Origin of the sequence: Sphaerospermopsis sp. FACHB-1094, assembly GCF_014696195.1 — a bacterium.
Taxonomy (GTDB): Bacteria; Cyanobacteriota; Cyanobacteriia; order Cyanobacteriales; family Nostocaceae; genus Sphaerospermopsis; species Sphaerospermopsis kisseleviana.
The window spans coordinates 1-95,603 of record NZ_JACJPT010000008.1 but is presented as its reverse complement, the minus strand read 5'-3'; the positions used below and the strand labels follow the sequence as shown (position 1 = coordinate 95,603).

General features: G+C 38.0%; 84 protein-coding genes, 1 tRNA gene, 1 other RNA gene and 1 pseudogene. 45 read left to right on the top strand and 42 right to left on the bottom strand.

Annotated features, from left to right (window positions below; translation table 11 throughout):
• Positions 1-307, bottom strand: a 307-nt coding sequence (locus H6F47_RS04145; RefSeq protein WP_199291054.1) for a hypothetical protein, incomplete at its 3' end; no start/stop codon positions are given.
• Complete coding sequence (locus H6F47_RS04140; protein ID WP_137667579.1) at positions 298-594, bottom strand: DUF3288 family protein; 297 nt, start codon at positions 592-594, stop codon at positions 298-300. The genes H6F47_RS04140 and H6F47_RS04145, both read right to left, overlap by 10 nt.
• A gap of 245 nt (positions 595-839) precedes the next feature.
• On the opposite strand from H6F47_RS04140, the gene H6F47_RS04135 reads away from it, so the two are divergent.
• Both H6F47_RS04135 and H6F47_RS04130 read left to right on the top strand, forming a co-directional pair.
• A complete protein-coding gene (locus H6F47_RS04135; RefSeq protein WP_190348526.1) occupies positions 840-3,290 on the top strand; it encodes an ATP-dependent Clp protease ATP-binding subunit in 2,451 nt (816 codons plus the stop codon).
• 364 nt (positions 3,291-3,654) lie between these two features.
• Positions 3,655-5,223 carry a class I SAM-dependent DNA methyltransferase gene (locus H6F47_RS04130; RefSeq protein WP_190647794.1) on the top strand — a complete coding sequence of 523 codons (1,569 nt, stop codon included), beginning with the start codon at positions 3,655-3,657 and terminating at the stop codon, positions 5,221-5,223.
• Here the strand turns inward: H6F47_RS04130 and H6F47_RS04125 are convergent.
• Entirely contained in the window at positions 5,215-5,550 is a 336-nt protein-coding gene (locus tag H6F47_RS04125; RefSeq protein WP_190647792.1) for a hypothetical protein, read from the bottom strand. The genes H6F47_RS04130 and H6F47_RS04125 overlap by 9 nt on opposite strands.
• A 6-nt stretch (positions 5,551-5,556) precedes the next feature.
• Here H6F47_RS04125 and H6F47_RS04120 point away from each other — a divergent pair, with 6 nt between their 5' ends.
• The 5 genes from H6F47_RS04120 to H6F47_RS04100 all read left to right on the top strand — a co-directional run bounded on the left by H6F47_RS04120 (position 5,557) and on the right by H6F47_RS04100 (position 8,934).
• Positions 5,557-5,868: a GIY-YIG nuclease family protein gene (locus H6F47_RS04120; RefSeq protein WP_190647790.1), complete on the top strand. Its 312-nt coding sequence runs from the start codon at positions 5,557-5,559 to the stop codon at positions 5,866-5,868.
• Positions 5,869-6,247: 379 nt separating this feature from the next.
• Positions 6,248-6,817, top strand: a complete 570-nt coding sequence (locus H6F47_RS04115; RefSeq protein ID WP_190647788.1) for a Uma2 family endonuclease — start codon at positions 6,248-6,250, stop codon at positions 6,815-6,817.
• A 41-nt stretch (positions 6,818-6,858) separates the two neighbouring features.
• Positions 6,859-7,215, top strand: coding sequence for a hypothetical protein (locus H6F47_RS04110; protein WP_190647786.1), 357 nt, complete (start codon positions 6,859-6,861; stop codon positions 7,213-7,215).
• Complete coding sequence (locus H6F47_RS04105) at positions 7,212-7,628, top strand: HNH endonuclease signature motif containing protein (protein WP_187042020.1); 417 nt, start codon at positions 7,212-7,214, stop codon at positions 7,626-7,628. The genes H6F47_RS04110 and H6F47_RS04105 overlap by 4 nt, the downstream gene beginning before the upstream one ends.
• 124 nt (positions 7,629-7,752) lie before the next feature.
• A complete protein-coding gene (locus H6F47_RS04100) occupies positions 7,753-8,934 on the top strand; it encodes a restriction endonuclease subunit S (protein ID WP_190647784.1) in 1,182 nt (393 codons plus the stop codon).
• Between the two features lie 161 nt (positions 8,935-9,095).
• Here the strand turns inward: H6F47_RS04100 and H6F47_RS04095 are convergent, their stop codons facing one another.
• Positions 9,096-9,326, bottom strand: a complete 231-nt coding sequence (locus H6F47_RS04095) for a hypothetical protein (protein WP_242027327.1) — start codon at positions 9,324-9,326, stop codon at positions 9,096-9,098.
• Positions 9,319-9,702: a DUF433 domain-containing protein gene (locus tag H6F47_RS04090; RefSeq protein WP_190348521.1), complete on the bottom strand. Its 384-nt coding sequence runs from the start codon at positions 9,700-9,702 to the stop codon at positions 9,319-9,321. Before H6F47_RS04090 ends, H6F47_RS04095 begins: the two co-directional genes overlap by 8 nt.
• Before the next feature lie 153 nt (positions 9,703-9,855).
• Here H6F47_RS04090 and H6F47_RS04085 point away from each other — a divergent pair, with 153 nt between their 5' ends.
• The 3 genes from H6F47_RS04085 to H6F47_RS04080 all read left to right on the top strand — a co-directional run bounded on the left by H6F47_RS04085 (position 9,856) and on the right by H6F47_RS04080 (position 15,131).
• Positions 9,856-13,740: a DEAD/DEAH box helicase family protein gene (locus tag H6F47_RS04085; protein WP_190647782.1), complete on the top strand. Its 3,885-nt coding sequence runs from the start codon at positions 9,856-9,858 to the stop codon at positions 13,738-13,740.
• Positions 13,741-13,999: 259 nt separating this feature from the next.
• On the top strand, positions 14,000-14,131 hold the full coding sequence (locus tag H6F47_RS28380; protein WP_268932479.1) for a hypothetical protein: 132 nt from the start codon (positions 14,000-14,002) through the stop codon (positions 14,129-14,131).
• A gap of 361 nt (positions 14,132-14,492) precedes the next feature.
• The gene (locus H6F47_RS04080) at positions 14,493-15,131 is read left to right on the top strand and encodes a histidine phosphatase family protein (RefSeq protein ID WP_190647781.1); all 639 of its coding nucleotides are present in this window, start codon (positions 14,493-14,495) and stop codon (positions 15,129-15,131) included.
• 123 nt (positions 15,132-15,254) lie between these two features.
• Here the strand turns inward: H6F47_RS04080 and H6F47_RS04075 are convergent, their stop codons facing one another.
• The 3 genes from H6F47_RS04075 to H6F47_RS04065 are packed head-to-tail and all read right to left on the bottom strand — an operon-like array spanning position 15,255 to position 19,781.
• Positions 15,255-17,111, bottom strand: a complete 1,857-nt coding sequence (locus H6F47_RS04075) for an AAA family ATPase (protein ID WP_190348519.1) — start codon at positions 17,109-17,111, stop codon at positions 15,255-15,257.
• A 54-nt stretch (positions 17,112-17,165) separates the two neighbouring features.
• A complete protein-coding gene (locus H6F47_RS04070) occupies positions 17,166-19,064 on the bottom strand; it encodes a TRC40/GET3/ArsA family transport-energizing ATPase (RefSeq protein WP_190348518.1) in 1,899 nt (632 codons plus the stop codon).
• Positions 19,065-19,100: 36 nt separating this feature from the next.
• Entirely contained in the window at positions 19,101-19,781 is a 681-nt protein-coding gene (locus tag H6F47_RS04065) for a GvpL/GvpF family gas vesicle protein (protein WP_096567122.1), read from the bottom strand.
• A 167-nt stretch (positions 19,782-19,948) separates the two neighbouring features.
• Here H6F47_RS04065 and H6F47_RS04060 point away from each other — a divergent pair, with 167 nt between their 5' ends.
• Positions 19,949-20,266, top strand: coding sequence for a gas vesicle protein (locus tag H6F47_RS04060; RefSeq protein WP_137668580.1), 318 nt, complete (start codon positions 19,949-19,951; stop codon positions 20,264-20,266).
• Positions 20,267-20,465: 199 nt separating this feature from the next.
• Here H6F47_RS04060 and H6F47_RS04055 read toward each other — a convergent pair whose 3' ends face one another.
• The 8 genes from H6F47_RS04055 to gvpA (H6F47_RS04020) all read right to left on the bottom strand — a co-directional run bounded on the left by H6F47_RS04055 (position 20,466) and on the right by gvpA (H6F47_RS04020) (position 25,729).
• The gene (locus H6F47_RS04055) at positions 20,466-20,735 is read right to left on the bottom strand and encodes a gas vesicle protein GvpG (RefSeq protein WP_096567126.1); all 270 of its coding nucleotides are present in this window, start codon (positions 20,733-20,735) and stop codon (positions 20,466-20,468) included.
• A gap of 89 nt (positions 20,736-20,824) precedes the next feature.
• Positions 20,825-21,565 (bottom strand): GvpL/GvpF family gas vesicle protein, encoded by a 741-nt coding sequence (locus tag H6F47_RS04050; RefSeq protein WP_096567128.1) that lies wholly within the window; start codon positions 21,563-21,565, stop codon positions 20,825-20,827.
• A 43-nt stretch (positions 21,566-21,608) separates the two neighbouring features.
• Positions 21,609-22,115, bottom strand: coding sequence for a gas vesicle protein K (locus H6F47_RS04045; protein ID WP_137668581.1), 507 nt, complete (start codon positions 22,113-22,115; stop codon positions 21,609-21,611).
• Between the two features lie 110 nt (positions 22,116-22,225).
• A complete protein-coding gene (locus tag H6F47_RS04040) occupies positions 22,226-22,786 on the bottom strand; it encodes a gas vesicle protein (RefSeq protein WP_096567132.1) in 561 nt (186 codons plus the stop codon).
• The gene (gvpN, locus tag H6F47_RS04035; protein ID WP_096567134.1) at positions 22,783-23,985 is read right to left on the bottom strand and encodes a gas vesicle protein GvpN; all 1,203 of its coding nucleotides are present in this window, start codon (positions 23,983-23,985) and stop codon (positions 22,783-22,785) included. The genes H6F47_RS04040 and gvpN overlap by 4 nt, the downstream gene beginning before the upstream one ends.
• A gap of 313 nt (positions 23,986-24,298) precedes the next feature.
• Positions 24,299-24,973: a gas vesicle protein GvpC gene (gvpC, locus tag H6F47_RS04030; RefSeq protein WP_190348517.1), complete on the bottom strand. Its 675-nt coding sequence runs from the start codon at positions 24,971-24,973 to the stop codon at positions 24,299-24,301.
• A 207-nt stretch (positions 24,974-25,180) separates the two neighbouring features.
• Positions 25,181-25,396 carry a gas vesicle structural protein GvpA gene (gvpA, locus tag H6F47_RS04025; protein WP_057178839.1) on the bottom strand — a complete coding sequence of 72 codons (216 nt, stop codon included), beginning with the start codon at positions 25,394-25,396 and terminating at the stop codon, positions 25,181-25,183.
• 117 nt (positions 25,397-25,513) lie between these two features.
• Positions 25,514-25,729 (bottom strand): gas vesicle structural protein GvpA, encoded by a 216-nt coding sequence (gene gvpA / locus H6F47_RS04020; protein ID WP_057178839.1) that lies wholly within the window; start codon positions 25,727-25,729, stop codon positions 25,514-25,516.
• 1,219 nt (positions 25,730-26,948) lie between these two features.
• On the opposite strand from gvpA (H6F47_RS04020), the gene H6F47_RS04015 reads away from it, so the two are divergent.
• A complete protein-coding gene (locus H6F47_RS04015) occupies positions 26,949-27,215 on the top strand; it encodes a hypothetical protein (protein ID WP_137667052.1) in 267 nt (88 codons plus the stop codon).
• A 234-nt stretch (positions 27,216-27,449) separates the two neighbouring features.
• On the opposite strand, the gene shc is transcribed toward H6F47_RS04015, so the two are convergent.
• Positions 27,450-29,354 (bottom strand): squalene--hopene cyclase, encoded by a 1,905-nt coding sequence (shc, locus tag H6F47_RS04010; RefSeq protein WP_137667053.1) that lies wholly within the window; start codon positions 29,352-29,354, stop codon positions 27,450-27,452.
• A gap of 33 nt (positions 29,355-29,387) precedes the next feature.
• Between shc and H6F47_RS04005 the strand changes: the two genes are divergently transcribed.
• The gene (locus H6F47_RS04005) at positions 29,388-30,569 is read left to right on the top strand and encodes a glycosyltransferase (RefSeq protein WP_137667067.1); all 1,182 of its coding nucleotides are present in this window, start codon (positions 29,388-29,390) and stop codon (positions 30,567-30,569) included.
• A gap of 104 nt (positions 30,570-30,673) precedes the next feature.
• Here H6F47_RS04005 and H6F47_RS04000 read toward each other — a convergent pair whose 3' ends face one another.
• The 8 genes from H6F47_RS04000 to H6F47_RS03965 all read right to left on the bottom strand — a co-directional run bounded on the left by H6F47_RS04000 (position 30,674) and on the right by H6F47_RS03965 (position 39,290).
• Positions 30,674-31,087, bottom strand: a complete 414-nt coding sequence (locus H6F47_RS04000) for a hypothetical protein (RefSeq protein WP_190647779.1) — start codon at positions 31,085-31,087, stop codon at positions 30,674-30,676.
• A gap of 239 nt (positions 31,088-31,326) precedes the next feature.
• Positions 31,327-31,410, bottom strand: a tRNA-Leu gene (locus H6F47_RS03995).
• 89 nt (positions 31,411-31,499) lie between these two features.
• The gene (locus tag H6F47_RS03990) at positions 31,500-32,579 is read right to left on the bottom strand and encodes an alpha-hydroxy acid oxidase (RefSeq protein WP_137667054.1); all 1,080 of its coding nucleotides are present in this window, start codon (positions 32,577-32,579) and stop codon (positions 31,500-31,502) included.
• Positions 32,580-32,727: 148 nt separating this feature from the next.
• The gene (locus H6F47_RS03985; RefSeq protein WP_190647776.1) at positions 32,728-35,562 is read right to left on the bottom strand and encodes a zinc-dependent metalloprotease; all 2,835 of its coding nucleotides are present in this window, start codon (positions 35,560-35,562) and stop codon (positions 32,728-32,730) included.
• 534 nt (positions 35,563-36,096) lie between these two features.
• The gene (gene nblR, locus H6F47_RS03980) at positions 36,097-36,783 is read right to left on the bottom strand and encodes a response regulator transcription factor NblR (RefSeq protein ID WP_096572633.1); all 687 of its coding nucleotides are present in this window, start codon (positions 36,781-36,783) and stop codon (positions 36,097-36,099) included.
• 226 nt (positions 36,784-37,009) lie between these two features.
• Positions 37,010-37,927, bottom strand: coding sequence for an NAD(+) kinase (locus tag H6F47_RS03975; protein WP_190347814.1), 918 nt, complete (start codon positions 37,925-37,927; stop codon positions 37,010-37,012).
• Between the two features lie 80 nt (positions 37,928-38,007).
• Positions 38,008-39,006, bottom strand: coding sequence for an SDR family oxidoreductase (locus H6F47_RS03970; protein ID WP_096567165.1), 999 nt, complete (start codon positions 39,004-39,006; stop codon positions 38,008-38,010).
• Between the two features lie 179 nt (positions 39,007-39,185).
• Positions 39,186-39,290 carry a PetM family cytochrome b6-f complex subunit 7 gene (locus H6F47_RS03965; protein ID WP_096567167.1) on the bottom strand — a complete coding sequence of 35 codons (105 nt, stop codon included), beginning with the start codon at positions 39,288-39,290 and terminating at the stop codon, positions 39,186-39,188.
• Positions 39,291-39,556: 266 nt separating this feature from the next.
• On the opposite strand from H6F47_RS03965, the gene pdxA reads away from it, so the two are divergent.
• The 3 genes from pdxA to H6F47_RS03950 all read left to right on the top strand — a co-directional run bounded on the left by pdxA (position 39,557) and on the right by H6F47_RS03950 (position 41,331).
• Positions 39,557-40,606: a 4-hydroxythreonine-4-phosphate dehydrogenase PdxA gene (gene pdxA / locus H6F47_RS03960; protein ID WP_190647774.1), complete on the top strand. Its 1,050-nt coding sequence runs from the start codon at positions 39,557-39,559 to the stop codon at positions 40,604-40,606.
• 97 nt (positions 40,607-40,703) lie between these two features.
• Complete coding sequence (locus H6F47_RS03955; RefSeq protein WP_190647772.1) at positions 40,704-41,042, top strand: type II toxin-antitoxin system RelE/ParE family toxin; 339 nt, start codon at positions 40,704-40,706, stop codon at positions 41,040-41,042.
• A complete protein-coding gene (locus H6F47_RS03950; RefSeq protein ID WP_096567173.1) occupies positions 41,035-41,331 on the top strand; it encodes a hypothetical protein in 297 nt (98 codons plus the stop codon). Before H6F47_RS03955 ends, H6F47_RS03950 begins: the two co-directional genes overlap by 8 nt.
• Before the next feature lie 17 nt (positions 41,332-41,348).
• On the opposite strand, the gene H6F47_RS03945 is transcribed toward H6F47_RS03950, so the two are convergent.
• Both H6F47_RS03945 and H6F47_RS03940 read right to left on the bottom strand, forming a co-directional pair.
• Positions 41,349-42,119: an endonuclease/exonuclease/phosphatase family protein gene (locus tag H6F47_RS03945; RefSeq protein ID WP_242027326.1), complete on the bottom strand. Its 771-nt coding sequence runs from the start codon at positions 42,117-42,119 to the stop codon at positions 41,349-41,351.
• 518 nt (positions 42,120-42,637) lie between these two features.
• Positions 42,638-43,354, bottom strand: a complete 717-nt coding sequence (locus tag H6F47_RS03940) for a response regulator transcription factor (RefSeq protein WP_096567177.1) — start codon at positions 43,352-43,354, stop codon at positions 42,638-42,640.
• Between the two features lie 502 nt (positions 43,355-43,856).
• Between H6F47_RS03940 and H6F47_RS03935 the strand changes: the two genes are divergently transcribed.
• The gene (locus H6F47_RS03935; protein ID WP_190647770.1) at positions 43,857-44,288 is read left to right on the top strand and encodes a rhodanese-like domain-containing protein; all 432 of its coding nucleotides are present in this window, start codon (positions 43,857-43,859) and stop codon (positions 44,286-44,288) included.
• A gap of 132 nt (positions 44,289-44,420) precedes the next feature.
• Here H6F47_RS03935 and H6F47_RS03930 read toward each other — a convergent pair whose 3' ends face one another.
• The 4 genes from H6F47_RS03930 to trpB all read right to left on the bottom strand — a co-directional run bounded on the left by H6F47_RS03930 (position 44,421) and on the right by trpB (position 48,041).
• Positions 44,421-45,050, bottom strand: a complete 630-nt coding sequence (locus H6F47_RS03930) for a ribonuclease H-like domain-containing protein (RefSeq protein ID WP_137667059.1) — start codon at positions 45,048-45,050, stop codon at positions 44,421-44,423.
• Between the two features lie 102 nt (positions 45,051-45,152).
• A complete protein-coding gene (locus tag H6F47_RS03925; RefSeq protein ID WP_137667060.1) occupies positions 45,153-45,698 on the bottom strand; it encodes a CAP domain-containing protein in 546 nt (181 codons plus the stop codon).
• 576 nt (positions 45,699-46,274) lie between these two features.
• Positions 46,275-46,790: a CAP domain-containing protein gene (locus H6F47_RS03920; protein ID WP_190647768.1), complete on the bottom strand. Its 516-nt coding sequence runs from the start codon at positions 46,788-46,790 to the stop codon at positions 46,275-46,277.
• A 9-nt stretch (positions 46,791-46,799) separates the two neighbouring features.
• Positions 46,800-48,041, bottom strand: a complete 1,242-nt coding sequence (trpB, locus tag H6F47_RS03915; RefSeq protein WP_096572635.1) for a tryptophan synthase subunit beta — start codon at positions 48,039-48,041, stop codon at positions 46,800-46,802.
• Between the two features lie 795 nt (positions 48,042-48,836).
• Between trpB and H6F47_RS03910 the strand changes: the two genes are divergently transcribed.
• The 7 genes from H6F47_RS03910 to H6F47_RS03880 all read left to right on the top strand — a co-directional run bounded on the left by H6F47_RS03910 (position 48,837) and on the right by H6F47_RS03880 (position 58,979).
• Positions 48,837-49,103, top strand: coding sequence for a type II toxin-antitoxin system ParD family antitoxin (locus tag H6F47_RS03910; protein WP_096567186.1), 267 nt, complete (start codon positions 48,837-48,839; stop codon positions 49,101-49,103).
• Positions 49,100-49,393, top strand: coding sequence for a type II toxin-antitoxin system RelE/ParE family toxin (locus tag H6F47_RS03905; RefSeq protein WP_096567188.1), 294 nt, complete (start codon positions 49,100-49,102; stop codon positions 49,391-49,393). Before H6F47_RS03910 ends, H6F47_RS03905 begins: the two co-directional genes overlap by 4 nt.
• Positions 49,394-49,829: 436 nt before the next feature.
• A complete protein-coding gene (locus tag H6F47_RS03900) occupies positions 49,830-50,678 on the top strand; it encodes an alpha/beta fold hydrolase (RefSeq protein ID WP_137667063.1) in 849 nt (282 codons plus the stop codon).
• A gap of 166 nt (positions 50,679-50,844) precedes the next feature.
• Positions 50,845-51,447 (top strand): protoporphyrinogen oxidase HemJ, encoded by a 603-nt coding sequence (hemJ, locus tag H6F47_RS03895; protein WP_187040738.1) that lies wholly within the window; start codon positions 50,845-50,847, stop codon positions 51,445-51,447.
• A 174-nt stretch (positions 51,448-51,621) separates the two neighbouring features.
• The gene (locus H6F47_RS03890) at positions 51,622-52,494 is read left to right on the top strand and encodes a DUF6671 family protein (RefSeq protein WP_096567194.1); all 873 of its coding nucleotides are present in this window, start codon (positions 51,622-51,624) and stop codon (positions 52,492-52,494) included.
• A 750-nt stretch (positions 52,495-53,244) separates the two neighbouring features.
• Positions 53,245-56,790 (top strand): hypothetical protein, encoded by a 3,546-nt coding sequence (locus H6F47_RS03885; RefSeq protein WP_190647766.1) that lies wholly within the window; start codon positions 53,245-53,247, stop codon positions 56,788-56,790.
• Entirely contained in the window at positions 56,787-58,979 is a 2,193-nt protein-coding gene (locus tag H6F47_RS03880; RefSeq protein ID WP_190647764.1) for a hypothetical protein, read from the top strand. Before H6F47_RS03885 ends, H6F47_RS03880 begins: the two co-directional genes overlap by 4 nt.
• Positions 58,980-59,075: 96 nt before the next feature.
• Here H6F47_RS03880 and H6F47_RS03875 read toward each other — a convergent pair whose 3' ends face one another.
• Positions 59,076-59,837 (bottom strand): class II aldolase/adducin family protein, encoded by a 762-nt coding sequence (locus tag H6F47_RS03875; protein ID WP_190647762.1) that lies wholly within the window; start codon positions 59,835-59,837, stop codon positions 59,076-59,078.
• 275 nt (positions 59,838-60,112) lie between these two features.
• On the opposite strand from H6F47_RS03875, the gene fabG reads away from it, so the two are divergent.
• Positions 60,113-60,877, top strand: a complete 765-nt coding sequence (fabG, locus tag H6F47_RS03870; RefSeq protein WP_190347774.1) for a 3-oxoacyl-[acyl-carrier-protein] reductase — start codon at positions 60,113-60,115, stop codon at positions 60,875-60,877.
• Positions 60,878-61,053: 176 nt separating this feature from the next.
• Here fabG and H6F47_RS03865 read toward each other — a convergent pair whose 3' ends face one another.
• Positions 61,054-62,136: an MraY family glycosyltransferase gene (locus H6F47_RS03865; protein ID WP_096567197.1), complete on the bottom strand. Its 1,083-nt coding sequence runs from the start codon at positions 62,134-62,136 to the stop codon at positions 61,054-61,056.
• A 158-nt stretch (positions 62,137-62,294) separates the two neighbouring features.
• On the opposite strand from H6F47_RS03865, the gene groL reads away from it, so the two are divergent.
• The 6 genes from groL to H6F47_RS03835 all read left to right on the top strand — a co-directional run bounded on the left by groL (position 62,295) and on the right by H6F47_RS03835 (position 68,961).
• Positions 62,295-63,983, top strand: a complete 1,689-nt coding sequence (gene groL / locus H6F47_RS03860) for a chaperonin GroEL (protein ID WP_190647761.1) — start codon at positions 62,295-62,297, stop codon at positions 63,981-63,983.
• 613 nt (positions 63,984-64,596) lie between these two features.
• Positions 64,597-65,766: a magnesium/cobalt transporter CorA gene (gene corA, locus H6F47_RS03855; protein ID WP_137668363.1), complete on the top strand. Its 1,170-nt coding sequence runs from the start codon at positions 64,597-64,599 to the stop codon at positions 65,764-65,766.
• 36 nt (positions 65,767-65,802) lie between these two features.
• Positions 65,803-66,519 carry a hypothetical protein gene (locus H6F47_RS03850; RefSeq protein ID WP_190647759.1) on the top strand — a complete coding sequence of 239 codons (717 nt, stop codon included), beginning with the start codon at positions 65,803-65,805 and terminating at the stop codon, positions 66,517-66,519.
• Positions 66,520-66,626: 107 nt separating this feature from the next.
• Positions 66,627-67,056: RNase P RNA component class A (rnpB, locus tag H6F47_RS03845), an RNA gene on the top strand.
• Between the two features lie 171 nt (positions 67,057-67,227).
• The gene (gene rnc / locus H6F47_RS03840; RefSeq protein WP_137668361.1) at positions 67,228-67,944 is read left to right on the top strand and encodes a ribonuclease III; all 717 of its coding nucleotides are present in this window, start codon (positions 67,228-67,230) and stop codon (positions 67,942-67,944) included.
• 255 nt (positions 67,945-68,199) lie between these two features.
• A complete protein-coding gene (locus H6F47_RS03835) occupies positions 68,200-68,961 on the top strand; it encodes a D-Ala-D-Ala carboxypeptidase family metallohydrolase (protein ID WP_190647757.1) in 762 nt (253 codons plus the stop codon).
• Positions 68,962-69,054: 93 nt separating this feature from the next.
• Here H6F47_RS03835 and H6F47_RS03830 read toward each other — a convergent pair whose 3' ends face one another.
• Positions 69,055-70,983, bottom strand: coding sequence for a WD40 repeat domain-containing protein (locus tag H6F47_RS03830; protein WP_190647755.1), 1,929 nt, complete (start codon positions 70,981-70,983; stop codon positions 69,055-69,057).
• 277 nt (positions 70,984-71,260) lie between these two features.
• Between H6F47_RS03830 and der the strand changes: the two genes are divergently transcribed.
• The 3 genes from der (at position 71,261) to H6F47_RS03815 (ending at position 74,560) form a co-directional block, all read left to right on the top strand.
• The gene (der, locus tag H6F47_RS03825; RefSeq protein WP_190647753.1) at positions 71,261-72,622 is read left to right on the top strand and encodes a ribosome biogenesis GTPase Der; all 1,362 of its coding nucleotides are present in this window, start codon (positions 71,261-71,263) and stop codon (positions 72,620-72,622) included.
• A gap of 125 nt (positions 72,623-72,747) precedes the next feature.
• Entirely contained in the window at positions 72,748-73,677 is a 930-nt protein-coding gene (locus H6F47_RS03820) for an energy-coupling factor transporter transmembrane protein EcfT (protein ID WP_190347790.1), read from the top strand.
• 97 nt (positions 73,678-73,774) lie between these two features.
• Positions 73,775-74,560, top strand: a complete 786-nt coding sequence (locus tag H6F47_RS03815; RefSeq protein WP_190647751.1) for a DUF4058 family protein — start codon at positions 73,775-73,777, stop codon at positions 74,558-74,560.
• Between the two features lie 280 nt (positions 74,561-74,840).
• On the opposite strand, the pseudogene H6F47_RS03810 reads toward H6F47_RS03815, so the two are convergent.
• Positions 74,841-75,878 (bottom strand): annotated as a pseudogene (locus H6F47_RS03810) (alpha/beta hydrolase); the annotation flags it as partial.
• A 172-nt stretch (positions 75,879-76,050) separates the two neighbouring features.
• Here H6F47_RS03810 and H6F47_RS03805 point away from each other — a divergent pair.
• From H6F47_RS03805 to H6F47_RS03790, 4 genes are all read left to right on the top strand, one after another.
• Entirely contained in the window at positions 76,051-76,482 is a 432-nt protein-coding gene (locus tag H6F47_RS03805; protein WP_137669347.1) for a hypothetical protein, read from the top strand.
• Between the two features lie 315 nt (positions 76,483-76,797).
• Positions 76,798-78,039, top strand: coding sequence for a sulfite exporter TauE/SafE family protein (locus H6F47_RS03800; RefSeq protein ID WP_190347818.1), 1,242 nt, complete (start codon positions 76,798-76,800; stop codon positions 78,037-78,039).
• A 39-nt stretch (positions 78,040-78,078) separates the two neighbouring features.
• A complete protein-coding gene (locus tag H6F47_RS03795; RefSeq protein WP_096567222.1) occupies positions 78,079-78,678 on the top strand; it encodes a hypothetical protein in 600 nt (199 codons plus the stop codon).
• 35 nt (positions 78,679-78,713) lie between these two features.
• Positions 78,714-78,857 carry a hypothetical protein gene (locus tag H6F47_RS03790; protein ID WP_190647749.1) on the top strand — a complete coding sequence of 48 codons (144 nt, stop codon included), beginning with the start codon at positions 78,714-78,716 and terminating at the stop codon, positions 78,855-78,857.
• On the opposite strand, the gene galE is transcribed toward H6F47_RS03790, so the two are convergent.
• A complete protein-coding gene (gene galE / locus H6F47_RS03785) occupies positions 78,839-79,837 on the bottom strand; it encodes a UDP-glucose 4-epimerase GalE (RefSeq protein ID WP_190347794.1) in 999 nt (332 codons plus the stop codon). The two genes, H6F47_RS03790 and galE, sit on opposite strands and share 19 nt — an antisense overlap.
• Before the next feature lie 475 nt (positions 79,838-80,312).
• Between galE and H6F47_RS03780 the strand changes: the two genes are divergently transcribed.
• Positions 80,313-80,954: a hypothetical protein gene (locus H6F47_RS03780; protein ID WP_096567226.1), complete on the top strand. Its 642-nt coding sequence runs from the start codon at positions 80,313-80,315 to the stop codon at positions 80,952-80,954.
• A 138-nt stretch (positions 80,955-81,092) separates the two neighbouring features.
• Positions 81,093-82,844, top strand: coding sequence for an ABC transporter ATP-binding protein (locus H6F47_RS03775; RefSeq protein WP_190647748.1), 1,752 nt, complete (start codon positions 81,093-81,095; stop codon positions 82,842-82,844).
• A gap of 687 nt (positions 82,845-83,531) precedes the next feature.
• Here H6F47_RS03775 and H6F47_RS03770 read toward each other — a convergent pair.
• Entirely contained in the window at positions 83,532-84,680 is a 1,149-nt protein-coding gene (locus tag H6F47_RS03770) for an FAD-dependent oxidoreductase (protein WP_096567234.1), read from the bottom strand.
• A gap of 236 nt (positions 84,681-84,916) precedes the next feature.
• The gene (psbQ, locus tag H6F47_RS03765; protein WP_190347811.1) at positions 84,917-85,360 is read right to left on the bottom strand and encodes a photosystem II protein PsbQ; all 444 of its coding nucleotides are present in this window, start codon (positions 85,358-85,360) and stop codon (positions 84,917-84,919) included.
• Positions 85,361-85,653: 293 nt separating this feature from the next.
• On the opposite strand from psbQ, the gene H6F47_RS03760 reads away from it, so the two are divergent.
• Together H6F47_RS03760 and H6F47_RS03755 are read left to right on the top strand one after the other, a co-directional pair.
• A complete protein-coding gene (locus H6F47_RS03760) occupies positions 85,654-86,085 on the top strand; it encodes a hypothetical protein (RefSeq protein ID WP_096567238.1) in 432 nt (143 codons plus the stop codon).
• Positions 86,086-86,722: 637 nt separating this feature from the next.
• Entirely contained in the window at positions 86,723-86,968 is a 246-nt protein-coding gene (locus tag H6F47_RS03755) for a hypothetical protein (RefSeq protein WP_190647746.1), read from the top strand.
• Here H6F47_RS03755 and trmD read toward each other — a convergent pair.
• On the bottom strand, positions 86,890-87,600 hold the full coding sequence (trmD, locus tag H6F47_RS03750; protein ID WP_137668551.1) for a tRNA (guanosine(37)-N1)-methyltransferase TrmD: 711 nt from the start codon (positions 87,598-87,600) through the stop codon (positions 86,890-86,892). The two genes, H6F47_RS03755 and trmD, sit on opposite strands and share 79 nt — an antisense overlap.
• 722 nt (positions 87,601-88,322) lie before the next feature.
• Between trmD and H6F47_RS03745 the strand changes: the two genes are divergently transcribed.
• The 3 genes from H6F47_RS03745 to H6F47_RS03735 all read left to right on the top strand — a co-directional run bounded on the left by H6F47_RS03745 (position 88,323) and on the right by H6F47_RS03735 (position 92,660).
• On the top strand, positions 88,323-89,186 hold the full coding sequence (locus H6F47_RS03745; protein ID WP_137668552.1) for a cyanophycinase: 864 nt from the start codon (positions 88,323-88,325) through the stop codon (positions 89,184-89,186).
• A gap of 170 nt (positions 89,187-89,356) precedes the next feature.
• Positions 89,357-92,059, top strand: coding sequence for a cyanophycin synthetase (gene cphA, locus H6F47_RS03740; RefSeq protein ID WP_096566844.1), 2,703 nt, complete (start codon positions 89,357-89,359; stop codon positions 92,057-92,059).
• 400 nt (positions 92,060-92,459) lie between these two features.
• Positions 92,460-92,660 (top strand): hypothetical protein, encoded by a 201-nt coding sequence (locus H6F47_RS03735; RefSeq protein WP_137668550.1) that lies wholly within the window; start codon positions 92,460-92,462, stop codon positions 92,658-92,660.
• 21 nt (positions 92,661-92,681) lie between these two features.
• Here H6F47_RS03735 and H6F47_RS03730 read toward each other — a convergent pair whose 3' ends face one another.
• The 3 genes from H6F47_RS03730 to H6F47_RS03720 all read right to left on the bottom strand — a co-directional run.
• Positions 92,682-92,843, bottom strand: coding sequence for a DUF6364 family protein (locus H6F47_RS03730; protein ID WP_199291052.1), 162 nt, complete (start codon positions 92,841-92,843; stop codon positions 92,682-92,684).
• 60 nt (positions 92,844-92,903) lie between these two features.
• Positions 92,904-93,989 (bottom strand): RNA-binding domain-containing protein, encoded by a 1,086-nt coding sequence (locus tag H6F47_RS03725; RefSeq protein ID WP_190647744.1) that lies wholly within the window; start codon positions 93,987-93,989, stop codon positions 92,904-92,906.
• A gap of 98 nt (positions 93,990-94,087) precedes the next feature.
• Positions 94,088-95,603 (bottom strand): ATP-binding protein (locus H6F47_RS03720; RefSeq protein WP_190647742.1); only part of this gene is annotated, 1,516 nt, incomplete at its 5' end.

Here is a 95,603-nt window from a genome sequence, read left to right as displayed (position 1 = left end):
TGACAGGTGACAGGGGACTGGGGACTGGTGACTGGTGACTGGTGACTGGTGACTGGTGACTGGTGACTGGTGACTGGTGACTGGTGACTGGTGACTGGTGACTGGTGACAGGGGACTGGGGACTGGTGACTGGTGACTGGTGACTGGTGACTGGTGACTGGTGACTGGTGACTGGTGACTGGTGACTGGTGACTGGGCAAAAATATCTATCTCCTACCTTCTGCCTCCTGCCTTCTGCCTTCTGCCTCCTGCCTTCTGCCTCCTGACTCCTGACTCCTGACTCCTGACTCCTTGTAATTAATTCCAATCTTCCTCTTCCTTCTTCCCCCGACTTTTATAAATGCCTCCAACTTGATGTATTTCACGGGTTTTGGCAAAAAGTTCCGCTTCCGTTAAACCCCAACGTTGCAAAACTTTATCTAAGTCTTGTTGAATGTCCCGTGCGCCAGGAAAGCCTTGATAGCGTATTCTCATCCGAGCTAATTCAGCTAAATTGTAATCTGTTGCCTCCTGAGAGAGTAAACTATTAATAAAGGGGCGATCGCGGTTGTAGAGTGGATGCTGTTGATCTTTACTTGCGGAAGATTCTGTCATAAATTTTACCGATGATAGGATTTCACTTTACCCAAGTTGACAGGCTCAACAGTTGCCAGAATAGCCAAATTTTTAGCCATAACTGGCAAATGACGGCTACTACACCTGAGCTAATTACGGCTCTCACCACTGCCATCCAATTTTAAATAAAGATACATTATCTTTAAGAAAATACAAGAAACTTTAGATCAGGGTGAACCTTTAGATCACCCAAAGTCCAAGCAGCAAGGGAGCAAGAACCCGCTATGTTTGAACACTTCACGTCCGAAGCCATCAGGGTAATTATGTTAGCTCAGGAGGAAGCACGCCGCCTGGGACATAACTTTGTCGGTACAGAACAAATTCTCCTGGGTTTAATGGGAGAAGGAACAGGGGTTGCTGCTAAAGTGCTGGCTGAGTTAGGCATTAACCTGAAAGATGCGCGTCGGGAAGTAGAAAAAATTATTGGTCGGGGTTCTGGTTTTGTCCCACCGGAAATTCCTTTTACACCAAAAGTAAAAAGTCTATTTGAGCAGTCCTTCAGAGAAGCTCATGGTCTTGGACACAATTACATAAACACTGAACATTTATTGTTAGGTTTAACTGAGGCGGGGGAAGGAGTAGCCGCTAAAGTATTGCAAAATCTCGGTGTTGACCTGCAAACTATCCGCAATGCCGTGATGAGTGTGTTAGGTGAAGATAACACAGTTTTTGCTGGTGGCGGACGCAATACCAGACGTAATCAAAATCTGAGTATAGAAGAATTTGGGCGTAATCTCACCAAATTAGCTCAAGAAGGCAGATTAGATCCGGTAGTGGGTCGGCAAAATGAAATTGAGCGCACTGTACAAATTCTCGGTCGTCGTACCAAAAATAACCCGGTGTTAATTGGTGAACCTGGTGTTGGCAAAACTGCGATCGCCGAAGGTTTAGCTCAACGCATCATTAACCAAGACGTTCCTGAAGTATTACTGGACAAAGAAGTAATTAGTCTGGATATGGGTTTACTGGTGGCAGGAACTCGCTTCCGGGGCGACTTTGAAGAACGTCTGAAAAAAATCATGGATGAAATTCGCTCCGTCGGTAATATCATCCTGGTAATTGATGAAATTCATACCCTCGTCGGCGCTGGTGGTACAGAAGGCGGTTTAGATGCGGCTAACATCCTCAAACCCGCATTAGCTAGAGGTGAACTGCAATGTATTGGTGCAACTACCTTAGATGAATACCGTAAATACATTGAACGGGATGCAGCGTTAGAGAGACGTTTTCAACCGATTTTAGTCGGAGAACCATCAGTAGCAGAAACTATTGAAATTCTCTATGGTTTGCGCGGTGCGTATGAACAACACCACAAAGTTACCATTGCTGATGATGCAATAATAGCAGCAGCACAGTTATCAGATCGTTATATTAGCGATCGCTTCTTACCAGATAAAGCCATAGACTTAATAGATGAAGCCGGTTCTCGTGTGCGTTTACGTCACTCCCGCATCATCAACAACAAAGAACTCAAACTGCAACTGAAAAACGTCAGCAAGGAAAAAGCAGAAGCTATCAGAGTTCAAGACTTTGGTAAAGCTAGTAAACTGCGTCAAGAAGAAATAGAACTGCAAACCAAACTTGACCTAGAAGAAAACCTGCAAACTCTCAACATTCCCAGCGTTGACGAAGAAGACATTGCTGAGATCGTCGCTTCTTGGACAGGTGTACCAGTAAATAAACTAACTGAATCTGAATCAGAGTTATTACTACACTTGGAAGACACCCTACATACACGCCTGATCGGTCAAGAACAAGCAGTTACAGCCGTTTCTCGCGCTATTCGTCGCGCCCGTGTGGGTTTAAAAAATCCTAATCGCCCCATCGCCAGCTTTATTTTCTCTGGTCCGACAGGGGTAGGTAAAACCGAACTAGCCAAAGCATTAGCGGCTTATTTCTTCGGTTCGGAAGATTCCATGATTCGCTTAGATATGTCCGAATACATGGAAAGTCACAATGTTTCCAAACTCATCGGTTCACCTCCAGGTTATGTAGGCTACGACGAAGGCGGACAACTAACAGAAGCAGTACGCCGCAAACCCTACACAGTGCTACTTTTCGACGAAATCGAAAAAGCGCATCCCGATGTATTCAATATGCTGCTGCAACTTTTAGATGATGGTCATCTTACGGATGCCAAAGGTCGAAAAGTAGACTTTAAGAACACCTTAATTATCTTGACATCTAACATTGGTTCTAAGGTAATTGAAAAAGGTGGTATGAGTTTAGGATTTGAATTTGATAACCAAGCTGATGCAAGTTATCAACGTATCCGCAACTTGGTAAACGAAGAACTGAAAAATTACTTCCGTCCTGAGTTCTTAAACCGTCTTGATGAAATTATCGTCTTCAGTCAGTTGAACAAGGAAGAAGTCAAGCAAATTGCTGACATTATGCTGGGTGAGGTTGCTAACCGCTTAACTGAAAAAGGCATCAAATTAGAAGTCACAGCAGCCTTTAAGGAACTAGTGGTGAGAGAAGGTTATGATCCTAGTTATGGTGCTAGACCTTTACGCAGGGCTATTATGAGACTTTTGGAAGACTCCTTAGCTGAGGCTATTTTATCCAGTCAGATCATCGAAGGTGATACAGCTATTGTAGATGTAGATGATGATGGCCAGGTAAAAGTAAGGAAAGCAGAAACCCGCGAGTTACTGTTAGCTAATGTTGGTTAATTTTGAATAACATATTGACGTTATTCCGTTAATGGGGTAAAGGGAAAAGGTGAAGAAAAACCTTTAACCTTTACCCTTTATATATTTTAATATATTTTAATATATTTTAATATATTTTAATATATTTTAATATATTTTAAATTCAGAAAAAACTGGGCGATCGCTTACTTTATAAGCTGATGTCCGGCTAAACTATATAATCAAAAAACCTGAAGTTACAGTAACACAAGCATCTTGCTTATATTAATTATTCAGGTTAGGAGAAGGAACAGGTAAGGTTTACAGAGATTTTTTCTTCAATAACTATGTGCAATTACAATTAATTTTGCTTGCGTACTTATTAATTACTGGATAAACATAAAACATGATATCAGGGGAAATTAAAAGTCAAGTAGATAAAATTTGGGATGCTTTTTGGTCCGGTGGTATTTCCAACCCCCTAGAAGTAATTGAACAAATTACCTACCTGTTATTTTTGCGTCGTCTGGATGACCTGCATACCTTAGCAGAAAACAAAGCTACCCGACTCAAAAAGCCAATGGAACGGCGTATTTTCCCAGAGGGAGATTATGTATTAGAAAAATCCGAGTCGGGAGAACCGCTAAAAAAACGCCCCTATGATCATTTGCGTTGGTCGCGGTTTCAGCATTTCGCACCGCCAGAAATGTATGCTGTGGTGAATGAATTTGTCTTCCCGTTTCTGCGGACTTTAGGTGGTGATGACTCGACCTATGCCCACCACATGAAAGATGCTCGTTTTACCATTCCCACCCCGGCACTACTTGCTAAAGTAGTGGACTTGATCGCTAATATCCCAATGGATGACAGGGACACCAAAGGCGACCTGTATGAATATATGTTAAGTAAAATTGCCTCAGCCGGACAAAATGGGCAATTTAGAACACCGCGCCATATTATTGGGCTAATGGTGGAACTGACAGCACCCAAACCGGGGGATGTAATTTGTGACCCTGCTAGTGGGACCTGTGGCTTTTTAGTGACTGCTAATGAATACTTACGTCAACATCACCCCCAGGTGTTAACAGATGTCAAGCTAAAAGCACATTTTCACCAGCAGATGTTTCACGGGTTTGATTTTGATAATACCATGCTGCGAATTGGCAGTATGAATATGCTCCTGCATGGTGTAGAAAATCCTGATGTGAGATATAAAGATTCTTTAGCACAGGAACACGCAGACGATGAGGAAACCTATACTTTATTATTGGCTAATCCTCCCTTTGCTGGTTCTTTAGACTATGAAAACACAGCCAAGGATTTATTAGAAATAGTTAAAACTAAGAAAACAGAGTTATTATTTTTAGCTTTATTTTTAAGATTGCTGAAACCAGGAGGTAGGGCGGCGGTAATTGTCCCCGATGGGGTGCTGTTTGGGTCTTCCAAGGCACATAAAGAATTGCGGAAAATACTGGTAGAGGAACAAAAGCTAGATGGAGTCATATCCCTCCCTGGTGGTGTGTTTAAGCCCTATGCGGGAGTTTCTACGGCGATTTTACTCTTTACTAAAACCAATTCGGGAGGAACTGATTTTGTTTGGTTCTATGATGTCAATGCCGATGGATTGAGTTTAGACGATAAAAGAACACCTTTGTTAACTGAGGATAAACTTGGATCTGTGCCGGCTGTGCAGTTAACCCCGGAGGAACATAGTAAAAATAATTTACCTGATATTTTAGCACGGTGGCAGGTACGTAATACTACAGAACGAGAACGCCCCCGCACCGCTCAAAGTTTCTGTGTCCCAAGGGCGGATATTGCGGCTCAAGGGTATGATTTAAGTCTTAATCGTTACAAGGAAGTGGTACATGAGGAGGTAGACCATTTACCACCCCAGGAGATACTGGCTAAATTAGCCAAGTTGGAGTTAGAAATTCAACAAGGTATGGAGAAATTAGGGAGTTTGTTAGGTTAACGTTCCCTGAGCGAAGCCCGTTCCCTGAGCAAAGTCCGTTCCCTGAGCAAAGTCCGTTCCCTGAGCGAAGCCCGTTCCCTGAGCGAAGTCCGTTCCCTGAGCGAAGTCCGTTCCCTGAGCGAAGTCCGTTCCCTGAGCAAAGTCCGTTCCCTGAGCAAAGTCCGTTCCCTGACCGAAGTCCGTTCCCTGAGCGAAGCTTGTACTGAGCTTGTACTGAGCGAAGCCGAAGTGCGAAGCCGAAGTGTCGAAGGGAACAAAGTCGAAGGGAACAGAGAGAGGGAACATTGCCAGATTTAAGTATAAAATAAACTTAAAAAATTCAATCATCAACCGATGGCATATATATATATTATTGAATGTGCTGATGGTAGTTACTACACTGGTAGTACAATGGATTTAGATCGTCGTTTATGGGAACATCAAAATGGTTATGGAGCAAATTATACAGCGAAACGCTTACCTGTTAAGTTAGTTTTTTGTGAGTATTATGAGCTTGTAAAAGATACTTATGAACGGGAAAAACAAATACAAGGTTGGAGTCGCAAGAAAAAACAAGCTTTGATTTTAGGAAATACAAATTTATTACATAAGTTGGCTGAGTGTCAAAATGAAACTCATTACAGTCGGTTTGCTCATTTGAGTTAGGAAAAGTGTTCCCTTCGACACTTCGGCTTCGCACTTCGGCTTCGCACTTCGGCTTCGCACTTCGGCTTCGCACTTCGGCTTCGCACTTCGGCTTCGCACTTCGGCTTCGCACTTCGGCTTCGCACTTCGGCTTCGCTCAGTACAAGCTCAGTACAAGCTCAGTACAAGCTCAGTACAAGCTCAGTACAAGCTCAGTACAAGCTCAGTACAAGCTTCGCTCCCTTCGACTTCGCTCAGGGAACGTTGGTCAGGGAACGGGGAGGCTTAGGGAACGTTGGTCAGGGAACGGGGAGGCTTAGGGAACGTTGGTCAGGGAACGGGGAGTGAAATTAAAATAGTAAGAAAATAGTAAGATAAGCAGTTTATAGGAGTAATGGTCATGACAGTTACAACTGCTCAAAAAATGACTTTTGAGGAATTTCTTAATTATGACGATGGGACGGATTATTTATATGAATTAGAAAATGGGGAATTAATTGTTATGCCTTTTGAAAGTGAGATCAATCGGCGCATAGCGATGTTTTTAGTTGCCTATTTTCTAAAATTAGGTATTCCCTATTACCGCTTGAGTATGAAAACAGAAATAGCTGTAAATAGTCGCATGGTGGGGGTGCGTGTTCCTGATTTGGTGGTATTTTCTGAAGAGTTGGCACAGGTGATGCAAAATGCTACACGCTCTTTAATTTTAATGGATATGCCGCCCCCTTTGTTGGTGGTTGAGGTGGTAAGTCCTAATCAAGAAAAGCGAGATTATCGTTACAAGCGTTCTGAGTATGCAGCGCGGGGTATTGCTGAATATTGGATTGTTGACCCGATGGCGCAAAAGGTGACTGTTTTAGAGTGGGTGGAAGGTTTGTATGAGGAGCAGGTTTTTACAGGTGATGAGGTGATTTGTTCGCCTTTGTTTTCTGAGGTGAAGTTAACTGTAAATGAGTTATTACAAGGATAGTAAAAATGTGTATATAATTGATTTTATTGAGGTAAAAAACTATGCGAATTACTTTAGATATTCCTGATGAAATGGTAGAGAGTTTAGAATCTCACAAGGAAGATTTACCAAAAATATTGGCTTTAGGGTTACGAGAAATTAATGCTAATCCCAAGGGTGGTATTTCTGGTTTAGCTGAGGTTTTAGAGTTTTTGGCAATGTTGCCATCTCCTGAACAAATTTTATCTCTTCGTCTTTCTTCTGAGGTTCAGGATAAAATTGATGCTCTTTTAGAGAAAAATCGCCATCAAGGTTGGGATGAAAATGATCTTGTTTTATGGCAACATTATGAGTTTATTGAGCATTTGGTACGTCTTGCTAAAGCTCAGGCTTTACTGAGGTTACAAGCAAGTTTATGAGTAAAAGTTATATTTCTAATAATTTGCGACAAATGGTGTTTAATCGCGCTCAGGGGTGTTGTGAGTATTGTTTGATTCCAGAAAAGTTAGTTTTAGCTAATCATCAGATAGATCATGTAATTGCAGAAAAACATGGGGGTGCAACTGTGTTAGAAAATTTAGCTCTGTCTTGTTCCTTATGTAATCAAGCTAAAGGTAGTGATATTGCTTCAATTGATCCTGATTCTGGTGATACTGTGAGACTCTATAATCCTAGAAAAGATATTTGGCAAGAGCATTTTATTTTAAATTCACAAAGTGGTATGATTGAACCTCTAACAGCAATTGGTCGGGTAACTGTTCAATTATTACGGATGAATCGTGTTGAGTATTTACCTGTACGTAAAATTATTTCTAGTTTAAATATAAATTAGTAATTTTTCATCAAAAAAGCACTTTCTTCATGCACAATTAGAGTTTTAGTTGAGGTTATTTATATATAAAACTTTATTTTTTAATATCAATGTTGTTTATTAATAATTTGGAGAAAATGCTGGGATGAGTAGTTATCAAAATATTGTACTTGGAAATATTATGGCTTCAAAACTTGGTTCAGTGAATCCATCTAAATTTACTAAAGAGATTTTTGATCTCTATAGTATTCCTGCATTTGATACTGGTCAGCCAGAAGTAGTTTATGGTGAAAAAATAGGATCTGTAAAACAAATTGTTCAGCCTGGAGATGTGTTACTCTCTAAAATTGTTCCCCACATTCGTAGAGCATGGATTGTTGGAGAAAACAAAACTAGAAGAATTATTGCATCTGGTGAATGGATTGTATTTCGTAGTGATAAAATTGAACCCCGCTATCTTAGACACTTTCTTGTTGGCGATATGTTTCACGCGAAATTTATGCAAACAGTTTCAGGTGTAGGAGGTTCGTTATTAAGAGCTAGACCTGCTCATGTTGCAAATATTGAAATTCTACTACCACCATTAGAAGAACAGAAAAGAATAGCAGAGATATTAGATCAAGCGGAGGAGTTGAGGAGAAAAAGAAAGGAAGCGATCGCACAACTCGACACCCTCACTCAATCCATTTTTATAGAAATGTTCGGCGATCCTGTTAAGAATCCAAAGAAGTGGAATGCAGATAAAACTTTGGGAGAGGTTGCTGATATAGTTTCAGGAATTACAAAGGGAAGAAAGTTAAATGGGCAGAGTGTTCGTGAAGTTCCTTATCTAGCTGTTGTTAATGTTCAAGAACATAAACTAGATTTGAGTGTAATAAAAACAATAGAAGCAACAGAAAATGAAATTACACGATACAGATTGGAAGTAAATGATTTAGTTCTTACTGAAGGCGGAGATCCTGATAAGTTAGGTAGAGGAACTATATGGAAGGGAGAATTACCTGAATGTATCCATCAAAACCACATTTTTCGGGTTCGTATTAACTGTAATCTAATTCATCCATTGTTTTTAATTTGGTTAATTGGTAGCCAGCGCGGAAAGAAATACTTTCTAAAACAGGCAAAACAAACAACAGGAATTGCCACAATTAATATGACACAGTTACGCGGTTTTTCGCTTTTACTCCCCCCCCTATCCCTTCAACAAGAATTTGCCCAAAGAGTCGAAGCAGTAGAAGAACTGAAAAAATCACATCACGCCTCATTATTAGAACTAGATGCCCTCTTTGCATCCCTCCAACATCGCGCATTTAAAGGAGAACTATAATCTTAAAAAATTGATTTACACTAGAAAAAAACCGAGAAATATTAGACTTCTAAAACTACTTTCGCCACCGATTCAACCAATCTACCTGACCAACCCAATCCGCCGCTTCTGCGTCAGATAATAGGTTATCTAATGCCATAATTAAATCGGAAAGTGACCAACTATTCTGAGCAGCAAGGATAATACCACCATGTTGCGGATACTTTTCTGCTAGAACAATAAAAAATACATCTTCCCTGAGAAGTTGCACGTAATAATTGAATTTCATCACTAGCATCTAAAGGCATCCAGTCATTTGGTGTACGAGTGACATCATGACCTTTAGACACCAATGCTAAATGTAGTGATTTACTAGAGGTATCAGCATCCAGATGCAGCTTGAGTTTAACCATTGGCACTTTCTAAGGATTGCTCAGAAGAGATCGCTGTATCAATCTGCTCCTTATTGACTACATAAAAACTCAAAGCCTCTCTTACTTGTGCCTCATTTAGCTCATACTCATCAGCAATTTGACTGAGACTCATACCCCATTTTTGGGAAGCTATCACCACAGTCTGCACTCTAATTCCTGTACCTTTAATGATTGGTACAAGTTGCCCATTTGCTCCCTGACGATAAGCAATTTGTGAAAAAGATGCTTTCAGGGTACTGACTTTTTCTGTTACAGCCCACAGAATAAATTGATCAAGCGAAATCCCCTGACTTTGAACTAATTGCTCAATTTCATGCTTCAACTGTTCAGGTAAATTTAGGGTATATGCTGTCATTTGCCGTATTTATTTGCTGGCCTTAGAAACATCATAAGAAACATTATATTCTAAATGTAGCTCAACATCCCATGAAATTCTAGCTTGAAATCAACATATTTACTGAATATAATGAGTATAATCTATTGAAACTAACAACAGCTTATTAACTAAATGAGCCAGTTTACCTTTCTTAAACCCGAATTTCCCACCATTTACGAATCTGCTCACAAAGCCTTTAAAACAGCCTATCGTGACCCGCGGACAGCCTGTTTTTATAGCCGTCGCGCCTTAGAATTAACAGTAAACTGGCTCTATAAATACGACAATACATTAAACTTACCCTATCAAGATAACATTAGCGCCCTCATCCATGAACCGACCTTTAAACAATTAGTAGGTCAAGCCATATTTAACAAAGCCAAACTCATCATTAAAATTGGTAACAACGCCGTTCATGATGAAAGAAAAGTACCCATTAACGATAGCCTCACCGCAGTCAAAGAATTTTTTCATATAGCATATTGGTTAACCCGTACCTACGGACGCACCACCAAACCAGAACCAGGTTTAACTTTTGATATTAACGCCATACCGCAAGTTACCAAAACCACCCCGGTGAGTGAGCAAAGTCGAACTCCAGCCGGTGAGAGAGATAAAACCCCGGTTAGTGAACAAAATCAAACTAAACTTAGTGAGAAAAACAAAACTCCGGTGAGTGAGCGAAGTCGAACTCAAGAACTGCAAAAATTAGCAATAGAACTCAAAGAAAAAGATGAAAAACTCTCCCTATTACTAACAGATAAAAACGCCCTAGATGAAACCATAAAACAACTCAGAGCCGAACTAGCAGCAGTCAAAAAAGTAAATATTAGCCAACCAGATACACACGACTATTCAGAACAAGAAACCCGCAAGTCAATCATAGATTTATTATTAAAAGAAGCAGGATGGAAGCTGGTTTCGACTTCGCTCAACCAGCGCAACAGTTCCCGTTCCCTGAGCGAAGTCGAAGGCCGTTCCCTGAGCGAAGTCGAAGGGAGCGAAGTCGAAGGCCGTTCCCTGAGCGAACTTGAAAGCCGTTCCCTGAGCGAAGTCGAAGTGCGAAGCCGAAGTGTCGAAGGGAGCGAAGTCGAAGGCCGTTCCCTGAGCGAACTTGAAGGCCGTTCCCTGAGCGAAGTCGAAGGGAGCGAAGCTTGTACTGAGCTTGTACTGAGCGAAGCCGAAGTGCGAAGCCGAAGTGTCGAAGGTCGTTCCCTGAGCGAAGTCGAAGGGAGCGAAGTCGAAGGGAGCGAAGCCGAAGTGCGAAGCCGAAGTGTCGAAGGGAACGTTTCCTGTGAATATCCAGTAACAGGAATGCCCAACAACTCCGGTAATGGCTCTGTAGATTATGTATTATGGGGAGATGATGGAAAACCCCTAGCAGTAGTCGAAGCCAAACGTACCCGCAAAGACCCCCGCAACGGTCAACAACAGGCTAAACTCTATGCAGACTGTTTAGAAAAACAATTTAACCAACGTCCCCTGATTTTCTACACCAACGGTTATGAACATTGGTTATGGGATGACACCAACTACCCACCGCGACAAGTCCAAGGGTTCTACAAAAAAGCCGAATTAGAATTACTTATCCAACGCCGCAGCATCCGCAGATCCTTAGCCCAAGCAGATATTAAACCCAGTATAGCAGAACGCTATTACCAAACCCGTGCAATTCGCCGCGTTACAGAAGCTATAGAAACCGACAAAGAACGCAAAACCCTGTTAGTCATGGCTACAGGTGCAGGAAAAACCAGAACAGCGATCGCCCTAGTAGAAATGCTGATGCGTTGTAACTGGGTCAAACGCGCCCTATTTTTAGCCGACCGTGTGGCCTTGGTAGACCAAACCATCAAAGTATTAAAAAAACACCTACCAGAAGCATCTCCAGTTAACCTAGTCACAGAAAAAGATGGAGAAGGGAGAGTATTCGCTTGTACCTATCAGACCATGATGGGATTAATTGATGATACCAAAGAATCAGAAAAACGGTTTAGTGTTGCCCATTTTGATATAATTATTGTTGATGAAGCCCATCGTTCCGTCTTCCAAAAATATCGCCACATCTTCAATAATTTTGATGCTTTACTATTAGGATTAACCGCCACCCCCAAAGATGAAATAGACCGCAATACCTACGGATTATTTGATTTAGAAAGTGGTGTACCTACAGATGCCTATGGCTTAGAAGATGCGGTAAAAGATGGCTTTTTAGTCCCACCTCAAGCCGTCTCAATTCCCCTGAAATTCCAACGTCAAGGAATTAATTATAGTCAACTATCAGAAACAGAAAGAGAAGAATGGGATGCTATAGAATGGGATGATGAAGGTAACATCCCCGACCGCATAGAAGCAGCAGCAGTCAATCAATGGTTATTTAATCAAGATACAGTAGATAAAGTTTTAGAACATCTAATGACCAGAGGTTTAAAAGTTGCCGGCGGTGATATCTTAGGTAAAACAATTATCTTTGCTAAAAATCAAGCTCACGCTAACTTTATCGCTGACAGATTTAATATTAACTATCCCCAATTTAAAGGTGAATTTGCTCGCGTCATTACCTTCAATACTAAATACGCTCAAAGTATTATAGACGACTTTTCTAAAAAAGATAAAATGCCCCATATCGCCATTTCTGTAGATATGTTAGATACGGGAATAGATGTACCAGAAGTAGTAAATTTAGTCATGTTTAAATTGGTGCGTTCTAAAACCAAATTCTGGCAAATGTTAGGAAGGGGAACTCGTCGCTGTGCTGACTTATTTGGTATAGGACAAGATAAACAATTTTTCTATGTATTTGACTACTGCCAAAATTTAGAATTTTTCCAACACAACCCAGAAACCACAGATGCACCCATAGGTAAATCTTTAAGTAAGCAGTTATTTACTAAACGCCTGGAATTAATAGCAGAATTAGATAAATCAATTGTTGATAATTCTATTAATAATTCCGCAATTTACGAAAATCAAACATCTGCAAAAGAACCAAAAACAAATACAGAACTGCGGCATCAAATAGCTAATTTATTATATACAGAAGTGGCAGCCATGAACACAGAAAATTTTATAGTTCGCACAAAACGCCAATTTGTAGAAAAATATGGTAATTATGAATCATGGAAATCATTAGCCCAAGAAGATATTATTACCTTAAATCAAGAAATCGCCGGTTTACCTTCCCAAATACCCACAGAAGCAGAAGAAACCAAACGCTTTGATATATTAATCTTAAAATTACAACTAGCCATAGTCAAATCTCAACCCAATTTAAAACAATTACAAACACAGGTGAAATCAATTGCTGGGTTACTAGAAGAAAAACCAGATATTCCTTTAATTCAAGCACAATTACCATTAATTCAAGATATTCAAAGCGACGAATGGTGGCAAGATGTCACCTTACCCATGTTAGAAACACTCCGCAAACGTCTACGGGGTTTAGTAAATTTAATTGATAAGAAACAACGCGAACCCATTTATACTAATTTTGAGGATGAAATGGGAGAGGAAATTATAGTAGAATTACCTCATTTTACCTCAACAGATCAATTCTATAAGTTCCGATCTAAAGCCAGAGCCTTTTTAAGAGGGCATCAAGATAATATAGTTATTTTCAAACTCAGAACCAATAAACAATTAACCGCATCAGATTTATCCGAGTTAGAAAGAATATTAGCAGAAAGCGGTATCGGAGAAACGGAAGATATTAACCGCGCTAAGGAAGAATCTCAAGGACTAGGCTTATTTGTGCGTTCCTTAGTCGGACTAGATAGGGAAGTTGCTAAACAAGAATTAGCTAGTTTTATAGCTGATAAAAACCTTAATGCTAATCAAATAGAATTTATAGATATGATTATCAACTACCTCACAGAACATGGTGTCATGGATGCAGCATTACTCTATGAATCACCATTTACTGATATTACACCCCAAGGACCAGATGGACTATTTACCTCTGCTCAAGTTGATGAATTAATTGCTTGTTTAGAGGAAGTTTATCAAAAAGCGATCGCCTAACTAAACGTCTAACTAGGGGTTGCTGAGAAAGTCTTTCCGTGAGGGCATAGGAGTCAGGAGTCAGGAGTCAGGAGTCAGGAGTCAGGAGGAGATTTGAAAATTTCTTTGCCATCTCTTGAAATCCCAAAAAATGCACACTTTTTCCGGTATACGCTTCAAAACCCTTGCACTAATTTCTGTGTTTATCAGCCTCTAACCTTTGATATATCAAGGTTTTAGGTTTATTCAGTAAACCCTAACTAGGGCTTGCTGAATAAATATGAAAACTTTACAGGTAAAGGGTTTTAGCCTGCTGGAAGTTAAAAAAGTGCCAGCTTTTACAGGGTATACCTTAAAAACTGTGCATTTTGGGTCTGATAAATTAGAAAATCTGGGGATAACAGATAGCTAAGCTGTTGTGCATTTAATTTGTATAAGTGGAACAGGCATCTTGCCTGTTAAACAAGAGTTCAGAATATTAGGATTATACAATTTAGCTGTGTAACAGCTTAAAACTATTCCCTATTCCCTATTCCCTATTCCCTGCCTCAACGAAGGGACTTTTTCAGCAAACCCTAAATACTGGTTAAATTAATGACTTTTTGACTAAGGTAGAAAGGCTAGATAAAACATTTTGCTCGATAAAACATTTTAGCTAATCACTTTGTGCTGGTGTCACATATTCAATTGCAAGATTGATGGTAATTTATTTTTGCACAAATTCAGTTCGACTTCGCTCACTATAAACCTGATTACCAATCGCAATCAAACCTATGGCACTCAATTTATATTTACTGCGACATGGGGAAACAACATTTAGTCAAAATGGCAATTTCTGTGGTGAAACCGATGCAGAATTGACAACCTCAGGAATACAGATGGCAGAAAGTTTTGCCGATGTTTATAAACAATTGCAATGGGAAGGAGTTTATGTTAGTCCCATGAAACGCACCATTGCTACTGCCAAACCATTTTGTGATGCTGTGGGAATAAATATGCAGGTGAGAGAAGGACTCAGAGAAGGTAGTTATGGTGTGTGGGAAACCAAAAGTAAATCCTTTGTACAAGAGAACTACACAGAAAACTATATCAAATGGTTGTCAGAACCTGCTTGGAATGCACCTCTAGGAGGAGAAACAGCCGTAGAAATTGCTAACCGGGCAATACCTGTGATTACTGAAATTATAGAGAAACACCCAGAAGGTAATGTTTTAGTAGTTTCCCATAAAGCCACAATTCGGATTATACTTTGTAGCTTACTAGGAATTGATTTGGGATGTTATCGCTATCGAGTCAATATTTTAGTAGCCTCAGTCAGTAAGGTGAAATTTGATGTTAATGGTCCATTGTTGGAGATATTAGGCGATCGCTACCATATACCTGATCATATTCGCTCACGTCCAGGAACATAAACACACCTTACTTCTGACTCCCGGAGGTTAACAAAAAAAGTAGGGGCAATCCCCCGTGGTTGCCCCTCCCGGAGGTTAACAAAAAAAGTAGGGGCAATCCCCCGTGGTTGCCCCGATTTGCCTCTAGCTAACGGTTCGCTGCTCCATTAGAATTTGATAAGAATACTGGAAATCATCAAGAGTAATCCTAATAGCAGCCGGGTCTGTTTCCCCTTGGTCTCGAAAACGGCGAATTGCTTTCACAGCAGCCTGATTACACAGCAAAACTAAATCTGCTCCGTTCCAGCCTTCGGTGGACTCAGCCCAATATGCCAAATCCACATCTAACAAAGGTCTGCCCTCAGTGTAGACTCGCAAAATTTCTAGACGGCTGGCTAAATCAGGTAAATCAACCTTGAATTGCAAGTCTAATCTTCCTGCCCGTAATAAAGCAGGGTCAAGGGCATCAGGACGATTAGTAGCCCCAATCACTAAAATATTAGTCCCCGTCTCTAAACCATCCAATTCAGTGAGTAGTTGCCCGACTACGCGGTTACTAACTCCCGAATCACCAGTGTAAGTTCCCCGTGCTGGAGCTAAGGTATCAATTTCATCAATAAATATGACACAGGGATCAGCTTGCCTGGCTTTAGCAAATAATTCTCGCACAGCTTGTTCACTAGCTCCCACCCAACGAGTAAGTAACTCTGGACCATTGACACCAATAAAATTAGCTCTGGCTTGGGAAGCTACGGCCTTAGCTAATAAAGTTTTACCAGTTCCCGGAGGACCCCAAAGCAAGATGCCCCTGGGTGCTACGGCCTTGGTTTGGCGGTAAAGTTCTGGATACAGTAAAGCTCCTTCGACGGATTCCTGTAGGGTTCGCTTAATTGTCTCCAAACCACCAATATCTTCCCATTCCACATGGGGGACTTCAACTTCCATGCTACGAAGCACTGCTGGTTTGATTTCTTTGAGTGCTTGTATAAAATCCGATTGATTCACCGTCATAGTGTCAGGAGCTTGCACATCAATCGAAGGAACTTGACGGCGTAAGGCGATGTAAGCTGCTTTTTGACATACGGCTTTTAAGTCAGCACCTACAAATCCCACAGTGCGATCGCTGATAAATTCCAAATTGACCGTATCATCCACAGGCATATTACGAGTCAGAACTTGTAATATTTCTTTGCGTCCGTTGTTGTCTGGAATGCGAAACTGAATTTCCCGGTCAAATCTTCCTGGACGACGTAGGGCTGGATCAAGATGGTCAGGGCGGTTAGTAGCTGCTAGAACAATTACCCCTTGAGTTTGGGTAAAACCATCCATCAAGCTTAATAACTGAGCAACTAAACGTTTTTCTACTTCCCCTTCCACTGCACTGCGATCTGGGGCGAGGCTATCAATTTCATCAATAAAAATAATACAGGGAGCATTTTTGGCTGCTTTTTCAAAGATGCCTCGCAGTCTTTGTTCTGCTTCTCCGTAATATTTGCTGATTACTTCTGGTCCGACTAGGGCAATATAGTTAACTCCTAATTCCTCAGCCAAGGCCCTGGCTGTCAGAGTTTTACCAGTACCCGGAGGTCCTACCAACAGTACGCCATGTGTGGGTTCTAGTCCCAATTTAACCAGCAAATCAGGGCGTTTTAAGGGAACAGCAATTAGTTCTTTGAGTTCTTTGAGAACTTCACTCAGTCCGCCGATATCTTTGAGGGTCATACCCGAATTAGAATCCGGTGGTATGATCGGCTCTGATGAACCTGCATTAGCGGCTGGAGAGGAAGGAGAAGGGGAAGTAGAAGGAGAGGAAGGAGTGCGGATCCGACTAGTCCCTATATTGCTACTACTCCCACGGGGAATATTGCCTGTTCTGGGAATACTACTGACGGATCTTGTGTTAAACTGCACATCAGTTTTCACTTCTCCACTGTCAATTTTTTCTTCTAACGTCTTGACCAATTCTATGAACTGCTCAAATCCTTTGAATAAATCACTCATGACATCCCTTTCTAAAATGAACTTACAAAAATATTGTTGCGGCTAAATTGTTCTTTAATTGGAGGTTAGTTCCTCAAATGCAAATAAAAGATCAGCCGCGCCTTTAATTCGGTCTATTGGTTCTACCGACCTGGGTAATTGAGGCAAGCGAATAATCGTTTGTTCTGAAAATAAGCCCTGATTGATTTCTGAATTTTGAGTGTAGCGATTTTGCACCACATAGCGTTGTTGAATTCCCATTTTTTTCAGAGATTCTGTTAAGCGGATATGTTCAGCTATAATTGCTTCCTCTGCCTGAATTACACCTATAAATTGGGTGTGTTTGGGGTCTTTCAATTTCTTTTGAGCTTGGATAACTTGTTGGCGCAGATTACGTAGCCGTCCAATGAAATCAACTCGACCCAAAACGTCTTGATATTTCATCCATAGCTTAAATATCCAAGATAACCAATCTCCTAAAGCTGAGGGCATTGCTAAGAATTGTAGCAGATGACCTGTAGGAGCAGTATCTAAAATAATCAAATCTTGCTGGTTACTTTCTAATAAATTTATAATGGTAATTAGGGATAGCATTTCATCAATTCCTGGTAAAGCTTGAGACATGATCTGTCTCCAAGCCTCTGGCAGATAAGCCATATTGACATTTGTGTCTGTTGCTGTTCCTTCACCACTAATCATATCCGCCAATTCCCAAAGATAATCAGTACGAAACTGATCTAATATTCTGTCAGCATCAATTTCTTGTCCGCTTAAATTAGGAGCTAATAATTTGGCCTGATGCCCTAATTTTTCTCCAAAGGCATCTCCCAAAGAATGAGCAGGATCTATGGAAATAACACGAATTTTTTGCTCAGGATAATGATTGGCAAAAGCCCAACCCATTGCTGCTGATACTGTAGTTTTGCCGACTCCGCCTTTGCCGCCGACAATAATTAGTTGACATCCTGCTGCTAAAAAATCACTAAAGCTTGGTGGTATTCTCACTGGCCATGTAATGACTGGAGCAGATACCAGTTCAACTTGCTCAATTTTTTGAATTTGTGCGGCTAGATGATCTAATTCTAAATTACCTAATGGGGCTGATGGCTGTTGTGGGACAATAAAAACTGGTTGATTTTGGGAAATATTTAAGAACTTTTGTAGGTATTTTTCCTGCTCTGCATAACGATCTGGATCTATATTGGCATCTGTCAAAATGCGATTGATTAATATTCCTGAGTAGGGAACATCTAAGGTTTTTAACTGTTCTAAAAATCTCTCTGTTTCTGCCAAACACATCGGTTCAGCAATGGCAATTACTAAACAACCAGTAAAGTGATTATCTTGTAGTAGTCTTCTACCTTCTGATAATTGAAATTTGAGATCAGCTAAAAAGTTGTCAACTTCATCACGGGTATAACTACCTGTGAAAGTTTCTGTGATCACTTGATGCTTCTTTTGGAATAATTCTAATGAATTTAAAATTACATCTAGAAAATCCTTTAAGCGCAATAAATTCAAGGTATGTCCAGAAGGTGCCATATCAACTACTATGCGATCAACGCTTTTGTCTGATAGTAACCTTTGTATTTCTAGTAATCCCATCAGTTCGTTTAAGCCAGGCCAGTTTAAATCCCAAACTGGGGCTAAATCTTCTCCATCAGCTAAACTTCCTCTTTCCACTAATAGTTCTAAAAATTGACTATATTTTGCCCTAAATTCTAATAGCAGTTTTTGAGCATCTAAAGCCTGAATACTCAAATTGGGTAAATCTGCTATTGGTGCAGCATCATCTGTCACTTTTGCAAGTAATACATCTCCTAAAGAATGTGCCGGATCTGTGGACAATAATAAGATTTTTTCTTCCGGGAACTTTGTCGCCCAATAACGCGCAAAACAGCAAGACATGGTGGTTTTACCGACTCCGCCTTTGCCGCTAAACAGAAGTAAATTAAGTGAATCGTACTGGTTCATAATTTTCAAAATCAATCAAATAATAGTTAATAAGCATTAAATAAAATGGTAAGGTGGAAGAACATCTCCCAATGATAAATCCCAGCGTGGGCAAGCTTTTTGCCAACTTAAAAATTGTTCTAAAATTAAAATTTTATCTTGAGAGCCAACCAAAATGTAAATTCTTACTTCTTCTTGCTTGTCTTGAATAACTATTGGCAATTGATGTACATTTCTGATGACATCAATTAAGTTTTGTTTTTCTGTATCTTGAGCAATAGTAAAGTTTTGTCTATTTTGATATTGTTGCTTTTTAGCTAAAAAGTAATTCCTCCCCTTTTCCGTAAATGTTTCTGTTTCAGGTAAGGAATGAGGAATTAGTTTTAAACAAAATTCGACTTTACCTTTGATTTTTTCTAGCTGTTTGCGATATTCTTGGCTATGCAATTCTAGATAGTTAAGTAGTTTTGTTTGAGACTTAAAACAAGTGCCAAATCTCAATGGTAAAATTGTAATTTGCTCAAAAATTTCACAAATAACTCGATCATGACATAAAGCCATCTGGATAATTTCAGCATCATTTTTTTGGCACGATTCTAAAGATATTCCAGGCTCGACAATAGCAGAAAGTTGAGTACCATTAATCAAAACTACTTGACTAGCAATTCCTTGGGGCAAGGTTAGGGGAAAGCTAGGAGTTTCTAAAAAAGCATAAGTGTAGAAGTTTTCTAATTCCATCTTTTTTCCATAGAGACATACAACCAATGACTGACAAATTTTTTATAATCATTAAAACTACAACTTGATATTTTCTGAATTTATAAAAAAAATCTATTATTTGAGTATTTAGGCGTTTACAATTGAATAAAACTAGTTATAATGTTGAAAATATTTAGGTACTTTTCATGAAAAATATTCGCAACCGCGGTTTGATTAGGGCTAAAGTTAGTACGATGCCTAGAAATAAATCAGATGCTTCAAGTCAATTAGAGCTTTATAAAATGGTGACTGAAAAGCAACGTATCCAACGAGAGTTATATGGAATTAAAGAAAGAATGTTTGTACTCCAACAAAGGTTAGACGTTCTAAATCATCAGATCGAAGAAACGGAAAAAACCATTCATAGATTACGTCAACCTCACTCAACAACTGTTCAAAATATATCTCAGAAAAAGGAAACTAGTGAACCGCATAATTACCACACTTTTGAGATTGAATATTAATTTTTGTTTAAACTTTAACCCGCATGAGCGGGTTTTCTACTCTTATCCTCAAGATAATTACCAGATAAGTTTTTGCTAGGAAGCACTACTTTGTGTGCAGACGTTGTCATTACCAGTAAATGGTTTCAAGATTTCAGAGATTATAGCAGGTAAACAATAATCTATGCAATCTAGACACCGCCAGGATTGTACTGATAATTTAGACAAGCTGTAATTCTTCAGCTTCAGCATCTCTGTTGGCTTCCTCTTCCAATGCTTGAATTTTTAAAAGAATTTCCTCTTCTTGAGCCTCAAATTCTTCTTCACCAAGTTCACCGAGATCGAAGGCAAGCTGTAAACTTAATAATCGTTTATGTAAATTTTCTTGAGCATCAAACTCTGTATTTGTACGCTCTTGGATTTTCTCTGCAATCCAGACAACTCCACCAATTGGTCCAGTTATGGGAGCTAGTAAAATTTTCATTAACATATTGATAAATCCTATTGAGTTTTTAAGTTATCTTCAGCAAAAACCAACTTTTTAACATCACAGCTTGGGGCTGCAAGAAATTAGGTATACTACTCAGAAACAAGCTGCGCGAATGTATAGGGCGCAGTAAAATTATTGTAACGAATACGTAGGCGATCGCCAAATTTCTGATCAATAGTTTCCACGCGCTCGCTAAATACAGATTCGCTTTCCCAAGGAATGAGAAATGCGGCATTGTATATCATTTCTTCATTCATCGGTTCACTTTCAATCACCTCTGTTGCTAAAGGATTTAATTCCTCCAAGAAAGCTTGAATTACAGCTTCCTTACGAGCCTGCAAATTACTTTCAATTAACTGCCCAATACCAATAATCTCTTCCATGCTTAAGTTTTTACCCTCCATCTTGTCCCGCTGCTGTTTTAAATCTGGATTAGATTCCATCATTGCTTGGACTTCAGACTTAGTATTCCAAAGGATCTTAATACTTACTTCTCTTTGTCCTGCTAACTTGCTAAATAATTCTTCTAACTGCTGCTTATATAGTTGGATCAGTTGTCTATTAATTTCTTCCCAATCTTTAACAACTAATCCAAAGCGCAAAGGTAGAAGCGTATGAAATCCCGCCTTCATTGCTTCTTCTAACACTCTTTCATGAGCCAATAAATTTCGGCGAGAAGCTAAATATTTTTCTTGACAAGCTTCTGAATATAAAAAAGTAAATCCATCAACTACTTGACTCTGAACAGTTTGTCCATCCAATCCTTTAAGTTCCAGAGAATTAGAAATTGATTCAGGGAAAATACCGTACAAATAAAGACCAAAATTCATAATCTGCAAATTAATTAAAATGTATTTAAACTTAAACTTTATTTTACGAAGGATATGTCGCTTCTGATTTAATTGACCCAATTGGTTTAGAGGTCAGAACTAACTGCAATTTAGCATGAATCAGATCCAACTGAGCTATACCTATATCTACTTCACCCTCTACAACAATTCCCGTATTTAACAGGCGATCCAGTAATTCCAATATAGAAGGATTGTTGCTAGGTTCCCCTGGATAATAAGAGCCTGGATGAGGCAAAAGAGTACCAAAATCTCCTAAATTTACATTTAACTCCTCTGGATTAATTTCAAATATTTCACACAAATGTAAAATTTGCTCTTCCAACTTTTGTAAACTTTCTGCTGCTCGCTCCAACTCTAATTCGCTCAAGCATTCTCGTTCCATCCGCCGAATTACTTGAGCTTCCATCAGTTGACGCACCAATTCTAGTAACGTCAACAATAAAGGAGCTAAACCCGCTTCATTCTTGGATTTAGAACCAGTAGTTAGTAAATCTTGAGAATTATTAATTGGAGTGTCAACCATTTCCATGATGTCATCTAAAACTTTAAGTTTTTTCCACTAAGTTCTTTTCACAATGATTAAAATTTCAGGAGTTCCAGTTTTGATTAATCTAAATTTGGATAACTCCTAAATTGCAATTAGACATCAACGGGGGGATCTATGGATAACAATGGTATACTTTCTTGGTCTATTTCCCCAGAAATATTTTCCGTATTAGCTAAAGTAAATTGCTCCTCTTCTATGACAGATTCCTCTTCTTCTTGTATGTTGCTATCTATGGATAATGGGATCACTTCTTGGTTCTCTTCCTCAAAACTAGCTTCCGTATTAGCTAAGGTTAGTTGCCCTTCTTCTATTGCTGATTTCATTACGTTCATTTGCGCTTCTAAGCTTTCTAGGCGCTGTTGGAGTAGTTGGTTTTCTTCAACCAGACTTTGCGCCTTACTGCTGAGATAAGGGTCATTTTCCCACCAATTGATACCCATCTCTTTAGCTTTATCAACGGAGGAAATTAACAAGCGAATACGAATATGTAGAAGTTCGGTAGAAGCAATAGATACAGATATATCACCTGCAATGACAATACCTTTATCTAAAACTCTTTCGAGAATGTCCGCCAAAGTCGAACCTTGGGTAGATGTGGTAATAGTTCGACTTGGGTTTGTTTGACGTGTTGGCAATATTGGGGTAGAAGTCACGAGTGATTCAACTCTTGAATAGTATAAAGACCATTAACTTTGTTAACCAAAGACTTTTGCTTTAAAGAATGAAGAGCATTGAATATTACATTCTTGTCTAGATTCAAAGCTTTTTGCAGTCCATTTATTCCTTCACTTTTATGCTCAGTTAGGTAATAATAAACTTCCTTCTCAAAAGGAACTATATTTTCTAAAGTTTCTAAATCAGTCTGAGGCTGGGAAACTTCCTTTAGAGAATAACCGTTATGAAACTCCTCATCAACATTCATCATCTCTAAAGCCTGGGCTACGCTTGTAGAAGCTTGATTCAGCAAATCCGCCAAAATAGATGTACACTCGCTGATAGATAAATTTGTGCGGTTGAATAAAATATCCATAGCAATATCCCGAAAGTCCGCATTTTCTGGTGTTGCTACAATACCGTTATCTGCACAAACTTTACCAATCATTAAACAAGACCGCAAGCCGGAAGTTTTTTCAGCCCCTGTAGCCTGACGAAATGATTTAACTAAATGCACGATAAAATAAGCAGATTCTCTATCTAGATTTGTTTTTTGAATTAATATCTCAGTTTGAGTTAACTCGTCTGGTTCTGGCATATTAATAGTTACCAATCTATCCATTAAAGCATCTTGTGTAGAGTGAACGCCGCAATACTCTTCTGGATTAGAGGTAAAAATTACCCGAAACTGGGGATTAACATTTAAATATTCTGGTTGATTACTGCTAGGGGGAAGACTGAGAATTTTTTCTTCTAAGGCTGAAAGCAATACGTTATTAACTTCAGGACGTGAACGATTAAATTCATCATATACCAACGTAAATCCTTCCCGACAAGCTAAAGTTAGTCGAGAATCTACCCAATTCTGTCTGAATTCGTCTTCAATTTTTACAACACTGTGAATATAATTATCGAGTAACTTTTTGTGAGTGTATCCCGATTCACTACCAATCAGATCTGAACTCTTAAATTCGTCATCTCCAAACAATAACATGACTGGCCTGTCTAAACAATGAGCCAAATGCAGAGCTAAGGTAGTTTTACCTGTTCCAGCTGGACCCCGTAAGTGAATGGGAAACCCTGACTTGAGATAAAGTAAAGCCCGAGATGCTACTTTTTCAATAGCAGGTGTCACCACAAACTGCCCTGGGCGAACACGAAGAACTGCTCTTTTCTGATTCATATTCATGATAGTCATAAATTCACGATAGTTGGAAAATAACTTGGAAAAAAGGGAAAAAGATTGCTATCTTTTCTAATTGGAATGTGCTATACTTAATCTATATAGTTTCCAGCAGAGAGCTTAGTTATATAACTGTAGTCAAGTTATTTTTCAAATAGCTGTTGTTTCTAGCTTGAAACAGGTATAAACTGAGACTATCATTGTTGAACGCCAAAACTCATTGTTGATTTTTATTATTCACCCCCTGATCTTCACAGTTTTACAACTATTGGATTAGGGGGAATTACTATATAGCCCAATTATCTAACAGTCAGCAGGATTGTGAGTATTAATTGCGACGGTAATTGCCAATAACACTCGCAAATAAATCCTGACGGAATTGACGCAGATTCTGCTTTTGTTCATTAGCTTTAGCAATACGTTCTTTAGCCGTATTTGCTAAAAATTCATCGGTTGTTTGCTCAAGTTGCTGATGGAACTCACTCAACTCTTTCGCTTGTGCCTCAGCTTTAGCAATACGTTCTTTAGCCGTATTTGCTAAAAATTCATCGGTTGTTTGCTCAAGTTGCTGATGGAACTCACTCAACTCTTTCGCTTGTGCCTCAGCTTTAGCGATACGCTCTTTAGCAGCATTTGCTAAAAACTCATCGGTTGCTTGCTTGAGTTGCTGATAGAACTCGTCCAACTCTTTTGCTTGCTGGTTAGTTTGAGCAATGCGTTTTTGGGCAGCATTTGCCAAAAATTCATCGGTTGTTTGCTTGAGTTGCTGATAGAACTCGTCCAACTCTTTTGCTTGCTGGTTAGTTTGAGCAATGCGTTCTTTAGCAGCATTTGTCAAAAACTCATCAGTTGTTTGCTTGAGTTGCTGCTGGAATTGATGCAGTTCTTCCGCTTGTTTTTTTGCTTGAGTAAACCGCTTGCTTTTTGTCTCAGACAGGAATAAATTTACTTCCTCAAATATTGAGTTATTCTCCTGCCGGATTCTTTCCATTAAAGCCGCCATGAAGTTCTCCTAGAAATTAGAAGCTGGTATCAACTACATTCACCGGAGTTTTTTACTCAGTGAATGTAGTTGCAGGTGTTTCTGCTTTTTTAATAGATATGCTTTCATGAAAACTATATTTCCGCATATCAAAGTCATTAAAAAAGCAATGATGGTACTAGAATTTAATCCTAATTAAATTCTTAATCTCGGACATCTACTTCAAAATTAAGCAGGTACCGCAGCAGACTGAGTCAAACCTACAGCTTCTGCATATTTCAGGTAGGTTTCTACAGATGCGATTACGATTCTAGCTTCTACTGCTAGTAATTCAATACCAACCAAGGAAACACGAACCCAAGCATCTACAACGATACCTTTGTCTAGGATTCTATCAATAACTTCTGCCAAGCTGGAGGAAGAATTAGTTTTTTCAACTGCCATTGTTTTGCACCTTAATTTTTTATTGTTGTTTATTTTTTGGCATTGCCAAACCAAGTTTAGCAGAATAATTACCTTTAATTGGATAATTATTCTACTCATTGCATATCTACTTCAAAATTAAGCAGGTACCGCAGCAGACTGAGTCAAACCTACAGCTTCTGCATATTTCAGGTAGGTTTCTACAGATGCGATTACGATTCTAGCTTCTACTGCTAGTAATTCAATACCAACCAAGGAAACACGAACCCAAGCATCTACAACGATACCTTTGTCTAGGATTCTATCAATAACTTCTGCCAAGCTGGAGGAAGAATTAGTTTTTTCAACTGCCATTGTTTTGCACCTTAATTCATTGTTGTTGATTTGAGTATCTACTTATATCTTGTAATAGTTTCATTGTAAATATGACTACAGTAAGGTTTATAAAGGTCGATCTTTTATTTACTAGGTTATATGGAGACAACTTTATGTATGTGGTTAAACCACTATATAGTTAGTCTCACTAGGAAATTCCAGTTTGTTTAGTCCCAGAATTTTCTGATGTTAACCTAGCTTACTGGAGTCATGTAACATTCACAAGATAGTAAGTTATACACTCGCTTGAACTCTTTATACTAATATCACTAGTTTTACTATTTGTAAATAGCCTGGCAAAAAAATCAGTAGTAGAGAATAAAGTCAGTCATTATTACTAAGTTATAACTCAATATGTAACGGATTGTAACAAAAATTAAATTTACCCAAAACCTTTCTCTTGAGTCTCTTCCCTGATCCTTCTTGACTGTGACAATGACAATTTTTAATGCCAACCTGGCTAAAAAACTAAAAATCAAGAAATTTATGGCTAAGGAAATTATGTTTTTGTCCTTACGTGGAATTGCCTTTAAGTAATGATTTTTACTCTTAAATGACATTGATCACAAATATTTACGTAAATTTTATGATAAAAAAAATGTTCTAATTATAACTTGTGTTAACAACAATGTTACAAAAGTAAATATATTAGGAGTAAAATAGATTTTTTGTAACTTACCTTAATCTACACATACCAGTATCTGTGATCTGTAAATAGCCAAAAGTTTGTATAATAAAAAGACATTAGGTTTAAGTATTTATTCTATTCACCTTGTTCTGTATGGGTTGCAGTTTCGTGAGCAAAAATTATTTAAGTATAATCAATTCAGACTAATCAATTTAAAAAGCATTGATTTACGGCTAAAAGCTTAATAGTGAATATATACTGAGATTTCAACTTATACAGGACTTACGCAAAAGGGAACGAAAGTAGGGGTAATATCCTTCGGGAAGCAAGCTACATGAATTACCCCTACGCAAGAATAAGGTTTTCAGTCACATCTTGCGTAAGTCCTATTGTACACAAAGGAAAAATCGCTCCCATCGAACTCTTGAAACTGTTCCCTGTCTCCACGACAAGACTTTTTCAGCAAACCCTAGGTACTGAGTAATTTAAAATTACTGAACAATAGGAATGGCAATATTAGGTGAAATCTATTATTATAATTAGTCAAATTCAATTATTTCTCCCTAAATTATGTCTATAGAAAATACTTCTGCTTCTGTGTCACAGCAAGCCTTAGCCGCTCTGATTGATGCTTTAGTCCAGCAAGGTCATCCACCTCAATATGCTCAAGCAATGGCAACATCAATAATTTTTCAGACAGACTTAGATTTACGGAACGCCCAGCTTGCTAGACTTTTAGCCTGGCTGAAAGAAGAGCATAATAGTATTTATCCATCTGCTCTTGCTATAGTCGAAAATACTTGCAAAGAATTTGAAAATCGAGTTACAAAAGGCTAAATATAAACACATTTGTACTTAGTTAAGGTTAACTTAGAAAGAAGCCATGTGATCTGAAAACATCACCCACGGTTTTGAAGCCGAGCATGAGGGGTGACTCTCATGCTTAGGTTAACAGAGTGTCAATACACCTATTAATTCAGTGATACAGCAAATTGCAGATCAATCAAGTACAGGATCTAACTTATACAGCAAGCAATTTTTACTCTTCAACGCAGTGCTTTTTCCTGACTACTAAATTCTGCTGTATCTTCCCAAAGCAATTAAGGGAAAATACTGTTGATAAAGGTGATACTTGAGATAAAAATGACAAGGAAAACCTGTGCCTGTAAAGTAATATTCATCCCAAGTACCATCTGAACTTTGAGTTTCTAACAAATAATTAACCCCTTTTTCAAGACTCTGAAAATCAAATTTTCCCGTTGCTTCACTTGCTGCAATTAATCCAATTATCGCCCAAGCTGTTTGAGATGCGGTACTGTCTCCCTGACCTTTTAAACTCGGATCATTGTAACTAAAACAAGTTTCACCCCAACCACCATCAGCGTTTTGCACTTTCACTAACCAAGCTGCACCTCGTTCTATTTCACTGCGATATTTTTGGGGGTTTATTAATGCTAATGCTGATAAAACTCCACTTGTTCCATAAATATAATTTACTCCCCAACGTCCAAACCAACAACCTTCTGTTTCTTGTTCATTGAGAAGATAATTCAACGCCTTTTCTAACTTATCTGCCGGAATTGATAAGTTACCAACGCCCAACATTTCTATTACTCTAGCGGTGACATCGGCAGTATTTGGATCTATCATAGCTTTCAAGTCACCATAGGGAATAGAATTTAGCCATTCTTGATGATTATCAATATCAAAAGCTGCCCATCCTCCCGGTTGACATTGCATTGATTCTATCCAATTTAAAGCTCTTTTTATAGCTTGTTTTTTGAGGTTTTCATTGGGTAATTTTGCCTGATGCAAAGCCATGACAACTACAGCAGAATCATCCACATCGGGATAAAAGCGGTTATCAAATTCAAACGCCCAAGCACCGGGTTTTCCTTGTTTATTTTTGACAAACCAATCACCATAATCAAGTATTTGTTTGTCTATTAACCATTCTCCAGCTTTTACTATTACTGGATGATCTGCCTCAAAACCTGAATCAATTAAGGCGCGAATTGCCCAGGCTGTATCCCATACGGGAGAAACACAAGGTTGAATGCAGTAATTATTTTCTGTTTCCATGGCGAAATTATCAACTGCTTTTAAACCCCGGTAAATAATCGGATTGTTAGCGTCGTAATCTAGACATTTTAAAGCTAACAGAGAATTTAACATGGCGGGAATAATTCCCCCCCAGTCTCCTGTAGCTTCTTGACGTTCTAAAATCCATTTTTCAGCAGCTTTGATTCCTTCTTCTCGAAAAGGTACAAAATTTAAACTTTCTGCTAATTTAAACCCGTCATCCAAAATGGTAAATATATCCGACCAATCATTATTTTTTGGTAATTCCCATTTGACATTATTCACACCTTCGGTATATAATTCATCTAGGTTGATGGGGTTGTCAATTTCAAAGACAGGTTTCTGATCAAAGACTATTAATAATGGCACGGTACTAGAACGCGCCCAGCTTGAAAGCTCATAAATATTGAAGGGAAAATTTTCAGGTAATAGCATTACCCAAGGTGGTAATGACGGCAGTCCACGCCAATTATAACAACCTATTAATGCTAAATGTAATTTAGTAAAAATGCGGGTTTTGCTAATTCCACCTTTTTGCAAAATTAAAGACTTTGCTTTGATGAGTGCGGGATCTGTTGCAGGTACACCTAACAACCGCAAAGCCATGTAAGCTTCTACAGTGGTACTGAGTTCTCCCCCATCACCATAAAATAGTTCCCATCCTCCATGCTCTTTTTGTTGCGATCGCAAATAGTTTTCAACCTTATGCAAAGGTCGAGTTTTATCTGTTCCCCAAATTTTATGTAACAGTACAGTTTCCGCAGTGATGGTAACATTTGATTCTAATTCCGCCCACCAATAACCATCGGGTTTTTGAATTGACAGCAGATGTTTTTGACTAGCGGCGATCGCTTCTGTAATTTCCTTGACTTTTACCCTGTCTTGTGTTTGCATAAAATCCTGACCTCAGCAGTTATGGTAGAAGTTATGGTAGAAATTTTAGCGGGTTTGATGGTTTTATCTTTAGCAATTTGGTTATTTTTACTGTTGTTTTGGGGGCAGTTTTGGCGGGTAGATCAACAGTTAAAAACCACAGCAAATAAATTACAATCTTTACCTACAGTGTGTGTAGTAGTTCCAGCGAGGAATGAAGCTGATGTAATTCCTGTAAGTTTGCGATCGCTCCTTTTACAAGACTATCCTGGTAATTTTCATGTATTTTTAGTAGATGATCAAAGTACCGATGGTACAGCCAATTTTGCCCAAGGAGTAGCTTACGCAGTTGATAAACTCGAACAATTACATATTATTTATAGTGCAGATTTACCTCATGGTTGGAGTGGTAAACTTTGGGCAATGGAACAAGGTGTAAAAGTTGCTGTAGAGACGTTTCATGAAACGTCCTTACAACTACCTGACTATTTATTACTAACAGATGCAGATATAGAACATGATATTAGTAATTTACGGCGATTAGTTGCCAAAGCAGAAACAGAGAATTTAGACTTAGTATCTCTCATGGTAAAACTGCGCTGTCAAAGTTTTTGGGAACAATTATTAATACCTGCCTTTGTCTTTTTCTTTCAAAAACTTTACCCTTTTCGTTGGGTAAATAACCCGAAAAAATCTATTGCTGCTGCTGCTGGTGGTTGTATTTTAATTCGTCGAGAAACCCTAGAAAAAATAGGCGGACTACAAATAATTCGTCAAGCATTAATTGATGATTGTTCTTTAGCCAAAGTCGTGAAATCTCATCAAGGTAAAATTTGGGTGGGATTAGATGCTTTAACTTATAGTTTGCGTCCTTATGATTCCCTAGAAACTATTTGGAATATGGTAGCCCGTAGCGCCTACACACAACTAAATTATTCTCCTTTGTTGTTAGTGGGAAGTGTCTTAGGAATGTTTATAGTTTATATGCTGCCAATTTTAGGAATTATCTTAGGTTTAATTATGGGTAATCTGCTAATAATCATTACAGGTCTACTCATATCGCTATTAATGACATTCGCATATTTTCCCATAATCGCCTTTTATAAATGTCCTCTTTGGTTAGCTTTTTGTTTACCTATCATTGCCTTTTTATATACTTTAATGACATTAGATTCTGCTAACCGACATTGGCAAGGAAAAGGAGGTGCTTGGAAAGGTAGAGTTTATCAAAATTAGAATTATTAAAAAGTCAGGAGTCAGGAGTTCAAGGAGTCAGAATTTTATCTCTCTCTTTTTATCTCGTTCCCAGTCTCAGACTACGAACGAGAAATTATCAATTGTCAATCATCAATCATCAATTGATAACTATGCCAAATTGATGGTTTATCGTTATTAGTTTTTTCAGGAAGTAGCAAACGCCAACTTTTACCTTCTCGTTGAATTTGTAAATAAATATCAAAAGGTTTTTGTGGTTGAGTGATTTGTTTTTTGGGTAATTTAACAGTTAAATCATAAGTTCCCTGGACATGATAAGCTGGTAAATATTCAATGGTTAAAGGTTCTTCTTGCGTAATTACTACTTGCTTAATCTCAAATTTTTGAAAGTCTAAATCTAGCTTTTGTGTAAGTTGCTTTTGAGTTTTTTCTAGTTGAATAGCAATGGCTTTTTCAACTAATTCATAAGTCGGTTGCAATGCAATACTACTACAAGCTGTTAATAAAATCAAAATTCCTATTAAAATTAACCGCATCATGTATTTTCTATAATACCTTGATATACACTGATCAGGTAGTTATCCTAGCTTCTAGCCAAAATACCTACAATTTATACACAGTAAAGGTTTCAATTATCTGGTATAACTATGTTAGTGATTATTTTTTTTGATCTAAAAAATAGTGCTTGACAGATTTGGTAGAAAATTGGTAGAAAGTATCAAAGTTAAGACTTGAATTTTCTAACCCAAAAACCCTAAAACCCTTATCTAGTAAGCAATGGGCAAGAGGAGAATCGAACTCCTATGACCGCAAGGTCGCCACATTTTGAGTGTGGTGCGTCTACCAGTTTCGCCACTCGCCCTTGGTAGCAACTTTTCTATTATAACCTATTCTTCTAATTTGGCAAGGGTTTGGAAAAAAAATTTTTTTGCCCTTTTTTTTCCACAACCACTAACGACAAATCACCAAACTAGAATCTATATCCTCTAGTCTAGCACAACCACTGAGAGCCATTGCTGTAGTTAGTTCCTCTTTGAGTAGGTTGATAATATCAGCTACTCCCGTTTCTCCAGATACCGCTAATCCCCATAATACCGGACGACCGATCAAAACCGCTTTCGCCCCTAACGCTAAAGCTTTAAGAATATCAGTACCCCGACGAATACCCCCATCTAACAAGACTTCCGCTTTACCATCCACTGCGGCGACTATTTCCGGTAAAGCATCCAAGGAAGCGATCGCCCCATCTAATTGTCTACCACCATGATTAGAAACCACAATCCCCTGTGCGCCATATTCCACTGCCCTCACCGCATCATCACCCCGTAAAATTCCTTTCAAAACTAACGGTAAAGGACTTAAAGATTTTAACCATTCTAAATCCTTCCAAGTCAAAGCCGGATTAATCTGCTGGGCAAAATAAGTTAATAAACCAGACTCGCCTTTTTCTTGGGGAATGTCTAAACCTGACATTTTGGTTAAATTAGCAGGATGTAAACCAGGGGGTAAGGTAAATTCATTGCGTTGATCTCGCTCTCTTTTTCCCAACACTGGCGCATCCACAGTTAAACAAAGTGCCTTGTAACCTGCTGCATAAGCTCTTTCTACCAAAGCACGAGTTAAACCCCGATCTTTGTGAATGTAAAGTTGAAACCAGCGCAAACCATCATCAACCATTGCCACATCTTCTAAACTCTTAGTAGATAAGGTACTCAGCACCATAACCACACTTGCGGAAACTGCGGCTTTTGCTGTAGCAATTTCCCCATCTGGATGGGCTAAACACTGAAAAGCCATAGGTGCAATCATCAGAGGTAACTGCAACGATGCACCTAAAACTTCAGTTGTCAAGTTAATTTCACCGACATCAACGAGCATTTTAGGACGCAGTTTCACCCGTGTAAAAGCAGCGCGATTATCTTTTAAAGTAATTTCATCCCATGCACCACTACTGTAATAATCAAACGCCATTTTGGGTAGATGGGTTTTTGCTAACTCTTCATACTCAAATAAATTAATGGGTGAAATCATGTCTGTTTAAATAAATATATTATTTGTTTAGGCTGGTGATAGGTAATTGGTAATGGGTAATTGGTAATGGGTAATTGGTTATTGCTAAACTTCTTTCTGTCCCCAGTCCCCAGGGATGCACTGAGCTTGTCGAAGTGTCCCCAGTCCCCTAGTTCCCCTGCAATGGAGCATTTAAAGCTTTTTCAATGCGATCGCGGGTTTCCAGTAAATGCGCTTTTGTATACTCATCATTAGACCTCACCCGTTTGAGTTGGTGATCTAATTGTTTGAGCTTATACCATGCTAAAGTGCGAGCGTCTTCTGGTACATCTACTTTCCTTAATACCATCGCTGTTAAAAAGTTGACATACTGCCGTTGTAAACCCCGTCGTAAACTAGAAATTTCTAATTTTCCTTTTGGTTGTAAAACCTCCGTCCAAATTCCCATTTGCAAAGTATTAAATACTTCAGGTAAAGTCAGTGCTTCACCGGGTTTGCTTTTAAGTTCGATATCCTTAATGCGAGTCAGGCGATCGCTTGAAAGTAAATCACTCAAAACCGCACTCTGTACAAACAACACCAAATCATGAACCGGGAAATCTAAACGCCCCGTGACAGGTGTACTTCCCCAGTGATACCAACGAGAAGGTACTAATTTATTCAGTAGTTTCGGTGAAAATTTCAGCGCCTCTTCATCAAAAACATACTCTTGCAAAGTTGCTAATGCCTGTCTTTGTTTTTCCACAGGAACCGCCACAAATGGTAATCTGCCTTTATTATCAACCGGATTAACTCTGTAAAAAGACTGACCACCAATGTATTTAATAGTGTAACTTAACTGCTGTAAATAATTACCAAAAATGGTACTAAACTGATCAGTTAAATCGCTGTAACTATCACCATACATTAAATAACCCTGATTTAAACGATCCCACATCACACGGGAATTATCCAACTGCCAGCGAGAATAAACTAGCACATTACCGCTATTATCCCAAGGTGCAGATGTAGGATCAATTTCCGATGTATCTTCATCAGGAGAATAACTCAACTCTGGGTTTTCTGATAATTTCGCTATTTCTGCCAAAAATGATTTTTCTGCAATGGTACTTTTTGCCCCAGAAGGAGTATAACCATACTGTATTGCCCAAATATCATAACTTCCCACTTTATCAGGAAAATAATCCCCCTGAACTGTACCACGAGGGGCAATATTAGGAGGAATATAATCCATCACTGAAGCAGTTAAACCCTTAGTGCTAGTAATTTCTCGATTATTCATCTCCTCTGGAGGTAAAAGATTGCTACCGCGAAAATTATGCCGCAAACCTAAAGTATGGCCTACTTCATGGGCAATAATTAAACGTAAATATTGATGAATATAATCTTGCATCTGATCCCGACTAGGAACAGTATTTGCTAATAGTGACATAGCCAAAGCACCAAAAGCAAATTGATTAGTAGATTCTATCCCATAGCATAAATCATACTCTCCCGCTAGTTTAGATAAATTGCCAATTAACCCTTTATTTTTTTGATCATTGTTACCACAAAGAAGGCGATTTTGCATCAATGTAGATAAAGTAGTTGGCGTTTGTGTTTGTTTTTGTGTTTGCTTGGGTAAAATAATTTGCCGATATTCATTTTTTAAAGCCCTCACAAAACTAGCATCTACCAGAATATCAGCATCCAAAATTTCTGCCGTCAAAGGATTAACACGGGAGGGACCAAGGGCAAAATAGCCATCTACCGTATTAATCCAGCGAATTGTATTATACCTAATATCAGCCGCATCCCAGGTAGCATTATCTGGCATTTGTTTAACTTCAATCGCATCCTTAAAACCCGCCTGCAAAAAAGCTTGATTCCACATTAATACCCCTGCTCTAATCGCATCACGATATTCCAAAGGAACAGCGTTATCAATCCAGAAAACTATCGGTTTTTTTGGGGGAGAAATTTCCGCTTTGGGGTCTTGTTTTTCTAAATTCCAGCGATTAATATAACGGACAAAATTATCATCACGATCATCCCTAGATAAATCTTGATATGCAGTGATAAAATATCCCACACGCTCATCTGCTAAACGTGGTTGATAATTATTATTAGGCAGTTGAGAAATACTGTAGTGCAGTTTGAGAGTAAAGCCACGACTATCAGCCAGTACACTCAGATTTCCGCCAGCGCCTGTAAAATTTAAAATTGATTGCACTTCTAGATTATGGGGAAAAACTTTGGCATTACCAAAATAGGCTTGTTCTGGACTTGCTGATAATTCCAAACTCGCAGATAATCCTGCTAAATCTGTTAAGAGTAAATCACCTAAATCAATGAGTATTGTTTTCCGTTGGGGATGAATACTTTTAATCGGCAAATTATAGAGAACAGAATCACTAAAAGAACGCCGCAAAGAACGAGCTTGTGGATCTCCTTCACGAGTCCGAAAATTCACATTCCGCACCACAAATTGCAAAGTATTATCTATGCGTTGGAAATAAAATAGAAAATCTTGCAACGGTAAACCACTATAAATACCTTTTTCACCAATACCAGATTCCAAAGTAGCTGTAGCTAAGAAGTTTTTATTTAGTTGTTCTGGTTTAATTTCTAAATATATTTTATTATTTTCTTTTTGGTGATAAAGAGTAAATATACCCTCTAATTTTTGAGTGTCTTTGACAACATCATCAAATTCTTCTAAATTCTCATTTTTATATGGTTTAGTGATATCTCCAGGTTTTTTAGTTGGTTTATTGGCATTTTTCGCAAGTTGTAAAAATGGTTGTTGTCTGGCTTTTTTTGGATCTTCTACCACCCACATAAACGGTTGTTTTTGTACCTGTTTATTTTGATTAATTACCCATAGTTGCGATGCTGGTAAAGTTATTTGATCTGAAGTTGCCAGATTTTCCTTTGCCTTTGTCTCTAATGACTGGGCGCAAGCAGTTCCCATACCTAAAAATAAACTATGTAACACAACTATATAAAAAGTTAATCTTTTCATTCTACATCCCTAATAACTATTGATTCTGGTAAAAACAACAAGGCAGAAAAAAAGCTAACACGCTCAGAGAGTTCCTCTAGGATGATTAACCATGACTACAGTATAAAATTAAAAAATTGTCAACTATATTTAACTAAACAAAAATCAATAAATAAAATTCCGGCAAAATCCAAGATTTGAATGTATTGGGAATATTAGCATAAAGAAATATTAGGTTGGTTGCATTGTTGGTATTTTTTTCCTGTGCTTCCGTAGACAGAGTAGTTAGGACATCAATTTATCATGAAAATCCTACTACAATAGGGTTTTACTGCTGACTCCTGTACGGGCGAAGTACGGGCGAAGTACGGGCGAAGTAGGGGCGAAGCATTCGGAAAATAGCCTGTTGCTAAAATTGATAATTGGTTGCCCGAATGCTGATGCTTCCAGCACGCTTCGCGAACGCCCTTACAGGAAAATAGCCTGTTCATAAAATTGATAATTGGTTGCCCGAATGCTTCGCCCCTACGACTCTTGACTCCTGCTACAGAATTTTTAAGATTCTCTTAAAACATATCCTACACCCCGCACCGTTTGAATTAAGCGTTTTTGCCCTTCCTCTTCAATTTTCAACCGCAAGTAGCGAATGTATACTTCAATCACATTTGACTCACCCATAAAATCATAACCCCAGACATTCTCCAATATTTGCTCACGGGTTAATACTTCACGGGGATGCTCCATAAAAAACTTTAATAGTTCAAATTCTTTCATAGTTAAGTCGATAGCTATACCATTATAGACAGCGCGACGGATGCCAATATCTAGCACCAAATCTCCAAAACGCAACTGTTCACTGGTATCGACATCAGGTTTGAGATATAGACGAATCAGCTTGAGAAAATCTTCTGAGCGATAGGGTTTAAGAATATAATCATCAGCACCAGCTTCCAGACAAGCGACACGATCATCAACTGTATCTCTGGCCATTAAAATTAAAACAGGGGAACGATGGCCACTGCTGCGGAGATTTTTGCACAAAGAAAGTCCAGATTCTCCTGTCAGCATCCGATCTACAACAATTAAAGCAGGTTGCATTTCGCGGCTTTTTTGCAAACCACTAGCCGCATCATGAGCCACAACAGTATCATAACCGGCTTCTTGCAAATCAAAAGCTAATTGATTAGCTAAACTATCATCGGGTTCAATCACCAGAACGCAGGCACTGTGAGAAAAGGTCATATAAATTGGTAATTGGTAATGGGTAATTGGTAATTATTTGGTAATTGATACAATTGATACAAATGATATTGTAGATGTTTTAGCACGTTCCATGATCAAACCTCGACTGTCCCAAGATGCAATTTTAATTACTCATTCCCAATACAACCCAATACAATTGCTTAACTACCAATTCTCGAAGAAAACCTGTATTGACAACTGACAACTGACTACTGACTACTGATAATTATGGCAATTCTACAGAATTGGGTTTAGCAATATGCGGTAGTCCCCAGCCTAATTTTTCCCGTAAAACGCGGAAAAACTCTGGTGATTGTAAGCGAATAAACCTAGCCTTATGTTGCGATCGCTCCAAATATACCCGATCCTCTGACATCACATAACACCCACCATTACCATCTACCACCATCACCATCCGGGGTACATTGACTGGATAGATGTTCACAGGTTCATTGTTGGGAAATACTAAAGCCCTAGAGGCCAAAGAATGGGGACAAATTGGTACTAGCTGCAACACAGGTACACCGGGAATAATCACAGGTCCACCAGCACTTAATGAATAAGCAGTTGAACCAGTTGGAGTAGAAATAATTACACCATCGGCTGCAATATCCACTGTTGCATGATGACCAATTTGAATTTCAAAGTGGCACATCGAAGTTAATGGTTCTCGATGCAACACCATTTCATTTAAACATAAGGCTTCCCATAAGACAGTTTCCCCCCGTAGCACTTTGACATTGAGCATGGTTCGTTCTTCGACTTCATACTCACCTGCCATTACCTGTTCTATAGCTTGGGGAAGTTGGTTTAGATAAGCTTCTGTCAAAAATCCCATGTGACCAGTATTCACAGTTAACAATGGTATCCCACAGGGGGCAACTTGACGGGAAGCTGCTAAAACAGTTCCATCTCCCCCTAATACCACTGCAAACTCCATACTGGAATCAAAACCGGGAGGTGTGAGAGCTTCCACTGGGGTGTGGCATACAGGACCATCAGGATTAGAGTAGCCCAGTATACCACCGATGCTTGTTGTCACACACACATCCCAACCAGCTGCGGTTAACTGGTCTTTGAGTTCGATAGCGGTTCTAGTTGCTATCGGTTTAACGTCGTTGTAGATAATGCCAGCTTTCGGCACATTCAAATATCCAAGTAGGCTATGCTTTTTCTTTAGTAATGGTTACATATTTTGGGATATTGTAATCAACATCTGGGATTTTATTGACTATTAGCTTTTGATGACTGTTTAAAAGGCGTTTTTTTATCTTTTTTCTTTTTGCTCTTGGTTTTCTCGTAGTCTAGCTCTTTCAGCTTTTTCATAATCCGGCTGAAATACTCTTGCAAGTAAGTTTCTACTGTGGCTGTCTGTTGTTGCTCCAAGCCAAACACTGTATATACTTCATCCATTGGCGCATTTAATGGTTTACCACTGGCTAAAACTTCGGAAAAAGCCAATCTATCAGCTACATTCCATCCCCATTGGAAAAACCGCAGTAAGCTTTGAACACCACGCAACAAGCCAATAGGCATCCGTGTTACTCTAGCATCTTTTCCTGATAAACGTTCACAAATATTTATTATTTCTTCTGCACTCCAAGCACGAGTACCCACCACAGGGAAAGTTTGTTTTTGGGTTTCTGGTACACTCAATGCCCGAATCGCAAATTTAGCAATATCTTGAGTATCCATATAAGCCACCGGGGAAGATGAACCTGTCACCCACACCGGCTGATTTTCCAAAATGGGTATGCCATATTGACCAATTAAGCCTTGCATAAACCCAGCTAATCTTAAAATAGTGTAATTTAAGCCAGATTCAGCTAAAAATAATTCTGTACATCGCTTGATTTCCATTAGCGGTACATTGGGATATTTATCAGCATCAAGAATAGAGAAAAAGATAAAATGCTCTACACCCGCAGCTTTTGCAGCTTGAATTAATGCTACCTTACCTTCCCAATCTACCTGTTTAATTGTTAATGAATCTGTAGCGCGAGATGTGGAAGCATCAATGACTTCGTTTACACCTTCTAATGCTCCTACCAGGGTTTCGGGATAGCACAAGTCGCCTTTCACCAGTTCTGCACCCCACTCTTTGAGAAATGCAGCTTTTTTGGTACTGCGAACTAAGCAGCGTACTTTGTACCCCTCGTCAATAGCACGACGAGCTACTTGTCTTCCTAATGTGCCAGTAGCACCGACAATTAATAATGTCATGAGGGTCGTTATATATTTTAATGTTTTATGATAAAAATCTTAACAGAGTTTAGTTATAGAAATAAAAGTTTACATTTTTTTTAAGGAGGCTGGGGATTGGGGACTGGGGACTGGGGACTGGGGACTGGGGACTGGGAAATTAATATTTCTCACCCTGCTCCTTGCCCCCTGCCCCCTGCTTATTCTTCAGCGCCTTGAATTTTCAGCAATAAAGCGCCGAGACCCCAACCTACGAAGATTAAGCCGAAAGATAGCATAGCTGCATTTAAGATTTCGCCGCCCATTTGCTGTGTTTCTCCTTTGTGAACTGAATGGTTTGTAGATGTTTACCGTTTATGAGACTGCTTAACTTAACTTGATCGCTCAAATCTCATTTTTGCTAGTCTGGTAACTTAGGTAAACCAGGTCTTCAACTGTCTTGAGGATTAGACCTGTCTAAATAATTCTAAAATAGTTTAGCAGCTAATTGAAATCGGGACTGGGTAAGTAGCGATGTGGCTTAATTAACAGTTTTCCTGTTCCCTGTTCCCTGTTCCCTATTCCCTGACTTATGACTAATACTCATCAACGTCCACGTTTAGCACTGACACTGGGAGATCCTGCCGGTATTGGAGCAGAGGTAACTTTAAAGGCTTTGGCTGATTCAGAAGTTAGCCAAAACTGTGATTTAGTCGTAGTGGGTAATCGGCATTTACTCACTAAAACTTATAAAAATTTGACAGCTAATACTGATAGTTCACTAGCTTTGGCCAATCCTGATGAGTTAAATGTGATTGATGTTGATGTACCAAACTCAGGTGAAATTATTACTGGGGTGGGTAATGCTGCTAGTGGTGCGGCCAGTTTTGCTTATATGGAATATGCCATAGCTCAAACTTTAGCAGGTGATTTTGATGGTATTGTCACAGCACCTATCGCTAAATCAGCTTGGAAAGCCGCTGGTTTTGATTATCCGGGACAAACCGAACTTTTAGCCGAGAAAGCAGGTGTAGAACGTTTTGGAATGTTGTTTGTCGGGCGATCGCCTTTTACTGGTTGGACTTTACGGGCTTTACTTGCTACCACACATATTCCTTTATGTCAAGTATCGTCAACCTTAACACCGGAATTATTAACAAAAAAATTAGATTTATTAGCAGAATGTTTAGAAAGAGATTTTGGGATTAAAAATGGGAAAATTGCGATCGCTGGTTTAAATCCCCACAGTGGAGAAATGGGACAATTAGGAACAGAAGAAATAGATTGGTTAATCCCTTGGTTAAAAGCAGAAAGACAAAAACGACCGCATTTACAACTAGAAGGACCCATACCACCGGATACAATGTGGGTGAAACCGGGTCAAGCTTGGTATGGTAATTCTAACGTTAAAAATCCTGCTGATGCTTATTTAGCACTTTATCATGATCAAGGTTTAATTCCTGTAAAATTAATGGCTTTTGATCGGGCGGTAAATACTACCATTGGTTTACCGTTTGTGAGAACTTCCCCAGATCATGGAACAGCTTTTGATATTGCCGGAAAAGGTATTGCTGATGCAACCAGTATGAAAGCTGCGATACAATTAGCGGTGGAGTTGGTGAAGCAAAAGTATAAAGTTTAGGCTCTGATGAATAATATGCGACATTTGTCCAAAACTAATTGTCCAAAACTAACTGCCAGTGTAGGTTGTGGTATGTAGGTTATGAAACAACAACCCCATGAACACCCAACCCAGAGAAATCAAGAATTACCTAACAGCAGATGGTACAAATCCTTTTGATAATTGGTTTGATGCTCTAAGAGATAGAAGAGCAAAAGCTAAAATTAGAGCCAGACTTGACCGAGTTGAAGATGGTAACTTAGGAGATTATAAATCCGTTGGCGAAGGTGTTTTTGAATTGAGAATAGACTATGGATCTGGCTACCGGATATACTTTGGACAGGAAGGGTCAACAATTATTTTGCTCCTGTGTGGTGGTGATAAAAGCACTCAAGTTAAAGATATTCGTAAAGCTAAAGAATATTGGGAAGATTATCGGAGTCGAGATGATGCCTAAAAGTACAAGTTATCATGCAAAACTAATCCAAGACTTAAAAGATCCACTAGAAGCAGCAGCTTATATTGAAGTTGTTTTAGAAGAAGGCGATCCTAAAATGTTAAATAAGGCACTTAAAAATGTTATTGAAGCTCAAGGTGGAATTGAGAAACTATCAAAAACAGTACAGCAATGTTATGAGAACCTAGCCCAGAAATTATCTGAGCAAGGAGAAATTGAATTTTATTGTTTACGTACCTTATTAGATGCTTTAGGGTTACAGTTAGCAGTATCCGTTAAGTCTGCTTAATTTTTGACTACTATTCCCTATTCCTGATGCTTAACTTCATTCCTGATGCTTAACTTCACAATCACCGGAAAATGATCAGAAGGCCAAATACTTTCCCATTGTTTATTGTCAATGATTACTTGTTCGATGTGAAAACGGCGATCGCCATAAATTGTATCTCTAGCATCCACAGGTTCACCAGTAAAATCATGAAAAGTTTTTTGTTCTGCTAACGGCAGATTTGCTAAAGTATCTTGTATTCTAAAATTATCAGCTAAAATTATTCGTTCTAAAGTTCTGGAATGAGCGTTAAAATCTCCTGTTAACAGTAAATAATTTTCAGCAGGAAAACCCATTAAACGCAGACTCAGCAAACCTGCACCCAACTCCCTCGCTTTAGCAATTTCATGATCTAAATGAGTATTAACAATAGTTAGAGAAATACTAGGATCACCCACCTGAAAATTAGCCCAAGTTGCCATGCGTGGTAAACGAGTTCCCCAAGTAATACTACCAGGAATTTCTGGAGTATCGCTGAGGTAAAAATCTTGAGTTTCTTGCAGTTTTAAAAGTTCAGGTTGATAGAAAATTGCACAGTGTTCATCTTCTCCTGTACCAGAGCGATCGCCACCAACAAATTTATATTCTGGTAAAAGTGCTTGTAAATCCTTCAGTTGATGGAGTTTACCTTCCTGTGTACCCACTACATCTGGTTGATAGTGTTGAATAACAGCAGCGATCGCACCTACACGCTTTTTCCACTGACGTACCCCCGGATCTGGTTTGTCGCAGCGGAGGTTAAAAGTCATAACTGTGATTTTCATTACTTTCTTTAATGGCATCTATATTGATAAGAATATATAGTATATAGTCAATTTAGATTTTATAGTTCTATAATAACTTATTAGCGGAAATTTTAAAAATCTTCAAAATCTAAAATCTAAAATCTAAAATCCAAAATCCAAAATCCAAAATCTAAAATCTAAAATTGCTCTGAGGCTTGAGTAGATACAAATTCCCTGACCGACTTTAGCCTTAATAATTCCAACTCATGCTAAATCTGTGATCAAGCCCCAATAAAAATCCTTGGTAAATTCAGATGTACAACCAGATTGTTAATTGATAAACGCACCAATATTTTAATGATTTGTTTTTGCTCTGGAGTGTAAGCATTCAGCATTCAGTCATCGGTTTCCGTCAGTACCTGAAAGATTGAAATACAAAGAATGAAAAAAGCAGATGCAGATAACATTCCTAAAATTAAAACGTCTGAATCCTGGCTATTGGCTGATTACTGATTACTGATAGCTGAATACTTACGGAGAGGTTAAACTTTGTTACCTTCTGGTGGTTCAAACTTATAACCATAGCCGCGTACCGTTTTGATAAACTCTGGTGTACTCGAATCAACTTCCATTTTTTTACGTAATTGACCAATATGCACATCTACAACCCTTCCATCTCCTACATAGTCACAACCCCAAATTTTCTGAATTAGTTGGGGACGACTCCAAGCTTGTCCTGGATGACTAGCTAAAAAATGTAAAATATTAAACTCTAAAGCCGTTAAAGCTAAAGGTTTATCATTCAATTTTACCTCTCTACCTTCTGGGTTAATTGCTAATTGTTGAAAAACAAGACGTTGTGATTGATGAGGATGGATATAACGAATGCGTCTTAAAAGTGCTTCAACTCTGACTTCCACTTCTGCTAGGCTAAATGGCTTAGTCATGAAATCATCTGCACCTGCGGCCAGAATTTTAATTTTATCAGCTTCATCATTCCGGCTAGTGAGTATCAAAACTAAAACATTGGTGCGACTTTGCATTTCTTGACAAAGTTTATAGCCATTGGCATCTGGCAAATTCCAATCCAGAATTACCAAGGCTGGATTGAATTGATCAAATAATGCCATAGCACTTTTACCATCTGAGGCCGATTCTATTTGGTATTTTCGACTCAGAAAACGGTAGACGAGATTTCTCACACTGAAATCGTCATCTACAATCATAATCTTGGGAATATTCGTGGCAAGCTTATCCATAGTCCAATGCAGTTTATTGATTGATTTGGCGATTTTCTGTGGTGACAGATGCTTTGAGATGTTGTGTTTAAGGAGTATCTTAGCTCCTGGCTAAATAAATAAGTAGGAAAAATGCTTTAGTCCTTGTATACACTGAATTTTTCCTGAAGTTTATGCAAACTTTATAATAATCCTTATAAAATGTATCGGTAATGTATGATTTTGGTATTTTTTGAAAAAAAAAATGTATAAAATATAAATCAATTGTGGTGTTATACCGAAGTATCTGTACTGAAATATTACTGATGACGATATGAGAAATCGAATATATCTAAAGATAGATTTTTACAAGATTTATTCAGGATTTATTCAGGATTTATTCAGGATTTATTCAGGATTTATTCAGGAAAATTTTTATATTTTCATACTCAAGCCAGACAAATTAACTAGACTTTGTTTGTTAATTTATTGTTGACTAAGTTGATTGAAGTTGAAATTGAATAGGTTAAAACGGATAAAACTTATGACTAATAATTTGATGGGTGGGATTATTCCTCAACAGCCACCCATAGAAGTAGAATCGGATGTTCATGTAGTTAAATCTCGTCTAGAATGGGGCGAACCAGCATTTACAATTTTGGATGTCCGCGATCGCTCAACCTACAACCAAGGTCATATTATGGGCGCAATGCCTATGCCTATAGATGAACTAACAGATCGTGCAGAAATTTCTTTACAAAAAAGCCGTGATATTTATGTTTACGGCACTGATGAGGGACAAACTGCTCAAGCTGCCCAAAAATTGCGTGCTGCGGGATTTGTACACGTATCAGAATTAAAAGGTGGTTTGGGAGCATGGAAGGCAATTGGTGGACAAACAGAAGGTATTATCGAATCAAGAACTCCCGCAGGTGCAGATGATTACAATGTTGTCTCTCGCATCCAAAATCATTGAGAAAATCAATAGAAGTGATTGGTGATTGGTGACTGGTGATTGGTGACTGGTGATTGGGTAGAATCAGATAAAAAGTCAAGCATTTTGTTCCCTGTTCCCTGTTCCCTCTTACCTAAGAATTACGAATTACTCTTAATGTTCAAATAAATCTTTGAATTGTAATAAATCCAAAGAAACCAATGTTGGTAAAACTTGAAAGCACTCTTGTGCTAGTTGCCAACGTTCTTCTCGTTGTAGCATTTGCGTTAGTTTTTGTTGAATGCTCAATAAGTAGCGGACATCATTAGCAGCGTAACTTAATTGAGCCTCCGATAAATTAGCAGCATTCCCCCAATCAGAACTTTGAGAGCTTTTGTCTAGTTCTACTTGTTCTAATTCCTGTACTACATCTTTCAAACCATGACGGTTAGTGTAGGTGCGGGCTAACTTACTAGCAATTTTAGTACAAAAAACAGGTTGAACCTGAATATTAAGATTGTGGCGTAAGGTAGCAATATCAAACCGTGCAAAGTGAAATACTTTGAGGATGTGGGTTGCTTCCAAAAGTTGTTTTAAATTTGGAGCTTCTGTTTGTCCTTTAGCGATGCGGATAGCGGTGACTTTTCCCTCTGGGTTGCACAACTGAACAAGACACAAGCGATCGCGTTGTGGTAATAATCCCATTGTTTCCGTGTCTACAGCCAGAGCTTCAGATTTTAAATACTCCGCGAGGGTAGCAGCATCTATATCACCGTCACTAACCCTAAAATCATCTAATCTCATCAATCGTTCCCAAATGAATGATAGTGTCTATCAGTTAAAAAATTACTGGATCAGACACTAATTTATTATTATGCAAATTGTGCAAAAAATCAGTAAGACAATCTATTTGGTATTGACAAATATTTGTGTGAGATAAACTTCACCTTTGGCATTAGTCGCCACTCCCACCCCTGTCAATTTAAAATTTCCTTGAATATTATGCAAATGTCCAGGACTGTTGAGCCAACCAATCACAGCTTGCTTTGCTGGATCACTATATCCCACGTTGAAAGCCACATTTTCGGCTGCATTGTCATATTTAAGAGGAATGGCTTTAACTCGTTGTTCCAATCCATGATGACTAAATTTCACTATACCATTAGCCATGTTCTGACTGTGAATTCTTGCTTGCTGAGTGATACTTGCATTTAAGGTGAGCTTTGATAATCCTTGAGAAACACGATATTGATTAATTTGCTCAAAAACTAATTTTTCTAAAGTAGCATTTTCAGAACCAAGATTCAAAATAGCCGCCTGACTAGAAGTATTAAATGACTGAGTGTAAGTGATTTTTTTAGCAGAATTATTGCTGGGAACAGGATCAGTCATCAATCCACTAGCAAGGACAAGCGTACTTAAAGCCATGCCAAAAGCAGTTTGTCGGAACATAGAGAATTAGGTAGTGTATGGATTTATCAGACATATACTCTATCTTCTGATGTACAGAATAAGTACCAGGATACTGTCAAGTATTGGTGAACTGAAGAATTACAGTAGGTGTCAGGAGTCAGGAGTGGTAGGGGCGAAGCATTCGGGCGACTAATTATAAATTTTTGTCTAAGCCTATTTTCCGAGTGCTTCGCCCGTACAGGAGTCAGGAGTCAGGAGAAATATTACCTATTACCCATTACCCATTACCCATTACCTGTCACCTTCTATAATTCATATTTTTGAGTTCACTTTCCTGAAAATGACATTTTATTTTGCTAAAAGTCTGCCAATTTCATAACTTTAAAAAAATCCAGTATCCAGTATATGCCTATGGTAGATGCTTCACCTCACAAAGTGTTATTGTCACTACATTTTTAGTCAAAAAAATATATAAAAAATAGTATCCATTGACAGATGCAAAAATAATTGATAATTGATAATTGATAATTGACAATTGAAATTATTGGGATTACGAAACCAAATAATTACCAATCACCAATCACCAATCACCAATCACCAATCAGGCACTAAAATTTATCTTGATGTGAGGAAAATTTGGGTGAAAAAAATTTGTCCTTTGCTATTACTCGCCACACCAATTCCTGTGAGGTTATAATTACCTCTAATGTTAGCTAGATGTCCTGAACTCCTTAACCAACCTTGTACAGCGGTGGTTGCAGGATCTCTAGAACCTTGGTTGTAAGCCACATTTTCCGCAACTCGACTGAAAGGAATACCAATCGCTCTGACTCGTGCTTGAAATCCATCATGACTAAAGAGAACTTTACCACTAGCCATGTTTTGACTGTGAATTCTTGCTTGCTGATCAATACGATAATTACGAGTCAGTGGGGGTAAATTTTGGGAGGCGCGGTACTGGTTTATTTGTTGGAAAACATAGGCTTCTATAGCAGCAGTATTAACATTAGTTTGTGCTACTTTGTAGCTGTCATTGGATATAAAAGATGGACTAGGAGCAGAACTAGCCATCCCACCACTGACTAAAACTAAGAAACCTGCACCAATAGCTGAAATAGTATTTCTCAACATGATTAATTATCAGCCTTGAATTAAGAATTTAGCAGCTGTTTGCACATCCTTGTCACCTCTACCAGAGCAGTTAATCACAATCCGGGGACTGCCTGTAAGTTGTGGACATAAAGTTTCTAAATAGGCGATCGCATGAGAAGTTTCTAAAGCAGGTATAATTCCTTCTAACCGGGATAAGCGTTGAAATGCCTCTAAAGCTTCAGCATCTGTCACACTATAATATTCAGCCCTGCCAATATCCTTCATATAGCTGTGTTCTGGACCAACACCAGGATAATCCAAACCTGCACTAATGGAATGGGGTTCAATCACCTGTCCATCATTATCTTGTAACAGATAACTCATTGCCCCATGCAATACACCAACTTGTCCTTTTGTCAAGGTGGCGGCGTGTTTACCAGTGTTCACACCTTCACCAGCAGCTTCTACACCTATTAACCGCACCGATGGTTCTTTAACAAACTCATGAAAAAGTCCCATTGCATTAGAACCACCACCCACACAAGCCATGAGAATATCAGGTAAACCACCCCATTTTTCCATTGCTTGAGCGCGAGTTTCCTGGCCAATAACCGCGTGAAAATCCCGGACTATCATCGGGTAAGGATGGGGACCAGCTACAGAACCCAGAATATAATGAGTAGTTTCTACATTCGTTACCCAGTCACGGATGGCTTCAGAAGTGGCATCTTTGAGAGTTCCCGTACCGGCTGCCACACCACGAACTTCCGCCCCCATCAAGCGCATTCTAAACACATTTAAGGATTGGCGTTCCATGTCGTGAACACCCATGTAAATAATACATTGCAAACCAAAACGAGCGCAAACGGTAGCTGTAGCTACCCCATGTTGTCCTGCACCTGTTTCAGCAATAATGCGCTGCTTACCCATGCGCTTTGCTAATAAAACTTGACCAAGGGCATTATTAATTTTATGAGCGCCTGTATGATTTAAATCTTCGCGTTTTAAGTAAATTTGCGCTCCTGTGCCATCATGACGGGCATAATGGGCGGTGAGTCTTTCAGCAAAGTATAAAGGGGTAGCACGTCCTACGTAATCTCGCAGTAAACCTTGTAATTCTGCTTGAAAATCAGGATCATTACGGTATTGGTGATAAGCTGTTTCCAGTTCAGCTAAAGCCGGCATTAAAGTTTCAGGAACATATTTACCACCAAAGCGTCCAAAACGTCCTAAGCTATCGGGAACAGCAGCGGTTTGTGAGAAGTTGGGAGAAAGGGGAGTAGTAGTCACAGATTCGGTTAAATTAGAGAACACAGTTAATTGTAATTCTAGAACAATCTTCTTTTACAGCAGGAGTCGTAGGGGCGAAGCATTCGGAAAATAAGCTGTTACACAGCTAAATTGTATAATCCTAATATTCTGAACTCTTGTTTAACAGGCAAGATGCCTGTTCCACTTATACAAATTAAATGCACAACAGCTTAGTTTTGGACAAAAATTGATAATTGGTCGTCCGCATGCTGATGCTTCCAGCACGCTTCGCGAACGCCCGTACAGGAGTCAGGAGTAAAACTATTTTTGTTTCTCGTTTTCTCGTTCTCAGTCAGAGACTGGTAATGCGATCTAGGAGGTTCTACCTCCAGTTATCATTGAGGCATAACCCCTAACTGTGTTCTGCTATATAAAACCTAGACAAAACTAGACTTTACTTTCTACTTCAACGGGAGCATAGGAGCAGTTATCCCTCAGTAGACTTTCACGCCTTAGCCAGACGCGATTGTGTTCCAATTAAGTTTCTGAAAAAGACTACCACCATCATTGCTTGGTTTTCGCGTCGGCAATAGTCTCAATTCAATACTTGATATCACCGTATTATATATCAAGTAGTTGATTTTTTCCTAAAAATATATTGATTTTTGTCAATATAAGTATAGTTTTGTCTATGAAATTGTCAACTTAGGACTTGCTCACTCAGAGCATGGGAACTAGAGACTAGAGGCTGAATGGGAATATGCTTGTCGTGGTGGAACTAACCCAAGTTACATATTGTTTATAATAAAAATTATCAATCACAGAAGACAAACCATGAATATTACCCTAAACCCAGAACAAGAACAGTTTATTAAAACCCAACTAGCACAAGGTAAATTTCCTGATGCTCAAGCAGTAATTAATCAAGCATTACAATTGTTACAAGAAACACAAAAAGAATATGAAGAATGGGTAGAAGATGTGAGAATTAAAGTCAACGAAGCAGCAGCAGAATTAGAACGAGGTGAAGGAGTTCCTTTAGAAACAGTCATTGAACAAATGCAAGCCAAATTTCGCCATGCGCGTGAGGCGAAAAAATGAATCAATGTTTAATTTCACCTCAAGCAATAAAAGATTTAGATAGCATTTCCGAATATTTTTTAACTAGAAATATTGAAACAGGAGAAAAGATTTTTCAAGAATTTACGAGAAAGTGTGAAAACTTGCTGCAATTTCCCCAAATGGGGCGTAGTTACGAACACATCAGAAAAGGAATGCGGGGAATACCTCTTAATGGTTACATCATTCTTTATCAACTTGTTGATGATCATGTAGAAATTCTCAGAATTGTCAATGGTCGTCAAGATTTAGAATCTTTGTTTGCAGGATAAATACATAAACGCGGATAAACGCAGATTTTCAGAATCAAGATATCCAGGATTAAAGGATTTACAGGATAGAATCAATTAAAAAATTAGGATATTTTCACAAATAAAAGCGGATGCCTATATAATTAAAGAAGATTTTTTTACAAATGATAAGGATTTTCATGATGAATCCAGCACTGGAAAACAAAAAATCTATTTTAGAAAAACTAGACAATTTAACACCTACACAACAGGAACAAGTATTAATTTTTATTAATTCATTATTCTGACAAAAAATATTTAACTGTTTTATGATATCTCTTAATAGCTCCTTATTTTATCAGGTTGTCAAATAAAAGTCAATAATCCCCTACTTGTTTTTTAGTCTTGACAATAAATGATAAATTAATGTTAGAAGTCGGGGATCTATATCATTGCATTTTCAGGATCGGAAAATAAAGTGTCAATAAAAGAACATAAGATAACAGTAAATTCCCTAGAATGGTATTATCGGGAAGCCCAACCCATTGGACGAAGTGATTTATTACCAGTGGTATTACTACACGGCATAGTTTCCCAAAGTTATAGCTGGAGAAATATTATACCAGCTTTGGCAGCACAGGGAACAAGAGCGATCGCACCAGATTGGATTGGATACGGCTTTTCTGCAAAACCAGAAAAACGGGATTTTGCTTACACTCCCGACGCATTTATCAAAGCTTTAGATGACTTTATTCAAGCTATAGAATTAGAACGTTTTTCCTTAGTTGTGCAGGGATTTTTAGGTTCAGTTGGTTTACAATATGCCTTGAAAAATCCTCAAAAAATCGCCAATATTGCCATTTTAAATGCTCCCATTTCTACATCTGCTAAACTACCTTGGAAAATTCAACAAATGGGTTTACCATTAGCGGGGGAAGTGATGACACAAGATCCCTTATTAGTGGATAGAACCTTAGAAGGTGGATGTCGTTATCGCATCGAAGATCCAGATTTAGATGTTTATAGAAAACCGTTCTTGAAAACTTCAGCATCTGGTCGCAGTTTACTATCAACAATTAGAAATTTGCAACTGGATCAAGCCATGTCAGAAATTGAAACAGGTTTTAAAGAATGGCAAAAACCGATTTTAGTACAATGGGGAATCATTGACCCTTGGTTATCTTTAGATATGGCTGAAAGTTTTGTGAAATCTGTACCCGATGGGGACATAATTAAGTTACATAATGTGGGACATTATCCCCAAGAACATTATCATGAAGTGATTTTACAAGACCTGTTACCCTTTGTGCGTCGTCATAGCAGGTGACAGGTGACAGGTGACAGGTGACAGGTGACAGGTGACAGAAATAATTGATTACCAATTATCAATTACTAATTACCGCGATAATCTGCAACCTTGTCAATAATTGCCGTAACCTGATAATAAGAGTAAATGCAATCATCTGTAAATTGACTAAGGTAGGTGACAATTCATGGCTTATTCATGGTTTAAAGCCTTTCACATTATTGGTTTTGTAGTTTGGTTTGCAGGGTTATTCTACCTGGTGCGTTTATTTATTTACCACACAGAAGCGAACCAAGAACCAGAACCCGCAAAAACGATACTCAAAAACCAGTATCAACTGATGGAAAAACGTCTTTACCATATTATTACCATCCCCGGAATGATCGTCACCGTAGCGATGGCCATTGGTATTCTTTCCACTAACCCAGACTTGTTAAAAGAAACTTGGTTACATTTTAAATTAGGCTTTGTGGGTATTTTATTAATCTATCATCATTATTGTGGTAGATTAATGAAACAGTTAGCCGCCGATGAATGTAAGTGGAGTGGACAACAATTAAGGGCTTTAAATGAAGCACCGACTTTGTTATTAGTTGTCATTGTCATGTTGGCTATTTTCAAGAATAATCTACCTACAGATATCACTGCTTGGCTGATTTTTGGTTTAGTGATTTTCATGGCTGCTAGTATTCAAATGTATGCCAAAATTCGCAGACGCAATAAAGAAAAAATGTTGGCAGAAATGAATCAAGTTAATCAAAATAATCAAGTTCCCCAAGCACAAAGTTAAGTTTTGAGGTGGGCATTGCCCACCATAAAAATGTAAGATTCAGGAGTCAGAAGTCAGTAGGGGGAAACCCCCTGTGGTTGCCCTCTCTCTTTATATCTAGGTTTCACCTTTGATTCTGTACCTGATTGATCTGCAATCTTCTGTAATATTATTTATCAGGGAGTCTCAACAGTAATGACAAAGCAATTATTGAAAAATCTCTTTAATAACCGTGTGGCCGTCATCGCAACTATGCACCATAAAGAACAAGTAATTGCCCCATTATTACAACAAGAATTAGGAATTAAGATTATTGTACCACAGGATTTTAACACCGATGTTTTTGGCACATTTACCAGAGAAATAAAACGCCCAGATACACAAATTGCCACTGCAAAATTAAAAGCACAAAAAGCTATGGAGATGACAGGGGAAACTATAGCTATTGCTAGTGAAGGAAGTTTTGCACCTCATCCCAGTTTTCCTTATATTTATGCTAACAGAGAAATTATTGTTTTTTTAGATCAAGAAAAAGAATTAGAAATTGTTGGCGAAGTTTTTTCTACTGATACTAACTTTAATCATCGAGTTATTAGCAGTTTAGCAGAAGCAGAAGAATTTGCTGAAAAAGTCGGTTTCCCTGAACATGGTTTAGTGGTTTGGTTTGAAAAATCAAATCCTGAAAATCTTGAAATTATTAAAGGTATAACTACCACAGAAAAATTACAGGAAGCTGTGAATTTCGCTTTCAATAATTCCCCCGATGGTAATTTACATATAGAAACTGATATGCGGGCGCTTTATAATCCAATGCGGATGAAGAATATCGAAAAAGCTACCCAAGATTTGCTGAATAAAATTAATAGTTGTTGTCCTCAATGTTCTACCCCTGGATTTAGTATAACTCAAAAAATCAAAGGTTTACCTTGTGAAAGTTGCCATCAACCAACTTTATTAACTATGGCGGTAATTTATCAATGTCGAAAATGTAATTTCATAGAGAAAAAATTATATCCTGATGGTAAACAGTTTGCAGATCCGGGATTATGTGAATATTGTAATCCTTAATCACAACTAATAAATGAGAACTGTTCAAAAATGGAAAATCAACAATTACCTTTTCCTGGAAGCAAGAGAATTAAAAATAGTTTTTTCCTGTTTCTCCGTGGATGGGTTTTCAACCTGTAATCAAACAATTATCAATTGTCAATTGATATCTGAATAAAGCCCCCTCTTGAACGGTTAATAACAAGAGGGGGTTTGGAGCTAAAGTCCGGTAGGGTAATCGGGCTATTTAATATTTAATAATTATTCGCTATTTATCAAGTCCTCCTTTAGAGAGATAAATTTTTAGATAAAATTATTTGTTGGTATAATTAGATAAAAAATTGATAAAAAAAGCCCCCGCTGTCATATATCAACGGGGGAATATTGTATTAAAGTTCGTCAGGTGATCGGAATATTTAATTATTTAGTATTTATTGTTTGTATCTTTATTCCTCCATTAGATAGAGAAATTTTCCAATATCTGTTTAAATTCGTCTATTAAAATACTAAGTGTTACTTTTGGTAAGATTTATTAGTACAGGAGTCTTGCTCAGACTCTTTCTGCGAGAGATTTTAAAATAAAAATTAATACTTGGTAATACAAGCATTTACAATATCCTCTAACGCTGTAATGATTCAAGTTCTTTTAGTGATAATGGGTAAACAAATTTTGTAACAAACTATGTATGCTGTTTGGATTTTAGCTAAGGTTATGATAATATACCTAAAAGCAAAATAAAGGTTAAAAATATACTCACATTACTCAGGGATATGCAAGAAATTTTAAAAAAATACTGTCAATATAATCACGGATTATTGCTTTTAAGTATGCCAACAGGTTTTGGTAAAACCTACAATGTGTTTAAATTTATATATGATAATTATAAAGAATTTGCTGCTAATAACAGAAAGATTATATTTCTTACAAACCTCAAGAAAAATCTGCCATTAAAGGACTTAGAAAATCATTTCATTGAAAATGGTAATGAAGATGATTATAATAAGTATGTTCTTTTTATTGATTCTAATTCTGAGAGTGTAATTAAGAACTTATCTACTATTGAAGATGAAATTCCTGCTGAGTTTAAAAATCAAGACAGCTATAAAAACTTAAATAACTATATAGAATTATATAATATTCCAAAACTGCCTAAAAAAGCTCAAGATAGTTTTAAAGAGAAAATTCGCAAAGACCTTGAACCAGCATTTAGAAGAGATATAGAAAACATCCTCAAAGAAAAATTCCCTAGCAAGGAAGCAAAATTACAAGCCATCAAAGATAAGAAAGATTATCAATGGATTGGTAAACTTTATCCAGCAGTATTTACAGATGAGAGAACTGTGTTATTTTTGAGTATGGATAAGTTTATACTCAAAAATTCCACATTAATTGAGCCTTCTTATGACTTTTATGAAAAATTCAATAAAAGTCCCTTCAAAAATTCACTGATTTTTATTGATGAATTTGATTCTACTAAAGAACGTATTCTCAATAATATTATTGAATCAGGTTTACAGAGAAAAATAGATTTTATAGATTTATTTTTAAGTATTCATAATCATTTAAAAGAACTCAACGATTCTGAAGATTTAACTAAATGTTCAAAACATTGGAAAGCCAAAAAAGCACAAGGTAAAGATTGGTTGCCACCAAAAGAACAAATAAAAGATTTAAGGACAAAAGCTCAGGAGATATTCAAAAAATATAAATTACAATACATTTGTAAAACAGATCCAAAATGTTTTACTAGAAAAAGGAATTTTCTATTTTATGATTACCAATTCCACAATGTTATAGACCTTAACAAACGGATTGAAGTTCATCAAGATGCAAGAAAAAGGACAAATAGGATTAAAGCAGTTGATTTTAAAGAAAATTCATCCGAAGTGCAATCTGATAAAGTTTATAATATTTATTCATTACTGGGTGAAATAGGTGGTTTTTTCACATATTTTCAGAGAGGTATTAGTAATGTAGCTGATAATTATCGGTGGTTAAAGAAGGAAAATGAGGGTGTTGAATTTGATTTAGAATTTGCTATAAAAAGTGTGCTTAATCATTTTTATCAAGATCAAAAAGATGTTGATTTATTAATAGATAATATTTTAAATGATGAATTAATATATAAGGTTGCATCAGAACAACCTATTAGTAAAATCCAATGGTTTTATGATCGGGGTTTTCGTTATTATGACATAGTTGATAGTGATGAACATGATACCTTATCCAAGATATATATGTTCAATTTTAATCATACACCAGAATCATTGTTAGCTGAAGTTTGTTCTAAGGCAATGGTAGTAGGAATTTCTGCCACTGCGGGACTTAATACTAATATTGGTAATTATGACATTAAGTATTTGAAATCTCGGTTATCTGATTCATTTAAACAATTAGAACCAGAGGAAATGGAGGAGCTAAAAAATCAGTATTATGAAACAACTAAGGGTTATGATGATCATGTTACAATCATACCTCAATTTATTGGTGCAGACTCACAGAAGGATGCAATAAAACAATTTCAAGAAATTTTGGATGATGAAGAATTAGCTAATTTTGTAGTTAATGGCTTATGGCGTGAGATTCAAGATACTATCAATAATGGCAATGATACAGATGATAATGAAAATCGCCTTGAATTTATATTTTGTCGTTATGTAAAAGTGTTAACTGTATGGAAATATTTTCTAGAACATCCTGCTGAATGTTATAGCTTTCTTTGCTTTTTCAATAAACTTCCCAAGGATAATGATCCAAATTTTAATATTAAGACATTGAAAAAGTATGCAAAATATCTACTAAATTCTGAACTAGATGAAAAACAAAAAGATAGTTATGTAGAAGAAACTATAGTTACTCTCACTAGCAGTAATTTTGATGCTAATAAAGCAAAAATTGCTAATGACTTAAAAGATAACAAACGCCGTTTTATTATTTCTGCATACCAAACTATAGGGGTAGGACAAAATTTACAATTTCCTATTCCTGCTAACTTAGATTCAAAAGCAATACATATTGATAACCGAGAAAAAAGTGAAAATATAGATATTAATGGTATTTATTTAGATAACCCTACGAATTTACTTGTTAATATCTACAACGAACAATTCGAGAATAATGATTCTGATTTTATAAAATACATTTTTCAATTAGAGTTTTTCAGAGCAAATCACGCTTTTTCAGCAGCAACATTTAATATTAAGTTAAGTCAAGGTTTTAAACGATATGTGGGAATAGGTAAGTATGAAAAAAATGCTGGCGATTTTATCAGCTTATATCATACACAAGGCTATTCATATTTTGTGAATAAAGTAATTATGCAAGCAATAGGTAGAATATGCAGAACTAACATGAAATTTCCCACGATTCATATTTTGGCTGATGATGGTATTCGTAAACATTTAGCAGAATTTTCTGTACCTGATACTGTAATTCCAGTGCGTGAATATACTGCTCTTTTCAAACTAGCTGGTACATCAAGTGAAAAATCTCAAGAGATAAAAGCAACAGAAATTGATGCTATCAATAGAAGTGAAATCAGTGCTGCTTACATCATCAGTACACTTGATAAAACATGGAATGCTCAAAGTGTAAAAGAATGGAAAGATTTAAGACAGCAAGTTCTCAAACATCCTACTCTTATTCAAGAGTTTGAATGTGATCACAAATGGCATAATATCTATGTTAAATTATTTAAACCTGGTAATTACTATTATTTTTCACAAGAAAATGACTATAAAAAAATACAAGTTTTCTTTGACAATGAATACGGGAAGAAAAAAGTTAGAACAGTAAGTGAAAACGATGCTCGTCTGACAGAATTAATGAAAATAGATGTTCTTAGGGAATTATTTATTAGTCAAGGTTATGCAACTGAATTTCCTGAATCTGAACTGATTATCACACCTCCCATATTTAATAATATTTATAAAGGTGCATTAGGTGAAGTATGTGGTGAACATATTTTGAAAACATTTTTAAATATTTCTTTATCAGAATTAGAATCCAAGGAGTTTGAACGTTTTGATTTTAAAACAAAGCAAAATCCAAATATTTATATAGACTTTAAACTATGGAACGATAAAATTATAGTAGAAGCTGATCCACAAATTGATAAGATTCGTAAAAAAATGCAGGAGGTAAAAGCAGCAAGAGTTTATATAATTAATATACTTGGTAGTTCAGATAGAGAGTTTAAAGCAATTATTTCAGATCGTGGAAAAATAATTGAAGTACCTTATCTGTGCAAAACTAATAAAGTTGATAATCAAGCAATTGAATTTATATCCAGCAGTTTCAAGGAGCTTTCAAAATGAATATTCTTACAAATCGTGTGAAAATCACTTTTCATATTGATGCTATCAAACAAGATTTTGCATTTATTAGATTTAAACGAGATTACGATGGAAAGTGGTGGGGTGCAGAAGAACTAGATCGTATAATTGGTGATGATTATCAAGCCATGTCCGTTGGTTATGCTCAATTTGCTTATGCTATGTTTGAAACAAAATCAAACAATATTTATCAGTTAGAAAATAGACTGGATAATGATCCTAAATTTGCTAAAGTAGTAGCAGTTGAGGTGCAGCCAGAAGCAATTTATAATGGAAATAATGAATGTATATGTGAAGCGAGTCTTGCACGCTTATTGATTAATTCTTTAGGTTCATCACGTTCAAAATATAAACATCTTCATTTTTCTAATCTTACTGGCTCATTACTTAGAGTTCCCCTATTCACAGATAAACTTTATAATTCAATTGCAGTAGCTGAAATCAGTATTGATCGTATTCCTGCGGAACAAAATGAGTTTTTATTAAATGTTAGTCTCGCTAATTATCGAAAAAAAGTAGTAATTTTAAAAGAATATCAAGGTGAGGAACTAGCAAAAATTTTGAAAAGACCAGAATATATTATTTATGATGGTACAAACCCACCATCTCTGAGAAGACGGCTTCCTTCTGATGGTAAAAAATCAGATCCGAAAAAATCTTATATCCAATGTCGTGAACCAGGAAAAAAACTTCATGTAAATTTTATGAATTTTGGTAGTCTTAAAGATTTTGAAAGTAGTCGTGCGGGGATTTTACACAATGTCATGAATAGCATTGAAAATCACCTATCTAAATACATGACTTTTGAGTTTTGTACTCGTGAAATAGATCATGATCTCCCACTAGATACAAGATTAATGAATAATTCTGAAAAAATTAAGGAATTACTTGATGGGGAGAGAATACATATATTAGATAAAGTTGATAGTGAAGAATCTCATGAATTAGTAACTCAGTTAAAACAGTTTTTATATCCTTCTTATATAACTGAGGAAAAGTTGATTACAGATTCTCGGAAAACAGAGAAAAAAGCCGCTTTGAATTTGAGAATTATTCATAAGGAATCCTATTACACAGAAAATAAACTCACAGATCAATATAAAGAATCTGATCATCAAACACAACGTCAAAATATTACCATAGAATCTTATACACAATCAACTCAAGATGGATGGAAAAATATTGTAAAAACAAGTCTTAAAGAATTAATTATCAAACGTGATCTTCGTGCTGAAAAAATAACTTTATTTGATTGGGCTAAACTCAACGCAACAGGAGATTGGACTTTTGCAGCTTGGGATAAAGAAGAAAATGAAGAACAAAGTCATGTTGTGTTTATGACAATTAAACCAAATGGAGAGTTTAAATTTTATACAAAAGAAAAGATCAGTCTATGGAACTGGCAAGAATTTGAAACTTATAGAAAGTTCATGATAGATAGCAATTCTCAAAATAACAAGAAAATTAGAAACTTGGAAGGACTAGTTATTTCTGATAGTGGTGAGATCAATCAGATATTTAGAACTGATGAAATTTCTCTTCCTAATCTTCCTGAAATAGCACAAATTTTGGATCAATTAGACAGTGAACTTCCTGAAAATAAACGTACTGGAAATGATTTAGCTAATATAGTTCAGGAGTTTTTACAACAACCAAAACAACTGGATATTCAAAAGTTTAATTCATTTTCAGAGGCACTTAAAAACAAAGGAAATGAAACTTTATCAAAATCAGAATTTTATTCTTTAATTAGCCAATATTTAGGATCAATAAGGAAACAGAAAGATAAAGAGATTAATGTTAGCATCACCAAAGAAGCTACTGATTTTAGAGATTACCTTTTAGAAAAGCATCAAATTAGGTTAAAATTTCCCCAAGATAATCAGAGTAAAGACGATTTATTTGATCCTTATTTCAATATTAAATATTTTGAAGAAACTGAAAACCTGGCTTATTACTGTGTGGGTAGCAGAAGAGATAAATTAAAAAATTTTTCTTTGAAAGATGCTTGTCATCTGCGCCAAATAGTAGCAGTAAATGGCTCAAAATTAATATTTAAAGAACTGCTACCAACAATGGATGTTGATTTTGTTCGCACAGGACAAAGTACAGTTATTCCCTTTCCGTTTAAGTATATTAGGGAATATCTTAACCTTCGAGAAAGTGAATAACTAGGATAATAGTTAATTGAGAGAGGATGAAATCTCTATTTTCATCCTGTAAATCCTTAAATCCTGGACATCCTGATTCAGACAAAATTATAAATTCTATTCCAATAAATCTGGTTGTTTCCTAACAATCATCTCATATAAAGATTGAAAAGAAAACCAACCAATAATATGAGACCCAACTTGACCATAAGTAAAACGGGCGGTTTCTGAATCAAGAATTATCGGTTTTCCTGCTGCTTCAGCCATTAATTGACTTTGACAACAACGATCCATATTTATAAACCACCACGCAGCTTCATCAATTGTATGACCAACAGTTAATAACCCATGATTTCTTAAAATAATCGCCTTTTTTTCTCCTAAAGTTGCCGCAATGCGATCGCCCTCTTTAGGGTCAAACACCACCCCAGTATAATCATCAAATAAAGCATGATCTTCATAAAAAGCACAAGCATCTTGAGTGATCGGATCAAGCAATCTTCCTAAACTTGACCAAGTTCTACCATAAAGTGAATGAGCATGAGCGGCCGCAGTAACATCGGGTCGAGCTTTATGTAGTCGGGAATGAATCGCAAAAGCAGCACCATTTACAGGTTTATTTCCTTGAACAACTTCACCTTGATCATTAACTAATAATAAATCAGATACGCGAATATGTCCAAAATACATTCCCAAAGGGTTCACCCAAAAACAATCTGTAAATTCAGGATCACGCACTGTAATATGTCCCGCTATTCCTTCATCAAAACCATAACGAGCAAATAGGCGAAATGCAGCCGCTAAACGTTGTTTACGGTGTTGTCTTTCATCTTCTACACTGGTAAATTGAGGCAAGTTAGCAAAATTTTCATTAGTCATAATTAAATCTCTATTTAATCTGTAAATTTAGTGCTAATTTGGGTGAATTAATCAATAATTACATGGGATAATTCTGACTAATTCCAACTTATTAATAGTATCAAATAATGAGTCAAGTTTTTTATTTTCACAGATAAATAAACAGTCACCCGTCACCCGTTACCCGTCACCTGTCATCACTAAACAACTTTATTGACAACCTCTAAATAGTTCAATCACTCCCAAATCACCATAAAATAATTAACGCCGTATCTGCAAACATTCATAAAAATCAGATGACATTATTACAGAATCAAGTCGCCATTGTTACAGGAGCATCTAGAGGTATTGGACGTGCGATCGCTCTCCAACTAGCATCCCAAGGTGCAAAAGTTGTAGTCAACTACGCCAGTTCCAGCACCGCAGCAGAACAAGTAGTAGCAGAAATTACAGCAGCAGGAGGAGAAGCGTTCACCGGAGGTGTTGGCGAAGCCATCGCCCTCCAAGCAGATGTTTCCCAAGCAGATCAAGTAGATACACTGATAAACACAACCTTAGAAAAATTTAACCGCATTGATATCTTAGTCAACAATGCAGGGATTACCCGCGATACATTGTTATTACGGATGAAATTAGAAGACTGGCAAGCTGTTATAGACCTCAATTTAACAGGTGTATTTTTATGTACCAAAGCCGTCAGTAAAATCATGCTCAAACAACGTTCTGGCAGAATTATCAACATTGCTTCTGTAGCCGGACAAATGGGCAATCCAGGACAGGCAAACTACAGCGCCGCCAAAGCAGGTGTGATTGGTTTTACCAAAACCATCGCCAAAGAACTAGCTACCCGTGGTATCACCGTTAACGCCGTAGCACCAGGCTTTATCAAAACTGACATGACCAGCGATATCAAAGCTGATAACATATTACAATTTATTCCCTTGGGGCGGTTTGGTGAACCAGAAGAAATTGCTGGTATGGTGAGGTTTTTAGCAGCTGATCCCGCCGCAGCTTACATTACAGGTCAAGTCTTTAACGTCGATGGTGGGATGGTAATGTAATTGGTAAAGAAGGGAATAGGGAATAGGGAATAGGGAATAGGGAATAGGGAATAGGGAATAGGGAATAGAAAAATCTTCATTCTGACTCCTGACTCCTTGATCTCCTGACTCCTGACTCCTGACTCCTGACTCCTGACTCCTGACTCCTGACTCCTGACTCCTGACTCCTGTTGTAATTACGAATTGCCATGTATTCTTTGTAAAACCGTAGCACCTAACAGCAGAACGATACTAGCAGCAGAAGCCAGGATCACAGGTAAAGTCATACCTTGTACCGTCATAGCCAGTACATTAAAAAACAAGGTGACAGACCACAAAGTAAAAGCCGCCCGACGTTGGGAAAAACCCCAGTCCAGCAAGCGGTGATGTAGGTGATCCTTACCGGGTGTACTCAAAGGGTTTTTTCCGGCTAAAAGTCGCCTAATAAAAACCTGAGTAGTATCTAAAACTGGCAACATCAAAAATAAAACCGTTGGTATCAGCGCAAAAACTGTACTTTGTTGCAACTTGCCTAAAATGCTAGTGGCAGCTAGAACATAACCGAAAAAATACGCCCCCGCATCACCCATAATGATCCTTGAAGGATGAAAATTGTGGCGTAAAAAGCCCAGTGCAGCACCACCCAAAGCAGCTAATACCAGGGTTGCTGCTGCTCGATTATCAAACTGAGCAGAAACCCCCAACAAACTCATGGCTGTAATAAAACTGATCCCGCCGGCTAAACCATCCATCCCATCCATCAAGTTAATAGCATTGGTAATACCCACTACCCATAACACCGTCAAAGCCATTGATAGCAAGGAGTCAATAGGAGTACCAAAAGTAACTTTCACACTGATACCATTAGCCACCAACAAAAGGGCTGTGATCATTTGCGCCCATAAACGCACAGAAGGAGGTAAGCCAAATTGATCATCAATAAAGCCAACCAAGACGAGAATAGAACCTCCTAACAAAATTGTGAGTACCTGAGCCAATACGCCTTGAAGTTCAATGGGTCGTAGCAGACTAGCAACGACCACAGCCGCAATAACGCCAGCATAGATAGCCAAACCTCCCGCATTAGGTAAAGGTTCTCGGTTAAGTCGTCGGGCGTTTGGTTGATCAGCCCAACCTACCCGCAAAGCAAATTGACGGATAGTCGGAATTAAACGCCATGTAACCAGCCAAGCCAAAATAAAAGTAAATACTACCGCCAACCAGCCGGAGCCGCTAGGGTTAGCAATGCCAAGGGATCTAAGGGAGTTGTCTAAATTCATCTCCCGATACAATCATTAGTGCTAATGTCCAAAATAAGTATCACCTGTAATCTTAATCAATTTTTTATTGTTATTTGTTAAATTCAATAGTTGGAATAGTTAGCACTCCTGTCTTGTGAGTGCTAAATTGTCTAATGGAAGAGATAGAGAAAACAAACATGGCTAAGATTATTTCATTTGATGAGGAATCACGGCGATCGCTAGAAAAAGGCATTAACGCCTTGGCAGATGCGGTAAAAATCACCTTGGGACCAAAAGGCCGCAACGTCCTGTTAGAAAAAAAATTTGGTATACCCCAAATTGTCAACGACGGTATCACCGTTGCCAAGGAAATTGAACTAGAAGATCCTTTAGAAAACACTGGTGCAAGACTGATCCAAGAAGTGGCATCTAAAACCAAAGATACCGCAGGTGATGGAACTACCACCGCCACAGTTTTAGCACAGGCATTAGTTAAAGAAGGACTCAAGAACGTCGCTGCTGGTACAAATCCCATGGCCTTAAAACGGGGTATTGATAAAACCGTAGAAGCATTGGTAGCAGAAATTGCCAAGATAGCCAAACCAGTAGAAGGAAGTGCGATCGCTCAAGTTGCCACCGTTTCCGCCGGTAACGATGAAGAAGTCGGCAATATGCTGGCCGAAGCAATGGAGAAAGTCACCAAAGATGGTGTCATCACCGTAGAAGAATCAAAATCCTTAACTACCGAACTAGAAGTAGTAGAAGGGATGCAAATTGATCGCGGTTATATTTCTCCCTACTTCATCACCAACAACGACCGGATGACAGTAGAATTTGAAAACGCCCGCATCCTCATCGCCGACAGAAAAATCAACGCCATTCAAGATTTAGTACCTGTACTGGAAAAAGTAGCCCGTTTAGGTCAACCTTTATTAATCATTGCTGAAGATATCGAAGGTGACGCTTTAGCAACCTTGGTAGTCAACAAAGCGCGGGGAGTCTTAGCCGTTGCTGCCATTAAATCCCCTGGTTTTGGCGAACGTCGCAAAGCCTTATTACAAGATATTGCCATTCTCACCGATGGACAGATGATTTCTGAAGAAATCGGTTTGAGCTTGGATACAGCTACCTTAGAAATGCTGGGTACAGCCCGGAAAATCACCATTGACAAGGAAAACACCACCATTGTCTCTGGTACTGACAACAAACCAGAAGTACAAAAGCGTATTGCCCAAATTCGCAAACAGTTAGAAGAAACTGATTCTGACTACGATACAGAAAAACTGCAAGAACGTATTGCCAAACTTGCTGGTGGTGTAGCAGTCATCAAAGTTGGTGCAGCCACAGAAACCGAACTCAAAGATCGCAAATTGCGGATTGAAGACGCTTTAAATGCCACCAAAGCCGCAGTAGCAGAAGGTATCGTTCCTGGTGGTGGTACAACCTTAATTCACCTGTCTACAAAAGTAGATGCCATTAAAAACAGCCTTGATGCCGAAGAAAAAATTGGGGCTGACATTGTACAAAAGTCCCTAGAAGCACCTTTACGCCAAATCGCAGATAACGCCGGTGCAGAAGGTTCAGTCATTGTTTCCAAAGTTAAAGACACCGATATTAACATCGGCTACAACGCTGCTACCGGAGAATTTGAAGATTTAATTGCCGCAGGTATTATTGATCCTGCTAAAGTTGTTCGTTCTGCATTGCAAAACGCCGCTTCTATCGCGGGTATGGTTTTAACCACCGAAGCGATAGTAGTAGAAAAGCCTGAAAAGAAAGCTGCTGCTCCTGATGCTGGCATGGGCGGTATGGGCGGTATGGGCGGTATGGGCGGTATGGGCGGTATGGGCGGTATGGGTGGTATGGGTGGTATGGGTATGTTCTAACTACCACTTGCCCAAATCAATCAAAATCAATCAAAGTCAATAAATTTTAATTTTTTCTAAAGTTTGTCTTTTGGTAAAGACAAACTTTTTTTGGCAAAATTCAGGAGTTTGGCTGTGAATTTAGATCCTATGTCTTATTTACCAGCAATCTGCTATAAATTAGTAAATTATCAAATAGGAGAGCATCCTAATTTTGTAAAAATATGATATGCAATTCACCACACTGCCTCCTCCTGACTCCTGACTCCTGTACGGGCGAAGTAGGGGCGAAGCATTCGGAAAATAACCTTTTCAGAAAATTGATAATTTATCGCCCGAATGCTTCGCCCTTACAGGAAAATAACCTTTTCAGAAAATTGATAATTTATCGCCCGAATGCTTCGCCCTTACAGGAAAATAACCTTTTCAGAAAATTGATAATTTATCGCCCGAATGCTTCGCCCTTACAGGAAAATAACCTTTTCAGAAAATTGATAATTTATCGCCCGAATGCTTCGCCCTTACAGGAAAATAGCCTGTTCAGAAAATTGATAATTTGTCGCCCGAATGCTTCGCCCCTACTACTCCTGAAGAAAAAAGTTTTTCAGCAAGATAAATATTAAGGTGAGACTTAATGGCTAAAAAACATCGTCGTCTACCCAAAGTCATAAATAAAGTTATCAACAAAGAAAAAGTAAATAAGCCATTTGAAAACGAATACTATCATGAACCAGGAACTCCTCCGGGTACACTCATTATTGATGAAGATGCTGAACAACCAAATATTTTTTTGGTTGACTATAACCAAACTAATCTAACTCACAAACAAATAAAACATCCAGAAGAATGCAGTAATTACTTGGATACAGAATCGGTTTCCTGGGTAGATGTACAAGGTTTAGGCAACAAAGAGATTATTCACCGTTTGGGGCAAACTTTTGATTTACATCCTCTGATTTTAGAAGATGTTTTCAATATGGGGGAACGCCCGAAAATCGAGGATTATGAAGACCAATTAGTGATTATTGCTCGTATGGTTGTGCCTAATCCCAATCATGGTAGTTTTTATAGTGAACAAGTCAGCTTAGTTTTAGGTAGACATTATTTATTGACAATTCAAGAAGAACCTGAGCATGATTGTTTTGATAGTGTGAGGATGAGAATTGACAAAGGTAAAGGAATTATTCGCCGACAAGGAAGTGATTATTTAGCGTATTCTTTGTTAGATGCAATTATTGATGGATTTTTTCCTGTTTTAGAATTGTATGGAGAACGCATTGCCGAATTAGAAGAAGAAGTAATAGTTAGTCCAAATCCCCAAACACTAAAACAAATATATCAAATTAGGCGAGAATTATTACAACTGCGAAGAGCTATTTGGCCACAAAGAGATGCGATTAATTCTTTGATTCGTGATAGTAGTAAATTAATTAGTGAGGAGGTAAGAATTTATTTGAGAGATTGTTATGATCATGCGGTACAAGTGATGGATATGGTGGAAACTTACCGAGAATTAGCATCAGGATTAATGGATGTCTATCTTTCAGCGGTTAGTAATAAAATGAATGAAATCATGAAATTACTAACTGTTGTTTCATCAATTTTTATTCCTTTAACTTTTGTAGTGGGAATATATGGAATGAATTTCAATACCGAAAAATCACCTTATAATATGCCGGAATTAAATTGGTATTGGGGTTATCCGCTATGCTTGGGATTAATGGCGGCAATTGCTAGTGGGTTAATTTTCTTTTTTTGGAGACGGGGTTGGCTTGACAATTCATTTGAAATCAATCAAAAATAAAGTTTGCGAATTTTCCAAGGAGTTATTAGTAGTTTTATGGCAGTACAAAGTGGCGATCAAAATCTTCTTGTTTTGATGGTTTATATCCTGGGGATATATTACACATTCAATCGCATGATTGAATCTATCGACGATATGGTGGTGTTAAATTTCCAAAAGAGTGCTGTTGAAGAACAATTAAAAGAACAAAATCTGGATGATAAAATTGGGATTTCTTTTGGTTCAGGAACATATTCTTTGGAGAAATTAAAAGATAATTTGAAAGAATTATCAATTAGCATTGATAATAAATCAGAAGCTTTAGCTGTATATGTTGACTGGGATAATAGTTCTTGGGTCATTGAACATAGCAAAAAATCTCGCCGTGTGATTCGCAAATCTCCAGACCTCAGCCGTGACTTAGCAATACCACAAGTTCCTACGATTATTGCTCCTAAGAAAACAATTTCTGAAAGTGTGACAGCAGAAGATATTTTAAAAAGGGACAAAGAAACAGGAACATATCAACCTGGAGAACCTTTAATTGATATAGTTGCCATGAAAGATCAAAAGCCTTTTAAGGGTTTGTATAAAGATTTTATGGATGGTAAAAAGAAAGTAGAATTTTCTTTTCAACTGGTATTAAGAATATCGGAGTTGCGTGTCGGTTTGGCTCCGGGTGTGAATGTTCCTCCTATCTCAATTATCAATTGTCCTTTCACTATCGAGAAATTACCCTGGACCTATGCTCTACCTTGGAATAAGACAAGATGATGAAGATGGAGAAATGGGGAGAAAATTCTTTACCTACTCCCTATTCCCTATTCCCTGATAACTGAATAACACAGAACGGGCGATTAAAGCTTAAACTAGATAGGGGAGAGAGTAGGCGCAGGTGGTTGCAGATCAGTCATCAAGACTGGTTTGAGGAAAGTCCGGACTCCCGAAAGACCAAACTTGCTGGATAACGTCCAGTGCGAGCGATCGTGAGGATAGTGCCACAGAAAGATACCGCCAGGGCTAGGGACTGGGGACTAGGGACTAGAGACTGGGTAAGAAATTTCCCAATCCCCAATAATCCCCAATACCTAATCCCTGGTAAGGGTGCAAAGGTGCGGTAAGAGCGCACCAGCAACGTCGAGAGGCGTTGGCTCGGTAAACCCCGGTTGGGAGCAAGGCCGGAGGAACTACGGTTGGTCTTTTACCAGTTCCAGTAAATGAGCGCCGCTAGAGGTGTTTGGTAACAAACATCCCAGATAGATAACCGCCCTCGCAAGAGAACAGAATCCGGCTTATGTCCTGCTCTCTCTTTTTTTAGTCATTAGTTATTGGTTATTAGTTATTAGACCTCTGGTGAAAATCAATGTAGAAACGTTCTATAGAACGTCTTTAGAATGGGGTTCAGGTTATACACATTTAATTACCACCAGATGTCTATTAGTTATTAATGATTGAGTTGCACATATTTACTATCTTGTTTTAATGTCCCGCGTTTATCCTCGCCGTCAACGGCAACTTGAAACTTTAGTCCAAAAGTTAGGTTTATCACCAGATAGCCCCATAAAGTGGCCGTTACTTGATTTGGCTCTAACTCACGCCACTGTTTCCGAGTCGGCAAATTATGAACAGTTGGAATTTGTCGGTGATGCAGTGGTACGTCTGGTGGCCGCTGTGGTGTTATGGGAAAATTATCCCGACTGTGCTGTGGGAGATTTTGCGGCTATTCGTTCCGTGTTGGTGAGCGATCGCATTCTCGCCAAATTAGCCAGAGAATATGGTTTAGAATTATACTTATTAGTTGCTGGTAGTGCTACTGCTGATCTTGTTGGTCAAGAGTCACGTCTAGCAGATGCTTTTGAAGCTGTTCTGGGGGCGCTTTACCTTAGCACTCACAATTTAGACCTCATTCGTCCTTGGTTAGATCCCCACTTTCAAGAACTAGCAAGAGAAATTCGCCTCGATCCGGCTAGATTAAACTATAAAGCGGCTCTGCAAGAATGGACTCAGGCACAGTTTAAAGTTCTACCAGAATATCGCGTCCTAGAAGTTAATCAACCCCACCGTAGTCATGAACGTTTTGTAGCTGAAGTTTGGTTACATGAGAAAATGTTAGGACAAGGTAAGGGACGCTCTATTAAAGCTGCTGAACAAGCTGCGGCTAAAGTAGCTTATTTGGCAATTACTCAAGAGGTAACATAATTAAGAGTTAGTAGTTAGTGCTTTAAATAAGTGCTTTACCTAAGTGCTTTAACTATATCCCTCCACCAAGATGGTAAATCCATCAAAATCAGTTGAGTTATGGGCAATCTGTAAAATTTAGTAAAATTTAGTAAAATTTAGTAAAATTTAATTCAAAATTAAGAATTGACCACAGTAATCACGCTTATTTTATGTGTAGATTAAAGTTGGATAGGAATAATGTGGAAAACTACCGAAATCTATTGACAAAAACTTATGACATCCAATCCCGCAAATATCACATCTCTCACTGAGTTTGTAAAACTCAACTCTCCAGCTATATTTATCACTGATGCTCATCCAGACTTGGTGAAAGAAATACAGCAACTCCTGAAAATAGAAGCAGATGGAAAAGTCGGACCAATCACCAAACAAGCATTTTCTGAATTTAAATCACTACAACAATTAGAATATCCCTTGGGTTTAGGAGTCAGCACCGCTAAGGAATTACTGGAACTAAAAGATAAAGAAGAAACAGCAGGAGACAAAGAAGAAACTAATACCTCAGAAATCAAAGTTAATACCAATGCCGGATCACGTACAGGCGCGACTATGAAACTTCCTGGAGGCGAAATAGTCTATGCCAACCAATATATTGTTGACGGTGTTCCTTTGACTTGGGGTGAAGTTACGAAAAATTGTACTCGTGTTCCTACTAGTTCTGAATATGTAGCAAATGCAATTAGAGTAGCGAGAACTTGGGGACCAGTGAGAGAAAAATTTGGCTCACCCATTACTATTACTTCTGGTTATCGTCCACCGGCAGTCAATAGAGCGGTAGGCGGCGCTCGTAATAGTCAGCATCTCTATTTCCGAGCTATAGATATGATACCAATGAACGGAGATTTTAGAAAGCTTTGGGATGTGTTAAAAGCTTCTCAATTTTCCGGTTTGGGAGATGCTGTTTTTATGGGTAGAAATAAGGGCTTTTTCCATGCTGATGTTAGGCCTGGTGGTAGAGTCATCTTTCCTTATTAATAATAAAACTACCACTATATTCAGGTTTTACCCCTGAATTTTCTAGGGTTTTAGCAATGCTAAACCCTTACTTTTTTATGGGGGATCAAATCATTAACAAGGAAACAAAGTAATGGTTTTATCTGCACTTCCAGCAGCTAAAACTTTACCATCGCGACTAAAAGCAAGAGAATAAACTCCATCATCAGCACATTTAACACTGGAAATTTCCACCACACTATCTACATCTACTTTCCATAACTTCACAGTTTTATCTTGACTGGAACTAGCTAAAATATTACCATTGGGACTAAATACCACTGCATAAACCGCTTCAGAATGTCCTGTTAAAGTTTTCATTTCCTCACCAGTTTCTACATTCCATAACTTCACAGTTTTATCATTACCAGCACTAGCTAAAATCTTACCATCACAACTAAAAGATAAAGCATTAATCCCACCAGTAAACCAATCAGAACTTACCGTTAAAGTTTTGACTGTGTTTTCAGTTAATTGTAAAATTCTAATACTTCTATCATTCCTACCTCCACCACTAGCTAAAAGTTTACCATCGGGACTAAAAGCGACACACAAAACATCATCTGTATGACCTTTAAAAGAGTAAATTTCTTTTCCCTGTTCTAAAGACCAAAGTTTGACTGTTTGATCTTTACTACCACTAGCTAAAATTTGTCCCAAGGGACTAAATAAAACACATTTAACTGTCTCTTCATGTCCTTTAAAAGTGAAAATTTCTCTCCCCGTATTTACATCCCATAATTTAATAGTTTTATCATTACTTCCACTAGCTAATATTTTACCATCGGGACTAAAAGCAACTGAGTTAATACCTCCTGTCCATGCTGAATCTTTATGTCCTGCAAAAGTACGATGTTGTTGAGTTGTTAAATCCCAAATTTTGATAGTTTTGTCATCACTTCCACTAGCTAAAATCTTACCATCAGGACTAAAAGCAACTGAAGAAACTTTATATTCATGACCTTTTAAAGTTCCCACAAATAATAATTCTTCTGTGTTTTCTGCTGATGTAGAGGTAGTAGTAATTGCTTGATTAAATTGGATGTTGACGGCAGAATTTTCTCCTGTTTGAATATCTGATTTATTTGTTGTTTCCAAAGGTCTGATTAAAGAATTAAATGTGATTAAAGCATCAAATGAAGTATCTAACGATGTTAAGGATTCATGTACAGAATCAAAAATATCATTTAATCTAGAATTTTCACTGTTTTGATTTTGTTTAACTTGATCAAAATCTTCAACTTGTGTAGCAAAAGCTTGATTTAATTGCTGAATGGAATTAGCCATATTTTCACAGAGAGAATTAAGATCAGTAAGTTGTTGACTAAGTTGAGTAAATTCTAAACTTTGATGTTGCTGATTTTCTCTTAATTCTGCTAATTCTTGTTGACTAATTTCACTCCAATTTTTTAAAGATGTCTCAATTTGTTCAATCTGAGTTAATTGAGAATTAACAATTTCCATGTTTTGCATTTTTTCATGAATATGCAAAACTTCAGATTGGATTTCTTGGACAATATCTAATTTATCACCTTGTTGCTGAATTTGTTTATGTAAATTTTCTAGAGAACTGTCTAATTGATTTAAGCGATAGTTAATATTTTGAATTTGTTGAGGAAATTCGTTAATTTCTGTGAGTATTTTTTGCATTGATGTTTCAATTTTTTGGTCTATCTTGTTATCAATAAGTTGGTTTAGCTGCTGTTTCCAATCTTCAATTTTTTGTAAGCGATCATTGGATGTATTCACATTGGATGTATTCATAGTTTCTTTGAATTGGTAAAATTGATCTGTGATATTTTGTAAACTGGTTTGTACTTCTTTAATCTTATCTTGGGATTGAGAATAATTAAACTGGGAATGAGTTGCTATATTTGTTATGATTAAAATTAAGGGAATAACTGCATAAACCACTTGTTGATTAACAGTTGCAGCAATAGTTCCCAATACTATTAAACCTAAATAGATATACCCGCTGATTTCTAACCATTTACCTTTGTTCATTCTGCTTAATTATGATACTTTTACTGAAGTATATTTGTATAAACAATCAATTGTCAACAGTTGACACTGGAAATATTCAACCACTCAACCTGAAAAATATCATACCCAGATACCGGACTTATTGAAGAAGTTGGGGATATATCCAGGTGAATACATAACAATTGCTATCGTTGAGGAAATATGATATCATAAATAGTTCTCTAAAAGCGTGCTGGGTGAAGAACGTAGATATATAACTCAGCACATCTACAACACTCAGCACAAGAAAGTTTAGTTTATGGCACTGCCAATTGTAGCAATTATCGGTCGCCCGAATGTGGGCAAATCTACTTTTGTAAATCGTTTAGCTGGAGATCAAACCGCAATAGTTCATGATGAACCTGGTGTAACACGCGATCGCACTTATCGACCAGCATTTTGGCAAGATCGGGAATTTGTCGTGGTTGATACAGGCGGTTTAGTATTTAACGATGATACGGAATTTCTGCCTTTGATTCGTCAACAAGCAATGACGGCACTTTCAGAAGCTTGTGCAGCAATATTTGTAGTCGATGGCCAAGCCGGTTTAACCCCAGCAGATGAAGAAATTGCGCTATGGTTACGGCAACAAACAGTACCAGTATTACTGGCGGTGAATAAATGTGAATCACCAGAACAAGGTATAATTCAAGCCAGTGAATTTTGGGAATTAGGATTAGGAGAACCTTACCCTATTTCCGCTATTCATGGTAGTGGTACTGGTGAAATCCTCGACGAGTTAATTAAATACATTCCCCACGTTCAAGACTTAGAAGAAAATACTGAAATTAAAGTTGCCATTATTGGCCGTCCTAATGTTGGTAAATCCAGTTTATTAAATGCTTTCGTGGGTGAAGAACGGGCTATAGTTAGCCCTATTTCTGGAACTACCCGCGACACAATTGATACTTTAGTTGAACGGGATGGACAAACTTACCGCTTAATTGATACTGCGGGAATCCGTAAAAAGAAACACATAGATTACGGTACTGAATTTTTCAGTATTAACCGCGCTTTTAAAGCCATTCGTCGCTCCGATGTGGTGTTATTGGTTTTAGATGCTTTAGATGGAGTCACAGAACAAGATCAAAAATTAGCTGGGCGCATTATTGAAGATGGACGCGCTTGTATTATCGTTGTTAACAAATGGGATGCGGTCGAAAAAGACTCTTACACAATCTATGATTATGAAAAGAGTTTAGAAGCACGTTTACATTTTACTGAATGGGCAGATACAATTTTTGTTAGTGCCATGACAGGTCAAAGGGTAGAAAAGATTTTAGAATTGGTGAATAAAGCTGCTGAATCACACAAACGCCGTGTCAGCACTTCAGTAGTGAATGAAGTTCTCACAGACGCAGTGAGTTGGCATTCCCCACCAGCATCACGTAGCGGGAAACAAGGTAAAATCTATTATGGTACGCAAGTGAGTACCCAACCGCCCACATTTGCCTTATTTGTCAACGATGCAAAACGCTTCAATGACAATTATCGTCGGTACATAGAAAGACAGTTTCGCAAACAATTGGGTTTTGAAGGTACACCAATTCGCGTATTATGGCGGAGTAAAAAATTCCGAGAAATGGAAGTTGGTAGTGTCAACCGCGCAACTCGCGTTTAAAATTTGGGATTTGGGATTTTAGATTTAGATTAGGATAAATTAGCTAACAATCCAAAATTTTCATAGTTACAAAAGTTTTCTCCTGCAAAATCTAAAATCTAAAATCTAAAATCTAAAATTGAAATATGGACTTACTGCGATCGCTCCCACTCGGATTATACTTAGAACAACCGCAAACTTGGCTACATAAATTAGATCCACGAGTTAAGTTAGTTTGGTTGTTAAGCTTTCTCACCAGCTATGTAGTTGCTAACAACTATTGGCGGGTACTACTGGTAATAATGTTAATTATTTTTACCTTATTTGCCAAAATTCCCCTGAGAGTATGGCGGCAACAAATGGGCTGGTTGCTAGTTCTGTCATTAATGGTATTGGTGATCGGTTCGATCAGCCCTGACGGATACAGTATAAATTATCAACCACGCCTACCAGCAAATGAACAGGTTTTAACTCAACCATCAACCGCTAAAGATAGCAAAGCAAGTCCAGAAATAGAAGATAGTAATAAAGAATACAGTTATATGCTAATTCACCAAGGACCAATAAAAGTAAATCGTCGTTCTTTGGATTTAGCAATTAGCTTGAGTACAATAGTATTTAGTTTAATTTACAGCACTAATTTATATTTACTCACAACCGCACCAGAAGAAATTACATCTGGGATGGAAAGCTTAATGCAACCGTTGAGAAAATTCACAATTCCCGTCACGGAAATTACCCTCACTTTAACATTATCATTGCGGTTTATACCCTTAGTTTTAGAAGAAATTCAAAACCTAGTACGTTCTGTAATGACAAGAGCAATTAACTGGAAAAAACTAGGATTAAAAGGAAGTGCAAAAGTTTGGTTAATAGTGATTGAAAGATTATTAGAAAATTTGCTATTAAGATCCGAACAAATGGCAAATGCTATGATGGTAAGAGGGTTTACCAGTCCTAATGAACATCGAGTCAAATGGCAAGAATTAAAATTAAAAACAGGTGATTGGGTAGCTATAGGAATTTTAATTGTATTTTGGGGACTGAGGATAGCATTTGGAACAGAAGTTTCTTAATGTAGATGAAAAGCACAAGCTGATAGGGAAATAATTTCCCAATCTAAAATCCAAAATCTAAAATCCAAAATCTAAAATTGTCAAAGGAGTTCAAGAAATGACTTCTATCTTTCCCGGAATGAACCCATATTTAGAACACCCAGACTTATTTCCTGGACTACATCACTTATTAATTAGCGAAATTGCCAGATTTTTATCACCTCAACTGCGTCCTAAATATCGAGTTGCCGTAGAAGTGAGAACCTATGAAACCATAGATGATAGTTCATTATTAGTAGGTATTCCTGATGTGATCGTGAAAAGTCGGAAAAATATCAGTGAAACCAAAAATACAAAGGTTGCTGTTGCTGCACCTGCACCAAAATCTGTAACAGTTACCGTACCAATGCCAATTAATATTAAAGAAGGATATTTAGAAGTTAAAGAAGTTGGAACAGAGAAATTAATTACCACAATTGAAATTCTTTCTCCTACTAATAAACGTTCATGTAAAGGAAGAGAAGCATATCAAGAAAAACGGCAACAAGTATTAGGTAGTCGTAGTAATTTAGTAGAAATTGATTTACTACGCAAAGGCGAACCCATGCCCATGTTTGGTGATAATATTGAAAGTGATTATCGAATTTTAGTGTGTCGTGGAAATCGCCGTCCTCAAGCAGATTTATATGCTTTTAATATACAAAATATAATTCCAGCTTTTTCTTTACCTTTGTGTGCAGGTGATAGTGAACCAGTAATAGATTTGAAAGCCTTGTTAAATCAGGTATATGAGATTTATGATTATGATTTGGTCATAGACTATAGTCAAGAACCAGTACCAGCACTTGCAAAAGCAGATGCGGCTTGGATAGATGAGTTGTTGCGGGATAAACGGTTGAGGTAGCATATTTTTAACAGTAAAACTACTGACTTTGTTCAATTTTATTCCTTTAGATGGATGTTTAAATTACTGAAAGTCGATATATTGATTACATATTTTACCCTGAGTGAAGTCTGGGCTTGGGTTCTCTTCCAAGCCTTTTTTGTATTTATTAGTCATTAGTCAGGAGTCAGAATAATTTTAGATTTTAGATTTTAGGTTTTAGATTGGAGTTGACAAAAACAATCCAAAATCCAAAATTGTATCCCCTTTTTTTTGACTTTTTACTTTCTCTTCCCATTTCCTAATTTCTTGGTATTAAACCCATTGCAGCAGGGGGAATTTCAGTCATTAGACGAAATGGGAAAAGTGGAGTTGAAGCAATTTGAGCATAATCTGGAGTCAGAAAAACACTATATTTACTAGCTTCTGGAGTTAATTGTGCTGCCATTGCTAAAGTGATAGCTTTAACATATTTGTGAATATCCGCTGCTTTTTCACCCACCACTTCCCGACTAGAAATAGATAGGTTTTTTGTTCTTTGTTGTTCACTAATTAAGTTAGGATCTAGCACACTCAGATGGGTAGCACCAACCGCAGCCGCTAACCATTTAGGAGAGGGAATTGTTGCAAAACTGGTAATTTGTTCGCTTAAAATTGGGGTAATATTATCAGCAGAACCTGTTAACATCAGAGTCGGTACTTGCACCTTTGATAAACCAGTTTCCCCAAATAATAGAGATGTAGCCGGTGTCAAAGCTACAATTTGTTTAATTCTTTTATCTCGCAATTGATAGCTATTTTCTGGTAATTCTTTAGCTACACAAATAAACTCTTGTACTGGAGTTAATTTAGAGGAATTTTGCTCACAGCTTTGTTTCAAACTAGCAATTTGAAATTCACCACCAGCTAATGCTAAAGCTGTAGTACCACCAAAAGAATAACCGACAACCATTACCTTATTAGTTGCTAGTTTACTTTGTAATTGGTTATTAGGAGTTTGGTTGATTTTTGCTAATTCATCGAGAACAAAACTCACATCTTGGGGACGTGCTAAAAATTCCTGTGATTTTAAAGAATCTCCATCTTTATTAGCTGTAAAATTACTACCAGGATGTTCTAAAGCTGCAACTACATAACCGTGAGACGCAAGATGTTCCGCTAAATAGCGTAAGTCTGTGCGAACTGACTTGTAACCATGAGAAAAGACAATTACAGGTTTTTCAGTGTTAGCAGAATTTGACCAATAAACATCAACAGGAATGTTGCATTGACGCTTTTCATCATTTAAATTTAAGTTTAGTATTTGTAATTGGGCGCTTCCTGCTTGTATAGGATCGTAGAGACGTGAGGGCGAAATAGTTGGACAGGAGTAAAATTACGGAGTAAAATTACTGTTGTTACTTAAAATAGCCGGGTGAATAATAATTTAAGTTGAATAGATTAATAGTAATTATAACCAAATTTCTGGTAAATCGGTGGCTTTTGTTTTTCTTCAATGATGTAGTTAATTTATGCGCCCTCCCTTGATCTATAGTTTACTTTTTTTGTGTTCATTGATCATGATTATTATCTGGTGGCCTGTTAATGATTCTAATTGCGGACTTGCAACTGTACTCAAATTAAACAAACAAAATTTTCAAGTGCAAGCTAAACAGGTGAGGGTTAAACCTTGGCTGGGTGAACATAATGTATATGGTATATTTCAAGTTCCTGATGAATACAAAGAAAGTCAATTTTTTATGTTATCAATTCCAGGCGATCGCAAATACTGTTCTCGTCCTTTTGGACACCGCCAAAATTATGATGATGTTTTTGCAGAACCAGGAACACATTTAATTCGGAGGTATATCAGAAGTCGCATTGCTGTCAAAATGATATTTCAAGGTTTATATTTTCAACTAAATAATCCCCAAAACTGGACTTTAACTTTTCCTAAAAAGTAATTATTCAGTTATCGGTAATCAGCCAATAGCCAATAAAGGCAAGTTTGACAGCTTGTCTTTTGACAAATTTGTCAATATACATTAAATTTTTCCAGTAAACAACATCAATGATAATTGATAATTGATAATTGATAATTGATAATTGATAATTAGGTTTCAAATCAGGATTTCAACCCCAGATGAAACCGATCTGTCTACCAAGGTAGGGGAATCAAACCTTTACAATTATGAATTATGAATTATGAATTAATAACTCTTAATTAATATATAGGACTCATATTTGATTTTTGAAAACATATAATATATCATCAGATGATGTTAGATTTACTACTTATATCGCTCCTGGGTTTTTTGGGAAGTTTTGGACATTGTTTTGGAATGTGTGGACCTTTAGCAGTTGCTTTTTCCCTTTCCCGTCAACAAGAAACCCAAAATTGGCAACAGCAAGTAAAATTTCATACTCTGTTAAATTTAGGAAGACTGTTAAGCTATACCCTAGTAGGTACAGCTATTGGCGCTCTTGGTTCGGCATTGGTTGAAGGTGGACAATTAGCAGGTGTGGGTAGTGATTTACGCCGCTGGATAGCTATAATTACTGGTATTATGTTAATTTGGTTTGGTTTAGGACAACTTAAACCAGACTTAATACCGCATATTCCCTTATTACACCCTTTGTTAAAAGGTAATTTACATAACCGTTTAAGTGCGGGAATGGTGAAACTATCTTTACATACAAAATGGTGGACACCAGCACTTTTGGGTATGACCTGGGGTTTAATGCCTTGTGGATTTTTATATGCTGCTCAAATCAAAGCTGCTGCTACGGGTAATTTATGGCAAGGTGCAATTACCATGTTAGCTTTTGGTTTGGGAACTTTGCCGACGATGTTAGGAGTAGGTGTTTCCACTTCCTTGATGAGTAAAGATAGGCGCAGTCAGTTATTTCGCTTGGGTGGTTGGGTGACATTAATCATTGGCATCATTACCCTATTGCGAACGGGTGATACAATGGTAGACTACAGTGGACACGCTGCCCTAATTTGCTTAATTTTGGCCTTAGTTGCTCGTCCTCTCAGTGGTTTTTGTCCATCACCTATGCGCTACCGTCGCGCTTTAGGAGTAGGGGCGTTTGTGCTATCAGTGGTACATACCATTCATAATATAGAACACTCTTTAGAATGGAATTTTGCTGCTGTTTGGTTCTTACCGCTAGAATTTCAATGGGCGATGGGTGCGGGTGCTGTAGCTTTAGTATTGATGAGTCCAGCAGCTTGCACAAGTTTTGATTTTCTGCAAAAGTCATTAGGTAAGCGTTGGCGACAAATCCATCTGTTGAGCGTTCCTGCTTTGCTGTTGGCTACTATTCATGTAGTCTTAATTGGTTCTCATTACTTGGGTGCTTTAAGATTAACTTGGGGTAATAGATTAGCAGCTTTGTTATTGGTAATAATTACTTTGGGTGTTTTGTTAGTGCGATCGCGCTGGTTTTGGTCAATTTTAAAATTAGAAAAATTCTATGTTCCTCCAAAGAAAGGTGACAAATCAATTGAAAATTGAAAATTGAAAATTGAAAACTCCTGCCTCCTGCCTTCAATTATGAATTACAAATTATTCCTACTTTTGTTATTTATAACATTTACATCTCTTCCTGTTGCTTCTGCCCATACGGTCAAAATATCAGGTGATATTGGCGGTACTATCCACATTGAACCTAATGATAATCCCCGTGCTGGTGAACCTGCGGCAACTTGGTTTGCTTTGACTCGTAAAGGTGGTAAAGTTCTACCTTTAAAAGAGTGTGATTGTGAGTTGGCTATTTATGCAGAACCCCATGCACCAGAAGAACCGGCACTGCTTGAACCTCCTTTAAAACCCGTTGATGCTGAACGGTATCAAGGCATACCAGGAGCAGACATAATTTTTCCCAAACCAGGAGTTTATGAACTGCAACTGAGTGGAAAACCAGCAACAGCAGAGAGTTTTCGACCTTTTGAGTTAAAGTTTCAAGTTACTGTGGCCGCAGGTAAAGCAATAGCAACACCACAAGTAGTAGAAAATGTAATTGAAGATAATCAACAGAATAATCAACAACAAAATGCGGTTATAGGTTTTGTACAACCTATAATTATCGTGGCAATTTTACTTTTATCTATAGGAATTGTAGTTTTTGTAGTGAAAACACTGAAAAGAGGGTAATGGGTAATTGATAATTGATAATTGATAATTGATAATTGATAATTGGTAAGAATAAACTCTTGCCTTTTGCCTTTTTCTGTCACCAATCACCAATCACCAATCACCAATCACCAATCACCAATCACCAATCACCAATCACCAATCACCAATCACCAATCTCCTACTTATGCCTTTTTTGATGCCAGTTCCAGGCGTGAGTGACAATATCTTTGATATCAGGATATATAGGTTGCCAACCTAAGATTTTTCTGGCTTTTTCGCTACTACCAATGAGAGAAGGAGGATCACCAGGACGGCGATCGCATTCTTGAACTGATATATTTATTCCTGTCACTTCTTGAGCAGCAGCAATAACTTCTCTCACAGAAAAACCGTTACCATTACCTAAATTGAAAACATTACTTTCACCACCTTTAAGCAGATATTCCAAACCTAAAATATGGGCATCTGCTAAATCAGAAACGTGAATATAATCACGAATACAAGTACCATCAGCGGTGGGATAATCAGTACCAAAAATAGAAATTGATTGGCGTTGACCTAAAGCTGTCTGTAATACCAAAGGAATTAGATGAGTTTCGGGATTATGATCCTCTCCTAATAAACCACTAGGATCAGCACCAGCAGCATTAAAATAGCGGAAACATACAGATTTTAAACCGTAAGCAACATCAAAATCCGAGAGTATCCTTTCCACCATTAACTTAGTAGCACCATAGGGGTTAATGGGATTTTGGGGATGATCCTCAGTGATAGGGATAAATTTTGGGACTCCGTAAGTGGCACAGGTAGAAGAAAAGACAAATTTTTTAATAGACGCTGCCAGCATCGCTTCCAATAACGTCAAAGTTGCCACAACATTATTACGGTAATATTTGTCCGGGTCAGTTACGGATTCACCCACATAGGCATAAGCAGAAAAGTGCATAACTGCTTCAATTTTGTGGGTTTGAAACAGATGATCCAACAGGGGACGATCTTCTATATCACCTTCAATGAGTTTTACCTGCAAAACCTGTTCTACCAAATCTCGATGGCCATAGACCAGATTATCCAAGATTAACACCTGATAACCCGCTTGCAGTAAGGCTTTCACGGCATGAGAACCGATGTATCCTGCTCCCCCTGTGACTAGGATGGTGGGGTTTTGCGTTGACATAGTTGTTCCTTTTAACGAGTTGACGACGACTACTCAATTAATTTATGCCACTGGTGTTAGGTTAGTCTTTTGAAAAATTCCAAATAATACACTCAGTGTCAAAAATTTGCTCTAAAATCACTACGACGGTAGTCTGTGTGCGTGAAGTGGGAGTTATTTTTAAGTCAGTGATAAATTGCAGTTTGACGATAAAATAAACCCACTTATAGCAGGAGTCAGAAGTCGTAGGGGCGAAGCATTCGGAAAATAGCCTTTTCATAAAATTGATAATTAGTCGCCCGAATGCTTCGCCCGTACAGGAGTCAGGAGGAGGCAGTGCGGTCTTGGGGTCTCCCCAAGTGAAGCAACTGCCGTTCAGGAATAACACCCTGTTTTAGCCAGACTTCCATTACTACACTGAGGTTTTAACCGCCTTGGTGGTTGCTATACCTGATCCTCATAGACTAGCCGCACAAGAAAATTAGAGAGTTAATCTATGTTTCAATTACTCAGCCGGGTCTTACTGTGGCTATTAATTGGCGTTGTTGCCTATTCTTTGTTCCAAAGATTCTACCCAACAGTAAGCTTTGTTGGCCGATTTGTGTTAGGGATTGTACTGGTTGTTTTAGCTTTGGCATTTTTTAATCCTGGTGAACCTGCGGTGGCATCCCTGTGGCGGTTTATCTCGTTTCCTCTCAAACCTCTGGGCGCAGCCACTTTAATGTTGATGCTTGCTGCCCAAAAAATTAAAGGCGGTGGCATAGAAAAACCAGGGGGATATTTGTTAGGTTGGGCGTTGACAATTTTGTTATTGTCGAGTACACCCGCTATTGCTTACTTTTTAGTTAGATCACCAGTTGCAGCTATATTGCCTCCTCCTACATTGGTAGCAACAGTACCAGCTATTAACCAAACTATTAACAGTGCCAATACCATCTCCGATGTGATGACTGCTGGCATCTTACCTGTGGGTGATGTGAAAATCCCATCTTATCTACTACAAAATCCTCAAGCTATCAGTACAAGGGGGTTGCGTGTAGAAGATTTTGTACCTAATGCGGAAACTCTGCAACTCACAACCCAAGTTTGGGAAAGTTATCTTAATCAAATTTACGTTTTCTTACGTGGGCGCTCGTGATCAGGAGGCAGGGGCAGTAAAATTTTAGATTTTAGATTTTAGATGACAAAAACAATCCAAAATCCAAAATCCTTTCATTGAATCGCCCAATGCCCCTGCCTTTTGCGATTTAGGATGACAAAGTGTAAAATTGCTTAAATGGCACAATCTCGACGGCTTGCTAAACTCGGTAGTTACTTACGTCCCCATTGGCAGGATACTGCTTTGGGCATTATTGCCTTATTGTCTGTCAATGGGTTGGGCGTTTATATTCCTTTGCTGATTCGCTCTGGGGTGGATACAGTTTCCACAACTTTTAGATTGGATCAGGTACTACGTTATGTAGTAATCATTATCGCCCTCAGTTCCGCAATGTGGATGATGCGTATGGCTTCCCGCATCTGGATTTTTGGTGTGGGTCGTCAGGTAGAATTTGAACTGAAACAGCGAATTTTTGAGCATTTACTTCAACTAGAACCGTCTTATTTTGCCAGTAATACTTCTGGTGATCTTATTAGTCGGGCTACTAGCGATGTGGACAATATCAGGCGGTTGTTGGGTTTTGCGGTATTGAGTTTAGCAAATACTTTTTTTGCTTATACTCTGACGCTGCCAGTAATGCTATCAATTAGTGTGGATCTGACTTTAGCTTCTCTGGCAGTTTATCCGTTTATGTTTTTGTTGGTGCATTTTTTTAGCGATCGCCTACGCACACAACAAGCTGCTGTCCAAGAACAACTTTCGGATATTAGCGAACTGATCCAAGAAGATATCAGTGGTATTTCTTTGATTAAAATTTACGCTCAAGAAGAAAATGAGCGTCGAGCTTTTCAAAAGAAAAATCAGGCTTTATTAACAGCTAACTTGACATTAGCTAAAACCCGCAGTACTCTGTTTCCTCTGATTGGTGGTTTAGCTAATATTAGTTCCCTAATTATTATTTGGTTGGGAACTATGCGGATATCTTCTGGTAATCTGGCTGTGGGTGATTTTTTGGCTTTATTGATTTATGTAGAGCGTTTAGTTTTCCCCACGGCTTTATTAGGTTTTACCATTACTGCTTACCAAAGAGGTGAAGTTAGTATTGATCGGTTAGAATCAATTTTTAGTATCATTCCCAAAATTCAAGATCCACCTGATGCTATTTCTCTACCCACAAATACAGTTAAAGGTGAAGTTACAGCCAAAAATTTTAGTTACACCTACCCTGGTGCTAATACCCCGGCTTTAGATGATATTAACTTTACTATTAAACCAGGGGAAGTGGTAGCAGTGGTCGGGGCTATTGGTTCGGGAAAATCTACTTTAGCTAATGCTTTACCACGGTTGTTGGATATTCAGGAGGAACAGTTATTTTTAGATGGTTTGGATGTTACAAAAATAGCATTAAATGATTTACGAGGGGCGATCGCTTACGTTCCTCAAGATAGTTTTTTGTTTAGTACCACCATTAAAAATAATATCCGTTATGGCGACCCCATTAGTGAACAAGAAAGGGTAGAAGCTGTTGCTAATCTTGCTCAAATAGCCGCTGAAATTAATAATTTCCCCCAGGAATATGAAACAATTGTTGGTGAAAGAGGAATTACCCTTTCCGGTGGCCAGCGACAACGTACATCTTTAGCTAGAGCCATGTTAATTGATGCTCCAGTTTTAATTTTAGATGATGCCCTTTCTAGTGTGGATAATCAAACTGCTACCAAAATTCTGAAAAATCTCTCTAGCGGTACAAAACAGAAAACCGTGATTTTCATTACCCATCAACTTTCAGCAGCGGCGACTGCTGATAGAATCATGGTTATGGATCATGGTAAAATTGTACAAATTGGTAAACATTCAGAACTTGTGGAACAATCAGGATTATATCAAAAATTGTGGAGTCAGCATCAAGTAGAAGAGTTACTACATTGAGTAACTACATTGAGTTACTACATTAAAGTAGCAAATTTTCCTGTAAGAGGATGTTTGAAAAGTTTTTAATGTATAAATAAACCCCTCTCCAAACCTCTCCCCGACGCGGGGGGAGGCTTTGAAACCCCCATTTGCTTGTAGGGAAGGGGGAAGGGGGGTTAGGTTTCTAGAGATTATCGGTTTCATCTAATACTTTTCAAACAACCTCTTAGAAACTATCTTTAAATTTATACCATGTTCATATACAGTTTAAGCCTGGATCTGGATAAAATTGTTAAAAATCTACAAATACAGTCAGGTGAAAAGTGAAATTGAGAACAAACATCTCACAATTGAGGAGATTAATCTATTGACTTCTGCCTGAAAATCTGATATCATAAGTTTCGACAAGGAAGAACTATCATAAAATAATTAACAAGATAATTAAATATTATTTGTCTGAATCAGGATGTCTGGTTACTGAGCGACTTGTACTGAGCCTGTCCTGAGCCTGTCCTGAGCCTGTCCTGAGCCTGTCCTGAGCGGTGTCGAAGGGCGGTGTCGAAGGGCGCAGTCGAAGTAAGCCGAAGTACAGGATTTAAGGATTTACAGGATTAAATCAGGATGGAAAAAGTGATTAATTAACCTGTCACCTGTCACCTGTCACCTGTCACCTGTCACCTGTCACCTGTCACCTGTTACCTAATATTAAGAACCTTGATCCATAATCATATTTTGCACGATTGAAGCTGTAGCAGGTGCGAGTAAAACACCGTTGCGATAATGACCAGTGGCTAAAATCACATTACTATAATTAGCTAATTTTTCAATCACGGGTGCTGGTCTACCTTCAGGACGGGGACGCATACCAGACCAAGTGCGGAGAATTTTCGCCTCAGATAAATCTGGACAAAAGGCGATCGCCTGTTGTTTGACAGATTCTAACAATTCTTTTTTAGCTAAAATCTCATCTTCATTATTGGGAAATTCTACCGTAGCACCCACCCAATAGTCACCATTACCCATAGGTACAAGATGAACATCATTGCCAGTAATTACTGGTTGAAAATCAGGATTGCCTAAAACCCGTCCTAAACTTAAATATAAAGCCTGTCCTAAAACTGGGCGAATATTTACCTTATGATTTAATTGTCTAGTGAGTAAAGTTGAACCTAAGCCAGCAGTCACAATAAACCAATCTGCCTCAACTTTAGCTTCTGAAGTTTCCATAAATTTAAGTTTTTCAGTAACATGGGGTGTGATCTGAACTATGTCAGTAGAAGGGGCTTGATGATTGCGTACAGCCACACCAAATTTAAATTTTACCCCATTGCGTTGCGCTGCATCTACCAAAGCTAAAGTTAACGCTGTGGGGTTGAGTTGCAGGTCTTGAGGAGAATAAACAGCACCAATCACAGTAGAATTATTAACTTGTGGACAGAATTTTTCTAGTTTTTCCTTGTCCCACACAGCTAACTGCCATCCTTGAGATTTACGAATTTCCCGTAATTGTTCCCAATCTGTCATTACCTCCACACCACTTTCTAAAGGGTGTTCTGGGTCTTCAGACAATAACATGACAAGACCCTGACGGTTACAAGGAATTTTCCGCCCTGTCATACCTTCCAGTTCAGGAATTAAAGTTTGATAACGTTTAATACTTTCTTCGCGGATCTGCCAAGCTTTACCCTTGGTTTTATGGCTAATAATGCCCATTAAAACACCCAAAGCCGCAGCAGTAGAACCTTGTGCTGGTTGGTTTTTCTCAAAAACAGTGATATTTAAACCTTTAATTTGGCTCAGTTGATAGGCGATCGCTGCCCCAACTACACCACAACCGATAATTACTATATTCATAAATTTTGTAAACAGTGAGGGATGAAGAGTTAAGACTATCCCCTTCACCCTATCACTTGATTAACCTAGCGTTTTGTGACTCAAGACTCAGAGTTATTTAGTTGTCAGTGATTAGTTATCTGGTTAAAGCTGGTAATAGGTAATTGGTAATAGGTAATTGGTAATTGATAATGGGTAAATCTATTACTGTCCCCAGTCCCCAGTCACCAGTTCCCAGTTCCCAGTCACCAGTCACTTTACTCTGGAATCAGTTGTAGGAACTTGTCAACATCTGCAAAGGCATCTTTGTAAGCACTTAAAGCTTGACTGGTGTTACCCCCACTAGCAGCTTTGTCAATTTTTACCAAATCACTCAATAAATCCTTGGTAATTTGTCTGGCTTTAGACTGGTCTTGGGCTAATAGGTTGGGGATAACATAGGTCATATTCAGCCTAGCTTCCGTCATTGGTCCATGAATAAAATTACCCACCTTGATCCATTCACCGCTTTGAATCAGGGTTTGCAGTTCTTGTGAGCGATCGCGCACCACCTGAATATCAGGAAAATATTCCTGAATTTTGGCAACTTGAGCCGGTGTGTAAGTTGGAGGTGCAGTAGCAACACTAGGACTGCCACAGCTGATCAGGAATGTAGTCAAAAGTACAAGAATCAGTGACAAAATAGAGCGTTGACGCACCATAAAAGGAAATTAATTTGCTATTTGTTTACCAATTTACAGTGTCATTTTAGATCGCTACTGTAATTTTTCGTTCCTACTCGTGAAAGTTTTGTCAAAAATTCTCTCACTTCATCGGGAGGAAATTCTTGCATCCTGACTCCTGACTCCTGTGATAAATGTGAGGAAATCTTCATTCACAGTTGCAAAACTTCCAATGTTCTTGATAAGCTGAAACACTAATAAGACAAACCTTCTGGCGGTTTTTCTGTTTTCACATCCCCCACAGACTGATGCGATATTAGGAGAGTTTTAACGTGAATGCAGCTGAACAGGCAACAAACCTTGAACTAGCCAGCAAGATTGCTACAGTAGTGAACTTGTTTAAATTAGAGTTTCCTGATGCCAAAAGCGATCTTAAACCTTGGCATAATGACCCAGAAACCAGGGAACTCGTAGATCCTGATTCCATCGACATCGGTTTTCACTTTCCGGGAATCAGCAAATCTTGGCGCTGTCGTAGCGTTTTATTTCAAATCCGTTTTTATCAAGATCCCATCAATAAATCTCGGCGAGCTATTGGGATTGAAGTATCAGGATTTGATCATCGTGGGCAAGCATGGCGACTGTCAACGGTAGATCAATGGAGTTTTGTTGGTGAGTCTTTACCTTCTCCTGTTATTGGTGACAAACTCAAACAAATTTGCAGACAAATATTAGAAGTCTTTAACATAAATTCTGATTTATAAGGAGTCAGGAGTTATGAATTTTGGATTTTGGATTTTGGATTGTTTTTTTCAAATTCAATCTAAAATTTATAATCTAAAATATTTCTCTCCATCTTCCCACACCTTCCCAAGCTAACAAATATCAGGACTTACGCAAAAGGGAACGAAAGTAGGGGTAATACCCTTCGGGAAGCAAGCTACATGAATTACCCCTACGCAAGAATAAGGTTTTCAGTCACATCTTGCGTAAGTCCTAAAATATGATAAATATTCAACAGAAATATCTCTGATTTTCTGTCATAACATAAATATAATTCTATAATTCTATAATTCTATAATTCTATAATTCTATAATTCTGCAAGTTGAATTAATCAGCGTCTAAATATTCCCCAGGTGTTATCTACCATCAACACCACACCGAGGAAATATATGCGCTTTTCCACATTTGGTAAATCAGGTAGATTTTCTTTTCCGTTTGCTGTTAAATGTGTTAGCTTTACGTTTTTTTTTGGAACTTTAATATTTTGTGGTTTTTATATCGGTTCTTCCATGATCTCCTATGTTATCTCCAACTCAAACACTATTCACCCTACCTCAATATCTGGTATTAAAGATTAATAAATTGGTAGTTGGTAATTGGTAATTGGTAATTGGTAATTGGTAATTGGGAATAATAAAATTGATTACCCAGTCCCCAGTCCCCAGTCACCAGTCACCAGTCACCAGTCCCCAGTCCCCAGTCACCAGTCACCAGTCCCCAGTCACCAGTCACCAGTCACCAGTCCCCAGTCACCAGTCCCCAGTCACCAGTCACCAGTCCCCAGTCACCAATCACCAGTCCCCTGTTCCCTCTCTTGTTGCCATTTTTGCAGCAAATCGGGACGACGGGAAGCGGTGCGTTGAATTTGTTGTTGAAAACGCCATTTGGCAATTTCCCTATGATTACCACTGAGTAGCACATTTGGGACTTTCCAACCGCGAAAATTGGCAGGACGGGTATACTGGGGAAAATCTAATAAACCTTCCTCAAAACTTTCAGCCTTGAGAGATTCTACCTTACCCACCGTCCCTGGTAGTAAGCGTACAACGCCATTTAATAACGCCATCGCCGGAATTTCGCCACCGGTGAGGATAAAATCACCCAAAGACACTTCACGAGTGACTAAATTTAGCACTCTTTCATCTACCCCTTCATAATGTCCACAAATCACCACCAATTGGTCATAATTTGTTGCTAATTCTCGCAGCAGGGGCTGATTTATTGTTTCACCTTGGGGACTCATCAAAATTACCTCTCGACGCGGTAAAATCGGCAAAGATTCCACAGATGCAAAAATCGGTTCAGGCTTCATCAGCATCCCCACACCACCGCCGTAGGGTTCATCATCTACCTTACGATGTTTATCTGTGGTAAAATCCCTGGGATTAACCAGATGTACTTCAGCAATCTGCTTGGCTAGGGCTTTGCCCAAAAGACCAGATCCCAGAACTGAACTAAAACTATCAGGAAAAAGTGTAACTATATCAAAACGCACAATAATTCGTATTTAATGACACTAAGATGAGATTGGGACATTTAACGTAAATTACCAATGAGGCACAAGGCACAAGACAGAAGGCACAAGACAGAAGGCACAAGGCACAAGGCAGAACGTAAATATTTCTCCCCATATTCCCATCTTTCTATCTTCCCCTCTTTATCCCATTAAGAGTTCCTGTGAAGTCAGGAGGAGGTAATACTAGAGATAAACCGTAGCTATAGTATCTAAAAGTACCAGAATTCTTATCTTTTTAGTGGGAGCAAAAGTTTTTCTAATTACTTAATTTATGTTTAAATATTGTCACAACTAAATTTAAATTAATAATCCCACCAAAGTTAACAACTTCCAGGATGTATCGAGCCAGCTTCAGAAAAAAGAGTGTCAAGACCTGCTTTCGCCCCCAAAACTAAAGGGTAAACCCAGCCTGAAAGCACTATTTATTCTACCACTCTGGAATCAGCAGAAAGGTGAAAAACAAGGCGCTGGTGATGAGGAACAGTAACGGACATGACAGAACTTAAACTTCATCTGCGTTTAAGGAAAAGTTGGAGAGTCAAATTTAGCAACTCTGAAACTGATCAAAAGTGTCCTCTTAAAAAAGCAAAGGGCGAAAAGAAACAGGCGACTAAACCTGATTAAATTCACAAGCCATTCGCCACAAGCCTGGGAAACCTTTAAAGGCGATGGTTCCTGAAGTTGTTGACCACAGAAACACAATGCAGCAATTAAAAGCTAAATCGCTGGAAATGAGGACACCCCAAGCAACTAAAACCGCCGTTCTAGTTATCGGAGGCGCAGAAGACAAAGTTCACGGACGCGAAATCTTGCGGACTTTTGTTGCTCGTGCTGGTGCTAGTAAGGCATATATTACAATTGTTCCATCTGCCTCCCGCGAACCAGCCATCATTGGTGGTCGGTATATTCGCATTTTTGAAGAAATGGGTGCGGAAAAGGTTGAGATTTTAGACATTCGTGAACGCGAACAATGCGAAAACTCTCAAATTCAGGCATCCTTAGAAGCCTGTACTGGGGTCTTTTTAACAGGGGGAGATCAATTGCGCCTCTGTGGAGTTCTGTCAGATACACCGGCAATGGATATTATCCGCCAGCGGGTGCGAGCAGGACAACTGACTTTAGCAGGAACGAGTGCGGGGGCAGCAGTCATGGGACATCACATGATTGCAGGTGGAGGTAGTGGGGAAACGCCCAATCGTTCCCTGGTTGATATGGCCACAGGTTTAGGATTTATTCCTGAAGTTATCGTCGATCAACACTTTCACAACCGCAATCGGATGGGAAGATTGATTAGTGCGATCGCAGCCCATCCAGATCGTCTTGGTATTGGCATTGATGAAGATACTTGTGCTGTGTTTGAACGTGATGGTTGGTTGCAAGTATTAGGTAAAGGTAGCGTCACAATTGTTGACCCTACAGAACTTACCCATACTAACGAACACCATGTCAGTGCCAACGAACCATTGACTGTACATAATTTACGTCTACATATCCTCAGTTACGGAGATCGCTTTCATCTTTACCAACGTACTGTTTTACCCGCTGTGCATCGGATCTCCAGCTGACGGGATAGAGTATCTGAGGTTACACTGGTTGACCGCGCATTTATTTGTTGTTGCCAAAAAAATAGACAAATACTATCTAAAAAGAAAAAACTGTTTATAGTGAACAGTTTAGCGGTCAATTTCAGTAAGAAACTAGAATTTTGGTTCCGAATCTCCATCTACCTATTCCCATGAGAATCCTCAAGATCCAGACCTTACGCGGCCCAAACTATTGGAGCATTCGACGCCATAAACTAATCGTCATGCGCCTTGATTTGGAAAACCTTGCCGAAACACCCTCAAATCAAATCCCAGGCTTTTATGAAGGATTAGTTGAAGCCCTACCAAGTCTGGAGGGTCACTATTGTTCACCGGGCTGTCGTGGTGGTTTTCTGATGCGTGTACGAGAAGGCACCATGATGGGTCATATCGTAGAACACGTAGCTTTAGAACTCCAGGAACTAGCTGGAATGCACGTAGGTTTCGGCCGTACCCGTGAGACTGCCACTCCTGGAGTTTACCAGGTAGTGATTGAGTACCTAAATGAAGAAGCGGGACGTTATGCGGGACGTGCAGCAGTGCGGCTTTGTCAAAGCATTGTTGATCGGGGTCGTTATCCTAAAGCCGAGTTAGAGCAGGATATTCAAGACCTTAAAGACTTTTGGCGTGATGCTTCCCTTGGTCCTTCTACAGAAGCAATAGTCAAAGAAGCAGAAAAAAGAGGTATTCCTTGGATGCCTCTAGCCGCCAGGTTTCTGATTCAACTCGGCTATGGTGTGAATCAAAAACGGATGCAGGCCACAATGACCGATAAAACAGGCATTCTCGGTGTAGAATTAGCTTGTGATAAAGAAGCCACCAAACGCATCCTCGCTACCAATGGTGTACCAGTACCCAGAGGTACGGTGATTAACTTCTTGGATGATTTGGAAGAAGCCATTGAATATGTTGGCGGTTATCCTATAGTCATCAAACCTCTAGATGGCAATCATGGACGTGGTATCACCATTGATATCAGGAATTGGGATGAAGCTGAAGCAGGCTATGACGCGGCTAGACAGGTTTCCCGTTCTATTATTGTGGAACGGTATTATGTTGGGCGTGACCATCGGGTGTTAGTGGTAGATGGTAAAGTTGTAGCTGTAGCGGAACGAGTTCCCGCCCATGTAGTTGGTGATGGTAAATCCACTATTGCTGAATTGGTTGATGAAACCAACAAAGACCCGAATCGCGGTGAAGGTCATGATAATGTCCTGACTAAAATTGAGTTAGATCGTACCAGCTACCAGCTATTAGAAAGACAAGGTTACACCGTTAATAGTGTGCCTCCCAAGGGGCAAATTTGTTATCTGCGGGCAACGGCTAACCTGAGTACAGGTGGTATTGCTGTGGATCGTACCGACGAAATTCACCCGGAAAATGTCTGGTTAGCACAACGGGTAGTGAAAATTATCGGTTTGGATATTGCAGGTTTGGATGTCGTCACTACGGATATTAGCCGTCCGCTGAGAGAGATGGATGGTGTGATCGTGGAAGTTAACGCCGCCCCTGGTTTTCGGATGCACGTTGCTCCCAGTGTGGGTACTCCCCGCAATGTTGCCGGCGCAGTCATGGATATGCTGTTCCCCAACGAAAAACCGAGCCGTCTTCCTATCCTCAGTGTCACTGGTACTAATGGTAAAACTACTACAACTCGTCTGTTAGCACACATTTATAAGCAAACAGGTAAAGTTGTCGGTTATACCACAACAGATGGTACTTATATCGGTGATTTCTTGGTGGAAGCTGGAGATAACACTGGTCCTCAAAGCGCCCATGTGATCCTGCAAGATCCAACTGTGGAGGTGGCTGTATTAGAATCGGCACGGGGTGGTATTCTCCGTTCTGGGTTAGGCTTTGATGCGGCTAATGTGGGTGTGGTGTTAAATGTAGCTGCTGACCATTTAGGTATCGGTGATATTGATACCATTGAACAGTTAGCAAACCTGAAAAGTGTAGTTGCTGAAGCGGTGTTTCCTGATGGTTATGCAGTTCTCAATGCTGATGATCATCGTGTAGCAGCGATGGCAGAAAAAACAAAAGCCAATATTGCTTACTTCACCATGAATCCTGACTCGGAACTGGTGCGAAAGCACATCCAGAAGGGAGGAGTAGCGGCAGTATATGAAAATGGTTATCTGTCAATTGTTAAAGGCGATTGGACACATCGGATAGAAAGAGCAGAAAATATACCCTTAACAATGGGCGGAAAAGCGCCGTTTATGATTGCCAATGCTTTAGCAGCAAGTTTGGCAGCTTTTGTACAGAATGTGAGTATTGAACAAATTCGTTCTGGTTTGAGGACTTTCCGCGCTTCAGTGAGTCAAACACCAGGACGGATGAATTTGTTTAATTTGGGTAAATACCATGCTTTGGTAGATTATGCCCACAACCCTGCTAGTTATGAAGCTGTGGGATCTTTTGTTCGTAACTGGACAAGTGGACAGCGCATAGGTATAGTCGGGGGACCGGGCGATCGCCGGGATGAAGATTTTGTCATTCTGGGTAAATTAGCAGCTGATATTTTTGACTACATCATTGTTAAAGAAGATGATGACACTAGAGGTAGACCACGGGGATCAGCCGCAGATTTGATTATTCAAGGCATTAATCAGGCTAAACCTAATTGCCGTTATGAATCAATTCTGGATGAAACCCAAGCCATTAATAAAGGTTTGGATATGGCTCCTGATGGTAGTCTGGTGGTGATTTTACCGGAAAGTGTGAGTCGTGCTATTCGGTTGATTAAGGTGCGGGGTGTACAGGAAGAAATTCAGCCACAAAGCGCAAATACTACGATTAATGATTCCCAAAATGGGGTAGCACCTTCTTCCGTGGTTAATACCCTACTCTAATTTCCGGTAGGGATAATTTATGAATTGTCCCTACTGTTGATTTTTTTTTGTGTTATTAGTTCGTTGGGTTGTCGGTTTTTTTGTCTGAATCAGGATGTCTGGTTACTGAGCGACTTGTACTGAGCCTGTCCTGAGCGGTGTCGAAGGGCGATGTCGAAGGGCGGTGTCGAAGGGCGGTGTCGAAGGGCGCAGTCGAAGGGCGCAGTCGAAGTAAGTCGAAGTAAGTCGAAGTAAGTCGAAGTAAGTCGAAGTACAGGATTTAAGGATTTACAGGATGGGAAAGGATATAAATTATGCTATTGATCGTAATGAATAGCAATCAGCATTACAAGAAGTTGAACGGCTTTTATTTAATAAAAATAGAACCACAGAAGAAGATGCTTTATATGATTTATTAGTAATGTTGGTAGAGAAATATGAAACTGAAAATCATCCTTTAGAACCTGCAAAACCTCTACAAGTTTTACAACATTTGATGGAAGAAAGGGGAATGGATGAAGCAGATTTATTAAATATTTTAGGTCTTAAAGAAGGTGATCAGGAAGCAATACTGTTCTTCAAGGTGATTGTAATATCAATGCAGAACAAGCTGAAGTTTTAGGTAAATATTTTCATGTTCCGTCTAAGTTATTTGTTTGATTATTGATAATTGGCGTTTATTTTCCATACGTTCACGCAGATAAAGATGAATTAATTTTACATAAGAAATGCCAGTTTCTTGAGCTATTTCTTCAAAGTATTCAATTACATCCTGTTCTAAATCAATTGTGACCTGTTTTTTCAACTGTTTAGAATAGGGATTTTTAATAGATTGAGAAAAATCATAATTTTCTCTTATATTATATCAACTCTTGATATTGTTTTTGTTCTGATTTAAACAAAATTCTACTGTTTCTGAAATATCAAGAGACTTTGAGGTATTACCCGCACGAATATAGAGTTCTGATTTTTTATCTTTACCTTGCATCACAGCTATTATATCTGATTTTCTGACATCAATTGCACATACTGTTTTACTTTGTATTGTCTCAAATCTAACTGTAACTAATGACATAAAGCCAGGACCAATGCGATCGCAAATCAGATTTACAATTGTTTGTTTAAATTGATCTAGAGAACCTTTGGAAAGTGTAGCTAAATCTTGCTCTAATCCAAAAATATTACCATCATCTTCAACTCCAATAATTAGCGTTCCACCTTCAGAATTGAGAAAAGCAGCAATAGTTTTAAGGACATTAAATTTTAAATCCTCATTTTTACGATTTTGTCTAACATCCCATTGCAAAGTGCTTTTATATTCTAATTTTGGACTTTCTGGTAATTTTATCAGTTGAGAAATTGGTTGTAAATCACCTATTTTTCTAATAGTAGTTAAAAACCGTCTTAATTTTCGTTCCTCAAGTAATTTGTTGAGGGTATCTTCATTATCTGCTGTTTCAATCACAGTTTTATTAATGACTGCAATATATTTACCCCAATAGTCTTTTTCTAAAAGTTCCAGATTTTCAGTTATCCATTGTTCATTGTGAACATTACCCCACCGATTAAAATATGTAATAGCTTCTTGGATAGAATCGTGGAGAGCATCAAAAACATTACCCCGCATGGTTTTAGAAATATAGTCCCATGCTTGCAATTTAAAAGCATTTCGACAATCTATCACATTATCATTAGCAGTGAGGATAATCACCACTGATGAAAGATTACGTGCTTTTACCTCTTCCAAAATCACAAATCCACTGTTATCTTGCTCCATTCGCATATCAGCAATTATGACATCAAAAGGATCACATAACTTTTCTGTTGCTTCAACTACACTAGAAGCAGTCTGAATCTGACGATAACCATAATCATTTAACCACTCTATAAGTTGAGTGAGGTAGCCAGAATTATCTTCCACCAATAGCAAATGAATATTTTTAGTCTGCATAATTCTATAATTTTCAGAGATTTAAAAATGACACAAAGCAAATTATACTATATTCCTAGTATAACCTGATAGTGTGACTTATATCAAATTTAACACAATTAAGTATTTTCGCTTTTTGTATAAGGAATATAGATTTTAAATCTAGCTCCTTTCCATCCAGTTTCTTGGATGTGTCCGTTCATCTGTGTTAATGTTTTGCGGATAATGAATAATCCTAAACCACTACCATGACCTTCACTAGCGGTAGTTTTTAAAGGTTGAAATATCCAATCTTTTTTATCTGGGGGAACTCCTTGACCATTATCATTAAACTCAATTAATAGATATTTTTGCTCACCCGGAATATTAGCACCACGGATTCCCGGAGGATTGATAATATCCTCTGTAGATATAGAGATGTTTAAATCTAGTTTTTTAGCATTGTGTTTGAGGGAATTTTCTACTAATTCATTTAAAATACTTTTGATCTTTTCTTCATCACCATTAAACTCTGAATCACCATTTTTAATATCCAGAGTAATAGAAGCATTATCAATATGAGGGTTAGCTTCCCATTTTTCAAATAGTTTTTTGATTTTAAAATGATGATTTTTAATTTTAATCCCTTCATTAATAGCTTTGAGATCATTAAGAGCAATTTGAGTAAATTCTAGTTGTGTTAATAGTTTCTCAAATTGCTTATAGTGAGGGTCATCAACAGCAAGTTTTCTCATTGCACGTCTGGTTTTAGACTCAATAATTGCTAACTGATTATTAACAAAATCAGAAATATCGTGAGCAGTTTTGGAAATAATTTCTATAATTTGCTCATATTCATCATTAGCAATAGTGGAAATTTGGGATTTTTCTAATGCTCGACGACGGTTAACTTCTTCAAATACATCCTCAATATCATTAATAATACCTGTAAGTAAGGGATCTTCTGTTTGAGAAAAACGCAAAATCCGGTAAGCAATGCCTTTGAGAATACTGATTTCATTAGCAATTTTATGATAAATTGCTCGATTTAGTATTTCGGTGTCATTCACACCACTTTGATAATCAGATTTGACCATTTTAAAATATTCTTCTTCACTTAAATTTAGTGTCAACATTTCCATTGCTTGAGAATAGCGTGGTGATTCCTCAGCAATTTGTTGTAACATCTTCACAGCAGTTTCATTATAAGGATTATGAGCGAGAATACTTCTAGCACTGGATAGTATTGACTTCTCTTTATCATCTGAGTTAGCAAGTGCTAAGTTAAAATACTTATTTCCTTGTTCGTAAGATTGAAGACAATAATAAAGTCTTCCTAAAGTAATATGAATAACATTTATATGATATTGGGGGAGACTATCAAAATCTATCGCTTGCAGTTGAGATATGGCATCTGTGTATTTACCCAAATGTTCTAGACATCTAGCGTATATAAAAGATATGTAATTATTAGATTTTATTTGTAAAAATCTCTCAAAAATATCACAAGCTTTTTCATAATTTCCCGACTCAGCTAAGGCTTTACCATAGCTATTTAATGCTATTATATCATCAGGATTAATATTTAAAGACCTCTCAAAAATATCACAAGCCTTTTCATAATTTCCCGACTCAGCTAAGGCTTTACCATAGCTA

What these genes read in the sequence shown, in the direction of transcription:
- H6F47_RS04095 (WP_242027327.1), bottom strand. Translation starts at nt 9,326, where the DNA reads ATGGTTAAACTCAAGCTGCATCTGGATGCTGATACCTCTAGTAAATCA.
- pdxA (WP_190647774.1), top strand. Translation starts at nt 39,557, where the DNA reads ATGACTAATACTCATCAACGTCCACGTTTAGCACTGACACTGGGAGAT.
- shc (WP_137667053.1), bottom strand. Translation starts at nt 29,354, where the DNA reads ATGCAAACACAAGACAGGGTAAAAGTCAAGGAAATTACAGAAGCGATC.
- H6F47_RS03800 (WP_190347818.1), top strand. Translation starts at nt 76,798, where the DNA reads ATGTTAGATTTACTACTTATATCGCTCCTGGGTTTTTTGGGAAGTTTT.
- groL (WP_190647761.1), top strand. Translation starts at nt 62,295, where the DNA reads ATGGCTAAGATTATTTCATTTGATGAGGAATCACGGCGATCGCTAGAA.
- H6F47_RS04135 (WP_190348526.1), top strand. Translation starts at nt 840, where the DNA reads ATGTTTGAACACTTCACGTCCGAAGCCATCAGGGTAATTATGTTAGCT.
- H6F47_RS04090 (WP_190348521.1), bottom strand. Translation starts at nt 9,702, where the DNA reads ATGACAGCATATACCCTAAATTTACCTGAACAGTTGAAGCATGAAATT.
- H6F47_RS04060 (WP_137668580.1), top strand. Translation starts at nt 19,949, where the DNA reads ATGAAAAATATTCGCAACCGCGGTTTGATTAGGGCTAAAGTTAGTACG.
- H6F47_RS03970 (WP_096567165.1), bottom strand. Translation starts at nt 39,006, where the DNA reads ATGACATTATTAATTGTCGGTGCTACTGGCACATTAGGAAGACAAGTA.
- H6F47_RS04045 (WP_137668581.1), bottom strand. Translation starts at nt 22,115, where the DNA reads ATGGAAATGGTTGACACTCCAATTAATAATTCTCAAGATTTACTAACT.
- H6F47_RS03955 (WP_190647772.1), top strand. Translation starts at nt 40,704, where the DNA reads ATGAACACCCAACCCAGAGAAATCAAGAATTACCTAACAGCAGATGGT.
- H6F47_RS04070 (WP_190348518.1), bottom strand. Translation starts at nt 19,064, where the DNA reads ATGAACCAGTACGATTCACTTAATTTACTTCTGTTTAGCGGCAAAGGC.
- H6F47_RS03865 (WP_096567197.1), bottom strand. Translation starts at nt 62,136, where the DNA reads ATGAATTTAGACAACTCCCTTAGATCCCTTGGCATTGCTAACCCTAGC.
- hemJ (WP_187040738.1), top strand. Translation starts at nt 50,845, where the DNA reads ATGGCTTATTCATGGTTTAAAGCCTTTCACATTATTGGTTTTGTAGTT.
- gvpA (WP_057178839.1), bottom strand. Translation starts at nt 25,729, where the DNA reads ATGGCAGTTGAAAAAACTAATTCTTCCTCCAGCTTGGCAGAAGTTATT.
- H6F47_RS03795 (WP_096567222.1), top strand. Translation starts at nt 78,079, where the DNA reads ATGAATTACAAATTATTCCTACTTTTGTTATTTATAACATTTACATCT.
- H6F47_RS04125 (WP_190647792.1), bottom strand. Translation starts at nt 5,550, where the DNA reads ATGATTGAATTTTTTAAGTTTATTTTATACTTAAATCTGGCAATGTTC.
- H6F47_RS03850 (WP_190647759.1), top strand. Translation starts at nt 65,803, where the DNA reads ATGGCAGTACAAAGTGGCGATCAAAATCTTCTTGTTTTGATGGTTTAT.
- nblR (WP_096572633.1), bottom strand. Translation starts at nt 36,783, where the DNA reads ATGACCTTTTCTCACAGTGCCTGCGTTCTGGTGATTGAACCCGATGAT.
- H6F47_RS03910 (WP_096567186.1), top strand. Translation starts at nt 48,837, where the DNA reads ATGAATATTACCCTAAACCCAGAACAAGAACAGTTTATTAAAACCCAA.
- H6F47_RS03925 (WP_137667060.1), bottom strand. Translation starts at nt 45,698, where the DNA reads ATGTTCCGACAAACTGCTTTTGGCATGGCTTTAAGTACGCTTGTCCTT.
- H6F47_RS04075 (WP_190348519.1), bottom strand. Translation starts at nt 17,111, where the DNA reads ATGAGTGATTTATTCAAAGGATTTGAGCAGTTCATAGAATTGGTCAAG.
- H6F47_RS03890 (WP_096567194.1), top strand. Translation starts at nt 51,622, where the DNA reads ATGACAAAGCAATTATTGAAAAATCTCTTTAATAACCGTGTGGCCGTC.
- cphA (WP_096566844.1), top strand. Translation starts at nt 89,357, where the DNA reads ATGAGAATCCTCAAGATCCAGACCTTACGCGGCCCAAACTATTGGAGC.
- H6F47_RS03935 (WP_190647770.1), top strand. Translation starts at nt 43,857, where the DNA reads ATGACTAATAATTTGATGGGTGGGATTATTCCTCAACAGCCACCCATA.
- H6F47_RS03805 (WP_137669347.1), top strand. Translation starts at nt 76,051, where the DNA reads ATGCGCCCTCCCTTGATCTATAGTTTACTTTTTTTGTGTTCATTGATC.
- H6F47_RS04140 (WP_137667579.1), bottom strand. Translation starts at nt 594, where the DNA reads ATGACAGAATCTTCCGCAAGTAAAGATCAACAGCATCCACTCTACAAC.
- H6F47_RS04080 (WP_190647781.1), top strand. Translation starts at nt 14,493, where the DNA reads ATGGCACTCAATTTATATTTACTGCGACATGGGGAAACAACATTTAGT.
- H6F47_RS03965 (WP_096567167.1), bottom strand. Translation starts at nt 39,290, where the DNA reads ATGGGCGGCGAAATCTTAAATGCAGCTATGCTATCTTTCGGCTTAATC.
- H6F47_RS03770 (WP_096567234.1), bottom strand. Translation starts at nt 84,680, where the DNA reads ATGAATATAGTAATTATCGGTTGTGGTGTAGTTGGGGCAGCGATCGCC.
- H6F47_RS03875 (WP_190647762.1), bottom strand. Translation starts at nt 59,837, where the DNA reads ATGACTAATGAAAATTTTGCTAACTTGCCTCAATTTACCAGTGTAGAA.
- H6F47_RS03985 (WP_190647776.1), bottom strand. Translation starts at nt 35,562, where the DNA reads ATGAAAAGATTAACTTTTTATATAGTTGTGTTACATAGTTTATTTTTA.
- H6F47_RS04000 (WP_190647779.1), bottom strand. Translation starts at nt 31,087, where the DNA reads ATGATGCGGTTAATTTTAATAGGAATTTTGATTTTATTAACAGCTTGT.
- psbQ (WP_190347811.1), bottom strand. Translation starts at nt 85,360, where the DNA reads ATGGTGCGTCAACGCTCTATTTTGTCACTGATTCTTGTACTTTTGACT.
- H6F47_RS04005 (WP_137667067.1), top strand. Translation starts at nt 29,388, where the DNA reads ATGGTAGAAATTTTAGCGGGTTTGATGGTTTTATCTTTAGCAATTTGG.
- H6F47_RS04100 (WP_190647784.1), top strand. Translation starts at nt 7,753, where the DNA reads ATGAGTAGTTATCAAAATATTGTACTTGGAAATATTATGGCTTCAAAA.
- H6F47_RS03835 (WP_190647757.1), top strand. Translation starts at nt 68,200, where the DNA reads ATGACATCCAATCCCGCAAATATCACATCTCTCACTGAGTTTGTAAAA.
- H6F47_RS04055 (WP_096567126.1), bottom strand. Translation starts at nt 20,735, where the DNA reads ATGTTAATGAAAATTTTACTAGCTCCCATAACTGGACCAATTGGTGGA.
- H6F47_RS03990 (WP_137667054.1), bottom strand. Translation starts at nt 32,579, where the DNA reads ATGATTTCACCCATTAATTTATTTGAGTATGAAGAGTTAGCAAAAACC.
- H6F47_RS04115 (WP_190647788.1), top strand. Translation starts at nt 6,248, where the DNA reads ATGACAGTTACAACTGCTCAAAAAATGACTTTTGAGGAATTTCTTAAT.
- galE (WP_190347794.1), bottom strand. Translation starts at nt 79,837, where the DNA reads ATGTCAACGCAAAACCCCACCATCCTAGTCACAGGGGGAGCAGGATAC.
- H6F47_RS03815 (WP_190647751.1), top strand. Translation starts at nt 73,775, where the DNA reads ATGACTTCTATCTTTCCCGGAATGAACCCATATTTAGAACACCCAGAC.
- H6F47_RS04050 (WP_096567128.1), bottom strand. Translation starts at nt 21,565, where the DNA reads ATGAATTTTGGTCTTTATTTGTACGGTATTTTCCCTGAATCAATTTCT.
- fabG (WP_190347774.1), top strand. Translation starts at nt 60,113, where the DNA reads ATGACATTATTACAGAATCAAGTCGCCATTGTTACAGGAGCATCTAGA.
- H6F47_RS03920 (WP_190647768.1), bottom strand. Translation starts at nt 46,790, where the DNA reads ATGTTGAGAAATACTATTTCAGCTATTGGTGCAGGTTTCTTAGTTTTA.
- H6F47_RS04120 (WP_190647790.1), top strand. Translation starts at nt 5,557, where the DNA reads ATGGCATATATATATATTATTGAATGTGCTGATGGTAGTTACTACACT.
- H6F47_RS03830 (WP_190647755.1), bottom strand. Translation starts at nt 70,983, where the DNA reads ATGAACAAAGGTAAATGGTTAGAAATCAGCGGGTATATCTATTTAGGT.
- H6F47_RS03735 (WP_137668550.1), top strand. Translation starts at nt 92,460, where the DNA reads ATGTTGGTAGAGAAATATGAAACTGAAAATCATCCTTTAGAACCTGCA.
- H6F47_RS03905 (WP_096567188.1), top strand. Translation starts at nt 49,100, where the DNA reads ATGAATCAATGTTTAATTTCACCTCAAGCAATAAAAGATTTAGATAGC.
- H6F47_RS03880 (WP_190647764.1), top strand. Translation starts at nt 56,787, where the DNA reads ATGAATATTCTTACAAATCGTGTGAAAATCACTTTTCATATTGATGCT.
- H6F47_RS28380 (WP_268932479.1), top strand. Translation starts at nt 14,000, where the DNA reads ATGAAAACTTTACAGGTAAAGGGTTTTAGCCTGCTGGAAGTTAAAAAA.
- H6F47_RS03780 (WP_096567226.1), top strand. Translation starts at nt 80,313, where the DNA reads ATGTTTCAATTACTCAGCCGGGTCTTACTGTGGCTATTAATTGGCGTT.
- gvpC (WP_190348517.1), bottom strand. Translation starts at nt 24,973, where the DNA reads ATGGCGGCTTTAATGGAAAGAATCCGGCAGGAGAATAACTCAATATTT.
- H6F47_RS04130 (WP_190647794.1), top strand. Translation starts at nt 3,655, where the DNA reads ATGATATCAGGGGAAATTAAAAGTCAAGTAGATAAAATTTGGGATGCT.
- H6F47_RS03945 (WP_242027326.1), bottom strand. Translation starts at nt 42,119, where the DNA reads ATGACTTTTAACCTCCGCTGCGACAAACCAGATCCGGGGGTACGTCAG.
- gvpA (WP_057178839.1), bottom strand. Translation starts at nt 25,396, where the DNA reads ATGGCAGTTGAAAAAACTAATTCTTCCTCCAGCTTGGCAGAAGTTATT.
- H6F47_RS04105 (WP_187042020.1), top strand. Translation starts at nt 7,212, where the DNA reads ATGAGTAAAAGTTATATTTCTAATAATTTGCGACAAATGGTGTTTAAT.
- H6F47_RS03725 (WP_190647744.1), bottom strand. Translation starts at nt 93,989, where the DNA reads ATGCAGACTAAAAATATTCATTTGCTATTGGTGGAAGATAATTCTGGC.
- H6F47_RS03775 (WP_190647748.1), top strand. Translation starts at nt 81,093, where the DNA reads ATGGCACAATCTCGACGGCTTGCTAAACTCGGTAGTTACTTACGTCCC.
- H6F47_RS03820 (WP_190347790.1), top strand. Translation starts at nt 72,748, where the DNA reads ATGGACTTACTGCGATCGCTCCCACTCGGATTATACTTAGAACAACCG.
- H6F47_RS03745 (WP_137668552.1), top strand. Translation starts at nt 88,323, where the DNA reads ATGCAGCAATTAAAAGCTAAATCGCTGGAAATGAGGACACCCCAAGCA.
- H6F47_RS03950 (WP_096567173.1), top strand. Translation starts at nt 41,035, where the DNA reads ATGCCTAAAAGTACAAGTTATCATGCAAAACTAATCCAAGACTTAAAA.
- gvpN (WP_096567134.1), bottom strand. Translation starts at nt 23,985, where the DNA reads ATGACTATCATGAATATGAATCAGAAAAGAGCAGTTCTTCGTGTTCGC.
- H6F47_RS04065 (WP_096567122.1), bottom strand. Translation starts at nt 19,781, where the DNA reads ATGGAATTAGAAAACTTCTACACTTATGCTTTTTTAGAAACTCCTAGC.
- H6F47_RS03930 (WP_137667059.1), bottom strand. Translation starts at nt 45,050, where the DNA reads ATGAGATTAGATGATTTTAGGGTTAGTGACGGTGATATAGATGCTGCT.
- H6F47_RS03940 (WP_096567177.1), bottom strand. Translation starts at nt 43,354, where the DNA reads ATGGATAAGCTTGCCACGAATATTCCCAAGATTATGATTGTAGATGAC.
- H6F47_RS04110 (WP_190647786.1), top strand. Translation starts at nt 6,859, where the DNA reads ATGCGAATTACTTTAGATATTCCTGATGAAATGGTAGAGAGTTTAGAA.
- der (WP_190647753.1), top strand. Translation starts at nt 71,261, where the DNA reads ATGGCACTGCCAATTGTAGCAATTATCGGTCGCCCGAATGTGGGCAAA.
- corA (WP_137668363.1), top strand. Translation starts at nt 64,597, where the DNA reads ATGGCTAAAAAACATCGTCGTCTACCCAAAGTCATAAATAAAGTTATC.
- H6F47_RS04085 (WP_190647782.1), top strand. Translation starts at nt 9,856, where the DNA reads ATGAGCCAGTTTACCTTTCTTAAACCCGAATTTCCCACCATTTACGAA.
- H6F47_RS04015 (WP_137667052.1), top strand. Translation starts at nt 26,949, where the DNA reads ATGTCTATAGAAAATACTTCTGCTTCTGTGTCACAGCAAGCCTTAGCC.
- rnc (WP_137668361.1), top strand. Translation starts at nt 67,228, where the DNA reads ATGTCCCGCGTTTATCCTCGCCGTCAACGGCAACTTGAAACTTTAGTC.
- H6F47_RS03885 (WP_190647766.1), top strand. Translation starts at nt 53,245, where the DNA reads ATGCAAGAAATTTTAAAAAAATACTGTCAATATAATCACGGATTATTG.